The organism is Methylovulum miyakonense HT12 (assembly GCF_000384075.1).
GTDB classification, from domain to species: Bacteria; Pseudomonadota; Gammaproteobacteria; order Methylococcales; family Methylomonadaceae; genus Methylovulum; species Methylovulum miyakonense.
This window is the reverse complement of the sequence record NZ_KB913025.1, coordinates 3,230,130-3,345,472: the sequence shown is the minus strand read 5'-3', so window position 1 is coordinate 3,345,472 and position 115,343 is coordinate 3,230,130. Positions and strand designations below refer to the sequence as shown.

Genomic DNA, 115,343 nt, shown 5'->3' with positions numbered 1-115,343 from the left:
GTATCTAGGCTTTCAAATACCAATTCGTCCAAATTGCAGCCGTATTGCGGCAACATGACGCGTTCGCCCTGTCGGGTGCTGAGCAAAATTTCCAGGCTGGAAACAATATCGGCTTCCTCTTCCAGCATCACAATGCCGCCCGTGCTGAAATTGAAAGCAGGAGGGAACGACCAGCCTCGACCTAAAAACGGACTGCCCATATTAGCCACCGATTAGCACGGTTAACGCGCCAGGTGGCATGATTGCGCCACCTCCTGCGCTTAGGTCGCCAATTCTGGCTGCGGGCATGCCACCGATCAGGACAGTCGCCGAGCCTTTGATAATCGCGTCAAGCCCACAACTATCACCCATCCGCGCCGCCGGTAAACCGGCGATTAAAACCGTGGGCGCACCGGGTGGAATGATCGGTGTGGGTACGCCTAGGGTTGCCGTGCTGACAATCAAATCGGTCACGCGTGCAGCAGGTAGCATTTTGAAACCTCCCCCGTTAGTTAATTTGCACCATGCCACCTTGGATCACCACGGTGGCACTGCCTTTTATGGTGGTACTGGCACCGGAAACTTCGGCGCTACCGCCGCCCGAAGCCTTAAAGGCGGCTTGGGCTTTAAATTCGATGTTAGTCCCTTCAATTTTTACGTCTTTCCCGGCTTTTAAGGTCAAGTCCTTGCTGCTTTCAATTTTGATCCCGCTGTCGTCCATGATGATTTTGTTGCCGTTCTGGTCTTGGAGCGTAATGCCTTTGTCTTCTTCGGAAAGCACCAGTTTGTTGCCGCCTGGAGTTTCTAAAATGACGGCCTTTTTTTCGTCATCAAAGGTAAATTTCATTTTTTCCCGGCTGACATAGCCTTTCCGGTGATTGTTGTCTTGGGCGGGTTCGGGTGAAGGTTTGGCGCTACTGTGGCACATCCCCAAGATGACGGGGTGACGGGGGTCGTCGTTTAGAAAACCGACAACGGCTTCATCCCCGATTTCAGGCCGGAAAAATGTGCCGCGGCCTTTACCGGCATCTAGGGTTGCCACACGCGCCCAGATGCCTTCTTCTGAAGGGCTGATTAACGGCAACCTGACTTTAATGCGGTCTTCGCCTTCGGGATCGTTTTCCAATACGGTCACAACACCGATCTGGAGGCCACCCACCGCAGGCAACAAGCCAGCGGCAGGCAGAGGGCGGAGTTGGTAAGTTTCGGCAAACAGCTGCGGGTTCAAACCAAATTGGACATCCGTTTCCCAGTTGCCGTTGGCGAAGGTCTGGCGCACCCCGGAAACATACACCGTGCCTTCAAAACGTTCGCCAATGCCCGTCAGTTCGATGACATCACCGGGCATGACCCCCGAAAAACCCTGGAATTTGGCGCGGCCACGCACTTTTGCCAAGCGTTCTTTCAGTAACCGCGCATCGGCCCACGCTTGCAACTCCGGTTGGCTGATTTTGCCGGCATGCCTAAGCTCATAGGGATCATTGCCGAGGACTTTGGCCAAATCGTCCGCGCTAAGGTTGCCGTTGTTGGTCGTTGCCGGTTCTTTGGCGTCAGTTTCCGTGACCTTCTGGTCGCTTGCATTCCAGGTGCTGGCCTTAATGCCTTGGCTCTGCCAGCGGGCGTCCATCTCCGCATCCAGTTCCAGCAAGGTGGAGCCAAATTTGACGGCAACAACCGGGGCCGAACCCGTTACCGGAGCAGCCACGATGACTTTACCGTCTTTGACATTGACGACCTGGCCGTTGGCTTCGGCCCGGCAAACCAAAAAATCCCAATCGCTAGCATCATATTGGACGACTTCTTTTAATGCCGGTTGGGTGGTGGCCACGTCTTTTTGCAGACCATGGCGGCCAATGATTTCATCCATGATGTCGCTGTCTTTCTTGTCGCTGTAATAGCGGCTTTTCAGGCTACCCGTCATTTTGACCGCTTCATCCTTGCACTCAATGATAAGCTGGCTGCCGTCCTTACGGATCTTGACCGAGTGTTTGACGATGAGGCCTTTAAACACCGGATCGTTTTGTGAACGGTAGCCAAGCTGGATTTCAATCTTTTTGCCGGGGATAAAATGCCCGGTGTTGCTGGCGGCAAATGTGGCTTTCGAGGCCTCCCCGTCTTGCAATTGGATAGTCGCCGTCGGAATCCGGTTTAATTCATGCGCAACGGAGATGGCCAGCACATGGAATTCACCGGAAATTTCAGCCCCGTCAATTAAGATTGCCGCCGTACAAACATCTGGCGTCGCAGGGGTGGGGATGGTGGATTCGTTGCTGGCCATAATCACGAGGTTTTATCTAAAGGTGGAAAACGCAATGCCGTTCCGGGGCGTAACAAACGGAAATTCCCCAATTTATTGATGTCGGCGACTTGCAGGTAATATCTGGGATCACCATATATCCGTAGGCACAGCAAGGGCAAGGTGTCCCCCGCCTTGACTTTATGGATGTGGGTCAAGTCGGGGGAAGATTTATTTTCTTTAGCCGCGCGTTTTTGTTCCTCGATACTGCTTTTAAACTTAACCTTGGCCATTGCCCTGATCGGGGTGCCATCAGCCTTAAACATTTTGTAGGTGATGCCAAGCTCGGTGACCCTGCCTTTGAAAATCGAATTTTCTCCCCAAACCAACTTAAAGTGACGGGGCTCATGGGCATCGCCCTGGTAGCCGACCAATACTTGTTTGAATTTCTTGAGGTCATCCGCTATGGAGTCCCTGGGGTTGCCGTCTATGATGCCCGTGTTGTCAAACAAAAATTCAAAGCTGATTTCCTCCGGTGCCGTGTATTCATATTTCAATTGCTTGCCGCTAGTGCCATGCCCTTGACCGGATTCGGAAAATTTGAGCTTGTATTCTTGGGTATAGGTTTCGGGGTTGATTAATGCCTCAAAAAAATCATCGGCATCCTGTTTGCCGCCAGATTCCGCTTTTTTGGAATCGGAGAACGCCAAGATCAGCATTTTTTCAAATTTGCCGTTGTCAGCCATCATCGCTCCATTTTATTTTGCAGGATTTGCAGCACCTGTTCGACGCACTCGGCAACGATAGCTTCTTTATCGTCATGGCCAGGTGCGCCACCGGAGCCAGTTTTGCCACTGTCCGGTTGCCTGTTGGGTTGCGGCGTGGTCACCGATACGCGGATATGCAATTCTTTAATTTCAATCGGCATATCCACACCCAAAATCGCCCTGACAGCCCATCACGCGCCTTCCTTGACGCTGAAATAACGGTAGGCCAGTTCTAGCGTTTCAATAACAATGGCACTTTCATTGGCGTTTAAGTCGCTGACCGACCATTTTTTGGGGATGGCATTAACGACATTCCAAGTCCGCAAGGGCTGGCCTTTTTCATTCATTAAGATCACGCTGATATCAGCCGGCTGGAAGATACGGTCCTGAAACGCATCCAGGAACCACTTGATGATTGTTTTATCCTTCAAGTTAGTGAGCATGCCGCGTTTCAACACCATATCGGCATATTTAGTGCGCACCGGCAGTTTATGTTCAAAACGATTTTCGCCACCTTCCTTGAAGCTCTCGTACTCGTATTCAACAGACAACCCCGACACGGTCTGAAAGCGCAGGTCGTTTTTGTCTTTGCTGACGCCGTTAAAGTTGACTTGGTAATAAAACCCAAACGGCGGGTAGTAATCAATCGTTTGCCCGGACATAGCTTTAGCCGCTTAGATTTTCATCAACTTAAGGCCTTCGTGCGCCACTTCGATGCTTTCCACAGCAATTTCGTTGGCATCGGACTTAAAGTCTGGCGCAGTCACTTTCACCGGGAAACAACGGGTCGCCGACCACGCCGCGACCGGCACATGTTTTTCATTAAGCAAACGGATAGTCAAGTCACGCCGGCCATTGACGCGGTCATTGGCAACATCTTCCAGCCAGGTGTTAAAGTCGAAGTCACCCTCAAATTTGCCCCGTTTCAGGGTGATATTGTTGTTTTTGACCATGCCCGGCATGCTAATTTTATTGAAATCCTTGCTGTCGCTATGCCGGTATTCGATTTTTTCCCGCTCCATCACCAAGCCGGTGACTTCGGTGAAGCTGATTTTTGCGCCGCCCCAGTCGACCTGAAAATGAAATCGGGGAATTGGATATTCTTGTGCCATGATGTTTATCCTTTCGTTAGGTTGAAGTGGAGGGTTAGCTTAAGACGCTATCAGGATTCCGCCATTTTGTGGGAGAACCGGAGGATGATGAACTCAGCCGGACGGACGACCGCCATGCCGATTTCAATCACCATCCGGCCTTCTAGGATATCCAGTGGGGTCATGGTTTTGCCTAGACCGACCGCCACATAAAAAGCATGTTCGGGTTTAATGCCCTGTAATGCACCTTGACGCCACTGGACCGAAAGGAAGTTTTCAATCATCGCCTGCACCCGCACCCAAGTATTGGCATCATTGGGTTCAAAGACAAATTGCCCAGTGGCTTTTTTGATAGATTCCTCGGCAAAAATAAAAAATCGTCTGACATTGACATAACGCCATTCGTTATCGTTACCGGCTAGTGTCCGGGCACCCCAAACCAGCGTGCCTTTGCCAATGAAAGGCCGGATGGCGTTGACGGATTTGCCCGCCGTCGGATCGACATTCATTTGGTCTTGCTCGACATTGGAAAATTCGATGGTCGGTTTGATCACTGCGTTGACGCTGACATTGGCCGGGGCTTTCCAAACGCCGCGGCTGTTATCGACAGCGGCGTAAATGCCCGCCATTGTGGAACTGGGCGGCAATATGCACGGGAGTTCTCGGATCGCGGCTTTGGCCAATTCGTAACGGTTGTTTTGGGTTTCCTGTAGCGTATTCAGTTTGACGGCATTAGCACCGTTAAAACTGACATCGATTTGGGCTTCGACAACCGTATAGTCCAGGACAGTCTCCAAATTGGGCGCATACGCAGCCCCATATTTGAGGTTGTTGGCGCCAATCCCGTCGTCGCGGAAATTGCCGACCACATCCAAAAGATTGGCATCCGCGTCGGACAAGGAAAGGTCGTCACCATGCACATCCATGATGACAAAACGGTCTTTCAGTTTTTCGCATTGGGCGAGGGCAAGGTCATGTAAGGCCTTGAAATCGGCAATACCATGTAGGAACTGGGCCTCCGGAAATACGATTAGGGTCGGTTCGTCAGCTTTTACCAATGCGTCTAAGCCGGCTTCCAATTCCTTTTCGACCAGTGCGGTACCAAGCGCCTTATAAGCGCCTACCGAGACGATGTGGCAAGGCCCGCCGCCGTTGGCAAAAAACATTTGCAAGGCGTAATACATAATGTGCTTGGAACGGTCGGCATCAGCCAACGCAGCTGAAGTTACGAGCTGGGTATTGCCGTTGGCATCTTGGCTTTCGGTGATACTGACAACAATTTTTGTTTCGGGCTGGGGGCCACCGAAATATTTTTCGTATTCGACCAAGGACGCAATGCGCTTAGGCTTCAAGTTCAAATCATTGGCATCTTTCTCTTGGGCCTTTGCGGTATAACCAATAAAAGCGGGGATTGCGGTTTCTACGGGAGCTATCGAAGGCGGAAATTTGGGTATTTCTTCGATATAAACGCCAGGGGTCTTATAACTTGTTGCCATACTGTTCACCGTTTAGTTTGCATTGTGGATTACTCAAAGATTTCTGAAACTAGCCCAGTCACTTTGGCTTTGCTTGGGTCGCTGTTGTCGAGCATGGCTTTCACCAAGCTGGCCGACGGTTTTCGTTTTTTGTTAGGGGTGGGGCTGGCATTGCCATAAAAAGTCAATGGCAACACCGGTCCCGCTTTTTTAAGGTCGATTTTTCCATTAGGCTTGCCTTCGGCTTTATCAAAATAAAGCCAATAAGTTGAACGGTTCCGAAAGCGAAGCTGGAAAATGGGGAAGGCCGCCTTTGCCATACCATCATCCCCGACCAAACTAAAGTCCTTGTCGTCATCCCGAACTGGCGCCAAACGGACTAAGGCAAATATATCGCTAGGCCTATCCTCCGCCAACTCGATGCCACGCTCGGGTACGCCAGGCAATCCAACAGGTGGCACGATGGCGGGTATATCACCTTGGTGGATAAACGCTGGCAGGTTCGTCGCTTTGGGATTGATTTGTTGTGCGTTCGGATTGGGTGCGTCACTGGTCAATTGCATCAAGGCACCGCCAACGATAACCAAGGACTCAACCGTGTCGTTTGCGCTGCGCACCAAATATTTGCTGGATAAAAACAGCGTTTTTTTACTTCCTGTTCCGCGTGCGGCACCTGTCCGGTTAGAAAAGACAAAGACGTTGGTTTTGTACCGATAAGTTCTTTTTTCATGTGGATGGTAAAAATCGAAGATTTTTTGGGGCGGCAATGTCAGGGAGGTGTAGTTGAAAAAGCTGGCATCGGCCACTGAAATTGCAAATTCGAATATCACGTCGCTCGGAATAACCCGCCCTTTTGGCACAACCACCACAAAACCCAGGGCAGTATCTTTGTAAATACCGCCTAACGCCGCCAACAAATTAAGCGTCGCCGCGGTAGGGTGTACAGTCAGGGACGTGCGCCTGTCATAATTTTTTAGGCGTTGCTCACGGGTGGGGGTATCTTCAGGGAGATTTAAAGCGGTTTTCTCGCCAGCATCTTTAGGCAATTCGTCAAACAAAACGCTGCCTTCATCCAGCCAGTAATGATGTAAAAGCCGCACTTCAAAAAGCGGTTGGTAGGCGCTTCCGACACGTTCGCTCATCTGCTTGCCACCAAAGGTTGCTGGTAAAAATCGCTGACAATTTCATTAATCAGCGTGCTTTCGCTTTGTATCGTGCTAAATTTGAAGTCGAGCATACGCATCATGTACACCGCAAATGGATATTGCTTGCCCCCTAACGTGCCCCACAGATGGTTCACTTCTTCCATGGATGGGGAGTACAAATCAAAAACCAGCTTAAATTCCACCAACCGGTCTAACGCATTGACTGGGGCTTTGTTGCTGATTGAGACGGGAGCCACCGTATCTTGGGTGAACACATTATGGAACTGAAAAAAGCGGATGGCCCTTGACAACATCAGCAGCCCGTTGCCATAGCTACTGTGGGTGGCAGAAAGAAGGATCTGAAAATTTAGGTAGATGGGCTGGTTTTCGTAAACCGCCGTTAATTTGATGTCGTTACGGGTGTAATTAGGTAGGTTTTTGAGGGCTTTTTCTTCTTTGATGTTCACCAGGGACAAATTGAGCATTTCCCTCAGCTTACTGTCCTGCCCAGTCAAAATTTCCCCGACATTGGCCAATTGGGCTTGGGTTCCCCCATTAGCACCGTAAGCAGCAGCCAGATGGGCATCAAGTTCATTAATGACTATCGTCAAGGCATGGGAAATCATGACGGGATCCTGTGTTCAATGTTAGTGGTTCTGTCGCAAATATCTTAAAGGGCCAAACTGCCGGCCCTAAAAAGTTGCGTAACACTAACATTCAAGGCGCACCAAAAGTATTAACTATTACCTACAAAAAGGTGACTATTCCACCACCCCTGAAAGCGATTGTTTTTTATGATTTTTTTGGTAATTTGTTGGGAAAGGTTTTTATGATTTTTGGGGTTTTATTTTAAAAATGTGCGATTCCACCCAAAATCGCCGCCTTCCCGGCTATGGCATAAGCACAAAGATCACAGAAGGAACCTATCCGGCAGGATGGCAGGACAAGGTGGTGAGGCAGGAATTTCCGGCGCGGGCCTAAAAATGGCATTTGCTTCTTGGGCGCGTTCCCTTGCGGGGCATCGGGCGAGTTGCCGGAATCTGGACTGGAACAAAGTCCAAGCGCTACGGCAAGTAACCCTAAACAGTAAGCGCATAGGTTGCCAGTGCCGGACAAATAGGATGAAGAGGCCACGGCAATAAAGGCCAAAAGCTGCGGGTTGGGCTGGGCGGGCAATCGTCAGCGTCCCATGCCGGGGTTGGAAAAGAAAATATGGGGCACATCCATGTGGCCTAGGTTCGGCAATCCACGCCGGAAAGGCTGCTCCACAAGTTAAGCGTGCCTTTCCTGTGCCGATTTAGAGGGGGGAGCCCGTCAGATGACTTGGTCTTTTTTCATCATCATACGGATGCCGCGTATCGCTTGGCGGGTGCGGTGTTCGTTTTCTATCAGGCCAAACCGGACATGGTCGTCGCCGTATTGGCCAAACCCTATACCCGGCGCGACGGCGACCTTGGCTTCCAGCAACAATTTTTTGGAAAATTCCAACGACCCCATCGCCTGATAGGCTTCAGGGATTTTCGCCCAAACGAACATCGTCGCCTTGGGTTTTTCCACAGGCCAACCCGCAGCCGTCAAACCATCACACAAGACATCGCGGCGTTTGCGGTACATTTCGGAGATTTCCGCGACACAATCTTGCGGGCCTTCCAGCGCGGCAATCGCGGCGATTTGGATCGGCGTGAACGTGCCATAATCCAGGTAAGATTTGATCCGCGCCAAGGCCGACACCAATTCCTTATTGCCACACATAAACCCGACCCGCCAGCCCGGCATGTTATAGCTTTTGGACATGGAGAAAAATTCCACGGCAATATCCTTCGCACCCTCGATTTGCAGGATAGATGGGGGTTTATAGCCATCAAAAGCAATATCGACATAGGCAATATCATGCACCACCCAGATATTGTGCTCTTTCGCCAAGGCGATGATTTTCTCAAAAAAGTCCAGCTCCACGCATTGCGCGGTCGGGTTGCCGGGGAAATTGATGATCAACATTTTCGGCTTGGGCCAGCTATCAATGATGGCTTTGTGCAACTCATCAAAAAAATCCACGCCAGGGATCAACGGGACATGGCGCAAATCCGCACCCGCAATCACCACGCCGTAAGGATGGATGGGGTACGCGGGGTTAGGGACTAGCACGACATCGCCCGGGCCCAAAGTCGCCAAGGCCAAATGCGCCAGACCTTCTTTAGAGCCGATGGTGACGATGGCTTCAGTTTCCGGGTTCAGGTCGACATCGAAGCGGGTCTTATACCAGTTACAAATGGCTTTACGCAGGCGTGGGATACCTTTGGACATGGAATAACGGTGCGTGTCTTCCCGCTGCGCCGCTTCAATCATTTTGTCGACGATGTGCTTAGGGGTCGGTTGGTCAGGGTTTCCCATCCCAAAATCAATAATATCCTCACCCGCCGCTCGCGCCTTGGCTTTCAGCTCGTTGACAATATTAAAAACATAGGGGGGCAAGCGACTTATTCTTTGAAATTGTTCCATTTACAGCTCTTGGGCAACCAGGGTGTGAGTAATGTTAAAAAAGCTATCTAAGGTACTGTTCTGACAAGCTGCTGTCAAATAATAGACAAGTTATTTCAATTAAATTGGCTTTAGGCATTATGGCAAAACACATTTAGGCCAAATGGCTTTTACCGCAGTGCCAATTTTATCGGACGCCGCAGTATTGTCGGCCGACATTTAAGCGTTCAATGTGATCGAAGACGTAAGGAAAGGATTGCCAGTCAAGCACCAACAACCCTGTCAGCCACGGGCGGCCAGCCCTTTGGCTTGCGGATCATGAATATTCAACCTCTTACGGCCGCCCCCGTCTTGGGTTGTGGAAGGCGGCCATTATTTGCTTCCCTGACCCTGTAAGCGTTGCATCGTACGTTCTACCTCATCAACATTACCCAAAATAATCAGGCAAGTATATTGATAAATTTTGGGTAGCACATTTTTTTCCCTAAAAACACAATTCCATTTATTGACGTCGGGAAAACTGAACCGCCCATAACCAACCCCGTTTTGCGGCAATTGGTTTGAGTAAACCCCCATTGCATAATTTCTATCCTGGGTAGCGAGAATGACAGGCAGTGATTGTTCCCCCTTATGGTTACCGGCACTGGTTTCCGTGCCGGTCACAGGATCATAAAAAAGCGCCAAGGAAAACTCTTTAGGCATGTAGCCGGTAGAAGCTTCAAAGGTGCCCGCTGAAAAATGGGTTGGCACATGAAAACTCACTTTATGCTCAATGACGTTCCCAAATTTGGGTATCCCCACAGTAATTTCCTTTTCAAGCAAATGTCCGGATATTTCTGTCGTATTGACCGCCTGGGTAATTTTTTTATGGATGCCACACCCTCCCGGATAGGCTTGCCAGGGCTTTAACCAAAAACCCATGTCCGATAACGTCCAAAGCTGATTGTTTTTCACATAGGCGTCTATTAATTGGCTACTGGTACGCCCCTTAGGATCATGCCCCGCTCCGCCTTCAGTAGGATTAAAACATCCACCATAGCCGTCATATGATGAAGCGCTTTGCAGTAACCGGCCATGATCCCTACGGTCTATATGCTCCTTATTACGAAACACCAAAGAAGACACACCGCCGCCAAATTCGGCGCTGGTACGCAACACAACCTGGGAATCCAACATCGGTACGGTCAATGTCATATCACCTGGTTTAGCATAGCTGGCTGTCCAGCCGCCTATGAAGGTTAATGCGCCTATTAATTGCCAAAATACGGCGTCCCTTTTATAAATCATAAATGTCTCCGCTTCATTATTTAGAAACAATAGCTAGCTGATTGCCAATTTTGGGCAATCAAAACATAGCCTGTAAGGCGCATACGCCGTATTGAAATTCATGTTAGCCTTCAACCATCCGGCGCAACCCCCCTCGCTAATGTGCCGTACAGACCTAATGTCCTTAACTGCTAGCCTGCATTAGTGCGCCCAAATATCATTTCATAGGGCTGCCTGAATCTTAGGCTCCCCAGCCACCGCCCGCACATGCACTTCCCGCTGCGGCAATGGGATTTCGATATGGTGTTCCCGCAAAGTGCGTTCCAAACGCAGATGCAGCTCATGGATGACTTGTAGACGGTGGGACATTTCGCTGACGAACACGCGGATCGAAAAATTCAACGCGCTATCGCCAAAACCGCTTAACAACACGACGGGCTCAGGATCGGGAAGCACAAATGGCGTAGCTTTTACGGTTTCCAGCATGAGCTTATGCACCAACTCAAGATCTGAACCGTAAGCGATGCCCACGGGGATCACCACGCGGGTGATGGCGTCGCTTAAGGTCCAATTGACCAATTGGTTGGTGATGAACGTCTTGTTGGGCACGATCAGCTCTTTTTGGTCCCAATCCATAATGGTCGTCGCCCGCATTTGGATACGGCTGACTTTACCCGTGACATCGCCAATCGTCACCGTGTCGCCGACACGGATAGGCCGCTCGAACAGCAGGATAATGCCCGACACCAGATTGGCGAATATTTCCTGCAAGCCGAAACCCAAACCCACGCTGAGCGCCGCCACCAGCCATTGCACTTGTGTCCAACTGCCACCCAGTTCATTGGCGACACAAAGGAAGCCGATCGAAATCAGCAAGTATTTGGCAAGCTTATTGATCGCGTAACGGCTCCCCGGCTCTATGGTCAAATGGCGGAACAGTAAAATTTCCATAAGGCCGGAAAAATTCAGCACCGAGACAATGGTAAGGAAGACGTACACCCCCGCCAGCAATAAATTGGTCAGGGTCACGGGTTCCATGACCTCTTCCTTGTCCACGGTGACCTGATGCTTCCAAAGCTCGATATGGTCAAGGAAGGAAAATGCCGGAAAAATATCCTTCCAAATCAGCCAAATGCCAATGATCAAGGTCAAGCTAACCGACACATTCAAAAGGTTGATCGTTTGCGCATTGATTTTTGGAATATCCAACAACGGGTCTTCCAGTGGCACAACAGGGTCTTCACCAGCCACCACAACTGGTTTTTCAGGAAGGGCCGCCGCTTTGAATTTTTGCCGGTTATTTTCTATCGCCAGTTGCCGGTTGACCAACGTCAACCAGCGGATGACGATTTCATGCACCACGACAATGACAAACACCAGCCGCAAGGTAATGATGAGTTGCTGTTGTAATTCCAAGGCACTCAAGTAATAACCCGCCACCGCAAAACCGATAATGGTTAATGGCAATGAAATGGCCGCCGGATACCAAACATAGCGCGACTGGTTTAACCAACCTTGCGGATTAGCGGCAATGGCATATTTTAACAGCCCTTGGTTGGGATGGAGGACGGTGCGGAAAAACCAAGCCAATGCCAACATGCTAAGGACCAAGGCCAGCCTACCGACATTATCGCTATATAACGCCACGCCGGACGCGCTGGTGCTAGTGATCAGGAACACACTGGGTACGGCAATGAAACGTATCCAGGCAATTTGTCGCCGGAACAAACTGGCGGTGTCTTGTTGCCATTGGAAATGTTTCCCCGCAATCCCTGCGGGCGCAAACAAACGGTAAAAAAATTGCAGGAAAAAAAGCGGGATGGCGGCGCTTTGCAAACCCGCGCCAATGGCTTTGCTAAACTCGTCAAGGTTCAAGGTATGGCTTAAAAACCAACCCCAGTAGAACAGCAGCAAGGGCAAGGGCAAAACCAGCAACAGCAAATATCCTAAGGCCTTGACCGTATAACAAAAATGGTCGCTATAAAAATTGCCGACTTGTTCGGAAATTTCCGTCAAATGTAATTTGCACCAACGCCTGCTTGACACCAATACCGATAAACTCAATACCGCGGCAAAAGCCAAAAACGGATTGTTAAGCATGGACTTCAAAGTGTCTTTAACGAGGCGGGCCCAATTAAACGGTGACAACAGCCACTGGGTGGCATGGTAAAGCCCCGTGATAAAATCAGCGTTAACCGGCTCCGAGCTAGGCACCCACAGCAGGCGCTCGTCAAGATAAACGGCGAACTTGGTCGCTTGGGCAAGCATTTGCTGGCGGGAAAAATCAAAATCACCCAGCGCCCGCAAATAGGTGTCATCGGCCACCGACAATTTGTTCAGCAACTCCTTTTGGCTGGTCATCAACACCCGCAATTCCGCTTGGATCATCATGCGCTGTTCTTCCGGCATTTGCCGGTCGACTTGAACCCTCATGATTTGCTGTAATTCATGGTCGATATCGGCGAGATTTTTCAGCTTATCTTCAATTTTAAACAGCTCAAGGCTCGTCAGTGCGGTCTCGCTTTGGACGGTTTCCGACTGTTCATCCAGTTGTTTGTCGGTCAGCAAATTGCGGCGCTGCTCCCGCAAAATTTTGCCCAAGGCCGGGCTTAATCCGGCCAGGCTAATTTTTTTTTCGGCGCTTTTAAAATCGCTGTCAATGCCGGCGACTTGCGCATCCAGCTTGGCTTTTTGTTCGTTATAGCTATCAATTTTAGCGGTGGTCGCCTGTAAGTCTTTGCTGAACTGGATGTTTTCGCGGGTCAGGGTCTGGATCACCGGATGTTTGCCGGATAGCGCCTTTTCCGCTTGGCTAAGCGAATCCTGGGCTTCTTTGGCCGCTTGTTGGCGGCGCTCCGCCAACACATTTTCGATGGCGGCAAGCACGGTGGCCGATGCAACTTTTTGCAAGTCCAACAGTTGATACTGGCTTTTCAACACATCGACCCTGACCGAGTTGCTGATGGCCTCAATATCAAGCATCTTCATTTCGGCGGTACGGGCTTCCATCAAGGTTTTTAGATACAGCAGTTCCGCTTCCGACTCCACTTTCAATGCCGTGGCGGCGGGGGTTTCCAGCCTTTTCTGGCTGTTTTCCAAATCTTGCTGGGCAGTGAGGGTTTCCTGACGGATCATTTGCGGGCGGCTGTTTTGCAAGGCCAGTTCGTTTTCCAGTTTTTTCAACTGTTCGTCCTGGTTGCTGGCTTTTTCTTTCTCAATAATCAGCCGCTGCTCCAGCTCTTCGGTCACGATGCCGGAAAAATCTTCCGGTTTTTGTTTGGCTTGTTTCTGTTGCGCTTGCTCTATGTCTTTTTGCAGCTTTTTAATGGTTTCCGGCGCCTGTTTGGCCGCTTGCTTAAAATCCGCCGCCTTGGATTTAAAAATAGCCAGGTTGGCGATATTGTCTTGCGCGGAATGATAAAACTTCAACACCGCGGCCTTGGTTTTTTCATCAAAATCCTGGCGGGCATTGATCGCGTCAATCTTCGTCTGCAGGGCGTCTTTGGTGGTGTCTAAAACCGCCGTCTTTGGCTGGGCGGCATAGGCATCATGGAAACGGACTCCCCCGGCAACCAACATCCAAAGGAAAACAAGCAAAGGCAGCTTTGCATAAAAATCAGTCACACGGTTATTCATCTGTTTTATCGGGTAAGGCAGGAAGTGTTGCAATATAACTTATTGAACCCCAAAGCATACCGGGCCCACGAAGTTAGGTTAGGGAGAATAGCCGCAACGGGTGGCCACATTAGGTTAGCTGGCTTTAGGGTTTAACAAGCCATCGCCACTAGCCGTAGCCTACTTCCACAGCTGCCAAAATTCAAGGCCTGAAGCGGGCTTTTTAAGCATAACAGTGGCACATCTTACTGCTTTCTTAACGGTTATGCTTTCTAAACGATTATAATAGGCAAAAAACTGACCACCCTATTCATCAGCAGGACATTTTAATGAAGGCAAGCTCACATTTATTGATAATTGGCATATTGACAACTTTAGCCGCTTGCTCAACACAGGAAACAAAACAAGACCTTAACGGCGCAAAAAACGTCGGGCCGCAACAGGCCGCACCGGCAACCCCTGACACCCCACAAGCCTCGGGCCAAAATCCGGCGATGACCCTCACTAAAGCCGGAAAAAAACTAAACTTGGTCAGGATCATGGATGGCGCCGCGTGCAAAAATGACTTTGAAGGCGTAAAAGGCAGTTTCCTGCTCTATGCCGACCCTAGCGATATAGAACGCATCAAACGCGAAAAAGGGGCGAAAATATTCGGTGACTTTGAAGCTAAAATCCAAACTTTCTCCGAGGAAGTGCTCCAACAAGCCGTTAACGCCACCACCTTGGCTGAAGACCCTTTTGCGCTAGGTAAAGATGAAGCCCGTGAAAAACTTGCCCGGCAATTAAGCCTCAATTTCCAAAAGGCGGCAGTGGCGGCAATTGCCAATTTTGAAAAAGAAACCACGCTTTCCATCGACATTGCCGCTTTCCCGCCATCCTTGATATTTTACCAACAAGGCTGTGTGGCTGCGCTGGATGAACCGGATGGAGCTGAAACCACCGGAACCAAGCCTTGAAGGCCCGATTCCGCCAACCTTAATGATTGATTGTAACGCTATAACCCTTACTGATTGCCGTGGCAAGGATTGCCGGAACCAGGTCCGCGTAGCGACCCCAAAAGAGACGGATGACAACGCACTTGCCCAACGCCTACTGTTAAAGGACAACCATCGAATATGAATTCCTCGCTCCCCAAAGAAGAACAGTGCCGCCTATTAAACCAAGCTGCGCTGGATTACCATGAATTCCCCAAACCGGGGAAGATTAGCGTCACGCCGATCAAACAGCTGACCTGCCAGCGGGATTTGTCCCTAGCCTATTCACCGGGCGTGGCGGCCACTTGTGAAAAAATCGTTGAAGACCCGCACAATGTCGCCCGTTTCACCGCACGGGGCAATTTGGTCGCGGTCATCACCAATGGCTCGGCGGTGCTGGGCTTGGGCAATATCGGCCCCCTGGCCGCCAAGCCGGTCATGGAAGGAAAGGCGGTCTTGTTCAAAAAGTTTGCCGGCATTGACGTGTTTGATATTGAAATCAACGAAAGCGACCCCGACAAACTCTGCGACATCATTGCTTCACTGGAGCCGACCTTCGGTGGCATCAACCTCGAAGACATCAAAGCCCCCGAATGTTTTTACATTGAACGCCAATTGCGCGGGCGCATGCACATCCCCGTATTCCATGACGACCAGCATGGCACGGCGATCATCGTCAGCGCAGCCATACTGAACGGCCTGAAAGTGGTCGGCAAAGGCCTCAACCATTGCAAACTGGTGGTTTCCGGGGCGGGCGCGGCGGCGTTGGCGTGTTTGGATTTGCTGGTCGATTTGGGCTTCCCCATTGAAAACATTTTTGTCACCGACTTGGCGGGCGTGGTTTATAAAGGCCGCACCGAACTGATGGACGAGGACAAAGCCCGTTTTGCCCAAGACACCCCGGCACGGACTTTGGCTGAGGTCATCCCCGGCGCGGATGTTTTCTTGGGGCTGTCGGCGGGCGGCGTGTTGAAACCGGACATGGTCAAAAGCATGGCGGACAAGCCCTTGATTATGGCCTTGGCCAACCCGACCCCGGAAATCCTGCCCGAAGAAATCCGTGCCGTGCGGGACGATGCGGTCATCGCCACCGGCCGTTCGGATTACCCTAACCAAGTCAATAATGTCTTGTGTTTCCCATACATTTTCCGCGGGGCTTTGGACTGCGGGGCGACCACCATCACCCGTGAAATGGAAATCGCCACCGTCCACGCCATCGCACAACTGGCGCAAGCCGAACCCTCCGATATCGTCGCCGCGGCTTATGGCACCCAAGACTTGTCATTCGGGGCGCACTACTTGATCCCCCTGCCCTTTGACCCGCGTTTGATGGGCCAAATCGCACCGGCGGTCGCTAGGGCCGCCGCCGAATCCGGCGTCGCCACCCTGCCCATAACGGATATGGACGCTTACACCGAACGTTTGCGGCAATTTGCCTATCACAGCGGCTCGTTCATGCAGCCCGTGTTCCACAAAGCCAAAAAAGCCGACGCCTCACGCAAACGCATCGCGTTTGCCGAAGGTGAAGATGAACGGGTGTTGCGGGCCGTACAAATAATCGTGGACGAGCAACTGGCCGTGCCGACGCTGATAGGCCGCCCCGCCATTGTCCTGCAACAAATCGAGAAACTGGGTTTACGCCTGAGATGCGGTGAGGATTTCCAACTGCTCAACCCTGAGCAAGACGGGCGTTATGAAGCGTTTTGGCGCACTTACCTTGAGCTGACCCGCCGTAAAGGCGTCTCAGAACAATATGCGAAACTGGAAATGCGCCGCCGCAACACCTTGATCGGGGCGATGCTAGTCCATCAAGGCGAAGCGGATGGCCTGATTTGCGGCACATTCGGCACTCCCAGGCTGCACCTGCATTACATTGACCAAGTGCTGGGCAAACGCCCGGGCTGTTCGGTCTATGCCGCGATGAATTATTTGGTTTTGGCTGACCGGCAAATTGTCTTGGTCGACACCCACATCAACGAAAACCCGACTGCCGAACAATTGGCGGAAATCACCTTGCTGGCCGCCGACCAAATGCTGCATTTCGGCCTGATCCCCAGGGTCGCGTTGTTGTCGCACTCCAACTTCGGTACCAGCAACAGCGTTTCCGCCCAAAAAATGCGCAAGGCGTTGGCGATCATCCGTGAGCAAGCCCCGGATCTGGAAGTTGACGGGGAGATGCACGGAGACAAAGCCATCGACTATGACATGCTAAAACGCATCGTCCCCGACACCACTTTAAAAAGTAGCGCCAACTTGCTGGTGTTGCCGACCATTGACGCCGCCAACATTTCCTACAATTTGCTAAAAGCCACTGCCGGTAACGGCATCGCCATTGGCCCCGTACTCTTGGGGTGCGCGAAACCAGTGCATATTTTGACCGCTTCCGCAACCGTACGCAGGATAGTCAACATGACGGCTTTGTGTGTGGTGGATAGTGTTTGTGGGGAGTGAAGGGGAAATTGTCAACGCAGGCCAGCGCCTTTGTCCCTACACCCCCTGCCCTAGCTAATTTTTCAACAACAGATTGCACAAAGCCGGTAACGGCGGCGGGGGCGTCGGTTTCCCGGTGGCGGGTTTTTTGGCTTCTGCCGAAAACCACCAATCAAGCCCGGCATCGCAGCCATCACCTGGCGGCAACGGCTCCTGTGCCACACAATGCCGGTTGCCGGCCGGACATTTCAAACGCACATGGAAATGGTCATCATGCTTCCACCAGGGACGGATTTTCCTCAGCCATTGGTGCGACGCCGTCCGGCGTTGGCATAACTCGCGCTTGACGCTGGGGTTGACAAAAATCCTGTCCACTTCCGGCATAGCCGCGGCAAGTTCCAACACTTTGGCATTCTCCTGCGTCCATTGTGCAGGGTTGATGGTATCGGCATAAGCCAATACGGAAGCCGCACTCCAGGTCTCCCGCTCATTGAGGGTCAAGCTGCGCTTGGCGGCCTGTTGCGACAACAAAAACCAAATATCCACATCCAGGCCTGTCTGATGGCTACGGTGCCCCGTTAACGTCGGCCCGCCACGCGGTTGCCCTAAATCGCCTATCAGCAATGTCCCCAAACCATGGGAAGCCGTGGCTTGGCCTAAATTTTCAATAAAGCGCTTTAAATCCGGGTGGCCATAAAACCGGTTTCTGGACAAACGCATCACCTGATAGCCCATGCCGTCTTTGGGCAAGGAAACCGCGCCGCTCAAACAACCGCCATTATAAGTGCCGATACTTTGCGCCGTGCCGGCAATATTTACGGGCTGCGAAACCTGCGACCATGGATTGGCCAGAATCCCCGTTGGCAACAATAATGCGGCGGCGACCGCCAAGAATTTTATTTTTAACACAGCACCATCCGATAAAAATACATGGAAAAAAGTTGATTTTACACTACTGGGGGCTTCCTTAAGAACCTGTCCAATTGGTAGCGGAACATGGCCATTGTCGTGGCGGGCGCTTGCCCGCTTTTTGATACACCCCCAATCAGGCAAGCAGATGGTAAGCGCCACCAATCGCGTTTGGCATTGCTTAAAATGTGGGTGAACCCCCGCTTTAACCTTAAAGCCAATTCACACCAAAATCTGCGCCTGCAACCGCTTGATCTCATCCCTAACCTTTGCGGCCTGTTCAAATTCCAGGTTTTTGGCGTGCCGGTACATCGCCTCTTCCAGTTGCTTGAGTTTTTTGCCCATTTGCTTAGGCGTCATCACATGGTAATCGGCGGTGATGTCGGCCACTTTGCTAAGCGTTTTGCTTGACGTCCCAGAACCCGGGATAGCCACTTGCAAAATGTCCGTGATGGATTTCAAAATCGTCGCGGGCGTGATGTGGTGTTCGAGGTTGAAGCGGTGCTGTTTTTCGCGGCGGCGTTCGGTTTCTTCTATGGCTTTCGCCATCGAGTTGGTGATCTTGTCGCCGTACAAAATCGCCTTGCCATTGGCGTTGCGGGCGGCGCGGCCTATGGTTTGCACCAGCGACACCACCGAACGCAAGAAACCTTCCTTATCGGCATCGAGTATCGCCACCAACGACACTTCGGGAATATCCAAGCCCTCGCGCAACAAGTTGATACCGACCAGCACATCAAACTGCCCCAACCGCAAGTCACGGATAATCTCGACCCGCTCCACCGTCTCTATATCCGAATGCAAATACCGCACTTTAATATCATGCTCGGCCAAGTATTCGGTCAAATCTTCGGACATACGTTTGGTCAAGGTCGTCACCAGCACCCGCTCTTTCAAGGCGACACGCTTGTTGATTTCCGACAGCAAATCATCCACTTGCGTGGTGGCCGGACGCACTTCGACGATAGGGTCAAGCAATCCGGTTGGCCTGACCACTTGCTCGACAAACACGCCGGAATGCTCCCTTTCATAAACGCTGGGCGTGGCGGACACATAAATGCGCTGCGGCGATTTCGCCTCAAATTCGGCAAACATCAAAGGCCGGTTATCCAACGCCGACGGCAGCCGGAATCCGTATTCCACCAGCGTTTCTTTGCGTGACCGGTCGCCTTTGTACATCGCCCCGATTTGCGGCACGGTGACATGGCTTTCGTCAATAACCAACAGGGCGTTATCAGGCAAATAATCAAACATGGTCGGCGGCGGCTCGCCTGGCGCACTGCCTGACAAATACCGCGAGTAATTTTCTATCCCGGAGCAATAGCCGACTTCCAGGATCATTTCAATATCAAACAAGGTGCGTTGTTCCAAGCGTTGCGCTTCCACCAATTTGTTCGCCGCTTCCAACTGCTGCACCCGCTCTTTCAGCTCGATTTTGATGGCTTCCACCGCCGCCAATAATTGTTCACGCGGTGTCACATAATGGCTTTTCGGATACACCGTGTAGCGGACGATGCGGCTTAAAATCTCGCCCGTCAACGGGTCAAACAACGACAGCCGTTCGATTTCGTTATCGAACAGCTCAATGCGCAAGGCTTCGTTATCCGATTCGGCCGGGAAAATGTCGATCACCTCCCCGCGCGCACGGTAAGTCGCCCGCCGTAACTCGACATCGTTGCGCGTGTACTGCATTTCGGCAAGGCGGCGCAGGATCGTGCGTTGGTCGATCAAATCGCCTTTGACCAAATGCAAGACCATTTGGAAATACGATTCCGGCTCGCCCAAACCATAAATCGCCGACACCGTCGCCACCACGATGGTGTCTTTCCGTTCAATCAGGGCCTTGGTCGCCGACAAGCGCATTTGCTCGATGTGCTCGTTCAAGGACGCGTCTTTGTCGATAAACGTGTCCGACGCGGGGACATAAGCTTCCGGCTGGTAATAGTCGTAATAGGAAACAAAATACTCGACGCTGTTTTCAGGGAAAAACTCCTTCATCTCGCCGTACAATTGCGCCGCCAGCGTTTTGTTCGGTGCCATGATCATCGCCGGACGCTGCACTTCATTGATGACATTGGCGATAGTAAACGTCTTGCCGGAACCGGTCACACCCAGCAAAGTTTGGTGCACTTCGCCATCATTCAAGCCTTCGACCAGTTGCTTAATGGCGGTAGGCTGATCGCCAGCGGGTTGGAAGCGGCTGTGGATTTTGAACGGTTTTTCCATAGGATGACTGGTAAGGATTGGGTTGCGGATATTTGGTGTAAACTTGCGGGAAGACTATAGGCATAAGGAGCAGCCCAGCAGGAACCCGGGACTGCCCGAACCGGCAAGTTCAAAACTGGAAGACAGAAACCTAACAAGCTTCTAAAATCAAAGCTTAACTTCATTTATTATGAGTGCAAACCCCATGAACGACAAAGAAGACTTTCAGATTGAGATGCAGCAGTTACAGCAACAGATACAGGGCTACTTACAAGAACATTGGCGATTTTTTTTGGCGGAAGGCATCTTCTTCATCGTTTTAGGGATAGGGGCGATGGCGATACCCCAATTCTTTACGGAGGCCATTGTCATTTTATTAGGCTGGATTATGTTGTTCGGTGGGATAGCCCATGTTGGCCGGGCATTGGTGTTTTCAGACATGCCCGGTTTTTGGTTATGGCTATTTATGGGCCTTTTGCAGGTTATCGCCGGCTATCTATTTATCACCACGCCCCTCGTCGGCGTTTTAACCATCACCTTGCTGATGACCCTGTTTTTTGCCTTTGAAGGCATTGCCAAAATCTCCCTGGCTTTGTTAATGCGGCCCTTGGCCCACTGGGGATTAATGCTTTTTAGCGGTGCCAGCGCCTTGGTTTTCGCGCTGATCATTATCCTCAGCTGGTCTGAAACAGCCCATTGGCTATTAGGGGTGTTTTTAGGGATCAACATGATTTTTATGGGGTTTTCCTTAGTTAAAATGAGCTGGCATCATAAAGCCAGCTCTTAAAGCCCCGTAATGCAGCCCATCGTCCGGTGCCTACAAAAAAATAGCCCAAACCCACCGGTCCAGGCTATTTTGTGTTGGCCCGATCGCGTCCGCCACCTTTTATAGCCTCGGCCGTCATTTGGCATTCATGCCTAAGGTCAGACTGGGATCATACTGAAAAATAAGTTAAGCAATTGCATCCCAAAAAAAGATAACGGCAACGATGAGGCTATTAATAAGGTTGTGAATCCTACTGCTTGGTATATTTCTTTTTTCATGGCCTTAGCTCCGACAATTCAATAGTATTGGCTACCCGATAAACACTTGAAGCAAGTGCTTACTAAAAATACTAGCGAATCTTATGCCATACCCTGAAACAAAAAATAATTCAATAAAATCAAAAAGTTTTAGATTTCTCAGTTATTAAAAAGTAAGCTGTGGGTACGGCCATATCCTTTTACCAAACCAATTTTGCACAGTTAATACCTTTTTTGCAGGGTAACCGGAACAAGCGGGTGGGCAAATGCCGCTTGTTGTGAGCTATCCTGGCCACCATCAGTGTTGCTTAATCACTGACGTTACGCAGTAACGTCTTTTTATTCCCGTTTGCCGCGCCGAGTACCGCAGATTTTGTAGGGATCAGCCCACAGGGGTGCGGCAGGGAAGCCGCGCATCGGCAGAGGGGCAGGAAGCCCCTTCTGCCGATCCCCGACAAAATCGAGGAGCGCAAGGCAAAAGCGGCAACCGGGCCGCTTTTTTTTGGATACTTTCTTTTGACGGCGCAAAAGAAAGTATCCCGCTTGTCGGTGCGGAAACCGACTTTAAATAAACTGTCGCGATAGCGACTCTATACCTCATTTTTCAACAAGACAAAAATGACTGCGTAACATCAGTTAATCAATCACACCCAATTTCCGCAATTCCGTACGTAAAGTTTCAATACGCTTGCGGTTCACGCCAAAGTCGCTATGCCCCACCCTAGAAGCGGAACGGATATGGATCAATTCGGCGTCCGCATCCATGACCACATTGATGTCGTCAACGAAACGGAACACCAAACTGGTCGCTTCGGCATGTAGCGTGGTGTGTGTTTCATGGGTGATCACCATGCGGGGTTGCTTTATGATCACCTTCCTTAAGGCCGCCCAGGCTTGTAGCGGGTTGCCCTTAATCTCAAACGGTAAGATGTAATGCTGTTTGTCATGTATCCCGGCCTGGCTAGAGACACAATTAGGGCTGCTTGCACACAAAGGCAATTTTTTATCAATGGCTGAAGCCAGTGTCGGTGTCGAATTCATCATGGTCATTATCACGCTGAAAAAAATAATCTTAAATTTCATAAAGTATGATGGCTAGGGGAGTATTTCACAAGATTAGCTAACAATTTGACACAAACCATGGCGGAGTCAACTGTTATCCCTGGTTTTGATAAGGCGTTTTGGCGGGATTTTTTAACCCCGCTCACAAATAACGTTGTGCAAACTCATTTTCTGGCAGCGGCTTACTGAAATAATAGCCCTGATACCCTGTGCAGTGCTTGTCGTTTAAAAATTGCAATTGCCCGGCCGTTTCGACGCCTTCGGCTATGACCGACAAACCCAGATGCCTGGCCATTGCCAGGATGGTCTCAACGATAACGGTGTCATTGGGGTCGATGCCAATGTCGCGGACAAAGCTTTGGTCTATTTTCAACTGGCTGATGGGCAACACTTTCAGATAAGACAGCGACGAATACCCCGTGCCAAAATCGTCAATGGCAATCTCAACCCCGAGATTTTTCAACGCCTGCAATTTGGCGACGCTATCTTTGATATTGTCAATAATGATGCCTTCGGTGACTTCCAGCATTAACCGTGACGCCGCAATATGATGCTCTTTCAGGATGCCGATAATGTTGGCCTCGAACTGGGTTTGCTGAAACTCCTTGGGGCAAATGTTGACAGCCAAATGCGGCAGCCCCGGCCATTTTTGCAATTGCTTGCAGGCCTCCCGTAACACCCATTCACCTATCGGTATGATCAAGCCGGTTTCCTCCGCAACGGGAATAAACTCAGAAGGCGGCAACAGGCCTTCACGAGGATGCCGCCAACGCAGCAAAGCCTCCGCCCCTAGCAATTTCGCGTTGTTGTCAAATTGTGGCTGGTAATATAAAAGGAATTCGTCCCTGGCAATTGCGTTACGCAAGTCCTGCTCTAAAATCAAGCGTTGGGCGGCACGCTTTTGCATATCTCGGTTATAAAAACTGATGGTGTCCCTGCCCCTTTGCTTAGCATGGTACATGGCGGTGTCCGCCTGCTTTAAAAGCTCCCCCGATGTAATTTTAACCGATTGGCTTCCGCTAGCTTCCAACAAGGTGATGCCAATGCTGGAGCTGATGTGATGGATGTAGCCTTTTAGATGGTAAGGGGCCTGCAATAGCGCCTGCACCCGCTCGGCAAGGGTTAAGGCGCGGTCAAACAATGATCCCGCATCCCCGGTGTTCAGCAATAACACGAATTCATCACCGCCCAACCGGGCGACGGTGTCATCATCAGTCACGCATTCTGTAAGGCGCTTGGCGACTTGTAGCAACAGTTCGTCACCAATGTCATGCCCTAAGGCATCGTTCAAGGTCTTAAAATGGTCAAGGTCAAGATACAACAGCGCGCTGCTGCTATGGTGATGCGACGTTTTTAGAATGGCCTGATCTAGGCGGTCTAAAAATAAGCGGCGATTGGGCAAATTGGTCAGCGCATCAAAAAAAGCCAGATGGATAATTTGCTCTTCAGAATTTTTCTTTTCAATCGCGATGCTGGCCAGTTGGGCAAGCTCTTGAAGCTCATTGAGCTGCGCTTCGCTAGGACAATGTGGCCTGCGATGGTAAATGGCGAATGTGCCTAGCACTTGTTCCTTTGAAGAAAAAATCGGCTCCGACCAGCAGCTTGCCAATCCGGCTTGTGCGGCCAGATCCGTATAACCCTGCCAATAGGGATGGTGCTGAATGTCCTCGACAATAACACGCTGCCCACGATAGGCTGAAGTCCCGCAACAGCCCACACCGTCACCGATGGCAACACCGTCTATCGCTTGGTTATAAAACTCTGGCAACGTGGGCGCGGCCCCCAAATAAAGCCGTTGCTTGCTTTCATCCAGCAGCAAAACTGAACACAGGCTCCCCGGATACATCCGTTCTGCGATATGCACAATCATATCCAGCACATCCGCCAGCGGCGATGTGCTGACGATGGCTTGCAGCACTTTATTATGGTCATTACGCCGTAGGATAATTTCTTTACGTTCGGTGATTTCTTTTTCCAACTCGCGGGTGCGGAGTTCGACGATCCCTTCGGTTTGCATGGCCCGCCCGGTCAACATCAGCAAACCCAAGCCAATCAGGCTAACCAGCAACAAACAACCTAAAATCAACCACCAAACACTCCAAGAAAGCTCTATCGAATAAAACCGTGGCGTTGCCGTGTAGGCGACATTCCAAAGACGGTCCGCCACCTGCAACCGCATGGTTTTTTCCAGTTTCGGGAAATCCAACGTTGACGCCGGATTACCGCCCCCATCATTAAAAAGTTCGCTATCGCCATCGGTAATCTTCAACGACAGTTGCAAATGCCCAAACTGGCTTTGCACTTCGCTAACCTTATCGCCGACCAGTAAAACGCCCGCAACCACCCCCCGGAGATACTGCCGGCGTTGTTCCACGGTATCTACGGCCTGGTTTGCCTGATAAACCGGCGTATAAATAACGACACCGGGATAATTGCCAGTATCCTGGATAAGATGCACCCTTTCCGTCAGGGTCGTTTGCGCTTTATCCCGTGCCGTTTGGACGGCCTTGTACGCAACCGGATTAGAACTGACATCAAAACCAAAAGCGCGTTCATTACCCCGGTAAGGCTCCACATAAGCGATGGGAAAAGATTCACTACGGGACGGATTATAACTGCCATCAGATCCGTGGATAATGAAAGAGGTGCCTAAAAGGCGTTGATAAAAGAGCCGGTTATCGGCGGTGACCCTAGGGATCCATTCCAAGGCCTGGATATTTTTATGGAGACTGAAAATAGTATGGGTAAACGTTTTGAATTCTGCCGGGCTTATATCCGCCGAACTGTCAAAAAACGCCTTCAAGGTATGGGTAATATCAACGGTACGGTCAAATTCATTTTGCAAGGCATTATTGAGCAGGCTGGCACGTTCATCAAAAAGCGTGCCGATGCGTTTTTGTTCCTGGTTTTTACCCAAATGGAACAACGCCGTCACCAATAGCAACAAAATGACCAGCGGCACGGCAACCGAATTGATCCGGGAGCGCCACCGCTCCCTTGGCGCACCTATCAAGCATAGCAACAAGGGCGCGAAAATCAGTGTGCCTATAGTGTCGCCACTCCACCAAGTCAGCCACCCAAAGCCCATATCTTCTTGAGTGCTCACCCCCCTCAGGTACAAGGTCACCATGCCTATTGATGCGGAAACCATACAACTGACAGGCCCGCCCAAACTTAAGAAGCGCAGGATACTGCCATCGCTAATCAAGACATTATCAGCACCCACATACCGTTTGGCCAGCCATGCCCCCAACCCGGCTTGCAAAGTGGCGGCAGTACCGACAATGGCACCGATAACCAATGAGGAAGAAACTGTTTGCGGGCTGGAACTATCCAAAAATGCATAGGTTTGGATTAAAAAAGCCCCTAACCAAATACCCGGCAGTACCCGCCATCCGTAAACAAAAATACCCGCCAACGCAACACCCGCCGCTGGCCAAATCGGGCTGGCATGGCTAGGAGGAATGGCAATCAAATTGCCTAAATACCCCGCAAAAAAATACCCCATCCCTAAGAAAATATTAAGCCGCATCATCAACGAAAATAGCCATGCATGAACAAAGTTACAGATAATGGCGATATTCTACTCTCTGTTGCTTGTAACTAAAGCGACGTTCGTTAAGTTGGGGGATTTTTGAACTTAAGGCAGGACACTACCAATTAAAATATTCTGCTATGCCCGATTACTGTGCCTGAAGTGAATTTTCTAGGCCTTACGAAAAAACTGCTGTAGTTTTGATAAGTTTTTGATGACCAGGCTAAATACCCCGCCTATGCCATTATTTTTCATGGCTTGGAGATCTTCGGTGCTTTTTCTTAAAATATTTTTCCAATTCTTATTGCTTGCCCCACCCACACGCATTTTTATCAAAATGCTAGGGATGTAATGTGTTGAAATTTGCTGCTTACCCAAAAAACGCAAGATCAAATCATAATCGGCGGCAATTTTAAAACGGGTATCAAACAAACCATAGCGTTCGTAGACGTCCCGTTTAACAAAAAAAGTCGGATGGGGCGGCATCCAGCCATGACGCAATTTATTCAGCGAGAACCCGCCACTTTGCCAATAACGGATAATTCTCGTAGGGTCATTTTTATCGATATAAGTCAGGTCTCCGTAAACAGAATCAACACCATAATCCATAAAAGCTTGGGCGACTTTTTCGATCGCTTGGTTATCTTCATACAAATCATCCGAATGCAAAAAACCAATAATGTCGCCCGTCGCCAGCTTTATGCCTTTATTAAGGCCATCATAAATGCCTTTATCCGGTTCGGAGATAAATGTAGCCAGACGGTCTTGATAAGGTTTCACAACACCTACCGTACCATCAGTGGAACCGCCGTCGATGATAATGTATTCAATATCAGGATACGTTTGTGACAGCACCGAAGCGATGGCATCAGCGATGGTTTCTTGGTTGTTAAAAACCGAAGTGATGATAGAAATTTTCACACAACAATCCTATTTTATATTTCACCTAAATTTTCGAGAATTTCATCAGCAATTAGCTTTGGCTCTATATGGCTTTTGGGGTCTTTTTAACCAAAACAGCCAATAACGAAGACAGCAAGCCTTTACCGCGTTTTCTGACATTATGGACAAACTCAAAAAAGCTCAGGTACAGCGGCAACTTGGCTTGTGAAATGCCGCGATGCGGGCGCAGCCAGGAACGCAACAGCGACCAGAAGCCTTCCATGGTGTTTGAATGGACTTCGCAGAAGCCGTCACCATCTTCATCGCGGGCGTATTCACCCGCCGAATGGTTGACGGTCTTGTGTGGGTAGCCCCACGCTTCCAAGCGGCTGTAGATGTTGTATTCGTCGGTATAGATTGGTGTGCCGGGCATAATGGTTTGTAGGATCAAGGGGTTGATGGTGGCCTGTTGCACGTTGTCTAGCATCCTGATGACGACTTCACCCGTACGTTGGATCATGCCAAAAACGGGTGGTTTCTCCGTCGCCAGCGTACCACGTCCACGCGCGCCCTTCAGACGGCGGCAACGGGGTTTCCGTCCGGCTTCGGCAACTTTTTCCGGTTGTCCTTTGTGGCCCGCCACTATATAGACCTCGTCGCATTCGCCCCCCCGGACAGGGTTACCGGCTCTTTTTTTTAGGCTATGTCACCGTTAGTTGTTGAAAAAATTTTATGTTCGGCGCAAAGCCTTATTTAATGCGGATTGCGGCTTTTACTCAAAGCCGCGTCATTTAAGGCTTCCACAATTAACGGTGACATAGCCTTTTTTTATCAATGCCTGTGCGTAGGTGTTCAGTCATGTACTGCAAATCGTCCTTGTTCAAGTCCAGTTCTTGGGCAATCTGCTGGTTGGACAGGTTCAGCCCCATGAAATACAGGCACAGCACCCAGACCGACAGCGGCTGGTGATACCCCGACAAAACCGTCCCGGTCAGGTCATCGAAACGTTTGTCACAAGTCTTGCATTGGTAACGCTGGCAGGTGTGTTGCGGGCTGTCGTAGCCACGACGAATCGTGTCGCCGCTGTCGCAATGCGGGCAGCTGACACCATCAGCCCAACGCAACTGCCGGATGGTGGCATAACATTGGGCTTCACTGACCAGTTGTTTGATAGTTATGATTGAGGTTTCCATCAGACTATTTTATCAAAAGACCTCAAAACACATATCGAGCCAATATTTTAATCGGCATTATCGGCTTTTTGCATTCATCAAAACTGTTCGAGCAATCCCGCCTTAAACCCACCGCTTTAAAATCCTTGCCAATAACCTCAATTCGCTGACGGATCATGAAGCCGAAGCCTACCCAGAGCATCAGATAAGGCCATAAGATTAACTGAACTTATACCTTTTCACACCTCAAACGGTGCTTGCCACGCGCTCATGCCAACCAGGGGACAGTTTTCACTACCACTTTAAAAGAAATCACCAAAAATTTGATCGGAGTTGTGCCGGATGCGTCAAAACCACGATCGGAACACCCTAAACCTCACCGAAAACAGAAATATAAATCAACTTGAAATTTTTTAGCTGCCTTAGGTTTAAAGGCACACGATTACCCACATCTTATATCAAATGGCATAAACCGCTTTGCCCACTTCAATCCCGACAGCATAATGCCGGACTTTCTCCATGCCTTCCCAAATCGCCTTGGGCCCGGGCTTGCCATCGGATTTGCGGCCTAAAAAACCGCCCAGGCGGGCGACCAGCCGCACCATTTCGCCCAGCGGTGGCGGTTCCGGCGGCGGCTTTTTCCGATGCGCCACCATCCAGGCGGCCTGCCATTCTTCGGGGTCGAACACCACGTCACACGGCAGCCCCGGGCATTCCTGGCCAAGCGTCACCAGATGGAGGATCCGCCAGGCGATGATGAAATAAATCACCAGCAACCGCTCCAGCCGTTCCATGCTGGCCAGTTGCCTGGCCTCGACACGGCAACCACTTTTTAGGATGCGGAAAAAGATTTACCCTAAAGGGCACACGTCAACCGGCCACCGGCAACGGTACCACCCCACCAGTTCCGCCGCCTGCTCGAGGGTGGCGGCCTCGCGGTTGGTCAGCAGCCGCCATTCAATGGCCTTTTCACCCGGCGGCGGGTTGTCCTCGCGTGCCAGGATGGCCGTCACGTCCAATTCGGGTTCGCCTTTGTGCTTGGGCAAGGTGGCCCGCAGGGCATACAGGCTCTGGCAAACCTTGCGGTCGCCGTTGGCTTCGAGCATAAATTCAATTTGCCCCAGTGGCTGTTGCTGGCTGGCTTTGTCCCACAGCTTTTGGGCAGCCTCTTCTTCACCCGTTTTCGCCAAGTTGCGGTTATGCCGAGCCCGCACAAAAAGTCAGCCGAATAGTTGCGCCGCCTCGCCTCATCCATCAGTTCGCGGATATCGGACTCACGGTCGCCGACCTGGACAAAGCGGCTGTCCGGCACACGTCCGGCGGTGTCGGCCACGAGGGTGTAGCCTTCTTTCCAGCGGCTGCTTTCCTTAGGGACAGGGCTTGTGCCTTTGGGTTGCCGCGCCCATTTATGACCCTTAGGTTACAGCCAGGCGTCCATCACCCCCAAGGCCAGGCGTTGCGGCGTGGCCATCAGCGTCAGGTGGGCGTACAGGCCGTGCTGTGCCTCGTAACTGAGGCGGCCCAGCCCGGCGATGCCGGGCTGGCTAGTGAAATCCAGTTCGGTGGTGTCCTGGATGCACAGGACCACCGGATGCCCTTGCGCCCTGTGTTCGCTTTTCCCGGCATGGCAGGCCAACAGTTCCATCGGGTCTACGGCGCCGTTTGACAGCAGGCGGTAAGCCGCCTTCGTTTCCGCCCAGCCTTCGGAGGCGCTTGGAATGCTCGCCCTGGGTGAATTTGATAAGTTTTCCATCAGTGACACCAACCGTTTCGTCCGCCGTTTGTCGCCTAATTCTAGGCCCCCAATTCCTGTTGTACCCAGCTCATATGATTAGTGAAAAGGTTATATCATCGCTGATTTTTTGGAGTTGTGGGTAATGGTGTGGTTTAAAGGGTTGAGAAGGGTATTACCATCTTTTCATAGAAACCTTTGATATGAGAGCATTCCGAATTCACCAAACTGCTTTGTTCTTTTATATCGCTGCGCCCGATTTTCACTGTAAATTGTCGACCTAATGAAAGATGATCCGTTTGATTTCATTTAGTAGAGAATAACCAAAAACCATGATACTCAGTTCATCATTTTCATTGAACCAGAGTTTTCATGTTTAGCTATTTTACACTTCACGCTCACGAATAGGTTTCGCAGGGATCCCGGCATAAATAGTCCAAGGGTCTAACTCTTTAGATGCCATGCTCCCCATAGTTAAAATAGCGCCTTGCCTAACAACTGTACCAGGTGAAAGTATTGCTTTGGCAGCGATCCAAACTTGATCTTCTATAACCACTGGTTTTACAATTAGATTGAATTCAATTTTGCCCCAATCATGGCTACCAGTACAAACGTATACACCTTGTGATAAACAAGTATTAGATCCGATAGTCACCTGATCAAGATTATCAATCCAAACAGCTTCGCCAATCCAGGAATAACATCCAATTACTAATCGCCAAGGAAATTTAATCCTAACCCTAGGTTTTATAATTACATCATTTCCAATTCTAGCACCAAACAGTCTGAGCAATAAACATCGGTGAAAGCTTCCGGGCAACCATGAACTCACGAAAAGCCATTGTGTGATTATCCATAGCCCTTCGACAATAGTACCTCTGCCACGTAAAAAACATTCATCGTTATATTTCATTAATTGCACAGTGGCTCCACAGCTTGCTGAATTGTAGTAAGTCAAACAAGAATAATTATGGGATGTTCAATAAAAATCAATACAGTAAAAATTAAAATAATTATATTTTGTTATTTTTCACCGCAGTGATTGCCGATTTGATCAAAAAATAGTCAAATCACACAATTCTCTTAATAAGTAGAATACTCAACCTATAGTAATTTCCATAATGAGAATTGCTGAGACAAGCCCATTACTCTGCTAGAGTTCAATTCCATGATATTTCTTTATATATGCCTTCATATATTCCCTATCACCTTTTGTTTCCATCTCAATTTCTAGTAATTTCACGTCTACGAGAAGTCTATAAAAAAATGCCTGAAATAAGTGAAAAATAAGTCCTTTATAACCATCAAGAAAGCCAAGACAAAGTATATATCTATAAACAAAATAGCCAAATGACCTAACACCTATCGGCAACCTTGAATACAGTATTTCCTTTAAAATCCTGTTTTTCTTTGCTTGTGGGTCATCAAAATTTTTGATTGAATCGTCTTTATCGTAAAGTGAATATTTTAAATTCAATAACTCCAGCATCTCTCTAGAGGCATAAGAGTTCACCTTATTAATCCAAAATGTAATACCTTTCCTATTGTCATCTACAAATGATCCTTGAAATATAATGGACTTAGCACCAGAATCTAGAACTGTATGCTCATCCATCCAACGATGCTCTACCCGACCTTTGCCTGTTTTCCAAATTCTGAGAAAATATTGAGGATATATCCCGCCAAAACGTATCCATTTTTGATGAAAAAAAATTTTTCTCTTTAAATATACTCCCTGAATTTCAGAATTTAATAATACCAAACGATTTGCAATCTCTGTATTCAAATCAGATTCGATATATTCATCGGCATCCAATTTAATAATCCATTCTGTTTGAATTTCTAAGTTATCTAATCCCCATTGAAATTGCTCAGCTTGATTTATGAACTTTCTTTGCACAACGTAAGCTCCGAGTGACTCCGCAATTTCCACAGTCTTATCTGTAGAAAAAGAGTCAATAACAATAACATTTTTTGCAAGGTCGATAACAGAACGAATACAGCGCTCAATATGCAACTCTTCATTAAATGTCAGAATAATAGCTGTCAGCATTTCAAAGTGTCCCTTCAGCATCAGGCCGTAAAAAGAAAAAATTAGCCTCCGAACAATCACTGTTGGCCTTAATTAAATCCCCATTATTAATAGCATAATATGGTTTATAACCATATTCACCCATTAAGACTAATACATCATTCACAGAAGAATTAAAACGACTTAGATACTCATCAACAAGCTCCATCATAATCACCCTGGGAGGGCTGTTAGATCCTATTAGTTTCATTGCCCCCTCTAAAACCAACATTTCTGCCCCCTCTACATCAACCTTAATGATATCTACTTGTTTAAGTTCTAATTTTGAAAAGTAATTGTCAATTGTAATGGTTGGCACAATTAAACCTTCAGTATCTGAACTACTGCCCAAATATGCATAAGCACCATCTCCTTCAGGAATATTCAGGACAACACAGCCAACTGAATTAGATACGGCTACGTTCTCTACAATAATATTTGTTAATGCGTTCAATTGCGCCGCGAGTTCAATAACTAATGCATTTCTTTTTATGGGCTCAAAGGTAAATACTTTCCCTTCCTTTGAAGAAAGGAGAGCCATATTTAGGGAGTAATATCCTATATTACCGCCAATATCAAAACAGACATCGCCTTTTCTAATGAGCTTTTTTAATGCATTTGTCTCACTGGATTCAAAAGACCGGGTAATCATCATCTTTTTTCCGATATCTTCATTTAGCCAGACAAGGTAAATAACCTCATTCAATTTTAGCTGCTTCAATGTTTGAGTGCTTGGTAAAATATTACGAAACTTTCTATATAACCACCTAATAGGTCTCAATAGTGGACTAATTTTTTTATCGAGAATAATTTTTTGTAGCATGATTTTTCCTTGAGAGCTGGCAATTATAATTACATAATACTAACATCATGAAAATGAAAAATCTGCTTATTTCGTTATGTTTTTATCATAAATGTTGTTGACCTTATTTAAGATATTCTCATCATTGAAATCGATAATTAGGATGGCTATTTGACAAAGTCATCTTGTGAATCGAATCAAGTTATATATCCAAGGTATTTTTTTTTTAATCATGAACACTGAGCACTGAATGAACCTAATTGCCCATTGTAAAACTAAAGGAATTTGCAAAATTTCATCCCAAACAATTTTTTGTTCATGGGCGGCTATTTCAACTAATTGAGATGAAATACCTCCCTGTAAAAATATACATATTGGAAAACTTAATCTCCGAATCACAGAACTTTTCTGCAGAAACTCGCATGTAAAAGCGTAGTCAGCTCCAACTTTAAAATCATCCCTATACTTTTTATTAGAAATCCTTTCCCTGAGATAGAACATTGCTTGATGATGCGTAAACATTCCGTACCAAATAAAATTATGTGACCTAGCTTTTTTTAGATAGAATCTCCCCTTTTTATCTTGTTCAAATGCATCACCATATAGAAAATCAATATTAGATTCTTCTTTTATTACTTGAAAAACCATTTCAAGTACTTTATTGGAAGCTAATGCATCTCCTGAATTCATAAAAACAATATAATTACCAATCGATTTTCCAATTCCCTTATTCATAGCATCGTAAATGCCATTATCTGGTTCAGAACTCCAGGCCAACGGCATATCATTCTCTATACTTCTTAAAAAAATTTGAGTGCCATCTATAGATGCACCATCTACAACGATCCATTCATATGCATGAAACTTCTGGCTTTTTATACTTCTGTACGTTCTTTTAAGCCCGCCCAAATCATTGTAGCAAATTGTAACTATAGAAAAAAAAGTAGCAGTTTTATTTTTCATTTTAAATATCTGATAGCGCTTAACTATTCTTATAATTTTTTATTTAGCCAATTTGCATAGCTCATAAAATAAAGTGAAAGTACCTCACGTATCTCCATGATACTTACCAGGCAAATTGTTTCCTGATTGGCAAGATGCTTCAGCTAGTACTTTTATGACTTCATAAATGATTGTTTATAAGCTACATTATTTGCACTTGAGTTCTTGTTTTCCTGACGGATTAATGGGAATTTTCCCCTAGCTGAAGTATTTTCTTAATCAGGAATTGTTTTATAGATACAAGTCTACTTTTTTTCAATACTTTTTGCTTGGATATAAATGATCAATTGAAATAAGATAAGAAAAAATCCCTGCAGATATACCAAAGCTTACGAATGTGATGGCTACAGACCCTCCGCTAGGAGACCCTCCCATCCACCAAACTAAAATATCAATAATAAACAAAATGTTATAGCGCCCCCAATGAATAAGAGTCAGATAAAGGTAAAGTATTGATCCAACTGCTCCAAATCTAGTAAGTAAATATAGGTACCCGTTCTCAATATCAAATCTCGAATTCACAATCACAGGATCATCATTTAATGAACCTAAAAAACCATCCCAATAGGGGACGCCCATACCAATTCCAAATAAGGTTGTCTTAAAAGAGCTAGACCATAAGTTATATGCAGCTATAATTTGAGAATGTCTCCATGAATCTCCATGTTCGATATAGTCATCGATTCTGTGTAAATACATACTTAAAAAAAACAATGTAACCACAAATAATGGAATTGCAATCAACTTAACGACTTTACCTCTACCTCCCTTAATCGTAAATACTGAAAAAACTATATACATAAATACTAAAAACATTGCAGTTTTTCCACCTGTTATCCCAACAAGAAATATCGACAGAAACGATATAATATATTTTTTCATGTACAAAAACACTGGTAAGAAAAACAACCCAATATTCGAACCGATTATATATAACCTAATCTCAGAGTCCAAATCACTACGAATCATTGCAGGAGAAATTGGTATCCCGGTAAGTAGTTCTATTATTACCAATACAGAAACCATAGTGATCCACACCTCAACAAATCGAACTATCATTTTTATTGTTATAGCATTAATTGAATTAGCATAATAATAACTTGCAAGTCCTAATGGAATTGAAATTAGAGTCCAAATTTGCGATCTAACGATTTGCCATATACTAATCTCCAAACCTAAAAAATATGAATATGTGGTACTAGCTAACACCATAAAGTACAAAACAAAAATGGATGGTCTATTAATAAATATTCTCGCAATAGATGACCTTAGAACAAAAAGTAGGGCTAACGAAAACAATCCCACAAATAACAACGCGCCTCTTGTATTCAAGAAACCACATAGTATCGTAGCCATCAATACAAGAGCTACTGCACCCATAGTCTCTTTTTTTACAACAAGAAAACTCATGATACCTCACACATACACATAAAATAAAAGCCACCCTCTCTTCATCCAGAACCACAGTGGATACAAAGTAATCCCTCGACAAAAAATTTTCTCCGGCAAAGTTTTTCGTTTTGTCCATAAACTATCTGGATATGGCACTTTTGCCTTTGATAAATCCCACCACATTCGAAATTTCATATTTGGGTGGGATTCTCGGGTACATTAGTACGTGATCCGACATCAAAGACCATTCCAACTCTCACAACCTTTCTGTTTGGCAAGTTCAGCCCCCCCTAATTTCCCAAAGATCACTTTTTTTCTTCTTTTCGGGACAAACACAATGTGGTATTTGCAATTCCACTTGGTATAGTTCAGACTTTGACACCCTCGCAGGGTTGATTCCACTTTCTCTTTATCGAATATCAGAGGATGATCGACAGACTTATAGGTCAAACCTTTGGGGAACCGCAAGGCCTGGGGTTTACCAGATTTAATTATCCATAAACTTTATTTATCCCTCAAATAATTCAGCCTATTCCCACTACCAATTCCTGCTATATAAACTTTATCCCAGCTTTCCGAGAACTAATATGCTACAATTATATTTACTCAGCATTTATGCTTAACTACTATAAGAAAACAAACACTGGCCAGTTAACCAATCTCATTTAAACTTATTATTTTCTAATGAAAATTCCATCGACCTGAAGTGTTCTACCGTTATGTGGGTCGGTGAATCCGGGCTGGATAGCCCACAGGTCAAAACCTTCTGCAATTAATCGTTCCATCATCTCTTGCCAAAGATGCTGCCCTTCATATAGTGGAACCAGCGATAGTTCGAGAAGAATTCCTCGCATATGAGGAAGCACATTCTGCGCACCATTTAAAACTTCCCATTCGAAACCTTGAGTATCGATTTTCAGGAACGGATTCTTAAATTTTTCAGTAAAACCGAACGCCATTGAATCTAAAGTTAACAAAGGAACAGATTCCCTTCCAATATAAGTGCTGTGTGGGGCTGCCGATATATGGCTATCGAGCATGGTCAGCAAAGAGCTACTTACAGAATTACCTGAAATATTGATTTCAATCTCATCGTTATGCGCCCCCAATGCACAGCGTGGATATACAACCCATTTAGTATCCCTCGCGCTCGTTTGTTGTAAAACAACATAAGCGTTAGAAAGCGGTTCAAATGAAACAATATTCCCAGCATAACCACCACTACGTATTTCTGATGCGAACTGTCCTTCATTGGCACCGATGTCAAAAACCAGATCGATTTCAAATTTCCTTAATATGGAAGTTATTTGTGCAGCTTGAGATGATTCTGGAGCATACCTATTTATTTCTAAGCCAAACCTCCTGAAAGTATTTTTTATAATCTTTTTCTGAGTATTTATTGAAATCATTTTATTACAACCTCTCAAACGTAACGATTTTTAATTCGTTGAAGAATGGCCCTGTCTAAAGGCTTACCAATAATCTCATCTACTAAAGCTTGCGCCCACAACTTATATCCATATCTTGATTTCAGCATTACGCGCATCGTAAAAATCATAGCTAACAAAAAGCCAATATTATGTCCAAATAGATACTGACCGAATTTAATTCTATTTCTAACAGTATTATAAATATACATCGGCTGGGAATCAGATGATATACCAACGTGATGTAGTATGCGTGCATTTGGTAATACCATGACCCGATAACCACAAGCTTTTATTCTTAGGGCAAACTCCGCTTCCTCGTAGGCTAAGAAATATTTTTCCGGCAGACCTCCAACCAAATCCCAAACATAAAGTTTGCAAACAATTGCCGCGCCAGGTAGATAATCCACATCATAAGGATCAACTCCACGCTGTGTGTCAATACCATATATACTAATTCGGAGTCTGTTAATTGTGCCACCACAAGCCCAAATTTTCGTTGGCTCATCTGCAAACGGCATACAAGGCCCCACAACACCAACATCATTTCTATTTAAAACGGCTAACAACTCTTGTAAAGCATTTTCTAAGACAATTGTGTCATTGTTCAATATCAAAACAAAATCATGATTTTTTTTTCTACCAAAATTAACCCCCATGTTATTTGCTGCGGCAAAACTAGAAACCCCACCTGTCCTAAAGAGTTTAACCCTTGGCAAAAACTCAAAAGGTATTTCCAAATTCTGATAAGGATCATTGTCTACTATCAATATATCTACAAAATCACATTCGAGAATTGATCTAACACAGTTCCATGTATATACTTCTGATCCATAATGAAGGATTACAGTTAAAGTTCGATTAGTCGTTTTCATTTTATATTTTAAAAAGTTCGTGTGAGGCAAATTATATAACGACGTAATTATTGACAAAAAACACGGTTATTTTTGTATAAAACCAAGGTTTTTAATTGGATGATTAAATGATTTTTTCATGAAAGAAAAATATGAACCTCGAACCCATCCATCGTTGATCATTTCAAAAGAACCCTCAAAGCCATATATCCGTGCCCATGCCGGTTTGCAAAAATATAGATAGAGAGTATCTTCGGTCATAATATTTACATGAGTCGGATCTTGAAATGCTTCCTTAGAAGGAAAGCAAGGTTGACTATTAAAAAATATACCATTCGGTTTTAGTACACGAAATATTTCGTTGATTAATTGAATAAATGGAAAATGTGTTACGCCATTTACTATAGAAACTCGCTGTATATGCTCCAATACGTCATAAGCTGTAATGTAGTCAAATGAATCATTCGCAAATGGCAAGTAACCAGAAGAAAAGTCAGAAAATACCACTCCTTTTTCTTTATTTTCCCGCAAGTCTGCACCATAAACTTTATCAGCATTGAACGGGTTTTTAGGTTCAGGTCCAGACCCGATATCAAGAGTCACACTTGGTCTGATAACCGCTAAAGAAAAGAAAAAATGCTCCATTTCTTTGGGGGTTCGATAATATTTCTTTTTTAATCCCGCGACCTGAATCAGCTTGGCTACTTTATTTGCTATTTTTTTATATACAGCGACTTCTTGTGATAGATAATATTTTAGTTGCATCTTTCTACCTTCTATCTAAATTCAGACAAAATAAATAAACTATGAGAATGGTGATGTCTTTTAGAAAAAAATGATAATCATTCTTGGCGGAAATAAAACTGATAAGTTCATTGTCCGCGTAAAAATACTTTAATTCCATGAACACAGGGTACTTTAAAAACTAAATTTTTCAAAGATGACCATCTGCTTATTCCAAGCACATGGCGATCTGTCCACTTATCTGCTGCAACGTCCCTAGTCATATATGGAATATGAGAAAGCGGAAAATCAAGTGACTCGAGTTCTAATTTGGATTCCAAGCGTTTACTTCCCTTGGTATGTGTAGCGTCTTCACCAAAGCCTATATTTTTCACCAAATTACGGATCGGCAATATGGTTAGGCCATTTTGTGCCCAGCATGTAAAAGTCCAGCGATAAGCCCATGAATCAATCTCGCCCGCATAAGAACGATCAAAAATATCAGTCCAATAACGTTGAAATTGCCTACTGCCAACACCAATATCGAGTAGCCAATCTGAATCGCGCAAAGCGAGCCAAAGGGACATATCACGGTCATATAATTTCCAAGCTCGCCGCCAACTTGCCCATCCCCAGCAGTGAGGATAGCGACTCAAAAAATAACTGTATGGTGATTGATGTACCGAACCATGGAAATTATCGCCAGAAATCGCCATGATTCGGGTGTCATTACGATAACGAGCTAGTAATTCATTTGCGTACCGAAAAAAGCTAGGATCTGGTACGCAATCGTCTTCCAGAATAATGCCCTCTTCAACATGTTCAAAAAACCAATCAATAGCTCCGCTAACGGCGCGGCGACAACCCATATTCTCTTCACGAAATAGAGTTTTAACTTCGCACGACCAATCGATCGATATAGCTATTTCCCTTGCAGCTTCAGTTTTTGATCTCTCATCGGGTCTAGTAGCTCTTGGCCCATCAGCTGCAACATACAAGTATTTTGGTTTTATTTTGCGAAGTACGCCCATTACTTTCGCAACAGTATCTGGCCTGTTGAAAATGACCAGTAATATGGGAACATCCACAGTTACAGAGTATCTCATTCAAGCCTCACAAACTAGAAGAGCTATCAAACAATCACATTCATTGCCTTTGTAGAGTGTACCCATTTATTCCATACTCCATATATAACACTAGCTATTATCAATCTATTGTTTCATAAATTGGATTGCTTCAACTCACAGTTTCTTGGATAAAAATAACTGTATTCATAGTTTTTGCAAACACAATGTAGCTATATTTCTTCAAGAAAATCGCAAATTCACTATTCTCAATTTCAGACAATGAGCTTCCCAAAATTTCGACGAGAATAATTCTTGGTTTGTATTTATTCCAATCGTTTGAATGCAAAATGTCCAAATCCAAGCCTTCAACATCGATGCTTAGAAAATCTATTTCCACTCCATTTGGCAAATGCTTATCCAGTACAGAAGAAAGCTTTGAAGTTTGTAGCTCTATCTCTTGTTGGATAAAATACCCGTTATTTCCATCTCGTACCTTCGATAACTCTCTCGAAAATCCGTTTAATGCAGGCTCATTAAACGCATAGTAGGTCAACAATCGATCATTATTGCTAATTGGTATTTCTAAATTGATATCTCTCGGTCTAAATTTCTGAAATAGCTTCATACTCTCTGGCATAGCATCTATGTTGATTCCTTTCCAGCCTTGTTTATAAAAGAAATATGTATTCGAGAATCTAAAGGGGTGGTGTGCACCAACATCGACGTAGAAGCCAATCTGCTGCTTTCCAAAGATACGCATCAATATCATGTCCTCGCCTTCTTGCGAATAGGATTTGATTGAATAGCCATCGAAATAATTATTTCTAATAAATATAATTAATTTCAATAATCGATTAGGAATAAGACTCTTAATTAAACTTTTCATAATGACTATTCTCAACTGCAGCTTTAGAATAATGTGGCTGTGAATTATTTAACGGTCGAAATCTAGCATTTCTCGTAAAAAAAATGCTTGTCGTCCAAGTATAATTGTTTATCGGCCCAAAACCATGAAAGTCTATCTCCAATAAATCCAACTTTTCCCTTAAAAAACTTGAAGTTTCTTTGTACCAATCTGCATTATCAAGAATGACAATCCCGCTATCCGAAAGATGCTCTTGAACTATTTGGGCACATTTTTCTCGGTATATCCCATCAATAATTATCACGTCAAATTTTTCTGGTATTTTATTTATTGCATCCAAATATTCATTTTCATTTTCGCAAAAATAAATTTTCTGATTTATTGCCACGTCCTTTTTTATTTTTTCATACCAATCTTTGTTATGCTCTACAGAAAATACCGACCTAGCTTTTTTTGCCCAATAACAGGAAGAGTTACCGCTACCGTATTCAAAAACAATCTTGTTGCTAAAATCAATGTTGTCTAAATACTCTATGGCTGGATATGTGTACCACGGTATCTTGGCGTTCGTAATGTCAACACATTCCCACTGGCGAATAGTTTTAAACTGACCATACCTTATAGCAAGAATGCGAAAATTTACTAACTGTTTCTTAATGGAGACTGGCAACAATACAGAAATACACTTTGAAATAATTTTCTTAATAACCACTTCTTACCCCTTTCAACATAAATGCCCCGACCTTCATAAAAAACATACCCCTTGTTTTTTTGCTACACATATCAAATGCAAGTCCAGCGACCATATAGCTAAAAACAGTAGCCATTGCAGCGCCCACTAAACCATAAATTGGTATAAGGCCCAAGTTCAGCACAACGTTTATGATCGCCCCCCAAAATGTTCTATAAAATGAATACCGTTGTAAATTTTCACTTGTAAACCAACTACTACTTGCAACCCCCAGAGATACGAAAATACTTGCCCATATATGTATCATAAGAACCTGGCCTGCTTCTTTATAGGCCTCGCCATATAGCAGAATTATCAGCCAATCACTCAAAAAAGTCATTGGCAAGGCAAGAGCCACTCCTATCCATACCAGAAAAGTAAATAACCTTTGCAACCTTGCATGATAAAGTCTTTCACTTGACTTTTTGGCACTAATTATGGCGGGAAAAAGAGATTGGGTGATAATCACCGGAATAAAGTACCACACCTCGCTTAACCTCACTGCTGCGGAATAATGACCTACTTCTTTTTCGCCCAGCATTTCTTTGATCATGATCTGGTCGATACGCATATAAATCATGATGACCAGACCACTCAGAATCAGCGGCCAACTATCCTTAAGCAGCCGCTTGGCCATGACCATATCAAAACGGCGAAAAAAGCTTCCGAGTTTTTGGTATCGATAAGCGATGTAAAGCGACACCGCAACCGTGGCCTGATCGATAAGGCTGACAATCACAAACCAAAACAAACCCGCTCCCGTAAGGACGAAATATATTTTCAACAGCGAGGACACTAGAAGTTGTGTCAGCTTGCAGATTGAAACAAATTTTGAAAGCGCCCTGGATTGAAAGTAAAAATTGACCACCTCGAACGATTGAAAGATGGTTCCGCTGGCGATGATTAAAATATAAAGTTCTGTGGTAGGGTCATTTGGAGTCAGTTGCGTGATAAGCACAATAACTCCAAGCATGGCAACCGCACCGCCCACTTTTAACCAGAATGCCGTACCCATATAGAGGTCACGCTGGCTAGGATCACGCACCAGATCGCGAACAATTATGCTGTCCAGCCCTAACTTGGCAATGCTGCTGAATAAGGTAGTAAAAGCGAGGGCATAACTAAACACACCAAACTGGGTTGGCCCCAGATAACGCGCAACCCAGACACCCACCAGCACTCCGGCAACCATGCGCATTATCTGCTCGGCAAACATCCAGGATGTATTGGCAAAATAGCGGCGGAAGCCTTGATGCGTTTTGGCTGTGTGGGTAATTTGCTTGATGCGTGTCAACACAATGAACTACCCAAAATAGACTTTGCCATCCAAATTTCGGGTACTTGAAGATAAAAAAAATGGTCAGATCCTATTTTTGTACACATTACTTATATTCCGATTCGCTGCGTATAAAAAAGAAAGAGGTCAAACCTCTATATTATTCGGTGCAAATAAGGTCTTCTATCACAGTGATGCCAACCCTGCATTACCTCGATGTTTTCAATATCCGTGCCTTGTTGGATAAGTTTTAACGCTTTCAATTTTGTCGTATGTCCTATACCTTTCTCAATCCTTACAGCCTCGCCTTCTGTTTTTCGTACATAAAAGCTGTCACTAAAAGAAGACCCAAACATGCTAGCTTGATACTTTCACTTTCCAGCACATCTAGAATAGTAATGTTTTCTTTCAGAGCTCACTTAAAAAGCCTTCCAATATACTGAAGTTCGTTTTGTTGCGCGACAAGCGTTTAAGTCGTTTACTTTTCAGTTCTAAGAAGCTGTTGATTAATCAAATACCAGTCGTAGGTGTGTTGTATCCCTTTTGCCAAGTCTGTTTTGGCTTCCCAGCCCTGACTTTGTAATTTGCTTACATCCAATAGTTTTCGAGGCGTCCCATCTGGTTTACTTGCATCAAAATCGATCTGACCATTAAATCCAACGACATCTTGTACTAATTGCGCTAATTCTTTAATGGATATATCTTCCCCAGTACCCACATTTACAATTTCTGCATCCGAATAGTTTTCCAGTAAAAAAACGCTGGCATCTGCCATGTCATCAACATAGAGGAACTCGCGTTTTGGTGTGCCCGTACCCCAGATCGTTACGGTAGAATCCTTGTTAATTTTGGCCTCATGGAATTTTCTAATCAAAGCGGGCAGTACATGGGAATTCTGAAGGTCGAAATTATCACCTGGGCCGTAGAGATTGGTGGGCATCAAGCTGATGGCATCAAATCCGTATTGTTTTCGATAGGCCTGACACATTTTGATACCGGCAATTTTAGCGATGGCATACCATTCGTTGGTTGGCTCTAAGTCACCTGTTAAAAGGTATTCCTCCTTTAGGGGCTGGGCAGCCATTTTAGGGTAGATACAGGAAGATCCCAGAAAAACAAATTTTTGCACACCAGCACGGTAGGCACCATCAATCAGGTTGTTTTGAATACTGAGATTGTCGTAGATAAATTCCGCTGGATAACTGTTATTTGCATGAATTCCGCCTACTTTAGCGGCAGCATCTATGACTACCGAAGGTTTTTCCTGATAAAAAAAACGGTCAACTGCGGCTTTATCCATCAAATTAAGGTCTTGCCGTGTCCGAGTGACAATATTTTGATAGCCTTTGCTGTGCAAATTTCTAATGATTGCTGAACCCACCAAACCATTGTGACCCGCAACAAATATCTTTGTGATTTGGTTGATGATGGCTGGGATTACATTAATTTCCATAGACTATCTCTTGTTAGCTTTAGCTTAGGTATCCAATAATCGGTGACTGCGGGCAGGTAAATCTGTAGGTTTGTTGAACAATATTTGTAGGGTGGGCAAAAATAGCCTTGCCGTTTGCGTTTATGCCCTGAGAGCACAACTTTTTACTGGCAAACGGTGGGCAGAAAGGCTTTGCCCACCCTACATTGTTAAATCACAGATGCCCCACCACCCAATAATTATTGCTTATTCGTTATATTCAAACGTTTTGAAACCTTCCCGATTGCATAACTCATCCCGTTGGGCGGATTTAAGGTCGGCATTAACCATTTCTGCAACTAATTCTTTAAGGGAAATTTTAGGCAACCATCCTAATTTTTCTTTGGCTTTAGTCGGGTCACCTAACAGGGTCTCAACTTCGGTTGGCCTAAAATAACGGAAGTCAACCGCCACAAGGCATTTTCCAGTTTCTGTGCAATAGCCTTTTTCATCAACACCTTCACCTTCCCAACGAAGCTTGATAGCCAATTCTTCCGCTGCAAAATTAATAAAGTCGCGGACTGAATACTGGACACCGGTAGCAATAACGAAATCATCGGGCGTTTCTTGTTGCAACATTAACCATTGCATTTCAACATAGTCTTTGGCGTGCCCCCAATCGCGTAAGGCACTTAAATTTCCTAGATAAAGGCAATCCTGCATACCCAGTTTTATTCTAGCTAAAGCACGGGTGATTTTGCGGGTAACAAATGTTTCCCCACGAATGGGGGATTCGTGGTTGAATAAAATGCCGTTACAAGCATAAATACCATAAGCTTCCCGGTAATTGACCGTAATCCAATACGCATACAATTTGGCAACTGCGTAGGGGCTGCGCGGATAAAAAGGGGTAGTTTCCTTTTGTGGTATTTCCTGCACCAAACCATAAAGCTCTGAGGTGGAAGCTTGATAAAAACGGGTTTTCTTTTCTAGCCCAAGCAGACGGATAGCTTCTAAGATGCGTAACGTGCCTATGCCATCAGCGTTAGCGGTATATTCCGGGGTATCAAAACTGACGGCCACATGGCTCATCGCCGCCAAGTTATAAATTTCATCCGGCTGCACCTGCTGAATGATACGGATGAGGTTAGTGGAATCGGTCAAATCACCGTAATGCAGCACAAAATTTCGATTGGATACATGGGGGTCTTGGTACAAGTGATCAATGCGGTCTGTATTAAATAGCGATGAACGGCGTTTAATACCATGGACAATATAATTTTTGTTGAGTAAAAACTCTGCCAAGTAAGCACCATCTTGTCCAGTAATGCCAGTAATTAGGGCTACTTTATTCATTTTATGGTTAAGTCTCGGAATGAAAATTTAGTTGGATCTTTGATAATTGTATCGGTACACATATTTTCCATATCCATATCCATATCCATATCCATATCCATATCCATATCTTGAGGATTTTCGTGGCAGGTCGTTAAAGATAATGCCTTTCATGTGTATCCCAGCCTGAACAAGGCGTTTGGCACTTTGCTCAAGCTCACGCATCGGATGTTGGCCAGCTTTTACTACCATTAAGGTTGCACTTGACATACGGCCGATAATGCAAGCATCCGTAACTGCCAATATAGGTGGCGAATCGATTATAATATGGTCATATTTTTTGCTAAGCGTTTCCAATAACTGCCCGAAACGCTCGTGCAGCAATAATTCTGATGGGTTAGGAGGAATGGAACCTGTTGGTATAAAGTCGATATTGGCCTCTAGTATATGGTGGACTGCCTTATCTAAAGCAATGGCATTAGAGATTAGGTCTGATAGCCCATCCTCCCTGTTTAACCCTAAGGATCTGTTAATAACGCCATTTCGTAAGTCACCGTCAATTAACATGATTCTTTTCCCGGCATCGGCCAGTACAGTGGCTAGGTTAAGACAAACGAATGACTTGCCTACACCCGGGCTAGGGCCGGTAATCATGATAACGTTGTTCTGCGCTTCCAAAAAAGCAAAATGCAAGGTAGTGCGCAAACTTCTCAAGCTTTCTATCGCCAAGTCTTCTTTGTTGTCCAACGCTAAGATACCCACCTCATTGAGCGGCTTTTTGCCTAGTTTTTTTATTTTCTCACTGAGTTTTGCTTGGCCATCACTATGGGGGATGGTGGCATAAACCGGAATATTGAGTTGTTTTTCGATTTGATCAGGGTCTTCAATTCCACGATGCATTGCTTTACGGATAAAGACCACAACCAGGCCAACAATTAGCCCTAACATTAACGCCACTGCAACAATTAAAGATTTTTTAGGCTTAATCGGATCGGTGGGTAATACCGCTTCGTCAATAACCCTTACATTGCCAACGGTACCAGCTTTGGCGACTCTTAAAGTTTGTGCGTTGTTGAGCAATGTGGTGTACAGCTCGGTGCTAACTTTTACGTCGCGGGATAATCTTAAGATGACCTGTTGGGTTTCAGGCAATGCTTCGATTTTTTTATCGTTTGCATTCATTTGCGTTTGCAGCCTAGCGATTTGTTTATCAATTGCTATGACTGTCGGATGTGATTCGGTAAATTTCCCGCGTAATTCGTCCCTTTTTTGCTGCAACAATGTAATTTGGGTTTTTATTTCAACCACACCGCTTAAAACGTTTTGTGTTTCTATATCCAGGTCAATTGAGCCTTTGTTGGTTCTAAATTCATTTAAGGCTGCTGTGGACGCCTCCAATTGGTCTTTAATGACGGGCAGTTGTTTATCCAGAAATTCAAGGGTGCTTTGGGCTTCTTTAGATTTTTGTTCAACATTCTGCCGCACATAAATATTGGCCACTTCATTAAGCGTCTTCATTGCCATTATTGGATTGGCAGACTCCAAGGTAAAACTCAGGATCCCTGTGCTTTTTCCTTTTTCAGAAACAGTCAAATTCTCTTGCAGGTTATCAATCGCACTGGTTAATGATAGCCTAATCACAGTGAATTGAGTGCCAGGACGGGCTTTTATTAGCGATACAAATAGGGTAAACGTTTCCTGACTTCCATCTAAATTTTTGACTATTGGTTTTCCAACTTCTCCCCCAAGCACTATTTGATCGTCATCCAATAAGCTGAAATGTCCTTGTTCACCAGCTACTAAAGTTAGCTGTTTTCCTATCCAATTCTCAGGCACAGTCAATGTATCTATGGTTATCGACTCACTACCCCAGGCATATTGATCCTGACCGAATAGCGGTGCGGACACTTGTCCGCTTAAGTTCTTTTTTTGAAACCGTCTGGCGATTGCCTCACCAATTATTGGAAAATATTTAGGTTTAGCAGCAATTTCCAAATTAAGATTTTTAACGGCCTCCCCCAACACCTTGCGGGATTTAATAATTTCTATTTCTGCCAATGCAGGCACTTTACTTTCTAATAAAGGAGCTACCGATTCCAGAGCATCGAGGGTGTTTGATTTTTCTTCTATTTGCAACATGCCATCGGCTTTGTAAATAGGGGTGTCTAACAATGCCTTGGCAATCCCCGCAGCAAAAAAAGCCAAGGTAACAAAAATAATGAGATATTTGCCATCAAGGATAGTCGCAATTAAGTCTCCTAAATCAATTTCATCCTCTTCTTGGTTGGCTTGATAGTTACCCGGAGAGGAATTTATATCTGGAAGATGATTTTTCATGCTGTGGTCTGTTTTTGTTCCATTGTTTAGCATATAAATTTATTTAATATCAATTATATGGCAATATTTATGAAATATTGGAAAATCAATATTGAAGCCTTTAAGAACGTTACTATAAATTGGGTTGGAACTATATCTATCGCATTACAATTTCCTAACCTTGCTAATGAATAAATATATTTAACATCGCAAGTGTGGGTGCAATTTCACCAATGATTTGATTCCACCGGATGCCTTCAGCCCTATCAATATAAATTACATCACGTGGCTGCAAAGGGAAGCGATCAGCTAATAAAAGGGCATCCGGCGATTTTGCATTCAAATGATAAATTTCTGGCTTTTTAATCCCACTTCTAAAAACAAAGATACGTGCTGCATCAGAGGTGATTTGACTAATGCCGCCTGCATCACTTATTGCTTCAGTCAAAGTCATGCGTCCTTTGTTCATAAGAATGCTACGCCCCCCCCCGACACCTCCTACTGATAATGAACTGCTTGAGCCACTTGCGATTTCGCCCATAACGAAAATTTTGTTTAAACTATTATCAGGTACGTTTAACACATCGCCGTGTTTGAGCATTACATTTTGGGAAATATTTCCCCCTTCATAGAGGGATAAAAGGTTGATGCTATAAGTGTTTCCATTACGAGTCAGAGTAATATTGCGTAAGTCAGCTTCGGAACTCAGCCCCCCCGCACCATTTATGGCTTCCAATACGGTGAGAGGAATATCTTTCACCAACTGGATTCCTGGTTGTTTGACTTCCCCCACCACATAAACCCGTTGGCTACGGTATGCGGTCACCCGTACATCCAATTGGACTTGTTCAATATATCTAGATAATTTATTGGTCAATTCCGCCCGAATATCTTCCACTGTTCTACCAGCCGCTTTAACTACTCCAACATATGGATAGAAAATATTGCCATCTTCGCCAACCACGTTCCCTGCGCTTTCAGCGGCTCGGAATTCACCAGCCGGGATAGTCAATTCGGGATGTTCCCATACGGTGATATTGAGAATATCTCTAGGGCCTACTAAGTATTGGCTATGGTTTTCTGGTTCAGGAACCCCTTTTACGGCTTTGGAACCTATACGGTAATCGAAATAACGGTTTGCCACGTTATTTGGGCCTAAGCTACGATTATTAAAGTCCTTTTCTAAATCAACAATCGTTTGGGCTGTGATGGCATGAATATTCAGTTTTTTTAAAGTGGTTGCATTTTTTTCCTCAACCGGCATTTCGATACTGGACTGCTTGGAAAATTGGCTCATGTGCATGCCTGGAATAACGGTACAGCCAGTCAAATTGATTAATATCAACAAGATGGTAAATAAAGAGTTTTGCCGCATATTTTGTGCCCGTGTATTCAATGTTCTATTCGCAGTTGATAATTCATATAGCAATTACTGGTAAAGCTTCTTGACCCATTGATTGACACCCTGGTCAATTTGTACCAGAACCGACTCAAATGCCGCCAAATCCAATTGGTACGGGTCGTTAATGTCATAACCACCCCATTCGCCCAATCTAAAAACCTTCCCTTTGGCACTGGGTTCTGTATTTTCAATGTCTATTTTATGGGTCAATTCCATAACCAATATAAGGTCAGCTTTCCGGATCATTTGTGTGTTTAATTGGGTTGCCCGATGCCCTGAAATATCCAAGCCTCTTGCAAGCATAAGCTTAACCGCTTTTTCATCCGCTTTATGCCCAACTAAAGCACCAATCCCGGCAGATAAGACAGAGCAATTGTTCTGGTTAATTTTTAAAAGGGCATCCTTAAAAAGCACTTCTGCCATAGGGCTTCGGCATATATTGCCGACACACACTACTAAAATGTTATTAAACAAAAAAACATTTCCTATTATTTAGTTGATAACCTTGGCTGATTGTTTGAAAACAGGTTTTTAGTTATTCTCATCAATTTTACTGTTTCTTATAACCACTTAATTCCATAAAGCCTTTTCCGGTATGCGTTCCTGTCACCTGGATTGCCCCTTCCCAGTAAATATTGTAGGTTGTTAAGGTGGCATCAAATTCACTGTTGCTTAGGATGCTTCTTGTGGTCACATCAATATGCTTAGCCGGTATTTTTAGCTGCCATTCAATGGGATAACTAACACCTGTTTTGTCACTGAGCCAACTTTTAGCTTTATTAAGTGAAAAATCTTCCATGCCGAGAATTTCAGTCTTGCCATTTTTGGTAATGCTGCCAGTATAGATTATTGGTGTATGCGACTTGTCACGCAATTGATAAAGCATAATGTCACTACCATCATCCAGCTGTATGCTAAACCAATCCCAGGATAGTTGAGTAGTTGAAAAATCCCCCCACTGGTGATCGAACCAAGCTATCCCTTTGGTTACTTCGGTATGCCCATTAATCTTGACGGTTCCAGAAATATCCATTCGAGTCCGCGAATAATAGTAGCTGCTACCAGCCGAACCTAACGAAATCACACCGTCTTTGCCATGAAATACCGGAGCTTGTGTGCTAACCAATTGGAAATCAAAACTGAAGTCAGAAGTTGATACTTGTAATTTATCAACCCCATTACCGCCTGACATGCTCCAATCACCCGATATAAAATCAAAATGGTTAACAGAACCTGTTGATAAATTCCCGGCTGCACTGCGTTGATCAATATAATGTCTTCCTGTCTGGTAATCAGCAAATGAAACATGGTTAACCATCATGTTCATCACTCCATTCACCAGGAATGTAGTGTCGTGAAAACTGTATTTTTTACCCGATTCAGTTATCAAATGGCCATTGTAATACCACCACTCCATCTTAGATTGATGGGGGGCATCATCTTTTGGTAATGATATTAAGTTATTTGATGCCGCCTTTGATTCGAACCAGACTGCCGCCGTTTTGCGGGGCATCACTTCTTGATAGAACCAAATTGCCACAACTATCAAAAGGCTAATAACAACTTTAATGGCCCAATGCCCGCGCATTAATCGGTGCTTTTTATAGTTACGGCGTGACCTATATTTTCTATCCATAACTTATTGCTTATAAATACAAATTATCGAAAATAACTATACGATAAAATCAATTGCTTAGATCTTCGGTTTTTCTTATTTGAATTTCGGGATACTGCATCTGGATTTCAGTTACTTTCACTGCTTTCCATGCATTATTTATATACCAATAGTACCCGGCAAAAAGACCTAAAAAAGTGAAAAAAAGTATCTGCTCAGGGACAACAAGAACTAAACTGGTAAATAAACTTACAATTGAAAAAATAGCAGCGATAGAGACAAGGATTATTAATTTTTGATTGACACCATAGCCTAATGTGGCCAGATAGTGGTGGAGATGTTCGCGGTCTGGTGAGCAAGGGGAGCGTCCATTTTTGATTCGGCGATACATTACACTAATGGAATCAAAAAATGGGACTGCCGTTAACCATAGGACAGTAACTGGCGGCATTATTCTGTTTTCGCCTTGCGATGCACAAATCGCGAGCCAGCATACAGAAAAACCAAGCAATGTGCTTCCGGTGTCGCCTAAAAAAATTGATGCGCTTTTCCGCCCGGCAATACGTAAATTAAACAGTAAGAAGGCAATGATTGATGCCATCAAAATAAGACAGAAATAATAGATTGGCCAATTTTGGGATAACTTCGATACTATAGCAATTGATGTGATTGCCACTAACGTTAAAGTGCCTGCCAACCCATCAATCCCATCAATCATATTAAAAGCATTGATACCGCCAACTACCGCCAAAACTGTGAATACCGTTGAAAATTCGCCTAGTTTAATGCTACCAGCGCCAAATATATCACCGAGCTCTGTTATCTTTATTTCCGCAAACTCGGCCATAATAAGCCCCGCTATAATTTGGGCAATTATTCTAGTTTTAACACTCAGTTCTTTGTAATCATCAATCACCCCTACACAAACCAAAAGTGTTGCCGCCACGATAAACTCTTTTTGATGGAGGAGCTGAATATCATTAACCAACAGCGTAACTAACATAGCAAGATAAATTGCTAATCCCCCGATCAGAGGAGTCAAATCTTTATGCTGTTTTCTTTGGTTTGGCCTGTCTACTAAACTTATTTTTTTAGCATAAGGGATTAAAAGGATGATTAAAAAAAGTGCGGCTATCAGCGATGTAAGAAAAAGGAATAATGGCATGAATATTTGATTACCGAAAAAATACGTTTATGAACCGAATCCTTAGCACCTGGTACAGAGTATTAACTTCTGTTGATTAAAAATAACAACGGCCCTACTTTTCACTTGCTTATCCGAAACTGCAATTTAAGCGTTAAACATATTTGTTTTGTGGTTTTATATCAGAGTTTCATTATTGATAATAGGCAATGGTTCACTACATCTATGTGAATTGCTTCACTAAAGTTTTTATATTTATAATATTCAATTGATTATTAATAACTTAGCTAAGTTAATTTTTAATAATTTCTTTTTTATATCAATAAAAAAAATTTATAAGTGTGGACTAATCCAAAATTTCTTCTGCCCTAATAAACTGGCAATAATCATCGTTAAGTGGCTTGTGGATATTGGCCAATCCACTACGGCAATCAGCGGCCTTTTCCAACAGTGCAAGCCACCAAGGCGGTACCGTATTGGTGCCTTGGTATCTGTTGATATTTCATCAAGCTAAAAACACCATTCCGCTAAAGGCCGTGCTTTTTTATTAACTTTCAGCAACCCAAGGCTTTAATAACAATAGAACATATTGTTATTAAAGCTATTTAGCAAAACTGAATTACCTGCAAAAAAATCTTTGACGCGCCCTCCTCCCGCAAGCTGTCCAGCACCAGACGACAAAACCCAGCCCAAAATATCTGTTAGAATGCCCCCAGGAGGAAAATATAATGCTAAAAAAATTCTTACATAGGCTCTTGACACTGATTTACAAGGTTGAAGTTAAAGGTTTGGACAATTATCACCAAGCGGGCGACCGGGTTTTGATTATCGCCAACCACACGTCATTTTTAGACCCGCTGCTACTGGGTGTGTTTTTACCAGAGGACGTTACCTTTGCAATTAACACCCATATTTCCCAACGTTCGTGGTTAAAACCCTTCCTAGGCTTATCTAAGGTTTTTCCTATGGATCCGACACATCCATTATCACTGAAAAACCTGATCCTACATTTGCAGAACGACAATAAGACGGTGATTTTCCCTGAGGGCAGAATCACCGCGACAGGGTCATTAATGAAGATTTATGATGGCACCGGAATGGTGGCGGACAAATCAGGGGCGGCGATTTTACCGATACGGATAGAAGGTGCGCAGTACACGCATTTTTCTAAATTGCGTAATATTTTCCGTTTACGCCTGTTCCCTAAAATCACCCTGCAAATCTTGCCCCCGACACATATCCACACTCAACGCGGGCTCAGCGGCAAAAACCGCCGAAAATACAGCGGGCATATCCTGGCTGACATCATGACCGAGATGATGTTTAAGACTAGCCATTATCGGCAGAGCATTTTCGCCAGCTTGTTGGAGGCCAGATCCATACACGGAGGCCGGCACAAAGTGGCCGAGGATTTGGAGCGTATCCCACTGAGTTATGACCAATTACTGGCACGCACAATTGCGGTCGGTAACGCATTGTTGGAGTTAACTGAAGCTGGCGAAAACGTGGGCGTTTTTCTACCTAATTCAAGCAAAACCTTGTGCGTGGTGCTAGGTTTGCAACTGCACGGACGGGTTCCGGCAATGTTGAATTATTCGACAGGGTCGGCGGGGATGATGTCCGCATGTGCCGTTGCCAATGTCAAAACCGTGTTGACGTCACACCGGTTTATCGAGTTGGGCAATTTATCTGCTGAAGCCGGGCAACTGGCTTCCCGAATTAAGCTGGTGTATTTGGAGGATGTGGCCCAACAGATTTCTAAGTTCGACAAAATCAAGGCCTTTTTGCAAAGTAAAACGGCAAATTTTTGGTACAAACACGACCAATTTCCTCCTGACAGTCCGGCAGTGGTTTTGTTTACGTCCGGTTCGGAAGGCGTGCCCAAAGGCGTGGTGTTATCACACTCCAATATTCTGGCAAACCATAAACAAATCGCCTCGCGCATCAGTTTCACGCCGCAGGATGTGGTGCTAAATTTTTTACCCATGTTCCACTCCTTCGGTTTTACGGTAGGCACGCTCTTGCCGGTGCTGAACGGGATGAACACATTTTTTTATCCGACCCCCCTGCATTTTAGCGTCATTCCTGAAATCGCTTATGAGATTAACGCGACCATCATGTTTGGGACCAATACGTTTTTCGCCGCTTACGGCAAAAAAGCCCATGCCTATGATTTTTATAATCTGCGCTATGTGGTGGCCGGTGCGGAAAAATTGCAAGAAAGTACCCGTACGCTCTGGGCGGAAAAATTTGGTATCCGTATCTTGGAAGGATACGGGGTGACCGAAACGTCACCGGTGTTGGCGGTCAATACGCCGATGGATTGTAAGGCGGGGACAGTCGGGCGTTTTATGCCGGATATGGAACACCGGCTCGAACCCGTTGAAGGCATAAGCGGTGCCGGTAAGCTGCACGTATACGGGCCCAATATCATGCTGGGGTATTTGCTGGTGGAGCAACCAGGGACGTTGAAACCGACCAATTCGGTTTATGGCCAGGGATGGCATGACACTGGCGACATTGTCGAAATTGACGATGAAGGCTTCCTTATCATCCGGGGACGCAGCAAACGGTTTGCAAAAATCGCAGGGGAAATGGTTTCATTGTCTGTCGTTGAGCAAATTGCCGCGAATGCATGGCCTGAAGCGGCACACGCGGCAATTAGCTTGCCGGACGCAAAAAAAGGCGAGCAAATTATTTTGCTGACTACGCACAAAAATGCGACAGCCAGTGAATTGGCGTCATTGTCTAGCGGCGTGGCGTCAATTTGTTTACCTAAGCAAATTATTTATATCGAAGCAATTCCAGTATTGGCAACAGGGAAAACCAATTATCCTGCCGTGACAGAATTGGCAAAGTCCCGTTGATTCCCCGTAAAAAAGTTATGCCGGTGATGCCGGCATTTTTCACCACGTAAACCATAGCGTCGCCTTACCTTTGCCTATCCATAGGTGACCACCCGGATTATGGTTCGGGAAGTAAAGCGGCGATTGCGCCACCTGTCCGTAGCATTTTAGTATGTTGAAAGGTTACGGACGGGTAACAACCCGTCCGGCGATCTAACCCACCTTCAACTGGAGATTTGAGGTTAGCAAGCACTTGTTTAAGAGCTGTGGCATGGCACTTGGCTTGCCAATGAGGCTATTCATTAGGGCTTCCAGGTATGCAAGCCAATTCCCCCCTAACCTCTTCACAAACCCCGGATAATTTTCTGCGCGGGGTATTGGCTACGCAACCATCATGGGCAGCTTTGCCCTTACAAGCCTCTAAAGCAAATTGGGGGGCAAACCTAGGTAGGCCTTCATCCGAACGGACTGGCGGCGGTGGCACTCTTGCAAATGGCCTTACAGGGCTGTCATCAGATGGCTTGATAGGTTCAGGTTGGGGGGGTTCTAGCGCTCCGGGGGATTCTTCAGCAGCCTGCACAGGAAAATTTGGCTTGACGGGAGCCATAGCAGACCCGGCTGCCAAAGGCGCCGTCAAATCCTTTATTTCTGGCCCTTTCAATGCGTCCTTAACAATGAAGTGGTATGCCCCTAATGCCAATGGCAACACCAAGCTTACTTTGATCAGAAAAGCAAACGACAAAGGCTCTTTGACTTTTTCACCAGGCGTTTTACGGCATTTGATGCACTTTGAATCATTAAGTACCTTGCCTTCGCGGAGGACATTTTTGGTTTTACAGTGCGGGCAATAATAGGTCTCGTATTTTTTCTCCCTGGGAAAAGGTGGGTCAATAGGCGCCAAACCCAACCCGGGCAATTCGGGCTCGACAGGCGACGGCGGGCTGTCGAACACCGACTTATACGGCGATTTATTAAATGCCTGGATCTGGGTTGGTATTTCAGTCAGTTGCCGCTCAAATTCTTCAATAGTCTGCGGCCTATTTTCCGGATAGACGGATAGCGCCTTCATAATTGAATTGGAAAATTGCGGGCTTAATGACGGTTCCATATTTGCCAAATGGATGATGGGGTCATTCTGTAATCGCGCTGTCGCTTCGTGCGGTTTGACACCGCTGACCATGTAGTAAATAGTCGCGGCCACTGAATAAATATCCGTCGATGGGGTAAAGTTGGCGCGTGACAAATACTGTTCAAACGGGGCAAAACCGGGCGTTAAAATCACCGAAAGCGACTGGCTTTTCTGGTTGAATGCATTCCGGGCGGCCCCAAAATCAAGCAACACAGGATGTTTTCTGTCAACCAGATATATATTGTCAGGTTTGATATCCCGGTGTAAAAAACCTTTTTGATGGACTTGAGCCAGACCATCTAAAACCGGCAACATAATCCGTAAAGATTCCTGTTCAGAGAGTTTCTGGTTGTTCTGTTGGAGAAAATGCTGGAGCGAAAGCCCCTTATAGTAATCCATTACCAAATATGCCGTTTTATTGGCCGGGAAGAATTCCCTTACACGCACCACGTTCGCATGGCTGAATTTGGCTAATGTACGCGCTTCCTGTAAAAATTGCTTTAAACCATACTCAAATTCAAGTTGGTCATCATCGGAATGCGCTATGACAAAAGGGCGTTTGCCGTCCCGGGTGACCAATGTGGATGGCATGTATTCTTTGATTGCGACGGCGGTTTGCAGGACTAAATCAAAAGCCAAATAAGTGATGCCGAAGCCGCCTTTGCCCAGTACCCGGCCTATCAAAAATTTTTTATGGAGGATAGTCCTATACGGCAGTTCCAAAGCGCTCTGCTGTGTATTATTGTCAAAGCCGCAATGGGGGCAGATGGAGCCTGCTTTATTAATGGACATACAGCCCATGCATAAATCATCAAGCTCTTGAATAACCATGGTGATTTTCCCTCAATTACTGTTCTGGACAGTCAACACAATGACCGAAATATTGTCATCGCCACCGTAGGCTATGGCCGCCTTGATCAGCCCGGAACAAGCTTCATCGGGAGAATTGTTGACAATGATCAGGCGTATTTCTTCGTCAGTCACCTTGTCGATAAGCCCGTCCGAACACAATAGGTAGGTGTCACCAATCTGGATGGGAAACAGAATTTCAGAAACGTCAACCAATATCTCCGGGTTAGTCCCTAACGCATTGGTCAATATATTCCTATTAGGATGGACTTTGGCCTGTTCTAAGGTGATCATGCCATACTCAAGCATTTGGGCAACCAGGGTATGATCCTGGGTCATCTGCTCTATCTGCTGGTTTCGGATACGGTAAAGCCTGGAATCCCCCACATGCGCATAACACCCCATACCATTGGCAATCATAAGGGCGGTTGCGGTAGTCCCCATGCCCTGGCAATCGGAACTATCAAGCGAATGGCGGTAAATCCTTTGGTTGGCTTCCAAATAGGCATTGACCAACGTTTGCTGCGGATTTAGGAAGTTATTGGCAAGGCAAAGCTCGCCAATAGTTTCCACGGCTTCTTTGCTTGCCACCTCCCCTGCCCTATGCCCCCCCATCCCATCGGCGAGGATTGCCAAGCCTATCCCGGCATTTCCGGTCGGTGAAAAATAGTCTAAGGCATCTTCATTATTTTGCCGTTGGCAGCCAATATCACTGGCCCATGCGACAGTGATGATATAGTCTTCAACAATTGCCATCGGTTTACCTTTAGTTTTAAAGCGTTTTAGTATTGTCGCCAGAAATTTGCTTAAATGCATGAAATAAATAAGCGGTGACTTAAGATCGTCCCTAATTCAAGTTAATTTTTACAACGTCTTACCCTACGGGACTGGCCGCTTACTAATGTAAAATCTAAAATTACCTGGACAAGCGTTGATGCTACTATTTGCCCTACTGAAAGTAAACGTTAAAATCTTATCACCTGAATCATCAAAATATCACTTTAAAGCAACCAAGGTGCTTAAGGTATCCGGTAATTGCTTAATGGCAAAGCCAACCCGCTATTTTTTCTACCCTATATCGTGCTTGGGTGCCATCATCTACCCAAGCCCCCCCAATCAGAGCCTATGGCAATCACTACATTTTTCCCATCCACTATCAGAATTCACTTCAAAGGCTAGCCTAAAATCATGAATAAACACATTTACCCGTTATTGATAGCCCAATTTTTATCGGCGTTTGCCGATAATGCCGTGTTGTTTACCGTTATTGCCATCGTCATGCAATCTACCCATGCCGAAAGTTGGTATATTCCCGCCGTACAAAGCGCATTTACGATTGCCTATGTTTTCCTGGCCCCTTGGGCGGGGGAAATTGCCGACACCCATGCAAAACCTAAGATATTGATGTTGGCAAATTTAGTCAAAGCTAGCGGCGCAGGATTATTGTTGTTTAACATTGAACCGATCCTGGCCTATAGCGTTGTCGGCATCGGCGCGGCCATTTACAATCCGGTCAAGTACGGCATATTGCCCGAACTTGCCGAATACGACTATTTGGTCAAAGCCAACAGCTTGATGGAAGGTTCAACGATTTTGGCAATCCTGCTGGGCATGTTGGCGGGGGCCAAACTCGCCGATTATTCGATACATTGGGCTTTAGCAAGCTGCATGGGATTATTTATGATTTCTGCTTTAGCCACCCTATTTTTACCTAAAGGCGAAATCAAAAAAGCGGTTTCCGGCTCTAAAATTATTGCTTTCAGCCGGGAAATAAGACAATTCTTTACTTTATCAGGCTCGGCCTTCGCCATTTTAGGGGGAGGTTTGTTCTGGTTGGCGGCGGCCACGCTTCGGGTGATCCTGATTGCTTGGGCCCCGCTAGTGCTATTGACCAAAAACACCACGGAAATTGCCCAACTCACTTTTTTTCTGGCCATCGGCATTATTGTTGGCTCGGCCATAGTGCCCCGGCTAATTCCCCTGGAGAAAATCCGGCGCGCGAGGTTCCCTTCATATTTGATGGGCTTGGGTGTCATTGCCTTAAGCCTGACCGAAAGCGTGTGGCCTGCCCGAACGGCATTGCTGGTGATCGGCATGATGGGCGGCATGTTCATCGTTCCGGTAAACGCGGTTTTGCAAGAGCTAGGCAAAGAAAGCATCGGTAGCGGCCGTGCTGTCGCCCTACAAGGCTTTTTCAACAATCTCGCCATGTTGCTGGGGGTGGGCTGCTATACCTTCGCAGCCGCAAATGACACCGGGCCAATCATCGGCATGATGGCACTGGGGCTGCTGGTTTTTATCGGGACTTTTTTAGTGTCCTTAAGTTTGCGTAAGGATACCTTGGAGAGGCTCGCCCCTAGCAATTCGGAATGGGGCTGAAGTTAGCCGGGGCGGATTCGCGTGAGGCTTGGCTTGCAACAAAAAAGCCCGGTCAAGATACGTAGGTTGTCTTCAACTTCCCTGAAATTATCAGCACCATTTCCCAATTGGGTTGCACAAACACCTTGCATGCTTCCCCATAGCGTCTTAGCCAACTGCCTTTTTAGACCTGGGGTTTCGGTATTTGGCAGATGTGACCCGATCAAGTTGATCAGTGCATCAACTTTTGCCTGATAGGATTCTGAGGCGTGGTGGTGCCCATTGGCTTGGCTTTCCGACCATAGGCACCAGCAATGGTAATTTTGCTTGACGAAGCCTAAGTAGGCACAGCCTAATGCCTGAAGATCATGCCCCTGCACTTGCGCCAGATCCCGGAAAAGGTTTTCCAGCGTTTGCTCGTTAATATGGCGGATGACATCGGCCATATTTTCAAACACCATATAGACACTGCCCACAGTATAACCAATACGCTGGGCAATTTTCCGTACCGTCAATGCGGAACCGCCCTGTTCAATGACAATGGCTTTTGCAGCGCACAAAACCATTGCTTTGATTTCTTCGGGAGTATGCTTGTTACGCCTTGCCATATTTATGTTGCCATGAAAAAGGTGCCGTTTATGGACAGGTTTATTTGGAGGGCAATGATGGACGGGCTTGAGGGCTTAAAATCCGGAGGGATGAAACTGGCTTTTTATGGGCTATTTTAAATAGCATTTGAAAATAACAATGGCGAAGCGGACGGGGCTCGAACCCGCGACCACCGGCGTGACAGGCCGGTATTCTAACCAACTGAACTACCGCTCCATTGTTGAGCCGGGCATTATATATTGACAACCATTTATTAACAATTACTTTTTAATTAATTTTTTGCTTTTTTGATAACTTTGAAAACATTGGCACGCTAATTATGCGATACTACGCGACTTTAAATTTTATCCAGACACACTTTACTTAAAAAATGATTAACAAGGAGTCATCATGACCGCATTGGTGGGCATTATCATGGGTTCTACTTCTGACTGGGAAACGATGTGCTTTGCCGAGGAAACCTTAATCAAGCTAGGTATCCCTTATGAAGTGGAAGTTGTCTCAGCCCATCGCACCCCAGACAAACTGTTCCGTTACGCCGAAACAGCCGAGACCAGGGGCTTGGAAGTCATTATTGCCGGAGCGGGCGGCGCCGCACATTTGCCCGGCATGACCGCGGCCAAAACCCAGATTCCAGTCTTAGGCGTCCCTGTGCAATCAAAAGCCTTAAATGGTATGGATTCATTATTGTCGATTGTGCAAATGCCCGCTGGCATCCCGGTCGGCACCTTGGCCATAGGTAAAGCTGGCGCCATTAACGCCGCCTTGTTGGCAGGAGCCATTATCAGCAACAAACACACCCAATATCGGGAAGCATTAACAATTTTCCGTCATGAGCAAACCGAAACCGTGTTGGCCCATGCCGATCCAAGAAACGAGGTTTGAAGTTTTATGAAAGTGGGAATACTGGGCGCAGGACAGCTCGCCCGAATGATCGCCTTAGCAGGTTATCCCTTGGGATTGGAGTTTATATTTTTAGACCCGTCCGCCGACGCTTGCGCCAACCACTTAGGGGAACACCTGCACGGTGATTACAACAATCTGGATTTATTGGCGCAACTGGCAGACCGTGCCGATGTGGTCACTTATGAATTTGAAAACGTGCCTGCGGAAGTGGCCGGATTCTTAGCCACGCATACGCAAGTTCATCCGTCACCCAAAGCTTTGGCGGTTGCCCAAGACCGCTTAACCGAAAAGAACTTTTTTAATGACATAGGCATTGCCACCCCCGCTTATGCGGCGGTCAACAGCTTGGCTGATTTACAAGCCGTGATGGCGGGCATCGGTTATCCGGCAATCTTGAAAAGCCGCACCCAAGGTTACGATGGCAAAGGCCAATCCGTCCTGAAATCCGCCGATGATTTGGCTAGCGCTTGGCATACGCTGGACGGGGTGCCTGCGATTGTTGAGGCGTTTGTGCCTTTCCAACGCGAGGTGTCCGTTATTGCCGCACGTAATGTAAACGGGGATATCGTTTACTATCCGTTATCTGAAAATCTACATCGTGGCGGAATCTTACGGGTTTCCGAATGCACAACAGATGATCCCATGCAAACCCAAGCGCAAACTTATGTCACACGCTTGCTCGAAGCCTTGGATTATGTCGGCGTCTTGGCTTTGGAGCTGTTTGAAGTCGATGGCCGATTAATCGCCAATGAATTCGCCCCACGCGTCCATAATTCAGGGCACTGGACGATTGAAGGCGCCGAAACCAGCCAGTTCGAAAACCATCTACGTGCCATTTTAGGCTTGCCTTTAGGGGCGACAACAGCCGTTGGCAAGGCAGCCATGGTCAATTTTATCGGCGGCCTTCCGGAGACCGGATCCATCTTAGGCATCCCGGGTGTGCATTTGCATCTGTATGGCAAAGAACCGCGCAAAGGCCGTAAAGTTGCCCATGCCACCATCCGAACCCTAACAGATGCCACACTGGGCGAGTTAACCCAAAAAATTGCCACCATCGCCAATCAAGTTGATGACAGTTAATGTAACTAAGCAATCCCTTTGTTAAGAGGGGAAATGGCCTTGGACGCTTGCACCCAATTACCGTAAAATCCCCCCGATTTGCCACCTAAGGAAATGAACTTAATAGCTTTATTTATTTCAATTGAGCGATATAAAGAGACAATTCCAGCGGGCATATGAGTGGAATATTCACATTTTTTGTGATTTTTACACATAAAAGTTCTTGTGCTATGCTAGGGGTTACCAATTTGTTACAGCGCTATTTTCCACACCGCTTTTTTATTACACAACGATCAGGGCAGATGTTGTTTTTAAGCAAGGATACACTACCGTGAGAGAATTATGACAGACACAAGCACTATGCTATCGACAGTGCAGGAAATCGCCACTGCCCTTAAAGATAAACCCGGCGCACTTTTACCGATTCTTCACGGTGTGCAAGACGCGTTAGGTTATATCCCGTCCGATAGCATCCCAGTTATTGCCAAGGCACTGAACCTTTCCCGTGCTGAAGTGCATGGTGTCATCAGTTTTTATCATTATTTCCGCGAAACACCACCAGGCAGGCAAACCATACACCTATGCCGTGCCGAATCTTGCCAAGCGATGGGCGGCAATGCCTTGGCAAACCATGTCAAATCCAAACTGGGCGTTGATTTTCATGAAACCACAGCCGATGGTGAATTTTCTTTAGAACCCGTGTATTGCTTAGGCAACTGCGCCTGCTCACCTGCCATGCAAATCGGCACGGATATTTATGGACGGGTAACTGATGAACTCTTTGACACGCTTATCGCCAACAAGGGGGTTGCGGCATGATTAAGACAATTTACGTTCCCTGTGACGCCAGCGCAGTCTCCTTAGGCGCCGACAATGTCGCAAAAACCATCCAAACCGAAGCCGACAAACGTGGCATTGAAATCCAAATGGTCCGCAACGGCTCGCGTGGCCTATTCTGGTTGGAACCGTTGGTTGAGGTTGTAACCGGACAAGGCCGTATTGCTTATGGCCCTGTCCAAGCATCCGATGTCCCTAGCCTGTTTGATGCCGATTTCATTAACGGTGGCGCCCATGCCTTGTCTTTGGGATTGACCGAAGAATTGGCGTATCTGAAAAAACAGCAGCGTTTGACTTTTGCGCGGATTGGCATAACCGACCCTGTCAGCCTGGAAGATTACCTTGCCCACGATGGCTACCGTGGCTTGAACAACGCGTTGGCAATGCCACCAGCGGAAATAGTCAAAAACGTCACCGATTCTGGTTTGCGTGGGCGCGGTGGCGCGGCGTTCCCTACTGGCATCAAATGGAATACGGTGCTGAACACTCCTTCCGAGCAAAAATACATTATTTGTAATGCCGACGAAGGCGACTCCGGCACATTCTCCGACCGCATGGTCATGGAAGGCGACCCGTTTGTCCTAATCGAGGGCATGACTATCGCCGGTTTGGCGGTGGGCGCAACCCAGGGTTATATCTACCTGCGCGTTGAATACCCCCACTCGCACAAGGCTTTGAATACCGCCATCGGTAAAGCCTACGCTGCCGGCTATCTAGGCGACAATATCTTAAACAGCGGCAAAGCGTTCCATCTGGAAGTGCGTTTAGGCGCAGGCGCATACATCTGTGGGGAAGAAACATCGCTGATGGAAAGCTTGGAAGGCAAACGCGGTTTGGTGCGCTTCAAACCACCGTTGCCAGCGATCAAAGGCCTGTTTGGCCAACCGACGGTTGTCAATAACGTCATTTCCTTGGCTTCCGTGCCCATCATCCTCGACAAAGGCGGCAATTATTACCGCGATTTTGGCATGGGGCGCTCACGCGGCACATTACCACTGCAATTGGCCGGCAACATCAAACATGGCGGCCTAGTTGAATTGGCATTTGGCTTGACTCTGCGCGAATTGCTTTATGGTTTCGGTGGTGGTTCCGCCACAGGCCGACCAATCAAGGCGGTGCAAGTCGGTGGCCCCTTAGGCGCCTATTTGCCGGAATCACAATTCGACACCCCGCTGGATTACGAAGCCTTCGCCGCCAATTGGACGGTATTGGGCCACGGCGGCGTGGTCGTGTTCGATGATACCGCCGATATGGCGGAAATGGCGCGTTACAGCATGGAGTTTTGCGCCTTGGAATCCTGTGGCAAATGCACACCTTGCCGTATCGGCTCCACACGGGGAATGGAGCTCATGGACGACATCATAAATGGTCGCGACCTAGCCAAAAACGTACCTTTGTTACGCTCGCTTTGCGACACCTTACTTAATGGCTCGTTATGTGCGTTGGGTGGCATGACCCCCTACCCTGTGCTTAGTGCATTAAATCATTTTCCCGAAGATTTCGGCATTCATGACCACGCTAATGTAGCCTAATCGACTTAGAGGTAATAACCATGTCCATCAATAAAGAAAAAGATTTCGGTACGCCCGCAAGTCCAGCTACCGCTACAGTAAACTTGGAAATCGACGGTTTTAAGGTCACTGTACCTGCTGGCACATCCATCATGCGTGCCGCATCCAGCATCGGCATAGACATCCCTAAATTGTGCGCAACGGATAGCATAGAACCGTTTGGTTCATGCCGTTTGTGCCTGGTGCAAATTGAAGGCGGGCGGGGTATGCCGGCCTCATGCACAACACCTGTCGCCGAAGGCCAAAAAGTCATCACCCAAAACCCACGTTTGGCGGAAGTCCGCCGCGGGGTCATGGAATTGTACATTTCTGACCATCCCTTAGATTGCTTGACCTGCTCCGCCAATGGCGACTGCGAATTGCAGGACATGGCCGGTGCGGTCGGTCTGCGCGAAGTGCGTTATAACCCCGTGGAAACCCACTTGAATGCGCTCAAGGACACTAGCAACCCCTATTTCACTTTCGACCCCAGCAAATGTATCGTCTGTTCACGTTGTGTCCGCGCCTGTGAAGAGACCCAAGGCACCTTCGCGCTGACCATTGATGGCCGGGGTTTTGATTCCAAAGTCTCACCCGGCCAAAACCAACCGTTCATGGAATCCGAATGCGTGTCTTGCGGTGCTTGCGTCCAAGCCTGCCCGACTGCGACATTGATGGAAAAAGCGGTCATTGATAACGGCCAACCAGAACATGCCATCATCACCACTTGTGCTTATTGCGGTGTCGGCTGCTCTTTCCGCGCCGAAATGAAGGGCGAGCAAGTCATCCGTATGGTCCCCAATAAAGACGGCAAAGCCAACCACGGGCATTCTTGCGTCAAAGGCCGTTTTGCTTTCGGTTATGCCACCCATAAAGACCGCATCACCAAACCGATGGTCCGTGCCAGCATCAAAGACGCATGGCGTGAAGTCAGTTGGGAAGAGGCCATCGCTTACGCCGCTTCCGAACTGAAACGTATCCAGGCCAAATACGGCAAAGATTCCATCGGCGGCATCACCTCATCACGCTGCACCAACGAAGAGACGTATCTGGTACAAAAACTGATCCGTGCGGGCTTTGGCAACAACAACGTCGACACTTGCGCCCGGGTTTGCCACTCCCCTACTGGCTATGGCCTGAAACAAACTTTCGGCGAATCATCAGGCACACAGGATTTTGATTCGGTCATGAAAGCCGATGTCATCATGGTGATTGGCGCCAACCCTACTGACGGCCATCCGGTGTTTGGTTCCGCCATGAAGAAGCGCCTGCGCCAAGGTGCGAAACTGATAGTCATCGACCCTCGCGAAATTGACCTGGTCAGAAATAGCCCGCATGTGCAAGCTTCACATCATTTGAAATTGCGGCCCAGCACCAACGTCGCCTTAATTAACGCCTTGGCGCATGTCGTCGTCACAGAAAACCTGACCAAAGACGACTTTGCCATCAGCCGTTGCGATGTTGCCTCGTATAACAAATGGAAAACCTTCATTTCCGATCCTAGACACGCCCCTGAAGCCACCGCAAGCATCACTGGCGTCCCTGCGGCGGAAGTTAGGGCGGCAGCCAGATTGTATGCCCAAGCCAATAACGGGGCCATCTATTACGGTTTAGGGGTGACCGAACATAGCCAAGGTTCCACCATGGTCATCGGCATCGCCAACTTGGCGATGGCGACCGGCAATTTGGGACGTGAAGGTGTGGGCGTCAATCCCTTACGTGGTCAAAATAACGTGCAAGGCTCTTGTGACATGGGTTCGTTCCCACATGAATACCCAGGTTACCGCCATGTCGCCAACCCTGAAACCAACCAACTGTTTGAAAAAGCCTGGAATGCCGAACTCAGCCTTGAACCGGGCCTGCGTATCCCCAACATGTTCGATTCGGCAATGGATAAGACCTTTTTGGGCTTGTATGTTGAAGGTGAAGATATTGCCCAATCTGATCCGGACATCCAACACGTCCATGCGGCCTTGCGGTCTATGGAATGCGTGATTGTCCAAGACTTGTTCCTAAATGAAACCGCCAAATTTGCGCATGTTTTCTTCCCTGGCGCCTCTTTCCTGGAAAAGACGGGCACCTTCACCAACGCCGAACGCCGTATTTCGCCCGTGCGCCGGGTGATGACACCGTTGGCAGGGTATGAAGATTGGGAAATCACCCAACTGTTGTCCAATGCGATGGGTTATCCGATGAATTACAGCCATCCATCGGAAATTATGGCGGAAATCGCCAGCTTGACGCCTACCTTTGCCGGCGTCAGCTACGCTAAAATCGACGAGTTGGGCAGTATCCAATGGCCTTGTAACGACGATGCCCCAGCAGGCACGCCCATCATGCATGTCGAAGAGTTTATGCGTGACAATGGCAAAGGCCTGTTCATGCTGACCGATTATGTCGCCACCCAAGAACGTATCACGCCGATGTTCCCGTTGATTTTGACTACCGGGCGTATCCTGTCGCAATACAATGTCGGCGCCCAAACCCGCCGTACCGAAAACAACCAATGGCATTCAGAAGACCGTTTGGAAATCCATCCGCACGATGCGCAAGACCGTGGCATTAACGATGGCGATTGGGTGGGCATCAAAAGCCGTGCCGGGGAAACCGTGTTACGTGCCTTAATCAGCGGACGGGTACAACCGGGTGTGGTCTACACCACCTTCCATTTCCCCGAATCCGGGGCGAACGTGATCACTACGGATAACTCGGATTGGGCGACCAATTGCCCCGAATACAAGGTCACCGCCGTGCAAGTTACGAAAGTCACCCATACTTCAAAGTGGCAAGAAAGCTATCAAGACTTCTCTGAAACGCAATTGGACTTACTGGCGCAAGGCATGAGTCATGGCTAATGGGCTGTCCTTAGACTTAGGATGGCCTAGTTACCAACAAAGCACCGTTGAACGCTGGCATAACAACCAGCGTTCAGAAGAGCTTGATTATATTGCAGAAGAAGTCCCCATCGCTTTAGTTTACAACGGCGTGCCGCATGTCGTCATGCTGGCGACGCCGACCAACCTTGAAGAATTTGCCCTCGGGTTCAGCATCACCGAAGGCATTATCGGTGACCCGAAAGAAATCCAATCGACCCGTGTATACAACCGCGCCAACGGCATTGAAATCCAGATAAAAATCCCTGAGCAACGTTTCCAATGCCTTGCCGATAAAGGCCGGAACCTGACGGGGCGCACGGGTTGTGGTTTATGTGGCGCAAGCACCCTAAAACAGGCGATACGCCAACCCCCGCCTGTCCATGGTGACTTGGTTGTCACCTCCGAGGAATTGGTTGCCGCACTGGCCGAAGTCAAGCAGCGGCAAAAACTGAACAAATTAACGGGGTCAGTCCATGGCGCCGCCTGGGCAATACCCGGACAAGGCATCATTGATTTGCGCGAAGATGTCGGGCGGCATAACGCCCTCGACAAGCTGATTGGCTTATTGCTAAAAAGCAACCGTGATTTAAGCGCGGGGTTTGTGATTGTCACCAGCCGCGCCAGTTATGAGATGGTGCAAAAAGCGGCCTTTGTCGGCATCACCTTGCTTGCCGCCATCTCCGCACCCACCGGTTTGGCGATCCGTTTGGCCAACGACACGGGCGTGACACTGATCGGTTTTGCCCGTGACCAACAATATGTCGTTTATGCCCATCCGCAACGATTACTACACCCTTACCATCCTTAGAAAAACATAAACTAGACCATGAAAACAAATAGACTCATCAAAATGGCCAATGACATTAGTGATTTTTTTAACGCCGAGCCTGACAAGGAAGCCGCGGCAGAAGGTGTAAGAAGCCATCTTATGAGGTCATGGGAACCAAGGATGCGCCAAGCGATTATTGCTTATTACCAAGAAAATGGCGAAGGCTTAAGTGACTTGTCTAAAAAAGCCATCGCAAAACTGACCGCCTAAAAATGGCATCCGGCTGGATTGCACTTACCCAACCCCGCGTCCTATTGGCCAGTAAACCCATCGCTAGGATAAAGCACTTAGCCCCCAAAACCCCGATCCTATCCAACTGATGACACGCGCATCACCATTGCTTGGAACCGACCAAATGGGTGGTGCAGCTGCCCGTTCGGGAACAGCCTCCTGCATGGGTTGCCGGAATGCGGCCTACCAAAAAACAGTTTGGCCCAACCATAGCCAGCCAACCCAACCATTTTGAATGCAGCTGTTAATCGAACAAATCAATTCCCTGCTCCCGCAAACCCAATGTGGCCAGTGCGGCTTTAAAGGTTGCCGCCCTTATGCCAAGGCGATCGCTGAAAACAAAGCCGACATTAACCAATGCCCGCCAGGTGGCGGTGATGGCATTGCCGCGTTAGCGGAATTGCTAGGAGTATCGCCGAAGCCGCTCAATCCCGCCTTCGGCACACACAAACCTAAACAAGTGGCGTTTATCATTGAGCAAGATTGCATAGGCTGCGTAAAATGTATTGCCGCCTGCCCGGTCGATGCTATCCTGGGTGCGGCCAAGTTCATGCACACAGTCATTGCGGCCGAATGCACGGGCTGTGAATTGTGTGTCGCGCCCTGTCCGGTAGATTGCATTGTCATGCAAATTGTGGACGGGCCGGACGGCGCAAGCAAACCCGAAAGGGCGGCGTTGGCGAAGCGGCGTTATGAAGCCAGGGAGTCACGCAAGGCACAGGAAGCGGCGGAAAAAATGGAAAAAGCCCAGCTAAAAAAGGCGGCTTTGATAAAGCCTAAACCGACAGTTTAAGCATCCACAAAAATTGCAACACTATCCCTGATTTGCCGCTGGTTGCGGGCAACCTTTCAAGCACATATTAGAAGTTTGTTAACGTTCCCAAAGGGCCTTCCAACACCGTTACAGTTTGATGTTGTGTTTTTCATGGAAATCAACGCGGCAATTGGGCTAATCAAAAACTATAAACAATAACGAGGAACAAATTGTGGCAAAAGCAAGTGATTTAAAACGCGGTATGGTGGTGGACATTAACGGTGTGCCGCATATCGTCAAAAACGTTGATGTAAAAAGCCCATCATCGCGTGGCGCAACAACCTTGTACAAAGTCCGCTTCACCAATATGAAAACGGGGCTTAAGCTTGATGAGTCGCTAAAAGGCGATGACATGTTTAAAGACGCCGAATTGGTCCGCGCCAAAGTCCAATATTCATACAAAGATGGCGACAATTTTGTGTTCATGAACTCGGAAGATTACACCCAATACACTTTGGGTGCCGAAGACCTGGAGGGCCAAGCCGAATATTTATCGGAAAGTTTGGAAGGCATCGTCGCCTTATTGATTGACGATGAACCCATAGGCCTTGAGTTGCCGGCCACAGTAATATTGGAGATTATCGAAACACCGCCTCCGATTAAAGGCTCATCGGCTTCCGCGAGGACGAAAACCGCACGCTTAAGCACTGGCCTGGAAGTGCAAGTGCCGGAATATTTGGAAACGGGCGAACTAATCAAGGTCAACACCGAAACAGGCAAATACTCGTCACGGGCTTGATCTGGCCGGATAATGGAAGCAAACGACCATATTTTGAGGGCTGCACAAGGGGAATTTAAGCTAAGCCGTTTACCGAAGCGCCCTAACGAATTGTTACGCGCGTTTGATGCGGCGGATGAATACCTATTGGATTACATTGCTGGATGTCTGCAACCTACTACGGACGCTAGGGTGCTGCTACTTAATGACGGCTTTGGGGCGTTGGCAGTGGCCTTGAGCGCATGGCAACCGTTTGCCATGTCGGACTCCTATTTGTCGCAACAGGCGACACGTCTAAACCTCTTGGCGAATGGCTTGCCTGAAGCGGGAGTGCATTTGCTCAGCAGCCTAACTCCGTTGGAAGGCGTTTTTGATCTGGTGCTGATTAAGGCGCCCAAAACCTTGGCCTTACTGGAAGACCAATTATTGCGCATACGCCCGCATCTAACGGAGACGAGCAAAGTGATTGTTGCGGGCATGGTCAAAGCCTTGCCCGCCAGTGTCTGGAAATTGCTGGAGCGTTTAGTGGGTGTGACCACAACTTCATTAGCGAAAAAAAAGGCCCGGCTGATCTTTGCCAGCCCTGATCTTGGGCTGGTCATCCCGGCAAACCCTTATCCCTTGTACTACACCTTGGAAAACACGGGTCATCGGATTGCCAATCATGCCAATGTGTTTTCACGGGACAGCCTGGATATTGGCACACGTTTTTTCATCCAGCATTTGCCAACTTATGCGGGGACGGTCGATATTGTTGATTTAGGTTGTGGGAATGGTTTAGTCGGGTTAATGGCCGCCGAACGCAGCCCGGAGGCTAGGGTGCTTTTTATTGACGAATCTTTTATGGCGGTGGCTTCGGCGGAAGAGAATTTCCGCTTGGCTTTTGGCGAAGGTAGGATGGCATCGTTTCTAGTGGGTGATGGCTTGACTGCGGCAGAACCCGCATCGGCGGATGCTATCCTGTGCAACCCTCCCTTCCATCAGCAAAACACCATAGGCGACCACATTGCGGTTAGCATGTTTAAAGAATCGCGCCGGGTGCTTAAGAGAAACGGGGAACTCTGGGTGATTGGCAATCGCCATTTGAACTATCACATCACATTAAAACGCCTATTCAGCAAAGTGTCGCCAATCGCTAACAATGCCAAATTTGTGATTTTAAAAGCCAGCTATTGAAAAGGCTTTTTGAAGGTTCAAAAAAAACCCAAAAGTGAATCGCTTTTGGGTTTTTTTAAAGATATTTACGCCGGGGTTACGTTCTCAGCTTGCGGGCCTTTTTGACCTTGAGTCACCTGCATGGTCACTTTCTGGCCTTCGCGCAAGGTTTTGCGGCCAGTGCCGTTAATTGCGCTGTGGTGAACGAAAACATCTTTACCACCTTCCTGTTCAATAAATCCGAAACCTTTTTCATCATTGAACCACTTAACGGTACCTACAACTTGATCTGACATATGACACTCTTTACTTAAAAAATCGCCAATGCGAATTGGCTCTATAAATCCCAGCTATGTAAAAAAGCTGGCTTAAACTTGAACTGCAACCCATGTTAGCACTAAAAATACACGAAGAGCAAAAACATTTTTCTTAAGGTCTGATTATTTTAGGCTAATGTGTGGTTCATCACTTCTTTGCAGGTAACGGCCAATATAAGCCTAGCACCCGTCCGTAAACACGGCCTTAATTTGAGAATTAATCATATTTCAAATACTTGAAGCGCGGATCATCAGGTGTCCCTGTCAAGGAACCGCCCTCTTCCTTCCCAGGCTGCCACATAATGACTTCTTCAATTTTTTTGGCCAGTTCAAAATCCTTATTGGTGATGCCTTTTGCAGCATGGTTCATTAACTTAACGATAACAAATGCATAAGACACCGTCAGGTCAGGATGATGGAAGGCGGCCTCTGCCAAATGCCCGACGGTATTGACGACCATAAGCGTGCCCTTCCAACCACTGGTTTTGTATTTGCGGCGTATCCAGCCATTTTCGAGATACCAGTGGGGCAGTTCGGCATTTAGCCGTTCATTCACTTCAGCATCAGTATAGGTTTCATCGTGGGTTATTTCTCTCCAAGCCATAACATTCACCTCTTGATCAGTTTCTAAGAGTAAACACAACGTCCAGAAAGGCTAAACCCGTAAAAACTTTGTGTCATTTGGGTTTCTGTAGTGCTATTTTCATTGGCTTACAGTCAAAGATCATCTTTTAAGCCCAATACATCCTGCATGTCATACAGGCCGTTGTTTTTGTCTTGTAACCAGAGGGCGGCCCTAACGGCACCGTTGGCAAAAGTCATGCGGCTACTGGCTTTATGGGTAATTTCGACACGTTCGCCTTCATCGGCAAACATCACGGTATGTTCGCCAACAATATCCCCGGCCCGGATAGTCGAAAATCCGATGGTTTTACGGTCACGCTCACCGGTATTGCCTTCACGTCCGTAGATAGCGCAGTCTTTTAAATCACGGCCTAGACTATGGGCAATGACCTCCCCCATACGTAAAGCCGTACCTGATGGCGCATCGATTTTGTGGCGGTGATGGGCTTCTATGACCTCAATGTCAGTGTATCCCCCCATAACCTTCGCGGTGATTTCCAACAACTTTAGCGACAGGTTGACACCAACGCTAAAATTTGGCGCAAGCACGATAGCTATGTCCGCCGCGGCGTTGGCAATCTGTGCTTTTTGGGCGTCGCTAAACCCTGTGGTGCCAATCACCCATTTTTTCCCGGCATTGCGGCAAAGTTCAAGCACTTCCATAGAGGTGTCGGGACGGGTGAAGTCGATCAGCACATCAAAATCCTCAAGCACTTTCATCGCATCATCAACGACCATAACGCCTGATTTGCCTATACCAGCCAACAGGCAAGCATCCTGGCCTACGCTATGGCTGCCCGGGCGTGAAATGGCGGCGGTGAAACGGGCATTGACATCATTGTCTTCAGCGATTTTTGCCGCTTTGATCAAACACAAACCCATGCGTCCTGACGCGCCGATAATGGCTATACGATTCATGACCCATTAACCCGTTAATTTATCGAAAAAATTTTTAACCCCATCCAAGAACGTATGCTCTTGCGGACTGTGATGCTTGCCCCCACCCGTCAACGATTCACCCAATTGCTCGACTAAGGCCTTTTGCTCTTTGGTCAGATTGACAGGCGTTTCCACTTGCACTTTGCATAACAAGTCGCCGACCGGGCCGCCACGTACAGGCTTGACTCCTTTACCACGCAAGCGGAAAGATTTTCCGGTTTGTGTTTCGGGCGGAATTTTCAGCATGACTTTGCCATCCAGCGTAGGCACTTGTATTTCGTCACCTAGGCAGGCGGTGACAAAGCTGATTGGGACTTCGCAAAATAAATTCGCGCCATCCCGGGTAAAGATTTCGTGGTCTTTCACCCGTATTTCAATGTACAAATCCCCGGACGGGCCACCGCGTTCACCGGCTTCACCTTCGCCGCCCAGACGGATACGGTCACCAGTATCCACACCGGCAGGAATTTTTGCCGACAAGGTTTTGGATTCTTGGACACGGCCCTGACCGTAACATTTTCCGCACGGGTCTTTAATCTGCTTACCCGTACCACGGCACGTCGGACAGGATTGTTGGACGGAAAAGAATCCTTGCTGCATCCTGACTTGGCCATGGCCATGACAAGTGGAGCAAATAACCGGAGACGAGCCTTTTTTCGCCCCGGAGCCGCTACATTCACTGCAAGCCACCAACACGGGGATGCGGATTTTTTGCTCAGTCCCGGCAACCGCTTCTTCCAGGGTGATCTCCAAGTTATACCGTAAATCGGAACCGCGTTGGCTCCCCCCTCCCCGCTGCCTGCCCCCGCCACCGAAGATATCGCCAAACACATCACCGAAAATATCACTAAAACCTTCCCCGCTAAAGCCACCAGGGCGCCCGCCCATTGACGGGTCAATCCCCGCATGGCCAAATTGGTCATAAGCCGCCCGTTTTTTCGGGTCGGAAAGCACTTCATAGGCTTCTTTGACTTGCTTGAACTTTGCTTCCGCCGCTTCGGGAGCGTCAGCATTTCTATCAGGATGGAATTTCATCGCCAAGCTGCGATACTTTTTCTTGATTTCGGCATCGCTGGCATTTCGCTCAATACCCAGTACCTTATAAAAATCTTCTTTATCTGCCATGTGTATATTTGACCCTTGTTTTGTAAATTCGATAATTATTCGTGAAATTGTTATCTAGTACCAGCAATAATCGCTAGCCAGTGAAGTTTTGATAAAACCTCAGTTAAATTATTATGCGGTATTTTTTAAACAAGGGATATTGGGGCATTTATTGAAAATAAAATATCAGGATGAAAAATATTTGTCCCCGCAACAATATTTTTTGCCCTAATTAAGTTAAGTAACCAAAAGCCTTTAACATAATGGAAAGAGGGTGTCCTGAGTTTTGTGTAAACGAATTGCCCAGCCCACAACTTGCCGGGAAAACAAATCGACGGCAATGGCTACGTAGAACCAGCCTTCCTGTGTCCAGGCATAGGTGATATCCGTCGTCCACACCCGGCCCGGCTTCGCTACAGCACATTTCCGATCCAGTTTATATGCGCTTGCACTGTCAAACGATTACCTAAAAAGCAAAAAATTATTTTTGTCTAGCATCACATCTCCGCTTGAAATGCCCCGTAATCTCCCCATATTAACAACAACTAAAACACTCTACACAGGTCATACCTTATGCGCATGGACAAACTAACCAGCAAATTCCAATCTGCCCTTGCCGATGCCCAAAGCCTGGCGTTAGGCAAAGATCACCAATTTATAGAACCCGTCCATATCATGACCGCCTTGTTAGACCAGCAAGGCGGTAGCATCAAGCCTTTGCTGACCCAACTTAACGTCAACACCTCCCCATTACGTCAAGATTTGGGCAAAATGCTCGACCGCATTGCCACCGTCAGCGGTTCTGGCGGTGACGTCACCTTATCTAACGAATCGGTGCGCTTACTGAACCTCACCGACAAACTGGCGCAAAAACGCCAAGACCAGTTCATTTCCAGCGAGTTGTTCCTGCTTGCCGCTTGCGAAGAAAAAGGCGTGCTTAATGAACTGCTAAAAAGAGTTGGCGTGACTAAAGCCGCATTGGAAAATGCCATCACCGCGATGCGTGGCGGCGATACCGTGCAAGATGCCAATGCCGAAGACCAACGCCAGGCTTTGAACAAATACACCATCAACCTGACCGAACGCGCCGAAAAAGGCAAGCTCGACCCCGTGATTGGCCGTGACGACGAAATCCGCCGCACCATCCAGGTCTTGCAACGCCGTACCAAAAATAACCCGGTGCTGATCGGCGAACCTGGCGTGGGCAAGACCGCCATCGTCGAAGGCTTGGCGCAGCGCATCGTCAACGGCGAAGTGCCGGAGGGTATGAAACACAAGCAAGTCCTGGCTTTGGACATGGCGGCGTTGATTGCCGGGGCGAAATTCCGTGGCGAATTTGAAGAACGCCTGAAAGCCGTGTTGAACGACCTTGCCAAACAAGAAGGCCAAGTCATTTTGTTCATCGACGAATTGCACACGATGGTCGGGGCAGGCAAAGCCGAAGGCGCGATGGACGCGGGCAATATGCTCAAACCCGCCTTGGCGCGGGGAGAACTGCATTGCGTGGGCGCGACCACGCTGGACGAATACCGCAAATATGTCGAAAAAGACGCCGCCCTTGAACGCCGTTTCCAAAAAGTTTTGGTCGATGAGCCTTCGGTTGAGGACACCATCGCCATTTTGCGTGGCCTGAAAGAAAAATACGAAGTGCATCACGGCGTGGAAATCACCGACCCCGCCATCGTCGCCGCCGCCACTTTGTCTTACCGCTATATCGCCGACCGCCAATTACCCGACAAAGCCATTGATTTGATCGACGAAGCCGCTAGCCGTATCCGTATGGAAATTGATTCCAAACCGGAAGCGATGGACAGGCTGCACCGCCGTTTGATCCAATTGAAAATCGAACAAGTCGCGCTGAAAAAAGAAAAGGACAGCGCATCGAAAAAACGCCTGGAAAGCTTGGAAGATGAAATCGCCGATTTGGAAAAAGAATATTCCGATTTGGAAGAAATCTGGAAAGCCGAAAAAGCCTCGCTACAAGGCTCGGCATCGGTGAAGGAAAAGCTGGAACAAGCGAAAACCGACTTGGAGTCAGCCCGTCGCGCCAACGATTTGGCAAAGCAAGCGGAATTGCAATACGGCATTATTCCGGCTTTGGAAAAACAATTGAACCACGTTGTGCCTACCGAAGCCCCTAAAATGACCTTATTGCGCAATAAAGTCACCGACGAGGAAATCGCCGAAGTGGTGTCAAAATGGACAGGTATCCCGGTCTCAAAAATGCTCGAAGGCGAACGCGACAAATTGCTGCGTATGGAAGAATCCTTACGCCGACGCGTCGTTGGCCAGCAAGAAGCCCTGATTGCGGTCAGCAACGCGATACGCCGCTCCCGGGCCGGATTGTCCGACCCGAACCGCCCGAACGGCTCGTTCCTGTTCTTGGGCCCTACGGGTGTGGGTAAAACCGAATTGTGCAAGGCTTTGGCGGAATTTCTGTTCGACACCACCGATGCGATGGTGCGCATAGACATGTCAGAATTCATGGAAAAACATTCCGTGGCACGGCTGATCGGCGCCCCTCCGGGCTATGTCGGTTACGAAGAAGGCGGTTATTTGACCGAACTGGTGCGGCGCAAACCGTATTCGGTGATCCTGATGGACGAAATAGAAAAAGCGCATCCCGATGTGTTCAACGTGCTGTTGCAAGTGTTGGATGACGGGCGTTTGACTGACGGCCAGGGCCGCACCGTGGATTTCCGTAACACCGTCATCGTCATGACCTCCAACTTAGGTTCGGACGTGATCCAAGAATTGGCGGGCGAAGCCTTGTATCCGGTCATGAAAGCGGCGGTGATGGAAAAAGTCAGCCAATACTTCCGCCCCGAATTCATCAACCGTATTGACGAAGCCGTGGTGTTCCATCCGCTGGGACGCGAACAAATCCGCGCCATCTCGGGCATCCAAATCGACCTCTTGAGGCAACGCCTGCAAGACCGTGACATTGGTTTTGTCATCAGCGATGCGGCCTTGGATTTATTGGGTGAAGCGGGCTTTGATCCGGTTTATGGCGCAAGGCCAATGAAACGGGCTATCCAACAACATCTGGAAAATCCGCTGGCCCAAGAGATTTTGTCAGGGCATTTCATGGCCGGGGATGTGATTAGCGTGAATGTCAATGATGAAGGGGATTTGGTCTTTTCCAAAGCCTAACTCTGGCACGGCTTCCAGCCAGTAACTTAAGGGCGTGGCAAAACCCCATTCTCCGGTCTAACATTTGTCCCGGTTCCCAAACTCCAGCATGGGAACCGGGATGCCCCTAGTATTTCAGACCTATCCTGCCATTGCTGCTTTAGCAATGTCCCCTGCCCGGCCGTTTAATCAAGAAGAAGTTGCCGAACCCAATAGAATGTATAAAATTAAACAGTTCATATCTTTATCAACTTCTTGGAGCCCCTATGCAATACATTTCCATCTACAAAAACCCGTTAACAATCACCTTGCTGAGCTTATTGGCCAGTGCTTGTGCATCCGAACCGCATGCCCCTACGCAAACGCCTGCCAGGATCATTTCTGATGAGCAGATGCTACGGGAAAGCCAAGGCATGGCACATTTAGGTAACCGTTGGAAAAGCGGTAAAGAACTAACCGAACGTGGCAATAATCTGGTGCGCGAAGGCCAAATAAAAGTTGAAGAAGGCAACCGCATGATTGAAGAAGGCAGTAAGATCATGCGTGAAAGTGAAGAAAGCTATAAAAACATGAAAAACTGATGCCTCCCTTTAGCTATTTCCCAATTTAATTCTGGCAATAAAAAGGAGTAAAAAACTAAGTTTTTACTCCTCATCACAAAACGCAGTGCAATACGGCTAGTGGCTGCGCCGATAACCGTTACATTTTCGCCAACACTTCCGCAACAGTCTGGCCCATCGCCGCCGGGGTCGGGCTGATGACCACACCCAATTCCTTAAGCATAGCCACTTTTTCCGCAGCGCTTTCGCCAGCCGACGAAATGATCGCGCCTGCGTGGCCCATGCGGCGGCCTTCGGGGGCGGTCAGGCCTGCGATGTAGGCTATCACGGGTTTGCTCATGTTTTCTTTAGCCCATAAGCCGGCCTCGACTTCTTGTGGGCCGCCGATTTCGCCGATCATAACGACCACTTTGGTTTCCGGGTCTTGTTCGAATTTTTCCAGAATATCGCGGTGCGAACTGCCGTTGATCGGGTCACCGCCGATACCGACGGAAGTTGAAATCCCTATCCCTAAGCGTTTCAATTGGTCTGCGGCTTCGTAACCTAAAGTGCCGGAACGGCCGACGATACCGACGTTGCCTTGCATATAAATGTGGCCCGGCATAATGCCGAGCATGGAGCGGCCTGGGCTGATGGTGCCGGCGCAGTTGGGGCCGGTCAGCACCATACGTTGTCCGATAGGGAAACGGCGCAGGAAATTTTTGACCGTCATCATGTCTTGGGTCGGGATACCATCGGTGATGGACACACAGTATTTGATGCCGGCATCGGCGGCTTCCATGATGGAATCGGCAGCGAACGCGGGTGGCACAAACACGATGCTGGCTTCCGCGCCTGTTTGTTCCACGGCTTCTTTGACGGTGTTGAACACGGGCAAACCTAAATGCGTTTGTCCGCCTTTGCCTGGGGTCACGCCACCGACGACTTTGGAGCCGTAGTTGATCATATCCTGGGCGTGGAAACTGCCAATTTTGCCAGTGAATCCTTGTACGATGATGCGGGTGGTTTCGTTAATTAAAATAGCCATTCTGATTTTCCTTAAGCCGCTGTGCTGAGTCTGGCGGCAACTTCGTTACGCGCGTGCACGGCTTTTTCCGCCGCTTCCGCCAAGGTTTCTGCGGTAATGATGGGCAGACCGCTTTCCCTGATGATACGTTGGCCTTCCTCGACATTGGTGCCGGACAACCGGACGATCAACGGCACTTGCAGGTCGATTTTCCTGACTGCTTGCACCACGCCTTCGGCGATCCAGTCACAACGGTTGATACCCGCAAAAATATTGACCAGCATGGCTTTGACATTTTTGTCGGCAAGCACCAAACGGAAGGCTTTTTCGGTACGCTCAGCCGACGCGCCGCCACCTACGTCCAAAAAATTGGCAGGTTCGCCGCCAGCCAGCTTGATCATGTCCATGGTCGCCATCGCCAAACCCGCGCCGTTAATCATGCAGCCGATGTCACCATCCAGACCAACATAGCTCAGGCCGCGGTCGGCAGCAGCGGTTTCGCGCGGGTCTTCTTGGGTTTTGTCACGCAATTCGGAGATTTTCAGTTGGCGGAACAGGGCGTTCTCGTCAAAGCCCATTTTGGCATCCAGTGCGACCAATTCATTGCTATGCGTAACCACCAAGGGGTTGATTTCCAACATGTTGGCGTCCAAGTCCCGCAAGGCACGGTAGCAGCCTTTGATGGTTTTGACGGCGTGGCTGATGATTTCGGCATCCAGCCCTAAGGCGAACGCCATCTCGCGCGCCTGGTAATCTTGCAGGCCCACGGCGGGTTCTATGTAGATTTTAGTGATGGCTTCGGGGTTGGTCACCGCCAATTCTTCAATGTCCATTCCGCCTTGGGCGGAACCGACCATGACAATACGCTCGGCGCAACGGTCAACCAAAAAACAAAAATAGATTTCTTTGGCGATATCAGTACCCGCTTCGATATACAAACGGTTGCAAACCTTACCCGCCGGGCCAGTTTGATGGGTCACCAAGCGTTTGCCCAACAAGGCTTCCGCTGCCGCTTCGACTTCGTCGTGGGTTTTGCAGATTTTGATACCGCCCGCTTTACCACGCGCACCGGAATGGATTTGCGCCTTGACCGCCCAAACATGGCCGCCGATTTCCCGTGCCCGTTGCACTGCATCTTCAGGGCTGTAGGCCAAACCGCCTTCGGCGATTTTGACACCATAACCGCTTAAAATCTCTTTTGCTTGATACTCATGAATATCCACAGCATCTCCATTAATTGTGTAGTTAATTGGCCGTAGGGCGATAAAAATTTTTATCGCCCAGTCACTCTTAAAAAATTAATTTTTGGTTTTTGCGGCAATCGCTTCGGCAGCCTTAACGACGTTGTTCGCCATTTTTTCGGAAGCCGCATCAATCAAACGGCCATCCAATGCCGCCGCGCCTTTGCCTTGTGCCGCCGCTTCTTGCAAGGCAACCAGGATACGCTTGGCCTTTTCAATTTCTGCCGCAGGTGGTGTGAAAACGTCGTTCGCCAATTCAACTTGGGAGGGATGGATAGCCCATTTGCCTTCACACCCCAAAGCCGCCGCACGTTTGGCGGCCATTTTGAAGCCCTCGGGGTCTTTAAAATCACCAAACGGGCCGTCAATAGGACGGAGGCCAAAAGCGCGGCAGGCCACGGTCATACGGCTAATCGCCGCATGCCATTGGTCGCCGGGGTAATCCGGGTTTAAACCGCCGATGTTGGTGGTACGCGCACGATTGCTGGCGGCATAGTCCGCGACACCGAAATGTAAGGCTTCCAAGCGTCCGCACGCGCCTTGGCGGGCAATGTCTTCGACGTTTGCCATGCCCAAAGCCGTTTCAATCAGGGCTTCAATGCCAATTTTGTTTTTCAGGCCTTGCTGCATTTCCAATTGGTTCAACATGGCTTCAACCATGTAAACGTCGGCATACACGCCAACCTTAGGGATCAGGATAGTGTCGATTTTGCCGCCCGCCTGTTCGACCAAATCGACGACATCACGTACCATATATTGGGTGTCCAGCCCATTGATACGTACTGAAACCGTCACACCGTGGCCTTTCCAGTCCAGATCATTAATCGCTTCGATGATATTTTTCCTGGCCCGCAATTTGTCATCTGGGGCGACCGCGTCCTCAAGATCCAAAAAAATAAAATCCGCGCCACTCTTCATTGCTTTTTCAAACATGTCAGGGTTGGAACCCGGGACAGCCAATTCACAGCGTTGTACCCGTTGGACTGACGCTGTATATAAAGTGTGACTCATCTGCACATTCCTACTTATTGGGTGTTAACGTACTGACCAGCAGTACTTAAAAAAATAATTCTGGCGTACCCCAGAAACAAATAAATCGCCCATTCTACTTTCAGACACCGTAAAGTCAATTGTTACCTCGATAAATCGCCAATCAAATGTTGCTGATTGGCAGTGGCTATGTCATTATTGCTCGTTTTTTTGCCGGGACTTTATTAACAACCGCAAGCTGTTCTATACTTAAGCCACGCTGGTTTAAGGGAAGCGAAAAGCAACCGCCCTATCCATCCGCATACAAAAATTATGCAAGCCTTTGTTTGCACAATGATTCCATCCCTTTCTTAACTATTACAAAAGAGGAAATTCCATGGCTGGTCGTAACCACCTTTATATCCCAGGCCCCACTAACGTCCCCAATGAAGTGCTGAACGCCATGCACGTCCCTATGGAAGACCACCGTTCACCTATTTTTCCAAAACTGTTAACGCCACTCTTGGAAGATTTGAAAAAGGTCTTTAACACCACGACCGGGCAAGCGTTTATTTTCCCGGCAACAGGCACGGCAGGCTGGGAAGTCGCGTTCACTAACGTGTTAAACCCAGGCGATAAAGTTTTAGTCTACCGTTTTGGGCAATTTGCCCATTTGTGGGCGGAAATGGGCAAACGTTTGGGTTTTGATGTGGAAATCCATCAAGAAGACTGGGGCAAAGGCATTCCTCTGGACAAACTGGAAGCACGTCTAAAAGAAGACACCAACCACGAGATCAAAGCCGTGTTAGCCACCCATAACGAAACCTCAACGGGCGTGACTTCGGATATTGCTGGCGTGCGCAAAGCCCTGGATGCGGCAAACCACCCGGCCTTTTTGTTCGTGGATGGCGTCAGTTCAGTCGGCAGCATTGAGTTCCGCATGGATGACTGGGGCGTGGACGCGATTATCAGCGGCTCACAAAAAGGCTTCATGTTACCTGCTGGCGGGGCGTTCCTAGGCTTTAGCGCCAAAGCTTTGAAAGCGGTTGAAACCTCAACCTACCCACGTTGCTTTTTGGACCTAAAAGACCAAATCACCACCAACGCCACAGGTTATACGCCTTACACCCCTAATTTGCCGATATTGTACGGTTTGCGCAAATCCTTGGACTTAATGTTTGCTGAAGGTTTGGACAACATCTACGCCCGTCATGCCCGTTTAGGCGAAGGCGTGCGCCGCGCCGTTGCCGCATGGGGCTTGACAACTTGTGCCCAAGAAGGCTTCCATTCCAACACCGTCACGGCGGTGGTTGTGCCAGCCGATAAAGATGCGCGCGAAGTCATCAGCACCGCGTTTAACCGTTACAACATCTCCTTAGGCGGCGGTTTATCCGAAGTGATGGGCAAGGTCTTCCGTATCGGCCACATGGGCGACATGAACGACGTATCCATGCTCGGCGCAATCGCCGGGACTGAAATGGCGATGTTGGATTGTGGTTTTGACATTAAAGCCGGTAGCGGTGTTGGCGCAGCGATTGAGTATTATCGCGCTACAGCGAAATAATTTTAAAACCAGACTTTAAGGGCAAACCTTAAGCCTGGCGACCGGAGCGGCATTACCGTTTTAGGGCTTATCAGGCCAGTATGAAGATGATTTTAGGTTGCCTTTATACTGGCTTATTTTTTAAACATTTTTATTGATGGTTTTTTAGGGCGCGCCACCCACCGATTTTCAAATCCGATTTACATATTTGACAGCCCTGAAAAATATTGTATTTTGCCCAAAAATTTTCAGGCTCGTTTGTCATTTATGATGAATCGCTGCCAAACCTGAAGCATTAAATCCCCGTGGAGAACCAACCATGAACAAACCCAAGATCATTGTCACCCGCCGCTGGCCCGCCGAAGTCGAAAACCAGCTGAAAGCCCTTTACGATGTGCAGTTAAATGAATCCGACATCCCGATGACTGCGGACGAATTGAAACTGGCGATGCAAACCGCCGATGCGCTATTGCCGACGGTGACCGACCCGATTACCTCCGACATTATCGGCGTTGAAAACCGGCGTGTTAAGGTCATTGGCAATTTTGGCGTGGGTTACAACAATATTGACATTAACTCGGCCAAAGGACACGGTATGGTCGTCACCAACACGCCGCATGTCTTGACGGATTGCACGGCGGATATTGCCATGTTGCTGCTGTTGATGTCCGCCCGCCGCGCCGCCGAAGGGGAACGCCTGATCCTGAACAAGCAATGGAAAGGCTGGGGGCCCACGCAATTGGTGGGGCAAAAAGTGACAGGCAAAACCTTAGGCCTCATTGGTTTTGGGCGTATTGCGCAAGCGATGGCGCGTAAAGCCCATCATGGCTTTGGTATGAAAATCTTGTTTTATGTGCCATCCGCACCAGATCCCGCAATTGTCGAGGAATTGCAAGCCGTGCGTTGTGGATCGCTCGAGGAGTTGCTGACCGAAGCACATTTCGTTTCCCTCCATTGCCCTGGCGGTGCGGCCACCAAACATTTGCTGAATGGACAGCGCCTGAAACTGATGCGCCCGTCCGCCCATCTTATCAATACCGCGCGTGGCGACGTGGTCGATAGCGACGCGTTGATTAAGGCGCTAAAAGAACGCTGGATTGCCGGGGCAGGCTTAGATGTCTACGAAAACGAGCCCCATCTTAACCCGGGGTTCTTGGAGCTCGACAATGTGACGCTGCTGCCGCATTTGGGCAGTGCCAGCGAAGAAACACGGGTGGCAATGGGCAATAGGGTCTTGGCTAATATCGCCGCGTTTTTTGCCGGGAGCGAACCGGAAGACCGTGTTGTATAAAGGCTTGGTAATCTCGAAGGCTTCAGTCATAATCATCAGCCCCCAAAGCCAGCGTCATGCCCAGGTTTTGGCTTTGGCAAAACACACGAGGAAAAACGATGAATTATAATCAAGAAATGATCGAAGAACTGAACCTATTGGCACTTTACAATTTGGACACCACCTTAGCGGGGCTGAAAGTCCACGCCTCCAGCGCAACACCAGGCACTGTTGCCGCCGCGCACCGTTTATTCACCAAAGGTTTGACGACACAGGAAGATGGCGGCTATCTGACAGCCATTGGCCATGAAGCGGCCGAAATGGCGCAAACTTTGTTCCATTTGATAAATCCGGCTTAGGATTCCTGAATGGATGGGCTAGCAGGTTATCGGCGGAAGGAAGCGTATCGCCTAGTTGTATCCCGATAAACCATTTAGCCCATCTTATCCAAACAAAAAGGCTATGTCACCGTTAATTGTGGAAGCCTTAAATGACGCGGCTTTGAGCGAAAGCCGCAATCCACATTAAATAAGGCTTTGCGCCGAACATAAAATTTTTTCAACAACTAACGGTGACATAGCCAACAAAAAAGGCCTAACGGGGATCGTTAAGCCTTTTTTAATCTGCAACGAGGCAGCCAAATCAAGCTGCAAGCACCACTGCCGCCTTCAGCTTTTTCATGGCATTTTGTTCCAATTGCCGTATACGCTCGGCTGAAACGTTATAACGCTCCGCCAATTCATGCAAGGTGGCTTTTTTATCCGCCAACCAACGGCTAGAAACGATGTCCAAACTCCGCTCATCCAATGTCGCCATTGCATCATGCAATAAATCATGTTCGTGCCCGCCCCAATCGGCATTCTCCAACAACATCGCTGGATCAGCACCGTGTTGTTGTAAATAACTGGCGGGGGCAATATAGCTATCGTCGTCAGCATCGTCATCGCTGATGTCAAACGACATATCACGGTTACCCAGGCGTTTTTCCATTTCGTAAACGCTGCTCAATTGGACATCCAGGTCACTGGCAATCGCTTCGGCCTGGTCATTTGACAACCAGCCCAAATCATCTTTTGATTTACGCAAATTGAAAAACAGTTTGCGTTGCGCCTTGGTGGTGGCGATTTTGACGATAGCCCAGTTTTTGATGACGTATTCGTGTATTTCGGCTTTAATCCAATGCACGGCAAAAGACACCAGACGCACCCCCATATCAGGGTCAAAACGCTTAACGGCCTTCATCAACCCCACGTTACCCTCTTGGACAATATCAGGCATGGATAAGCCGTAACCGCTGTAACCTTTCGCAACATGGACAACAAAGCGCAGGTTGGTCATAACCAATTGGCGCGCCGCTTCCAGGTCGCCATAGTCCCGATATTTCACTGCCAATTCATGCTCTTGCTCTGATGTCAGTTTGGGCATCTGTTTGACCAGATTCACATAGGCATCAAAAGTCCCGACTGACAGGTTGACGGGTAAAGTTAAGGCATTGTTCATAGATAGTCTCCCACTGGGTAAAAACTTGGATAAATTTTAGCACTCGCAACAAGAGAGTGCCAATGATTTTTTAAGTTCCGGTTTTACTCAGGTTTGGTGCGTTGGAGTTGGTAAACCAATACTGCCCATGAACCAATAACGCCTAATGCAGTGGATAGGGCGATCAATTTGATGGTTTCCACAAAACCGAAAAATAACAAATGGAAATGCCCGCCATAAAGTGACGACAAAGTTTCCACTGGCGACCTCAAGATCAACATCATCACGGTGACAATAAACCAAGCGACAATACCGGAGATAAAGCCTATCCACGCGCCTGCGTATAAAAACGGGCGGCGTATAAAAGCATGGGTCGCACCCACCAATTTGGCGATGATCACTTCTTCGCGCCGGCTATGCAACTCTAGCCGGATGGTGTTGGCAGTAATAAACACTACGGCAAGGCCCAGCATCAGGTTCAATAGCCCCGCCGCCCGCTCGCCCACCGCAATAATGGATTGCAAACGCGCCAACCATTGCATGTCCAGCTGGGCCTGATCGACCCCTTCATTTTGCTGGAATTCATGCTGAAGCGCCTCGAGCTCATTTTTGTCAGTTAGGGAATTTTTTGGCAAAACTTGAATGACTATAGGCAGGGGATTGGTTTTTAACGCCGAAACCGCCGAGCCAAAACCACTGTAAGTTTTAAACTCCTCTAAGGCTTGCTCCTTGCTGATCAAGGTGGCTTGTTGGACTTTAGGGTTATTTTTGATGGATTCAAGCAATTTCGAGGCACGAATATCCGACACTTCCTCTTTAAGGAATAGGGAAATTTGCGTGCTCGTCTCCAAATGGTTAGTCAATTGCTGGAAATTGACAAGCACCAGATAAAAACCGCTCGCCAGTGATATGGCAATGGCTAACACGGCAATAGTCATCACGGATGAGAACGGTGAAGCCACCAAACGCCCTAAACTGGAAAACAACGCATGGGCATGCAGGTCACGCCAAGCATTAAGTTTATCAGCAACCCCACCCCCAGCTTCGGAATTTTGGCGGTTCTCAGATTTTGCGGGCTTGGCGTATTTAGGCGTTTTAATATCCCGTGTCTGTTGCCGCCTTTTATTGGGATTTTTATTCATTTAACTAGCCACCAATTGCCCATGGTCCAGCTTTAACACCCGGCGGTTCATTTTTGTTATCAGCGTAATATCGTGTGAGGCAATCAGGACCGTCACCCCCACTTGCTGGTAATTTTCAAACAAACGCATGATTTCTGCCGACAATTCAGGGTCTAGGTTTCCGGTAGGTTCATCGGCGATGATAATCGGCGGCTTGTTCACCACGGCACGGGCAATGCCTACCCGTTGTTGTTCACCGCCCGACAAGGCCAAAGGGAATTTTTTTTCTTTACCCGTCAAACCGACTTTATCCAATACCGCCCTCACCTTACGGGTAATTTCGTGATGCCCGTAACCTGCGATAACTAAGGGCAAAGCCACGTTATCAAACACCGTCCTATCTTGTAACAGCTTATAATCTTGATAGATAAAGCCCATTTTCCGGCGCAAATAAGGAATGTGCTTTTCTTTGGCGTGGCTTAAATTTTCCCCATCCAGAAAAATTTGCCCCTTGCTACAACGTTCCATCACGCCTATCAGTTTTAACAAGGTGCTTTTACCTGCACCTGAGTGTCCGGTCAGGAAAGCCAATTCGCCGCGCCGCAGATGAAAACTGACATCACGCAACACTTCGCCGGTTTCCAGGTAACGCTTACTGACATTTTCAAACTTTAACATAGGCGGTAACCGTCAACGCTTAATCATTAGCAAACAGGGCATCGACGAAATTTTCGGCATTGAAATCCTGCAAATCATCAATACCTTCACCGATGCCAATAAAACGGATAGGGATGCCTGATTGCTTGGCCAGGGCAAAAATCACCCCGCCTTTTGCCGTGCCATCCAGTTTGGTCAACACCAGTCCGGTCAAGGCCACGGTTTCATTAAACAACTTCGCTTGCGACAAGGCATTTTGTCCCGTGCCTGCATCCAGCACCAGTAAAACCTCATGCGGCGCCGTTTCATCCAACTTGCCCATGATGCGTTTGACTTTTTTCAGTTCATCCATCAAGTTGGATTTGGTATGCAAGCGCCCGGCGGTATCGGCGATCAACACATCAATGCCTTTGGCTTGTGCCGATTGCACACCGTCGTAAATGACTGAAGCGGAATCGGCTCCGGTATGCTGGGCAACCACATGGATATGGTTACGCTCGCCCCAGGTTTGCAACTGCTCAACCGCCGCCGCCCGGAACGTGTCGCCCGCCGCCAGCATGACGCTATGGCCTTGTGCCTGTAGGCGTTTAGCCAATTTGCCAATCGTCGTGGTTTTACCCGCCCCATTGACACCGACCACCAAAATGACGAACGGCTTATCTTGCTTAGGGATGCGCAATGGTTCGCTACAGGGTTTCACGATAGCGAGCAATTCTTCTTTCAACGCCGCCGATAAGGCGGCGGCATCATTCAGCTGATGGCGTTCCAACCGCTGCGTTAGCCGCCCGATAATGTCGGTCGTGACAGTTATGCCTATGTCCGCCATTAACAAACGGGTTTCCAGTTCCTCAAGCAGGTCGCCATCAATAGCCTTAGAACCTAGCGACAGGTTCGCGAGAATACCGCCTAAGCCAGAACGGGTACGTGCCAGTTGGCTTTTCAGCCGTAAGAATAAGGATTCTGGTGCCAGTTCTGTATACACGTCTTCGGTGACGCCAGCCGGAGCGGTCGCCGCTATGGCTTGATGTCCTGTGGTTGTTGGCTCCGCCGCCATGAAACCATAGCGGCTATAAAAACTGATCGCCAACAGTGGTAGCATCATTAACGCGGCAACCGCATTATGGGCTAGCACAACCCATACTGGCATACCTAATTTAAAACCCGCAATACCCAGGGCAGTTTCGGCAAAAAGCAATAGGCTTAACCATAAGCCCGCTGTCCTGACGGCTTTGGGCTTGTTGGCTGACAAACTAGCCCATATCACCAAAGTAAAAAGCAAGAAACATAACACCGCGCCCCAACGGTGAAAAACATTGATTGCCATTTGTTGACCATAAGCCAAATCGCCCGTGTAACCGGTAAACAGGCTGTCCAATACATTCAGCGCGTTGAGATAATCTGCGGCAGGTAACCATTGCCCGTTACATTGTGGGAACCCTACGCAAACCAAACTGGCATGGTTGGCACTGACCCACGTCCCCAAACTAATTTGCAAAAACAAAACCAGCATGGCAAACCGGCAAAATCCCACTGAGCTGCAAGAGGTGAGCGAAACAAGCCGGGCACGGCTACGCAAGTACAGTCCGAACAATAACCAAAAGCCGATCATGCTTAGGAGGACACTGCCTGCCACAACCACTGGCATAGCGTGTAGTTTGACCACCCAAAAATCCAGGGCGGCTTGTAAACTGATACAAGCCAATACAGCGAGCGTGGCCGTCACCGCCGCCAAACGGTACGCCTTTTCCCGCCAGCTCAACAAAAACATTAACAAAACGGCCAAGCTTAGCAATCCATACGCATAACGATAGGCCAACCCTTTCCAGACAGCTGCAATGTCCACACCTGTTGGCAATTGCGCGGCGTCACTAATGAACGTTTGCCCGTAACATAGCGGCCAATCAGGGCAAGCCAATAGCCCGCCAGCAAAGCGGTTATACGCGCCCAATACAATAACGATTAGCGCCAGGACAACGCTAAACACGGTTACTTTTCTAAACATTATTCTTCTTATGCCTTTTTTATTATTAGCCAATCTGGGATATTTTCAATAGATGCATGAGATCGCTTTTCACTTGATAAGGATCAAAGCCTGGCGCGTATCGCATCATTAAGTTACCCAACGGGTCGATCAAAAACAACATGCCCTCCGGCACTTCATTTTTCATGGTGCCCGCCAATTTCTCCGCTAAAGAGGCGCTGGGTTTAATCCGGATCAAATCAGAGGCCGCCGCCATTTCAGGTTTGTCCTGGGCGACCAGTTGGGTCATTAATGCGTCATCAAGCTTGTTTTCCTCTCCTAAGAGCCGGGTATACAGTGCGTCATCCTGTTTATTTTGGGTAACCCGCAACCGCCACAATAACGCGTCTTTCAGCCAATACTGCTTTGCCGCATCCGGAGCAATGCCCTTAAGGATCATCACGATACGCCGCGTCCTAGGCAATTCTTTGTTGAGCATCAGACGCAATTGTTTGGTTTTCAGGATGGCCTCCAAACACACTGCGGCGCATTGGCCGTGCGGGATGACGTTGGCGATCAGCCAATGGCCTTTGAGCTCGCCGATATTTTGCACAGAAAATTCGTCAAAACCCAAAAAATCATCCCGCTCAGTGGCGACAACGGGGGTGATCAGTTGGCCTTTATTGACGCTGCCCATAAGTAACCCTGAGTTTTTGCTCAAACCCCAAGCAATCAGGAACGGGATAATTGTCATGCCGAAAAGGCTTAGGATGATCAGGCGATTTTTTTGTTGTTGATTAATCATTATAGTTTTTAATGCTGTACACAATAAACAGCAGCGTTAAAGTTAAAGCCAAGCCAAACCATTGCATCGCATAAGCCGTATGCTGTTCGGGCGGCATCAGGGTGTTGGCGTGCCAATCGCGCGTATAACCATCTGGCAATTGCGTATCCAGTTCAACCTGGAAACCGAATAAAGGATACCCCAATTTCTTAGCCAGAACAGGGCTATCAACTAATTGCACCGTGGAAGGCCAGTTTTCGGTGGGTATTTCGGCATTGGCCAATTTGATGCCAACGCTTGGAAAATGGTTAATCCGTCCGGTAATGTTGGTTTGTGTATTGGCAATGCCTATGTAGGGTAATTCTGTCCGTTTTGCCGGCAACGGCAACCAACCGCGATTAACCAATACGGCCTTTTGCCCACCCTCAAGCACAAAAGGCGTCAGGACACAATAGCCGGCCTTGCCTGCATAAATCTGATTATCGAGCAAAAATTGATGTGCCACATCATAATATCCGGTCAGGCGCACCTTTTTATATCTAAAACCTTGGGCATCATCAGGTGAGGATGCTGACAGGCCAATCACCTCATCGTTATTGGCTTGGCGCTCCTGCAAGCCAATAAATTGCCGTTTTTCTTCTGCGCGGTTAAGCTGCCAGTTTCCCAAAGCCAGTAATATCAACATGACAAGCAAATAAGCCGCGGTGGGGAGTAATTTAAACGGCATAGGCTATTCCTTGGATACGTATTCTTATCAAAAAGCGTTTGGCAATCAGGTTTTAATAACCGAAAATATCAACACTCCACACGCATAAATAAATCACATGATCATTAAAAGTATCGCCATTATCGCATTTGCCTTAATTATTATTAGCCTTGGCATCGCACTCTTTAATTTAGTAAAAAGCAAAGACCGGGAACATTCCGAAAAAATCGTCAAGGCTTTGACTGTCCGCATCTCACTTTCCATTTTGTTATTTATTTTTGTTGTTATTGCATTGGCAACCGGATTGTTAAAACCGGAAGGCATTGGCGCAAAAATACAAATAATCAGGCAGTCCACACCTACATTACCAGCAGTTAAGTAAATAATAACCCAGGAAACCTTTAAACAAAAAAAAAGCGTTGCCTCAGACAACGCTTTTTTTATTTTTCCAGACCGTTTAGATCAGGTATACGAATACAAACAAGCCTAACCAAACCACGTCAACAAAATGCCAATACCAAGCCGCCGCTTCAAAAGCGAAATGATTTTCTGGTTTGAAATGGCCTTTACTGCTACGGAACAACACCACGCTTAAGATAATCGCCCCCACACAAACGTGGAAACCATGGAATCCCGTCAACATAAAGAAAGTTGAACCGTAAATGCCCGAACCCAAGGTCAAACCCATTTCGGTGTAGGCCTCATGATATTCAAACGCCTGGAAAGCCACGAACAAAAAGCCCAACGTTACGGTTGCAATCAGGCCTTTTATAAGTTGTTCACGATGGCCGGCCAACAAACCATGATGCGCCCAAGTGCACGTCACGCCGCTAGTCAATAGGATCAGGGTGTTAAGCAATGGCAAACCGAAAGCGCCCATAGGCTCAAATTCGCCATCTTCGGTTGGCATACCCTTGATCAGTTTTGCCGGGCCGTTGGTAGGCCAATGGGCTTCAAATTCAGGCCATAACAGTTCTTTAGTGGCCGCGCCTATGCCCTCACCACCTAACCAAGGCACCGATAAATTACGGGTATACCAAAGCGAACCAAAGAAAACGGCAAAAAACATGACTTCGGAAAAGATAAACCACATCATGCCCATACGGAAGGATATGCCCACTTGGGTGCTATACATCCCCGATTCGCTCTCGGTCGCCTGTAGCGTAAACCAGCCAGCCAACATAACGATGAAAATGGCGAAACCTATCATCATCATGGGCGAACCAATAGATGAATGGTTTAAATAATTGGCAAAGCCCGCCAGGAACATCATCAGGCCAGCGGTTGCCATAACCGGCCAAGTTGCCTTATGCGGAATGTAATACGTATCATGTGAAGACATGTTGTTCCCCTTTCCTTTCTACTGTGTTTTAGTATTATCAAAAAATGTGTAGGCAAGCGTGATTGTTTTGTACTGCTTAGGCAAGTCAGGATTGACCACAAAACGCACAGGCATTGTTCTGCCCTCCCGCGGCTTGAAAGTTTGTTCCGTAAAACAAAAACACTCGGTTTTCTTAAAATATTCAGCGGCTAGCCCCGGTGAAATACTGGGGATAGCTTGTGCAACCATGATCTTATCGGTCAAGTTTTCAGCATAAAAATTAACTGTATAGTATTCACCCGGATGGACTTTTATTTTTTTCATTTCCGAACGGAACACCATCGGTGCCGATTCGTTTAATGATGTCATAAATTCAACAGTAATTTCCCTATCTTTATCGACTGTATAAACAACCTCTTTTACCGCGCTTCCTTCAACTTTGCCATTCAGCCCGGTGATTTCACACAGGACATCATAAAGGGGGACTAGCGCAAAACCAAAACCGAACATCGCAACCGCCACCAACAATAAGGTGCGCAGTAATTTGATATTTTTTTGTTTGATGTCATTGTTCATTGCGAAACCGCTTTAATCACGGCAAAAACATATATGGCAATCGCGACAACTGCCAATAATAACGCCGTCAATAAATTTTTTGTTTTTGTTTTCATTCTATTACCAGATACATCACCTAGTTGGCAGGTGATGTATCGAAGAAGTATTTAATACCTTGCAAAACAAATTAAATATGCTCGGTCGGTATTACTGTGGGTGGTGTGGTAAACGTATGGTATGGCGCAGGTGACGGTAAAGTCCATTCCAGGCCGTGCTTGTGCGCATCTTCCCAAACTTCATCACTTACCTTTTCACCAGTCCCGCCCCTAACCGTGTCTATCACGATGTACAAAAATAGCAGTTGGCTAGCACCAAAAATGAAGCCACCGATACTGGAAATCATATTCCAATCCGCAAATTGCACCGCATAATCAGGGATCCTGCGGGGCATACCTGCCAAACCCAGAAAATGTTGGGGGAAAAATAAAATATTGACAGACACCGCTGACAACCAAAAATGGAGCTGGCCTATTTTTTCGTTGTACATATGCCCTGTCCATTTAGGCAACCAATAATATCCGGCAGCCATCAGGATAAACACAGAAGCAGGAACCAAGGTGTAATGAAAATGGGCGACGATAAAATAAGTGTCATGGTATTGGAAGTCTGATGGCGCGATAGACATCATCAATCCGGTGAAACCGCCTAAGGTAAACAGCACCACGAAGGCTATGGAAAATAACATTGGGGTTTCAAATGTCATAGAACCTTTCCACATGGTCGCCGTCCAGTTAAAGACTTTAACACCTGTTGGAATGGCGATTAACATGGTTGCATACATAAAATACAACTCACCGGCAATAGGCATACCGACAGTGAACATGTGATGCGCCCAAACGATGAACGAAAGGAAAGCGATGGATGCCGTCGCATAAACCATAGAGCTGTAACCAAATAAAGGCTTACGGGCGAATACCGGAATAATGGTAGAGGCCACGCCAAAAGTTGGCAAAATCATAATGTAAACTTCAGGATGACCGAAAAACCAGAAAATATGCTGGTAAAGCACTGGGTCACCACCGCCAGCGGCATTAAAGAAGCTAGTTTCAAAAAACTTGTCAGTCAGCAGCATGGTCACCGCGCCGGCAAAAACGGGCATAACCGCAATCAACAAGAATGCGGTGATCAACCAAGTCCAGACGAATAATGGCATTTTCATTAAGGTCATGCCAGGTGCGCGCATATTGAAAATGGTGGCAATGATATTGATAGCCCCCATAATCGACGAAATACCCAGAAGATGCACGGAAAAAATGGCAAAAGGCAATGCCTTACCGGTTTGCAGCACTAAAGGAGGATATAGCGTCCAACCACTAGCTGGCGCCCCGCCTTCCATAAACAACGTGCTGGCCAACAATAAGACCCCCGCAACCAGCATCCAAAAACTCATGTTGTTCATACGTGGCAACGCCATATCGGGCGCACCGATCATCATAGGTATCATCCAGTTAGCCAAACCTACAAAACCCGGCATAACCGCACCAAAAACCATGACTAACGCGTGCATGGTGGTCATCGAATTAAAAAACTGTGGCTCGACAAATTGAAGGCCAGGTTCGAATAATTCGGCGCGAATAACCATGGCCATCGCACCACCCACAAAAAACATGGTCAGCGCAAACACTAAATACAGTGTGCCAATATCTTTATGGTTAGTGGTTACTATCCATCTTAACAGGCCTTTTTCCGGGCCATGGGCGTGGTCATCGTCATGATGATCATGTTCAGCTATAACAGCGGACATAGTTTATACCTCAATATTAGTAGAAAAAGTATGGACAGATAAGGTCAAATCGGCAATGTCTTATTCATCGTCTTGTGCAGGCGGCAGAGCGGCTTGCAGTTTTTGGATGGCTGATGGTTGTATAGCATCTTTGACTGAATTACCCAAACTATTACGGGTGAATGTAACAACAGCCGCAAACTCTTTTGCATCCAGCGTATGGCCAAAAGCAGGCATCATCCCTTTTCCGTTCAACATTAAATTCACTTGCGCATTCATGTCTCCCTTAACCACCGCACTTCCCGTCAAAGCCGGAAACATCGGAGCCATACCCTGCCCTTCCGCTTGATGGCAAGATGCACAGTTGCCTTCGTAAACGGTCTTGCCCAAGGCGACCAATGCTTCTGTAGCCATATCGGCGATAGGTTCGATTTTTTCAGGTGCGGTGGCCTTTGCTTCTGGTTTGGAGGCAGGAGCCGCTGATTTGTTCGGTAACAATTCTTGGATTGCTTTAGGTTGTATTTCATCCCCTACCGCATTGCCCAAAGCATTACGTGTATAAGTGATAACCTGGGCCAATTCGTCCGCCTTCAACATTTTGCCGAAAGCGGGCATACCGCCTTTACCATTTAACACCAGCGTAGTTTGGGCATTAATGTCACCTTTGACAACCGCACTTCCAGTTATAGCAGGGAACGCTCCTGGGACACCCTTGCCATCAGGCAAATGGCAAGTGGAACAGTTTTTCGCGTAGACACCTGCACCTTTAGAAATTAACTCATCATGGCCTTGGTCACTTAAATCAGCCCCTTTCTGGGCTTCGTCTTTAATCTTCTTAACCCAGGCATCATATTCGGGTTGGTCCATGGCAACAACCACAATGGGCATAAAACCATGGTCTTTACCGCACAACTCGGTGCATTGGCCCCGGTAAGTGCCGGGTTTGTCGACTGAAGTCCAAGATTCATTAATAAAACCTGGGATGGCGTCTTTCTTCCAACCTAAATCAGGCACCCACCAAGAATGCAGCACATCGGCAGCCGTAAAAACAAAACGGATCTTTTTCTTGGTCGGGATAACTAATGGCTTATCCACATTCAACAGATAGTGGGGCACTGAACGCGGGTCTATACCGGAACCGACTTGACGGGCTTTGTTGCTGGCTTCGTCAAGGCTACTGAAAAAATGAATCCCGTTATCCAGATAATCGTATTCCCATTTCCATTGCCAACCTGTGACCTTGATCGACATCTCGGAATCCTGCACGTCATCCAATTCCATTAATGTCTTGGTGGCCGGTATGGCCATGCCCACTAAGATTAAAGTGGGGATAATGGTCCAGATAATCTCAACCGTGGTGTTTTCATGGAACTGTGCCGCTGTATGTCCTTTAGATTTACGATGATGGTAAATCGAGTAAAACATGGTACCGAACACCCCAACACCAATGAGCACACAAATCCATAAAATCAGCATGTGCAGGTCATAAACGTCATGACTGACTTTTGTGACCCCTTTCATTAAATTGAGCGTATAGTCCGCCTGTGCTGTTCCAAGACCTAAAGCCATTAAAATCAGACCTGCGAATAGTTGCTTTGTATTTTTCACGGAGCAGCCCCTTCGATAGTAGTTATAAACTCTTGTGTGCTTTATTTCGTTCGCAACATCTAAAAGTATGGCAAAGCCGACTTTTTCCATTTACGCCATAATAATCACAAATAAACTGTGTAATTTTAACCCATGATGCTGACAGACACCAGTTGTCCTTGCTAGGAATTGCTCTAAATCAAAAAAGGCCTGAGGATAAGTGTTATCCACAAGCCTTTTATTGTCAGGACATTCTAATCAAAAATAGTTAATCAGGATTGATGTATCCAAGATACCGGGCTTGCTGGTCAAATATCAACACACTGTTACTGTATTTGGATTGTAGGAGAAAATATAACACATCGTGGATATCGTTGATGTGATGTTTTTGCAGTATTGGGGATAGTTGGTTTTTTACATCCTGATGCTTGGCGATGATCTCATCAATATTTAATTGTTTGGATTTTATCTCAGAAAAATGCTCTTTGAGCGGGCGATATAACCAAGTTTGATGGTGGGGCGGAATCTTATCTTTAATTATAAGTTCCAGCATTTTCTTTAAATCGGCAGGTTTGTAAGATTTTTCCGCATAAATTAGCGGGGGCCAAGTGTGGCTGATAGCGCTCAAATCATCCAGCCCGTAATTTTGATCACTAAGAGCCTGAGCAGGCACCGTCAAAAAACTATCTTCCCAAAACACCACTGCGACTGGACGTTGATTATGAAGCGTATAAATGCCCCATAATAGGGCAATAATTTGCAAAGCCGCAATAATTCCAATATCTCCGATTAATTCACGCATACTTTTTTTAGGGCTTGAGACAATCAGCGTGAGAAGCGGCCCTAACACCACATCAATGCTTGCGACAATCTTAATGCCCTGCCATCCACCTGAATTTTCAAAATAAGGCTCTGGAAACCAAAAGTTTCTCAACAAATAAAATATTCCCAAAAAAAAGCCCAGGCTAACGCAAAAATGAATACTTGCAACTTTCAGTCGAAATAAATGTTTCATGAAACCAGTACAACTAAAATACATAAAAAAACCACCCACGCTGACGCAAGGGTGGTTTTTTATTCACACAGATAACAACAATTTAATCCGCTGTTACCTACCCGTTTAAAATTTATTTACACAGGGCTGCTGCGGCACATGTTCCGGTGTTGGCTCCGGCTGTGTTCCAGGAAACCTTTTTTGGATCTGTTGCAACATCAGGCACCAAAATATAGGTGTACGCTTGGTTGCCTGGAGCAAAAACAGCTTTCGATTGAGCAGTAATCACACCGTCTACAGTTGTTACTGAATCGGCGTATTTATCGGCGGTTTGATTTGCCGCCACATCAAGGATGCTGTTCGTTCCGCCGTCGCACTGAGTAATGTCGCTTGTGTCAGAATAGCAAATTTCCACAGCCAGCTTGGCCGCCGAAGTGGATTGCACAACTTCTGAGAATTTTGCCCTTTCAGTGTAAGACTGATAAGCCGGAATCGCAATTGCCGCCAAAATACCGATAATCGCAACAACGATCATTAACTCGATTAAGGTAAAACCTTGTTGTACCTTTTGCATTTGATTTTTCATAATGTATCGCCTTTATTGGGTTAGAAATGAAATGAGAAAACTCGAAGCTGAATAAAGCATTATATATGCCACAGTATCTTTAGGCTTTTCATTTAACCGTTATTTTGCTGGCCCTTAGCTGAGTTTTGATAACTCAATCCTACAATCATTAGGTTATCCAGCCACCTTGTCCCGATTAACTATATAACCCGCCACTAACCCGCCACATGGCCGATAAAAAATGTTATTAAAAAACTGTTTTTAGCTGCCGATGTGGGTCATATTGTGACAAAAAATGTCAGGCCGTCGCTTACCAAACTATTAAACGACTTCCATCAGCAAAAATGGCCCGCCGTAAGTCAAGCCAAAATAGACAAAAGCCAACACAATACATTTGGCATAATGAAATTCAAACACGCGTTTGAAGACATAACTGATAATTGCCAAATACCAGAGGATCAAGACCGCCCCCAAATAAATCGGATACTCCTCGTATGCCGTGCCTTGCGCAAACGCATCAAAAATTTCGACACCGATACCCAGGGTCATAATAAAGTTTTCGCACATGAAAACGGCGGTCTGCAATTGATAAAACACCGCCGCTTTTTTAGTGGCCAGTATTTGTGTAGACAGCAACATTAAAGCGACAATTGTCCGCATCGCCACTTCAAGCGTGGCGTCGGCAGGGTCACTGATATTGGCCTCAACAATGATCCCTGAGACGACATAAAACAAAACATTTTTCCAAAAAAATGCCCTGGAGGGGTTCAAGTCTTTGGGATTGTTGGTAAACCAGCAAAGCTGCAAATATTCAATTAATAGTGGCATGGCTACAGCGGATCAAAAGAATTTAATATATTTGACACTTGTGGGCAATTGCCCATAAGTGTTTTGACGTTTTTAGGGTGGCGCAAAACGGAAAGGGCTGATAACCCCATTCCTTCTTATGTCCTGCCCGACTAACTAACGTGATTTTTTTACGGCGCGGGCATCAGCCACCAACCATTGGTTGAACTTGAGCAACTCACCCCCAATCAGCCTGCCGGTCTGGAAATACAAGGAGCTGCGCGCCATAAAATAACGGTAACGCGCCTCACGCTGGGCCTTCCGTGCTTCGGACAGTTGTTTTTCAGCATTCAACAAATCGACAATTGTGACCACGCCCAGCTCATAGCCTTTTTTCATCGCGTCCCTGGATTGTTCGCTGGCCTGCAATTGCCGGTCTGTGGCTTGGCTACGTTTGGGCGAAGTCACTATGTCCAAATACGCCGCCCGTGTCATTTGCTCCAGTTCACGCAATTTTTTCTCCAACTCCGCTTCGGCCAGTTTTTTGCGTGCCTCGGCTTCCCTGACTTTGGCGCTAGTGATGCCGCCTTCATAGATAGGGATAACCGCCTGGACGGCGGCAGTGCCAATATCATAAGGCGATGTGGTCAAGTTATTATATACGGTGTCACTGTAAGTGCCGCTGAGCTGTAATTCAATCCGTGGCAAATGGCCGGCCCGATAAGCATTAATGCTTTGTCGGGCGGATTCGAGCGCATGCCTAAGCCCTTGCAATTCCGGGTTGATTTGCCCGGCCTGATTGACCCAAAAGTCAATATTGCCTTCCGGCGGCAATTGCACGCTATCCAAACGCGCTGGCTGGATACTGCTCACCGCATCACCAGTCAACTCGCGCAGTTTTTCCAGCGCAATCCGGGCATCGTTATCGCTATCAATCAGATTGGTGCGCAACGTTTCTGTACGTGCTTGCAATTCATACAAATCAGTGACCATCGCCAGTTGGCGCTGGTGCATGGCATCAACACGAGCCAGTTGTTTTTCGGTTGAGGCCAATTCAGCCGCAATAATTTCGCTCTTATCCTTGGCCTTTAAAGCGGTGACATAGCGTTCTATCAAATCGGCAATCAATTTTTGGTGGGCGGCAAGCAGGTTTTCTTCGTATTGCGACGTACGGGATTGCTGGCTTTTCATTAGCAAGTACGCCTGCAAATCAAATAACGGCTGCTGCAAGTTCACACTAGCCCGAGTACCCGGATAATTACTTGTCTGTTCTGGGCGACGTAACCCGCCAGCTTGCTGGTGATACTGGTTTAATGAGTAGTTACCCACCACGCTCACTTCTGGCAGTAACTTGCCAAATGCCTGGTCTTCCTGGGCCTTGACCACATCCAGTGAATATTCGCTGCTGTTCAACTCAGGCGAGGCCAGCACGGCACGCTGATAGAGGGAAAGCAAATCATCGGCCGCCACCGGCAAACTCAACGTTGCCAGCAACGGTAAAATCATCTGATAACGCATCTGCTTAATCCTCAATTAACGAGCGGGCGAATATATTGCTTAAAGGCTGCATCAGATATTCAAGAAAAGTGCGGTCCCCGGTATTGATCAACACCTCGGCCGGCATGCCTGGCAATAAAATCAAACCACGCCCGGTCAATTCTTTAAGCCCCTCCTGGTCAACTTCCACCCTGGCAAGATAATAGCTGACCTCTTTTTTTTCATCGCTTAAACGGTCTGCGGAAAGCGCGATCAATCGGCCTGAAACCTTGGGCGTTTTTGCGCTCTTAAATGCGCTAAAACGGATTTCCGTAGTCTGGCCAATATGCACACGGTCTATATCTATCGGTGACACTTGCGCTTCAATCAGCAACTTTTCCTGCTGGGGCACGATGTCGAGCAGATGCCCGCCCGGCGGAACAACCGCCCCCAGCGTATGTACCGTCAAACCCAGCACCATACCCGCATCAGGGGCTTTGATGACGGTCCGGGTGACCGTATCATCCAACCATTGGATTTTTTCGCGCAACTCCGACAACTCAGTTTGCACTTTACTGAGTTCCTCAATGACTTGCCGCTGGAACTCTTTTTCTATTTGCAGTATTTTTAACGACGTTTCGCTAATTTGCGTTTGCGCGGTGGCGATATTGGCCGTGAAATCGCCTTCATCACCTTTGGCCTCTGTCAGCCGCCTTTCGAGTTCGGTGACTTTTTGCTTCTCCATATAGCCTTCCTTGAGCATGGCACGGAAATCAACCAAATCCTTACTTAGCGAATCGACCAGGCTGTTCCGGCTATTTTTTTGCGCTTTAATGCCTTCAATCTTGGCGGACAATTGCCGGCGCTGTTCTTGTAGGATATTGATCTCACCATTACGGGAGTGTTTACGTACAGTAAACGATTGGTCTTGAACGCGGATGGCTTCCTGGGCACGGGGATCTTGAATTTCATTTTTCAATAACTCAGGATAACTTACCGTGGCCATGCCATCGCGTTCAGCAGTCAAACGCGCCTCCCGCGCCAGCGCCGAAAATAACTGGCCACGCAACGTTTCCAGTTGCGCCCGTGACGAAGTGTCTTCAAGTTCAATCAAAACCTGGCCTTTAGTGACGGTGTCCCCATCCCGGACATGCAGGGCCTTGATAATCCCGCCCTCCAAATGCTGCACGGTTTTACGGTAACCTTCCACAGTGACGCTGCCGGGCGCCAAAGCTGCGCTGCCCAGCGGGGCTAAAGCAGACCAGGCCCCAAAAAAACCAAAAATTAAAATGACAATAACATAACCTATACGGCGTATCGGGGCATCATCGGCATAACGGTTAATGTCCATATCTTTTTTTCTATCAATAGCTTGTTTATCAGAAGAAATCATGCTGAGGTTCCCGGAGTGGCAGGTTGCAGTTGCCGTTGGTTAAGTTTCGCCAGCACTTCATCGCGCGGGCCATCTAGCACTATGGCGCCTTCGTTTAACACCATGATGCGGTCAACCAACCCTAAAATCCCTACACGGTGGGTAATCACAATAATCGTACTGCCCCGCTGTTTCAATGTTAATAAAGCCCTGGCCAACGCTTGCTCACCCTGGTCATCAAGATTGGAGTTTGGCTCATCCAACACCACCAACACCGGGTCGCCATATAATGCCCGCGCCAACCCCACACGCTGCCTTTGCCCGGCGGACAATACGCCGCCACTACCGCCTATTTCGGTATCGTAACCTTGTGGCAGATGCAAGATCATCTCGTGGACACCCGCCGCTTGTGCGGCCGCAACGACCTTATTGCTATCCAGCTCACCAAAACGGGCAATATTATCGGCAATCGTACCGTCGAACAATTCTATGTCTTGCGGCAGATAACCAATGTATTGGCCAACCAAAGTCCGGTCGCAATGGCCGACATCAGCGCCATCAAGACGTATCGCACCATTGGCCACTGGCCAGATGCCTAGCAACGCCCTTGCTAATGTGGATTTGCCGGATGCGCTGGAACCAATTAAGGCAACAAAGGCGCCAGGCTGGATCACAAAATTAACGCCTTTGATAACCGCATATTTTGCACCTGGCGGCGCGACCACAGCCTGCTCGGCACGCAACTCACCTTTGGGGGCGGGTAGCGACATACGCTCGGGCTCAACGGGGAACTGGGCGAGCAGGGTATTTAACCGTTCATAAGCGGTACGCGCACTCAAAAACTGTTTCCAGCTTCCTATCATCAGATCAATTGGCGCCAATGCCCGGCCTAACAAAATTGAGCCACCAATCATAACGCCAGGGCTGATCTGTTTTTCTATCGCCAGCCACGCCCCCAACCCTAAGATCAACGATTGGATTGTCAACCGGTAAGTTTTGGACATGGCCGCAATCAACCCCGCTTTCTCGCTGGCAACCGCCTGCAACATGATCAGCCGCTGTTGCTTGTCTTGCCAACGCGACATCAAATCCGGCAACATCCCTAACGCGTGGACAACTTCGGCATTACGCAAATTACGTGCGGTGATATTGGCGCTTTCCACTGACACACGGTTGGCTTGCTCCAAATCATCATGTGTCGCCCGCTCATTCCATATTGCCAACAGAATCAACAACACAGCAGAAATAATGGCGACCACCCCAAAAGTCGGATGGAACAAAAACAATAAACCGACATAAACGGGCAACCACGGGGCATCAAAAAACGCAAACAGGCCATTGCCCGTCAAAAATTGGCGCAATACCAGCAAATCACTTAAGGGCTGGGTGCTACTTTTACCGCCGCTAACCAATGCCTGCCTGAACAACACCTTATATAGGCGCTCATTTAACAGTACATCAAAGCGTGTGCTGACCCGGATCAGGATTTGTGAACGTATCCATTCCAACGCCCCTAACATAGCAAATAAAACGACCGCCAGTAGCGTTAGCATAAGCAAGGTCGAAGTGCTGTTACTGCCTAACACCCGGTCATACACCTGCATCATGTAGATGGCCGGCAACAGCATCAGCAAATTGATAAACAAACTAAAAATAGCGGCAGATTGAAAAGATTGGCGGCAATGCTTAATGGCCTGGGCGAGTTCTGAAGCGGGCAAACGCATGATAACGACTTCCTGTTGATAAAAAAACCATCTCTAATGGTTGATGGATTCCCAAAATTATAGCCTAAAGTTCATTCTGGACTGGCAATGCATTTTTATTCCTGCATCATATCAACCAAAGCCAAGCCGGAAGCGGCTAATTTTAGGGTAAAAAAAACCCGCCATCACAGCGGGTTTTTTAACAGACGGGGACGTAAGCGATTACTTGCCCATCCAGATTAATTCAACACGACGGTTCAATGATCTGCCTTCTTCTGTCGCATTGTCAGCAATCGGTTGGCTTTCACCAAAACCCCTCGCTGTCAAACGGTTAGTCACACCTTTCATTTTCAGATAATTGACAACTGATTGTGAACGTCTTTGTGACAGCCTCATGTTGTAGGCATCGCTCGCTTCGCTGCTAGTGTGTCCGCGCACTTCAATGTCATCTTTTTCAGGATATCCCATCAGGCTTGCAGCAACACTGTCAAGGATGCTCATCGCATTAACCGTCAGTTCCGCCGAATCAAGCTTGAAGTTCACACCTTTAAGCTCCAGACTAATTGGGCAGCCCTCAAAATCCACTTTGCTACCTGCAATTGTTGCAGGGCATTTATCCAGGCAATCGTTAACGCCGTCAGAATCGGAATCCAAAGTTGAGCAATCAGGGGCTTTTACAACTGGCGCTGGTGCGGGCATCTCAAATGCCACAGGCGCAGTTGGCTTAGGTCCGAAAGGGACAACGAAACCGACATTGACTACCATGTCGTGGAATTCATCGGTATTCCGGCCATAGGTGGTGTCGAAATTGTTGTTGTAGCGGTAGCGGACATCACCACGCAACAAGAAATTATCGTTTATTTCATAAGCCAAACCAGCGCCAGCCTCGCCGATAAAAGAACCGTTACGGCTTACCCCACCCGCTGAAGTGGCCATGCCACCTGCACCAATGACAGTGTAAGGGGCCAGTTTATTACGCGAAAAATAATATTGTAAATCGACTGTGCCGCCTCCATTTTTCCATTCACCTACAGGGTTGGCATCATATTCTTGATAAAACCCCCTAATTTCAACATTAAAATGCTTATCCAGCATTTTACCTACGCCCATACCCGCACCCCAGCCATCTTCTGCACCACGATCACCGCCCGTGTGGATATAAGAGCCGAAAGGCGCGACATACCATCTGTTATCTACAAGTTCATCAGCTTGGGCAATTGACATCATGCTTACACTGGTTAGAGTGGCCAGAGCCAGTAAATGTGACTTTTTCATACAATTTTCCTAGAGAGTTGAGGGATAAATAGGCGAATCAAAAATATCAATACGTACTTTATTCCTGATCCATACACAAGGCTTTAACACAGCTGCCGGGCATAACATCCTTTGCGGTCTGATAAACGATAGGTATCGTTTTTTAGCAACTTACAAAAATTATGTTGTTACTTTGATAATTAAAGTGGCTTTATTGATACAAAGTATAGCTCATTTAAATGATAAATCAAAACCAGGGCAAATATTTTTGTCCACCACAGCGGATGTATTGTTGACAGTCCGGTTAAAATTTTGTAGGAAATTAATTTTAAACCCCTATTGAAACAAAAGTTTATTTTTTAATTATCCGTTTTTCCATCCAATATCCCTGGGCCGGCCATTTTATCCAAAACACCCAAACCGCATTAACCCGAATGAAATCCGGTTAATTCCCTTATTATCTCGTACATCAAGACAGCCCAAACAATTCAAGCTAAAATAACCGCATAAGACGCTAGCGGTTAATGGTTTAAACTAAAAAACAACATTCGAAGGACAGTTCAATGACTGAAATAACTGAAGTACCCAGTCCTTTTTGCGGTATCGGCACCGATGACCTGAGCATCCAGGTGGACGGCGTATCGCTGAAAGTGACGGCCAACGGCTGCGCGGTCAACACGCCGCTGTTTGAACACGCCATCACGGACACCCGCCCCCGCGTGGACGGCAAGGAAGCGAGCCTAGAAGCCGCTGTGGCCAAAGCGGCGGATTTATTAAAAGGCACCAAGCTGCCTGTGATCGGCGGTTGCGCGACGGATGTCAACGGGATGCGCGGACTGTTGGCCTTGGCAGACCGGTGTGGCGCGGTGGTCGATAATATGAATTTTGTCGGCGCACGGAATAACTTCTTAGCTTTGCAAGATTCCGGTTGGATGAACACCACACTGGCGGAAGTAAAAAACCGTTGCGACTTATTATTAGTGGTCGGTACGGATCTGGAAGCCTTCGCGCCGCGCTTTTTCGAACGGTATTTGTGGACGGAGGCGATGTTTTTGGAAGACACCAGCCAACGCCAAGTGATTTATCTCGGCAAAGCCCCATCTGGAGTAGCGTCCACTTCACCTAACGGCACCAAAGCCCACGTTTTGGAATGCGCTACTGTGGATTTGCCGGAAGTGATGGCGGTATTACGGGCGTTGGTCAAAAAACAGCCGATCCGTGCTGAAAGTGTCGCCGGCATTGCTGTCGCCGATTTACAAGCCATTGCCGACCAGCTCAAAGCCGCCAAATACGGCGTGGTGACTTGGGCGGCAGGCGCATTGGCTTATAGCCAAGCCGAACTGACCGTGCAAATGCTGTCGGAAATGGTTAAAGACCTGAACGACCAAAACGTCCGCTGCTCCGGCTTGCCGCTGGCAGGCAAAGAAGGTGACCAAACCGCCAATCAAGTCTGCGGCTGGACGACAGGCTATCCGGCACGGACGCGTTTTAGCCGTGGTTATCCCGAATACGATCCCTTTTTGAATGACACGCGCGAATTGTTGGCAAGTGGCGAAGCGGACACACTGGTTTGGGTGCAAGCGTTTAATCCCGTTTCTGTTCCGCCCGTAACGGATTTACCAACCATTGTCGTCGGACGTTCTGGCATGACTTTCACCAAAGAACCGGATGTATTTATCCCTGTCGGCACGCCTGGTATTGACCACGCCGGACACGCTTACCGTATGGATAACGTCGTCGCCATCCGTCTGAAAAAATTGCGGGATTCGGGACTACCCAGCACCGCAGATGTGCTGAATGCAATAGAACGACAATGTAGGTTGGGCTGACGCAAGGAAGCCCAACAATTCAGTCCACCGAACTTGGGTTACACCCACGCTAACCCAACCTACAGAAAAAGCATTAAGGAAACATCATGTTAATCAAATTGAGCGGCGGCACCGTCTACGACCCCGCCGCAGGCATCGCCGGACAACAACAGGACATTTACATCGGAAACGGGCGCATCATCAACCCGCCCGCCGATGCCAAGCCCGATAAAGAATACGACCTAAAAGGCAAAGTGGTGATGTCTGGCGCTATCGACATGCACACCCACATTGGCGGCGGTAAAGGCAATATCGCACGTACCTTGTTACCGGAAGACCACCGGCAAGACCCGGTCGCCAGCACCCATATCTGCCGCTCCGGCTGCGGCCACGCGATGCCCAGCACGTTTGTGACAGGCTACCGCTACGCCGAGATGGGTTATACCGCAGGTTTTGAACCCGCGCTCTTGCCGATCAATGCCCGCCAAGCGCACATGGAAATGGGTGACATCCCGATTTTGGATAAAGGCGGTTACGTCATGCTCGGCAGCGATGATTATCTGCTGCGCATGCTGACGGCTAAAAAAGACCAAAAAGCCATTAACGACTATGTCGCGTGGACGATACAATCCGCCAAAGCCATCGGCATTAAAGTCGTCAATCCCGGCGGCATCAATGCCTTCAAATTCAACCAACGCAAGCTCGATCTGGACGAGCAAAATAGCCATTACGGTGTATCGCCGCGCGAGATTCTGCAAGTGTTGGCAACCGCCGTTAAAGAAATCGGCGTCAGCCATCCGCTGCACGTCCACGGCTGTAACCTCGGCGTACCCGGCAATATGCAAACCACGCTGGACACCATCCAGGGCATTGGTGGCCTGCCCATGCACTTGACGCATATCCAGTTCCACAGTTACGGCACGGAAGGCGATTTCAAGTTCTCGTCCGGCGCGGCGCAGATTGCCGAAGCGGTCAATAAAAACAAGAATATCACGATAGATGTCGGGCAAATCCTGTTCGGGCAAACCGTCACCGCGTCCGGTGACAGCATGCGTCAGCACGCCAACCACAAACATGCCAGCCCGAACAAATGGGTGACGATGGACATCGAATGCGATGCCGGTTGCGGCGTCGTGCCGTTCAAATACAAGGACCAGAACTTCGTTAACGCCTTGCAATGGGCGATAGGCCTGGAAACCTTCCTGCTGGTCGATGACCCGTGGCGCATTTTCCTGACTACCGATCACCCGAACGGCGCGCCGTTCACGTGCTATCCGCATCTGATCCGCTTGCTGATGGATAAATCTTTCCGCAACGACATGCTGGCGACTATCCACCCCGAAGCGCAAAAAATGACTACGCTGGCCTCGATAGACCGCGAATACAGCTTGCAGGAAATCGCCATCATGACCCGCGCCGGCGCAGCCAAACTGATAGGCTTGAAAGACCGCGGCGGGTTAAGCGCCGGTAACTGGGCGGATATCACCGTCTACACCGACAACCCCAACCGTGAACAAATGTTCGAGAAGCCCGATTATGTCTTTAAGGACGGCGAGCTGGTTGTCGTGGACGGCAAAGTCGTTGCTACCAAATGGGGCACCACGCACACCGTTAAACCAGACTTTGACCCATCAGTCGAAAAAGGTTTGAAAGAGTATTTTGACCGTTACCTGACCATGAAACTGGGTAATTTCAAGATTAGCGATGAAGAAATTACTGAAGATGGGCGGGGGAGTATTACGGTGCATCCCTTGAAAGGATAAACCTCCAATGAGACTTCGCAGCATGACAATGAAAGCAATCGGTGCCATTGGAGAGCATCTTGTAAGGCTGAGTTGCTTAAAAAAGATATAGAGGCTTATCGTGCAAATAGCGACACACAATCAGATTGGGATATTGTTGTAGTTTTGCCCAACGACACTGTTAAAAGAATTCAGGTAAAAACTACATTTTTACAAAACATAAAGTAAGAATAATAGTGTTGACCTTAAAGATAGATATGATTTTTTGCTTATTGTGGTCATAGATGAAGACGAAAAATTTTATATCTTATCGAAAGATGAAGCAGAAACTATAAAAGGACAAAAGAAAAAATTAAGCATTTCTTGCAAATCGAACGATTCCTATAAAAAAGTTATAGACGACATTTCTCCACATCTTTCAAAATGGGAAAAGATAGCATGACAACCACTATTCTTGCAGAAACCGCTGCTAGCCTTGCCGAACTCAAAAACAACCCATTGGCAACAGTAGCCTCTGGGGATGGTTTTCCGGTGGCAATACTTGACCATAATGAACCTGCGTTTTATTGCATTCCGGCTAAAGCTTATGAATTATTGCTGGATAAAATCGAAGATGCTGAATTGGCTGCTATTGTTGAATCGAGAAAACTTCAACCGGAAATAGAAGTGGCTTGGGATGAGCTTTAAGCTTCGTTTCAAAGAGCAGGCTTGGCAAGAATGGCATGACCTTGCGCCCAGTATCCGCGAGCAGTTTGCTAAAAAGTTGCATACTCTAAAAGAAAATCCGCGCATAGAAAGTGCGAGGCTTAGTGGCCTTAAAAACTGCTACAAAATCAAGCTGCGTAAAGCGGGTTTCAGATTAGTTTATGAAGTGCGTGACCAAGAGCTGGTCATTTTAGTAGTGGCAATCGGTAAACGGGAGCGCAACGCGGTTTATAAAACAGCGGCGAAGCGGCTATAACCCAACCTGCATCATGTAACTAAGTAACCACATTTGCAAAATGTACAGCGTTGCCATTCAACTATAACAGGCAAAAACCATGCGTTTAGATGAAATAATCCAACAACACGCGAAAACATTATCTCCGGCACACCAAGCGGAAGTATTTGACTTTGTTTTGTTTTTAGAACAAAGACAAGCTCAACATGCAATGATAAATAACCAACAGCAACGCAAAGACCGATTAAAAAATGCGTTGGAAAAGGCTGTCGCGCTGGACATTTTCGCCAATATAGACGGCGTGGCTTGGCAAAATGAGCAACGCCAAGACCGCAATATCGGTTATGACGAATGATGCTGATTGACAGCAACCTAATTATTTACGCGGTACAAGCCGAGTACAAAAATTTGCGTGAATGGATTATTGATAATGAACCTAGCTATTCAATCATTAGCCGCGTCGAAGTGTTGGGTTTTGCGCGTTTACAGCCCATTCAAAAACAAGCCCTTACCGATTTGTTGAATAATTTGGAGGTTATTTACCTCAATCCGAGTTGTTATGAAATTGCCATCGCTTTAAAACAACAGCGCAAAATGTCGTTAGGTGATGCACTGATTGCGGCAACGTGCATTGAAAATAATAAAACCCTAGCCACACGCAATACCGATGATTTCAAATGGATTGAAAACTTTAGTGTTATCAATCCATTATTGTAAAGTTTATGCAACTAATTTAAAAAATATAAAACACTCAACAATGAGCAAAACCCTATGATTATTAACGGTGTAACCATCGACGCAACCTTCGCGGAAGCTTTTCCGATGAAGGCGACCCGCGCCATTATCACGGCGCAGAATGAAAAATGGGCGATGATCGCCGCCCAAGCCATGACAGGCTTTGCCACGTCGGTGATCGCCTGTGGCTGTGAAGCGGGCATTGAACGCACCTTAACGCCCGAAGAAACACCAGACGGTCGCCCTGGCGTGGCGGTGATGATTTTCGCGATGGGCGGGAAAGGCTTGGCGAAGCAATTGGAAACCCGCGCGGGGCAATGTGTACTCACCTCTCCTACTTCGGCTTTATTTGCCGGCATAGAAAGTGACACCAAAATCCCGCTGGGCAAAAACCTACGCTATTTCGGCGACGGCTTCCAAATCGCCAAAGTGATAGCCGGGAAACGCTACTGGCGCGTTCCTGTCATGGACGGCGAATTTTTGACCGAAGCCACCACCGGACAAGTCAGCGCAGTTGGCGGCGGCAATTTCTTGGTGTTGGCAGAATCGCAGCCACAAGCCCTTGCCGCTTGTGAAGCCGCCATCGAAGAAATGAAAAAAATCCCCAACGTCATTATGCCCTTTCCGGGCGGAGTGGTGCGTTCCGGTTCTAAAGTCGGCTCCAAATACAAATCCTTGGGCGCATCCACGAACGATGCTTTTTGCCCGACCTTAAAAGGCATGACCAAAACCGACTTGTCGCCTGAAATCGAATCGGTGATGGAAATCGTCATCGACGGCTTGACCAAAGAAGACATCGACAAAGCCATGCGCGTCGGCATCCAAGCGGTGTGCAATTTGGGCGCGGCGAACGGCATCAAACGCATCAGCGCGGGCAACTACGGCGGCAAACTGGGGCCGTTCCACTTTCATTTACAGGAGATCATGGCATGAGCGCATTGACATTCACATTAAAAATCCGCCCTGACCAGCGCGTGGACATGTCGCCGCTGGTTTGCCAACTCTTGCAAGATAAAGACCCGTCCGACATCGCCGCCATTGAACTGCAAAGCGGCAAACGCAAACTGCGTGTGGATGAATTGTTCAACGTGTCCGGTTCAGACACGCAAAACATCATCATCAAGAACAGCTTCGGAAAATTGGATTTTATCGGCAAGGAACTCGACGGCGGCAGCATTACGGTCGAAGGCGATGCGGGCGCTTATCTGGCGATGGGCATGAAATCCGGCGAAATCAAAATCTCCGGCAATGCGGGTTTGTACGCCGGTTGCGAAATGAAAAAAGGCTATCTGGAAATCGCGGGCGACACTGGCGACTTTTTAGGCGGCGCATTGCCCGGCAACAAAATGGGCATGAAAGGCGGCCTGATTTTGGTCAAAGGCAACGCGGGCGAGCGCGTCGGCGACCATTTGCGGCGCGGCACGATTTTAATCGAAGGCAACGCGGGCGATTACTGCGGCTCGCGCATGACCGCCGGCACCATCGCCGTCATGGGCCAGACCGGACGCTACCTGGGCTATGCGATGCGCCGTGGCACCTTGTTGCTGTGGAACCCGCCAGTTTTATCCCCCAGTTTTAACGACTGCGGCACACATACTTTGGCGTTTTTGCCGATGTTGTTTAAGGCGTTTGCTACGCTCAATTCAAAATTTGCCGACAGCGCGGCGGCATTTAACCGGGTGCAGCGTTATGCAGGGGATATGGCTGAGATGGGGCGTGGGGAAGTTTTGGTTAAAATCTAACCAATCCCCCACCTTAAAAATGCTTGAAAATAAAACAGAAGGCCGCCCAAACGGCTTATGAAAGGGTACAAAAATTCGGCTTATGACCCGTTAATTTTTATATCCGGCCAGCTTTCTGTTACAACTTCATTCCGGCAGGATTGCCGGAATCCACAAGCCAAGGACGGCATCCCATTATAGGCATGCCGTCACTCTCCGGCATAACAACCACAAGCCATTGAATTAAATATAAATAGATCTTAGTAACTTGGCTATAAGACCCCTCATTCGAGCGTGGCATAGCCACCGATTTATAAGATACGTGAAAACGATACAGCTGCAAATGGAGGCAGGGTGGCAAATAAAAAAGTGGCCATGGATTCTTTCTGCGCTTGGGATGGGGAAACATTAGTGCTTAATATCCTCGGCAAACCTAGCGCAAAACAGGATGTAATCGGCAAGGCCAAAGGCAACCAACTTAAAATTAGCGTCACGGCGGCGCCAGTGGGTGGCAAGGCGACCGACCATATGGTCAAGTTTCTGGCTAAAGAGTTCGGGGTCGCCGAAAACGCTATTGAAGTCGTGTTCGGCAGGTTCAATGTAAATAAGCAATTGCGCATTAAGTCACCTAAATGTTTGCCGTCCGTCATCAAGAAGCACTTATCTTAAGTTTGCTAGGGTATCGGGTATACGCGTCGCTTTCCATTTTCGAAGCACTACAGATAATCAACAACCCTAAAAAGATACGCGATACGCCCCCGGCTTGGCTGGTTCCCAGTTATTGCCGTGGATCCCGGCGGTTATCCATCAGCTTTAATCATTGCGGCACGCATACCTTGGCGCTTTGGCCGATGTTGTTTGGCGTTGGCATTGCTAAATTCAACGCTTGCAGAAAGTTCTGCGGTATTGACCGGGTGTGGCGTTATGCGGAGGATATGGCCGAGATGGGATGAGGGGAAGGATGGGTTAGAACGTCGTGGACGGCTTAGCATTTCAGGTTTTGCGCAATAATTTAAGACACCACTATTATCTCTATTAGACATCTTTCCTAAATACAGGCATATCTCAAGTTGACCAATGCAGCCACCAAATTCCAGGTCAGGGAGTAGTTTTTGTGTTTTCCCCGATAAACGTCCTTGACGATCCTGAAAATCTTGCATCGGCGGTTGACATGCTCAATGAAAACCCGCTGTTTTGAAAGGATTTTATTGTGGGCTTTGTCTTCGGCAGAAAGAGGCTTGCCTTTTTGCTTTTTGATAGGCAAAGTCGAATTCCGGTGATGGCCGTGCATCCCTTGGTATCCCGAATCCGCCAACAGGTTGGCTTTAGGGTGCAGCAACAGGCGGCAGCCTTTGAAGACGGCAAAGTCGTGTTGCCGCCCTTTGCCCACCACTACGGACAGGATGGCCAGCGTCAACGCGCAGATGACCAACTGGGCCTTAACCGTGTGGCGTTTTTTTTCCTGAGTAGAAGGCTTTCTGGCCTTTGACGGGGCGTTCGATGGGCTGTTCCGACACGTCAACGGCCAAGGTGGCGGCAGGGTCTTCCAACAGCGCCTTGCGCTTGGGGAGCCTTTCAATTTTGACCAACTGCCTGGCAGTGCGCGAATACACTTTATGGCAATACGACTCGCTGATGCCAAAGACCGCCCCTAAGTTTATCAAGGTCGGATAGTGGCGGAGGTAATAAAGTGTCAGTAGCAGGCGGTCTTCCGCTGCCAGTTTACTGTCCTTCCGGCCTCGCCGTGTCAGCGGGCTGAGGTTTTTTTGTTCGCTGATGTAAGCGCACAGCTTGCCGTTGAGATGCTGGAAATTTTCCTTTGACAGCCCGACCAGCCGTTTGAATTCTTCGGGGTTGTCGGTGGGCAGCTGGGCATAGGTTTTCATGGCTTTTGGGCGGCATCAGGAAGGTTGCCCATTTTAACCTTATTGGGGTTTATTTAATCTGTATTATTTAGGAAAGATGTCTATTAGGAACAGGAGCACCCCATCATCGCAACCAGATTATTCTATGAATGAAAATGATCCAGTGCAGCCATGCGTAGCGGTATGCACTGAGAAAAAAAGCGCGTCAATTGATGCCAATCAGGGACGCATCGCAGGCCTGGATGGTCTTAGAGCCCTCTCTGTCATGGCTGTATTCCTACACCACACCGGTTTAGTTCCAATTCATGGAGGCTTTATCGGGGTTGATGTGTTCTTCGTTTTAAGCGGATACCTTATCACTATGCTGCTAATCCGTGAATACGATAAAAAAGGGAAAATTGAGTTTGCGCTATTTTATTTGCGGCGGACACGCCGCCTATATCCTGCCTTACTGTTTTTCCTGTTTTCTATTGCAATATATGCATGGATTTTCAAGCCGCCATTCGATACGTCCTTAGAGATAATCCCCGCATTACTGTATGTTATGAACTGGGTATGTGCATTCGGAAGTTACGATGCCGTAATGACTGGACATACTTGGTCATTGGCCATTGAACAACAGTTTTATCTTCTATGGCCGATTGTCCTTACCCTACTTTTTAGGCTTTGTCCTCAGCATAGGATCACTGTCCTAATAAATTTGACCATCATAGTCATTTTGTGGAGAGTTTATCTGACCAATATACATACCTCACCCTCAAGGACTTATTGTGGTTTCGACACCCATTCCGATGGCCTTTTAATGGGCGCATTACTTGCCCATATACGAAGGTCATGGATGGAAAAACTTGGAAAAGCCTGGACAATCGCTGTGGCTTATTTAATTTTCGTCCTGTCAACAAACTCAGGTAACGATTTCGCCGTAACATCTGTCGGATTTGCCATGACTGCCGTTGCATCTGCAACCCTAATTGCAAAAATTCTGGTTGCCCAACAGAGCCAGTTAACACATCTGCTTGATTGGCCCCCACTCGCTGGTTTAGGCGTTATATCCTACGGTTTTTATCTTTGGCATTATGCCGTTATTCATGTCCTGCTTTATAGCGGCTACGAACAATTGGGTGCGTTTTTCGGTGGGTTCGCTTACCCGGACACAGCCATGCTAGCCAGCGCCTTCGCCGTTACGTTAGCCATAACCCTAGCCTCATGGTTTTTAATTGAATCGCCAATCCTTAAATACCGAAAAAACCGTAACTTGTAAAACCGTTGGGATAGGGTGACAAACCCAACAACGCATAACTATCCAATTCCGGCAAGGATTTTCTCGAAACATAAAAAATCCCCCTTTCGGAACCTGACTTGGCCTGCGTTACGGTACCCAAGCTTTTCGTAGAACCTAAGCGCCCTTGGGTTCTTCGAGAAAGCATCCAACCTCATAATCCGATGTCCTGACTGCACGGCACTTGCTTCGGCATATTCCATGAGCAATCGGGCAAGGCCTTTGCCTTCCCATTCGGGGCAAACCATGAGCCGGTGGACAACCGCCACTGGCCAGCCCCTGAACGTCCATGGGACTTCGCTGTATTCAGGGTCTTGATACCCGTTCAACACAAATGCCCCGGCCACCGTTCCATGATGGCAAGCGACAAAGGCCGCACCGCTTCGGACATCAGCTTCAACAATGGCCAAGCCAGGGTAAACTTCATCCCACTGGTCGATATTTTGACGGCGCATATGCCCGATACAGGCGCGGGTTAGCACCAGCAAACCGTGGATATCTTTGGATGCGGCCTTGCCAATCTTAATGCCATCAACATCCACGGTAAATCGCTTCCCTTCCTTGCTATGGGGCATTATATGGCCCGCTGACCTTAGTTTCCCCTGCCAAAACAGGGCTTTTTGGAAACGGGCACTTAACACCCAATATGTAATAACGGGCTTTACATCAATAAAAAGTAATCGCCACTGGCGTTATAAACCACCGAAGTTACGCCGCTAAGGCCAATTTGGAAATCCTGTGCGGCATTGAAACTCCCGTCCGTATTCAGGTCGATCTGCAAAACACCGCCCGTGAAGGCAAGCCCGTTGGTGGCATTAATGGACGGGCCGACGGAAGTGTTGGTGATTAACGAAGACAGGCTGCCGCCGCCCAGTTGTAGCAGGTTCTCAATGGCGCCGCTGAAATCCAACCGGTCACCGACGCCACCGATGACCGTGTCGGAACCACCGGCTTCCAAATCACCGCTGGCTAGAGCAGAAGCCGTGTAGACTATTTGGTCGGTCCCTACCTCGCCGTTAAAGGTGTCCGCACCAGCCCCGCCATTCAGAGAATCGTTGCCATTGCCGCCATTCAGCGTGTCGTCGCCTAGGCCTCCGTATAAGCTGTCATTGCCCGCATCGCCGTTTAAAATGTCATTGCCAGTGCCGCCGTTCAAGGTATTGTTGCCAATATTGCCGGTCAGCGTGTCGTTGAAATTGCCACCGGCCAGATTTTCGAAGTTGGCCAAGGTGTCGCTGCCAGCCCCGCCGGTGGCGCTACCTGTAGCGAGGTTGGCGATGACTGCCGCGCTGGCCGAGGTGTACGACGCGGTGTCGTTGCCGTCACCACCATCCAGGATGTCGGCGCCGCTGCCACCTGTGATGCTGTTGTTGTCATCGTCACCCGTGATGGTGTCGCTGAAACTGCTGCCGAGCAGGTTCTCAATGTTGGTTAAGGTGTCGCTACCGGCTCCGCCAGTGACAGTAGCAGTCACTAAATTGGCTATGATACCCGCACTGGCCGAGGCATAAGACGCCGTGTCGTTGCCATCCCCGCCATCCAAAGAGTCATTGCCAAGTCCGCCTAGTAAGGTGTCATTGCCGCCGCCACCTTCGAGCAGGTTGCCGCCAGAGTTGCCAGTCAGGATGTCATTGAAATGGCTTCCGATAAGGTTCTCGAAATTAACCAAGGTGTCGGTACCGGCCCCGACAGTGTTTTGCGCGGCAGCCAAGCCCAGGTTCACAACCACGCCTGCCGAGGCTCCGCCATAGGCTGCCGTGTCTATGCCATCGCCCCCATCCAGGGTATCGTTGCCAAGCCCGCCGCTGAGGGTGTTGTCACCAGCATTACCCGTGAGGCTGTCGTTGAAATCACTGCCGATAAGGTTCTCGATGCTGGTGAGGGTGTCGTTACCGGCACCACCCGTGGCATTGCCGGTCGCCAGATTAACGGTGACCGCCGATGATGCCGATGCATAGGTGGCGGTGTCATTCCCGCTTCCCCCGTTCAGGGTGTCGTCGCCATCTTCGCCGCTGAGGAGGTTATCCCCATTGTTGCCAGTGAGCGTGTCATTGAAGTTGCTGCCAATGAGGTTTTCGAAATTCAACAACTTATCGCTCCCAGCCCCTCCGGTGTTCTGTACGCCCAACAAACCCAGGTTAACCGCCACCCCTGCCGAGGCGTTGAGGTAAGACACGGTGTCAATGCCGTCACCACCATCAAGGATATTGTTAGCGGCAGTGCCAATAAAGCTGTCGTTGAAATTGCCGCCGATCAGGTTTTCGATGCTGG

General features: G+C 47.5%; 103 protein-coding genes, 1 tRNA gene and 3 pseudogenes (2 of these 107 cut by a window edge). 31 read left to right on the top strand and 76 right to left on the bottom strand.

Going from position 1 to position 115,343, the window contains the following annotated elements:
• The 13 genes from METMI_RS0116460 to METMI_RS0116395 form a co-directional block, all read right to left on the bottom strand.
• Positions 1-200: the beginning of a GPW/gp25 family protein gene (locus METMI_RS0116460; protein WP_029151762.1), read on the bottom strand. 244 nt of this gene lie to the left of the window's left edge; the window shows 200 of its 444 coding nt (coding positions 1-200); it begins with the start codon at positions 198-200; its stop codon lies off the left edge, out of view.
• Between the two features lies 1 nt (position 201).
• On the bottom strand, positions 202-471 hold the full coding sequence (locus METMI_RS0116455) for a PAAR domain-containing protein (protein WP_019867396.1): 270 nt from the start codon (positions 469-471) through the stop codon (positions 202-204).
• A gap of 16 nt (positions 472-487) precedes the next feature.
• A complete protein-coding gene (vgrG, locus tag METMI_RS0116450; RefSeq protein WP_019867395.1) occupies positions 488-2,257 on the bottom strand; it encodes a type VI secretion system tip protein VgrG in 1,770 nt (589 codons plus the stop codon).
• A gap of 2 nt (positions 2,258-2,259) precedes the next feature.
• Complete coding sequence (locus tag METMI_RS0116445) at positions 2,260-2,964, bottom strand: CIS tube protein (protein WP_232215242.1); 705 nt, start codon at positions 2,962-2,964, stop codon at positions 2,260-2,262.
• On the bottom strand, positions 2,961-3,143 hold the full coding sequence (locus tag METMI_RS0116440) for a DUF5908 family protein (RefSeq protein WP_019867393.1): 183 nt from the start codon (positions 3,141-3,143) through the stop codon (positions 2,961-2,963). Before METMI_RS0116440 ends, METMI_RS0116445 begins: the two co-directional genes overlap by 4 nt.
• A gap of 30 nt (positions 3,144-3,173) precedes the next feature.
• Positions 3,174-3,644 (bottom strand): phage tail protein, encoded by a 471-nt coding sequence (locus METMI_RS0116435; protein WP_019867392.1) that lies wholly within the window; start codon positions 3,642-3,644, stop codon positions 3,174-3,176.
• A gap of 12 nt (positions 3,645-3,656) precedes the next feature.
• Positions 3,657-4,094: a phage tail protein gene (locus tag METMI_RS0116430; protein ID WP_019867391.1), complete on the bottom strand. Its 438-nt coding sequence runs from the start codon at positions 4,092-4,094 to the stop codon at positions 3,657-3,659.
• Positions 4,095-4,144: 50 nt separating this feature from the next.
• A complete protein-coding gene (locus METMI_RS0116425; protein WP_019867390.1) occupies positions 4,145-5,569 on the bottom strand; it encodes a phage tail sheath family protein in 1,425 nt (474 codons plus the stop codon).
• Between the two features lie 29 nt (positions 5,570-5,598).
• Positions 5,599-6,690: a hypothetical protein gene (locus tag METMI_RS0116420; protein WP_019867389.1), complete on the bottom strand. Its 1,092-nt coding sequence runs from the start codon at positions 6,688-6,690 to the stop codon at positions 5,599-5,601.
• Positions 6,687-7,319, bottom strand: coding sequence for a DUF4255 domain-containing protein (locus METMI_RS0116415; protein WP_019867388.1), 633 nt, complete (start codon positions 7,317-7,319; stop codon positions 6,687-6,689). The genes METMI_RS0116420 and METMI_RS0116415 overlap by 4 nt, the downstream gene beginning before the upstream one ends.
• Positions 7,320-8,007: 688 nt before the next feature.
• The gene (alaC, locus tag METMI_RS0116405; RefSeq protein ID WP_019867386.1) at positions 8,008-9,192 is read right to left on the bottom strand and encodes an alanine transaminase; all 1,185 of its coding nucleotides are present in this window, start codon (positions 9,190-9,192) and stop codon (positions 8,008-8,010) included.
• A 351-nt stretch (positions 9,193-9,543) separates the two neighbouring features.
• Positions 9,544-10,458 (bottom strand): hypothetical protein, encoded by a 915-nt coding sequence (locus METMI_RS24395; RefSeq protein ID WP_019867385.1) that lies wholly within the window; start codon positions 10,456-10,458, stop codon positions 9,544-9,546.
• Between the two features lie 201 nt (positions 10,459-10,659).
• Positions 10,660-14,073 (bottom strand): mechanosensitive ion channel domain-containing protein, encoded by a 3,414-nt coding sequence (locus METMI_RS0116395; protein WP_019867384.1) that lies wholly within the window; start codon positions 14,071-14,073, stop codon positions 10,660-10,662.
• Between the two features lie 308 nt (positions 14,074-14,381).
• Between METMI_RS0116395 and METMI_RS0116390 the strand changes: the two genes are divergently transcribed.
• Both METMI_RS0116390 and METMI_RS0116385 read left to right on the top strand, forming a co-directional pair.
• Positions 14,382-15,008, top strand: coding sequence for a hypothetical protein (locus METMI_RS0116390; protein WP_019867383.1), 627 nt, complete (start codon positions 14,382-14,384; stop codon positions 15,006-15,008).
• Positions 15,009-15,167: 159 nt separating this feature from the next.
• Positions 15,168-17,477 carry an NADP-dependent malic enzyme gene (locus METMI_RS0116385; RefSeq protein WP_019867382.1) on the top strand — a complete coding sequence of 770 codons (2,310 nt, stop codon included), beginning with the start codon at positions 15,168-15,170 and terminating at the stop codon, positions 17,475-17,477.
• Between the two features lie 54 nt (positions 17,478-17,531).
• On the opposite strand, the gene mepA is transcribed toward METMI_RS0116385, so the two are convergent.
• The gene (gene mepA, locus METMI_RS0116380) at positions 17,532-18,356 is read right to left on the bottom strand and encodes a penicillin-insensitive murein endopeptidase (RefSeq protein WP_232215313.1); all 825 of its coding nucleotides are present in this window, start codon (positions 18,354-18,356) and stop codon (positions 17,532-17,534) included.
• A 231-nt stretch (positions 18,357-18,587) separates the two neighbouring features.
• The gene (uvrB, locus tag METMI_RS0116375; RefSeq protein ID WP_019867380.1) at positions 18,588-20,591 is read right to left on the bottom strand and encodes an excinuclease ABC subunit UvrB; all 2,004 of its coding nucleotides are present in this window, start codon (positions 20,589-20,591) and stop codon (positions 18,588-18,590) included.
• Between the two features lie 184 nt (positions 20,592-20,775).
• On the opposite strand from uvrB, the gene METMI_RS0116370 reads away from it, so the two are divergent.
• Positions 20,776-21,357, top strand: a complete 582-nt coding sequence (locus tag METMI_RS0116370) for an HdeD family acid-resistance protein (RefSeq protein ID WP_019867379.1) — start codon at positions 20,776-20,778, stop codon at positions 21,355-21,357.
• An 872-nt stretch (positions 21,358-22,229) separates the two neighbouring features.
• On the opposite strand, the gene METMI_RS0116360 is transcribed toward METMI_RS0116370, so the two are convergent.
• The 28 genes and pseudogenes from METMI_RS0116360 to wecA form a co-directional block, all read right to left on the bottom strand.
• Positions 22,230-22,676, bottom strand: a complete 447-nt coding sequence (locus tag METMI_RS0116360; RefSeq protein WP_019867377.1) for a DUF1499 domain-containing protein — start codon at positions 22,674-22,676, stop codon at positions 22,230-22,232.
• Between the two features lie 121 nt (positions 22,677-22,797).
• Positions 22,798-26,190: an EAL domain-containing protein gene (locus METMI_RS25645; protein ID WP_019867376.1), complete on the bottom strand. Its 3,393-nt coding sequence runs from the start codon at positions 26,188-26,190 to the stop codon at positions 22,798-22,800.
• A 171-nt stretch (positions 26,191-26,361) separates the two neighbouring features.
• A complete protein-coding gene (locus METMI_RS0116350) occupies positions 26,362-27,111 on the bottom strand; it encodes a glycosyltransferase family 2 protein (protein ID WP_019867375.1) in 750 nt (249 codons plus the stop codon).
• Between the two features lie 64 nt (positions 27,112-27,175).
• A pseudogene (locus METMI_RS0116345) lies at positions 27,176-27,757 on the bottom strand (IS1595 family transposase); the annotation flags it as partial.
• Positions 27,758-27,878: 121 nt separating this feature from the next.
• On the bottom strand, positions 27,879-28,265 hold the full coding sequence (locus METMI_RS0116340; protein ID WP_019867373.1) for a transposase: 387 nt from the start codon (positions 28,263-28,265) through the stop codon (positions 27,879-27,881).
• 437 nt (positions 28,266-28,702) lie between these two features.
• Complete coding sequence (locus METMI_RS28325) at positions 28,703-29,038, bottom strand: IS4 family transposase (protein WP_019867371.1); 336 nt, start codon at positions 29,036-29,038, stop codon at positions 28,703-28,705.
• Between the two features lie 57 nt (positions 29,039-29,095).
• Positions 29,096-29,458, bottom strand: a complete 363-nt coding sequence (locus tag METMI_RS28320) for a hypothetical protein (RefSeq protein ID WP_029151440.1) — start codon at positions 29,456-29,458, stop codon at positions 29,096-29,098.
• A gap of 206 nt (positions 29,459-29,664) precedes the next feature.
• Positions 29,665-30,051, bottom strand: coding sequence for an IS4/Tn5 family transposase DNA-binding protein (locus tag METMI_RS28315; RefSeq protein WP_408630396.1), 387 nt, complete (start codon positions 30,049-30,051; stop codon positions 29,665-29,667).
• A 310-nt stretch (positions 30,052-30,361) separates the two neighbouring features.
• On the bottom strand, positions 30,362-30,889 hold the full coding sequence (locus METMI_RS0116315; protein WP_019867370.1) for a WcaF family extracellular polysaccharide biosynthesis acetyltransferase: 528 nt from the start codon (positions 30,887-30,889) through the stop codon (positions 30,362-30,364).
• Between the two features lie 240 nt (positions 30,890-31,129).
• Positions 31,130-32,029, bottom strand: coding sequence for a glycosyltransferase family 2 protein (locus METMI_RS0116310; RefSeq protein WP_198007934.1), 900 nt, complete (start codon positions 32,027-32,029; stop codon positions 31,130-31,132).
• A gap of 1 nt (position 32,030) precedes the next feature.
• A complete protein-coding gene (locus METMI_RS0116305) occupies positions 32,031-32,870 on the bottom strand; it encodes an FkbM family methyltransferase (RefSeq protein WP_019867368.1) in 840 nt (279 codons plus the stop codon).
• 159 nt (positions 32,871-33,029) lie between these two features.
• Positions 33,030-33,812, bottom strand: a complete 783-nt coding sequence (locus METMI_RS0116300) for a glycosyltransferase family 2 protein (RefSeq protein WP_019867367.1) — start codon at positions 33,810-33,812, stop codon at positions 33,030-33,032.
• Positions 33,813-34,106: 294 nt separating this feature from the next.
• Complete coding sequence (locus tag METMI_RS0116295; protein ID WP_019867366.1) at positions 34,107-35,261, bottom strand: hypothetical protein; 1,155 nt, start codon at positions 35,259-35,261, stop codon at positions 34,107-34,109.
• 40 nt (positions 35,262-35,301) lie between these two features.
• A pseudogene (gene tnpA / locus METMI_RS26390) lies at positions 35,302-35,633 on the bottom strand (IS200/IS605 family transposase); the annotation flags it as partial.
• A gap of 284 nt (positions 35,634-35,917) precedes the next feature.
• On the bottom strand, positions 35,918-36,652 hold the full coding sequence (locus METMI_RS0116290) for an FkbM family methyltransferase (protein WP_019867365.1): 735 nt from the start codon (positions 36,650-36,652) through the stop codon (positions 35,918-35,920).
• 14 nt (positions 36,653-36,666) lie between these two features.
• Positions 36,667-37,545, bottom strand: coding sequence for a glycosyltransferase (locus tag METMI_RS24380; protein ID WP_040572800.1), 879 nt, complete (start codon positions 37,543-37,545; stop codon positions 36,667-36,669).
• Between the two features lie 66 nt (positions 37,546-37,611).
• A complete protein-coding gene (locus tag METMI_RS25625) occupies positions 37,612-38,289 on the bottom strand; it encodes a methyltransferase domain-containing protein (RefSeq protein WP_019867363.1) in 678 nt (225 codons plus the stop codon).
• Positions 38,290-38,396: 107 nt separating this feature from the next.
• The gene (locus METMI_RS0116275) at positions 38,397-39,353 is read right to left on the bottom strand and encodes a hypothetical protein (RefSeq protein ID WP_019867362.1); all 957 of its coding nucleotides are present in this window, start codon (positions 39,351-39,353) and stop codon (positions 38,397-38,399) included.
• Between the two features lie 130 nt (positions 39,354-39,483).
• Positions 39,484-40,200, bottom strand: a complete 717-nt coding sequence (locus METMI_RS0116270) for an FkbM family methyltransferase (protein ID WP_198007933.1) — start codon at positions 40,198-40,200, stop codon at positions 39,484-39,486.
• A complete protein-coding gene (locus METMI_RS0116265; RefSeq protein ID WP_019867360.1) occupies positions 40,184-40,891 on the bottom strand; it encodes an O-methyltransferase in 708 nt (235 codons plus the stop codon). Before METMI_RS0116265 ends, METMI_RS0116270 begins: the two co-directional genes overlap by 17 nt.
• Positions 40,881-42,206 (bottom strand): flippase, encoded by a 1,326-nt coding sequence (locus tag METMI_RS0116260; RefSeq protein WP_029151757.1) that lies wholly within the window; start codon positions 42,204-42,206, stop codon positions 40,881-40,883. Before METMI_RS0116260 ends, METMI_RS0116265 begins: the two co-directional genes overlap by 11 nt.
• A gap of 457 nt (positions 42,207-42,663) precedes the next feature.
• Positions 42,664-43,638, bottom strand: coding sequence for a GDP-L-fucose synthase (gene fcl / locus METMI_RS0116250; protein WP_019867357.1), 975 nt, complete (start codon positions 43,636-43,638; stop codon positions 42,664-42,666).
• Positions 43,639-43,863: 225 nt separating this feature from the next.
• Entirely contained in the window at positions 43,864-44,952 is a 1,089-nt protein-coding gene (gmd, locus tag METMI_RS0116245) for a GDP-mannose 4,6-dehydratase (protein ID WP_019867356.1), read from the bottom strand.
• A 27-nt stretch (positions 44,953-44,979) separates the two neighbouring features.
• Entirely contained in the window at positions 44,980-47,301 is a 2,322-nt protein-coding gene (locus tag METMI_RS24370; RefSeq protein WP_198007932.1) for a polysaccharide biosynthesis tyrosine autokinase, read from the bottom strand.
• Between the two features lie 130 nt (positions 47,302-47,431).
• Positions 47,432-48,622 (bottom strand): polysaccharide export protein, encoded by a 1,191-nt coding sequence (locus METMI_RS0116230; RefSeq protein ID WP_019867353.1) that lies wholly within the window; start codon positions 48,620-48,622, stop codon positions 47,432-47,434.
• Positions 48,623-48,676: 54 nt separating this feature from the next.
• On the bottom strand, positions 48,677-49,123 hold the full coding sequence (locus METMI_RS0116225; protein ID WP_040572799.1) for a low molecular weight protein-tyrosine-phosphatase: 447 nt from the start codon (positions 49,121-49,123) through the stop codon (positions 48,677-48,679).
• Positions 49,124-49,199: 76 nt separating this feature from the next.
• Positions 49,200-50,285, bottom strand: a complete 1,086-nt coding sequence (locus tag METMI_RS0116220) for a lipocalin family protein (RefSeq protein ID WP_083930368.1) — start codon at positions 50,283-50,285, stop codon at positions 49,200-49,202.
• Between the two features lie 49 nt (positions 50,286-50,334).
• Complete coding sequence (gene wecA, locus METMI_RS24365) at positions 50,335-51,429, bottom strand: UDP-N-acetylglucosamine--undecaprenyl-phosphate N-acetylglucosaminephosphotransferase (RefSeq protein ID WP_019867350.1); 1,095 nt, start codon at positions 51,427-51,429, stop codon at positions 50,335-50,337.
• A gap of 707 nt (positions 51,430-52,136) precedes the next feature.
• Between wecA and METMI_RS0116205 the strand changes: the two genes are divergently transcribed.
• Positions 52,137-54,275 (top strand): AMP-binding protein, encoded by a 2,139-nt coding sequence (locus METMI_RS0116205; protein WP_019867348.1) that lies wholly within the window; start codon positions 52,137-52,139, stop codon positions 54,273-54,275.
• Between the two features lie 274 nt (positions 54,276-54,549).
• Here the strand turns inward: METMI_RS0116205 and METMI_RS25620 are convergent, their stop codons facing one another.
• A complete protein-coding gene (locus METMI_RS25620; RefSeq protein ID WP_232215241.1) occupies positions 54,550-56,175 on the bottom strand; it encodes a serine/threonine protein kinase in 1,626 nt (541 codons plus the stop codon).
• Between the two features lie 51 nt (positions 56,176-56,226).
• Positions 56,227-56,988, bottom strand: a complete 762-nt coding sequence (locus METMI_RS0116195) for a Stp1/IreP family PP2C-type Ser/Thr phosphatase (RefSeq protein ID WP_198007931.1) — start codon at positions 56,986-56,988, stop codon at positions 56,227-56,229.
• A gap of 432 nt (positions 56,989-57,420) precedes the next feature.
• On the opposite strand from METMI_RS0116195, the gene lplT reads away from it, so the two are divergent.
• Positions 57,421-58,611 carry a lysophospholipid transporter LplT gene (gene lplT / locus METMI_RS0116190; protein WP_019867345.1) on the top strand — a complete coding sequence of 397 codons (1,191 nt, stop codon included), beginning with the start codon at positions 57,421-57,423 and terminating at the stop codon, positions 58,609-58,611.
• A gap of 2 nt (positions 58,612-58,613) precedes the next feature.
• Here the strand turns inward: lplT and METMI_RS25615 are convergent, their stop codons facing one another.
• Positions 58,614-59,198 (bottom strand): TetR/AcrR family transcriptional regulator, encoded by a 585-nt coding sequence (locus METMI_RS25615; RefSeq protein ID WP_019867344.1) that lies wholly within the window; start codon positions 59,196-59,198, stop codon positions 58,614-58,616.
• Between the two features lie 140 nt (positions 59,199-59,338).
• Positions 59,339-59,415 (bottom strand) — tRNA-Asp (locus METMI_RS0116180).
• A gap of 174 nt (positions 59,416-59,589) precedes the next feature.
• On the opposite strand from METMI_RS0116180, the gene purE reads away from it, so the two are divergent.
• The 10 genes from purE to METMI_RS0116130 all read left to right on the top strand — a co-directional run bounded on the left by purE (position 59,590) and on the right by METMI_RS0116130 (position 70,195).
• The gene (purE, locus tag METMI_RS0116175; RefSeq protein ID WP_019867342.1) at positions 59,590-60,084 is read left to right on the top strand and encodes a 5-(carboxyamino)imidazole ribonucleotide mutase; all 495 of its coding nucleotides are present in this window, start codon (positions 59,590-59,592) and stop codon (positions 60,082-60,084) included.
• Positions 60,085-60,090: 6 nt separating this feature from the next.
• Entirely contained in the window at positions 60,091-61,185 is a 1,095-nt protein-coding gene (locus METMI_RS0116170) for a 5-(carboxyamino)imidazole ribonucleotide synthase (protein ID WP_029151754.1), read from the top strand.
• Positions 61,186-61,506: 321 nt separating this feature from the next.
• On the top strand, positions 61,507-61,983 hold the full coding sequence (locus tag METMI_RS0116165) for a formate dehydrogenase subunit gamma (protein WP_019867340.1): 477 nt from the start codon (positions 61,507-61,509) through the stop codon (positions 61,981-61,983).
• Positions 61,980-63,533, top strand: coding sequence for a formate dehydrogenase beta subunit (locus tag METMI_RS0116160; RefSeq protein ID WP_019867339.1), 1,554 nt, complete (start codon positions 61,980-61,982; stop codon positions 63,531-63,533). The genes METMI_RS0116165 and METMI_RS0116160 overlap by 4 nt, the downstream gene beginning before the upstream one ends.
• 20 nt (positions 63,534-63,553) lie before the next feature.
• Entirely contained in the window at positions 63,554-66,406 is a 2,853-nt protein-coding gene (gene fdhF, locus METMI_RS0116155; RefSeq protein WP_019867338.1) for a formate dehydrogenase subunit alpha, read from the top strand.
• Positions 66,399-67,235 (top strand): formate dehydrogenase accessory sulfurtransferase FdhD, encoded by an 837-nt coding sequence (gene fdhD / locus METMI_RS0116150; RefSeq protein WP_019867337.1) that lies wholly within the window; start codon positions 66,399-66,401, stop codon positions 67,233-67,235. Before fdhF ends, fdhD begins: the two co-directional genes overlap by 8 nt.
• 18 nt (positions 67,236-67,253) lie before the next feature.
• A complete protein-coding gene (locus METMI_RS0116145) occupies positions 67,254-67,466 on the top strand; it encodes a formate dehydrogenase subunit delta (RefSeq protein ID WP_029151753.1) in 213 nt (70 codons plus the stop codon).
• A 256-nt stretch (positions 67,467-67,722) separates the two neighbouring features.
• Entirely contained in the window at positions 67,723-68,280 is a 558-nt protein-coding gene (locus METMI_RS0116140) for an RnfABCDGE type electron transport complex subunit B (protein ID WP_019867335.1), read from the top strand.
• 193 nt (positions 68,281-68,473) lie between these two features.
• Positions 68,474-69,040 (top strand): elongation factor P-like protein EfpL, encoded by a 567-nt coding sequence (efpL, locus tag METMI_RS0116135; RefSeq protein ID WP_019867334.1) that lies wholly within the window; start codon positions 68,474-68,476, stop codon positions 69,038-69,040.
• A 12-nt stretch (positions 69,041-69,052) separates the two neighbouring features.
• Positions 69,053-70,195, top strand: a complete 1,143-nt coding sequence (locus METMI_RS0116130; RefSeq protein ID WP_019867333.1) for a methyltransferase — start codon at positions 69,053-69,055, stop codon at positions 70,193-70,195.
• Between the two features lie 65 nt (positions 70,196-70,260).
• On the opposite strand, the gene METMI_RS0116125 is transcribed toward METMI_RS0116130, so the two are convergent.
• From METMI_RS0116125 to METMI_RS26385, 5 genes and pseudogenes are all read right to left on the bottom strand, one after another.
• Positions 70,261-70,470, bottom strand: a complete 210-nt coding sequence (locus METMI_RS0116125; RefSeq protein ID WP_019867332.1) for a cold-shock protein — start codon at positions 70,468-70,470, stop codon at positions 70,261-70,263.
• Between the two features lie 238 nt (positions 70,471-70,708).
• Entirely contained in the window at positions 70,709-71,095 is a 387-nt protein-coding gene (locus tag METMI_RS0116120; RefSeq protein ID WP_019867331.1) for a 4a-hydroxytetrahydrobiopterin dehydratase, read from the bottom strand.
• 113 nt (positions 71,096-71,208) lie between these two features.
• Positions 71,209-72,033, bottom strand: a complete 825-nt coding sequence (dapB, locus tag METMI_RS0116115; protein ID WP_029151752.1) for a 4-hydroxy-tetrahydrodipicolinate reductase — start codon at positions 72,031-72,033, stop codon at positions 71,209-71,211.
• Between the two features lie 6 nt (positions 72,034-72,039).
• Positions 72,040-73,179 (bottom strand): molecular chaperone DnaJ, encoded by a 1,140-nt coding sequence (gene dnaJ / locus METMI_RS0116110; protein ID WP_019867329.1) that lies wholly within the window; start codon positions 73,177-73,179, stop codon positions 72,040-72,042.
• Between the two features lie 234 nt (positions 73,180-73,413).
• Positions 73,414-73,566: pseudogene (locus tag METMI_RS26385) on the bottom strand (DDE-type integrase/transposase/recombinase); the annotation flags it as partial.
• Between the two features lie 165 nt (positions 73,567-73,731).
• On the opposite strand from METMI_RS26385, the gene clpB reads away from it, so the two are divergent.
• Positions 73,732-76,311, top strand: a complete 2,580-nt coding sequence (gene clpB, locus METMI_RS0116100; protein ID WP_019867327.1) for an ATP-dependent chaperone ClpB — start codon at positions 73,732-73,734, stop codon at positions 76,309-76,311.
• A gap of 245 nt (positions 76,312-76,556) precedes the next feature.
• Complete coding sequence (locus tag METMI_RS0116095) at positions 76,557-76,871, top strand: hypothetical protein (RefSeq protein ID WP_019867326.1); 315 nt, start codon at positions 76,557-76,559, stop codon at positions 76,869-76,871.
• 118 nt (positions 76,872-76,989) lie between these two features.
• Here the strand turns inward: METMI_RS0116095 and sucD are convergent, their stop codons facing one another.
• The 3 genes from sucD to METMI_RS0116080 form a co-directional block, all read right to left on the bottom strand.
• Positions 76,990-77,877 (bottom strand): succinate--CoA ligase subunit alpha, encoded by an 888-nt coding sequence (sucD, locus tag METMI_RS0116090; RefSeq protein WP_019867325.1) that lies wholly within the window; start codon positions 77,875-77,877, stop codon positions 76,990-76,992.
• 11 nt (positions 77,878-77,888) lie between these two features.
• Positions 77,889-79,079 carry a malate--CoA ligase subunit beta gene (locus METMI_RS0116085; RefSeq protein WP_019867324.1) on the bottom strand — a complete coding sequence of 397 codons (1,191 nt, stop codon included), beginning with the start codon at positions 79,077-79,079 and terminating at the stop codon, positions 77,889-77,891.
• A gap of 75 nt (positions 79,080-79,154) precedes the next feature.
• Entirely contained in the window at positions 79,155-80,108 is a 954-nt protein-coding gene (locus tag METMI_RS0116080) for an HpcH/HpaI aldolase/citrate lyase family protein (protein WP_019867323.1), read from the bottom strand.
• A gap of 355 nt (positions 80,109-80,463) precedes the next feature.
• Between METMI_RS0116080 and METMI_RS0116075 the strand changes: the two genes are divergently transcribed.
• From METMI_RS0116075 to METMI_RS0116065, 3 genes are all read left to right on the top strand, one after another.
• Positions 80,464-81,630 (top strand): aminotransferase class V-fold PLP-dependent enzyme, encoded by a 1,167-nt coding sequence (locus METMI_RS0116075; protein WP_019867322.1) that lies wholly within the window; start codon positions 80,464-80,466, stop codon positions 81,628-81,630.
• Between the two features lie 298 nt (positions 81,631-81,928).
• Positions 81,929-82,900, top strand: coding sequence for a 2-hydroxyacid dehydrogenase (locus tag METMI_RS0116070; RefSeq protein WP_019867321.1), 972 nt, complete (start codon positions 81,929-81,931; stop codon positions 82,898-82,900).
• Between the two features lie 98 nt (positions 82,901-82,998).
• Positions 82,999-83,238 (top strand): TIGR02647 family protein, encoded by a 240-nt coding sequence (locus tag METMI_RS0116065; protein WP_019867320.1) that lies wholly within the window; start codon positions 82,999-83,001, stop codon positions 83,236-83,238.
• 283 nt (positions 83,239-83,521) lie between these two features.
• Here the strand turns inward: METMI_RS0116065 and rpoH are convergent, their stop codons facing one another.
• The 6 genes from rpoH to METMI_RS0116030 all read right to left on the bottom strand — a co-directional run bounded on the left by rpoH (position 83,522) and on the right by METMI_RS0116030 (position 89,607).
• Positions 83,522-84,379 (bottom strand): RNA polymerase sigma factor RpoH, encoded by an 858-nt coding sequence (gene rpoH, locus METMI_RS0116055; protein ID WP_019867318.1) that lies wholly within the window; start codon positions 84,377-84,379, stop codon positions 83,522-83,524.
• Positions 84,380-84,462: 83 nt separating this feature from the next.
• Positions 84,463-85,500 carry a permease-like cell division protein FtsX gene (ftsX, locus tag METMI_RS0116050; protein WP_019867317.1) on the bottom strand — a complete coding sequence of 346 codons (1,038 nt, stop codon included), beginning with the start codon at positions 85,498-85,500 and terminating at the stop codon, positions 84,463-84,465.
• Entirely contained in the window at positions 85,501-86,157 is a 657-nt protein-coding gene (ftsE, locus tag METMI_RS0116045; protein ID WP_019867316.1) for a cell division ATP-binding protein FtsE, read from the bottom strand. It lies immediately after the preceding gene.
• 19 nt (positions 86,158-86,176) lie between these two features.
• Complete coding sequence (gene ftsY, locus METMI_RS0116040; protein WP_019867315.1) at positions 86,177-88,138, bottom strand: signal recognition particle-docking protein FtsY; 1,962 nt, start codon at positions 88,136-88,138, stop codon at positions 86,177-86,179.
• A 25-nt stretch (positions 88,139-88,163) separates the two neighbouring features.
• Complete coding sequence (locus METMI_RS0116035; protein WP_019867314.1) at positions 88,164-88,901, bottom strand: hypothetical protein; 738 nt, start codon at positions 88,899-88,901, stop codon at positions 88,164-88,166.
• Positions 88,894-89,607 carry an SURF1 family protein gene (locus METMI_RS0116030; protein ID WP_019867313.1) on the bottom strand — a complete coding sequence of 238 codons (714 nt, stop codon included), beginning with the start codon at positions 89,605-89,607 and terminating at the stop codon, positions 88,894-88,896. Before METMI_RS0116030 ends, METMI_RS0116035 begins: the two co-directional genes overlap by 8 nt.
• Before the next feature lie 97 nt (positions 89,608-89,704).
• On the opposite strand from METMI_RS0116030, the gene METMI_RS0116025 reads away from it, so the two are divergent.
• Complete coding sequence (locus METMI_RS0116025) at positions 89,705-89,968, top strand: twin transmembrane helix small protein (protein ID WP_019867312.1); 264 nt, start codon at positions 89,705-89,707, stop codon at positions 89,966-89,968.
• A 75-nt stretch (positions 89,969-90,043) separates the two neighbouring features.
• Here the strand turns inward: METMI_RS0116025 and METMI_RS0116020 are convergent, their stop codons facing one another.
• The 11 genes from METMI_RS0116020 to METMI_RS0115965 all read right to left on the bottom strand — a co-directional run bounded on the left by METMI_RS0116020 (position 90,044) and on the right by METMI_RS0115965 (position 103,003).
• Positions 90,044-90,928: a cytochrome c oxidase subunit 3 gene (locus METMI_RS0116020; RefSeq protein WP_019867311.1), complete on the bottom strand. Its 885-nt coding sequence runs from the start codon at positions 90,926-90,928 to the stop codon at positions 90,044-90,046.
• Between the two features lie 18 nt (positions 90,929-90,946).
• Entirely contained in the window at positions 90,947-91,483 is a 537-nt protein-coding gene (locus METMI_RS0116015; RefSeq protein ID WP_019867310.1) for a cytochrome c oxidase assembly protein, read from the bottom strand.
• Positions 91,484-91,649: 166 nt separating this feature from the next.
• Positions 91,650-93,266 (bottom strand): cytochrome c oxidase subunit I, encoded by a 1,617-nt coding sequence (ctaD, locus tag METMI_RS0116005; RefSeq protein ID WP_019867308.1) that lies wholly within the window; start codon positions 93,264-93,266, stop codon positions 91,650-91,652.
• Between the two features lie 60 nt (positions 93,267-93,326).
• Positions 93,327-94,766: a cytochrome c oxidase subunit II gene (gene coxB, locus METMI_RS24350; protein ID WP_019867307.1), complete on the bottom strand. Its 1,440-nt coding sequence runs from the start codon at positions 94,764-94,766 to the stop codon at positions 93,327-93,329.
• Positions 94,767-95,100: 334 nt separating this feature from the next.
• A complete protein-coding gene (locus METMI_RS25610) occupies positions 95,101-95,847 on the bottom strand; it encodes a hypothetical protein (RefSeq protein ID WP_019867306.1) in 747 nt (248 codons plus the stop codon).
• A 112-nt stretch (positions 95,848-95,959) separates the two neighbouring features.
• The gene (locus METMI_RS0115990) at positions 95,960-96,412 is read right to left on the bottom strand and encodes a pilin (protein ID WP_019867305.1); all 453 of its coding nucleotides are present in this window, start codon (positions 96,410-96,412) and stop codon (positions 95,960-95,962) included.
• 300 nt (positions 96,413-96,712) lie between these two features.
• Entirely contained in the window at positions 96,713-97,219 is a 507-nt protein-coding gene (locus METMI_RS0115985) for a hypothetical protein (protein WP_019867304.1), read from the bottom strand.
• Positions 97,220-97,354: 135 nt separating this feature from the next.
• Positions 97,355-98,695, bottom strand: a complete 1,341-nt coding sequence (locus tag METMI_RS0115980; protein WP_019867303.1) for a TolC family outer membrane protein — start codon at positions 98,693-98,695, stop codon at positions 97,355-97,357.
• Between the two features lie 4 nt (positions 98,696-98,699).
• On the bottom strand, positions 98,700-100,046 hold the full coding sequence (locus tag METMI_RS0115975) for an HlyD family type I secretion periplasmic adaptor subunit (protein ID WP_019867302.1): 1,347 nt from the start codon (positions 100,044-100,046) through the stop codon (positions 98,700-98,702).
• Positions 100,043-101,749 (bottom strand): type I secretion system permease/ATPase, encoded by a 1,707-nt coding sequence (locus METMI_RS0115970; RefSeq protein ID WP_019867301.1) that lies wholly within the window; start codon positions 101,747-101,749, stop codon positions 100,043-100,045. Before METMI_RS0115970 ends, METMI_RS0115975 begins: the two co-directional genes overlap by 4 nt.
• 201 nt (positions 101,750-101,950) lie before the next feature.
• Positions 101,951-103,003, bottom strand: coding sequence for an OmpA family protein (locus METMI_RS0115965; RefSeq protein WP_019867300.1), 1,053 nt, complete (start codon positions 103,001-103,003; stop codon positions 101,951-101,953).
• Positions 103,004-103,545: 542 nt separating this feature from the next.
• On the opposite strand from METMI_RS0115965, the gene METMI_RS0115960 reads away from it, so the two are divergent.
• From METMI_RS0115960 to METMI_RS0115920, 9 genes are all read left to right on the top strand, one after another.
• Entirely contained in the window at positions 103,546-104,811 is a 1,266-nt protein-coding gene (locus METMI_RS0115960) for a formylmethanofuran dehydrogenase subunit B (protein WP_019867299.1), read from the top strand.
• Positions 104,812-104,897: 86 nt separating this feature from the next.
• Positions 104,898-106,553: a formylmethanofuran dehydrogenase subunit A gene (locus METMI_RS0115955; RefSeq protein ID WP_019867298.1), complete on the top strand. Its 1,656-nt coding sequence runs from the start codon at positions 104,898-104,900 to the stop codon at positions 106,551-106,553.
• A 417-nt stretch (positions 106,554-106,970) separates the two neighbouring features.
• Entirely contained in the window at positions 106,971-107,219 is a 249-nt protein-coding gene (locus METMI_RS0115950; protein WP_019867297.1) for a type II toxin-antitoxin system Phd/YefM family antitoxin, read from the top strand.
• Entirely contained in the window at positions 107,209-107,493 is a 285-nt protein-coding gene (locus tag METMI_RS0115945; protein ID WP_019867296.1) for a type II toxin-antitoxin system RelE family toxin, read from the top strand. The genes METMI_RS0115950 and METMI_RS0115945 overlap by 11 nt, the downstream gene beginning before the upstream one ends.
• A gap of 79 nt (positions 107,494-107,572) precedes the next feature.
• Complete coding sequence (locus tag METMI_RS0115940; RefSeq protein WP_019867295.1) at positions 107,573-107,827, top strand: hypothetical protein; 255 nt, start codon at positions 107,573-107,575, stop codon at positions 107,825-107,827.
• The gene (locus METMI_RS0115935; RefSeq protein ID WP_019867294.1) at positions 107,824-108,189 is read left to right on the top strand and encodes a type II toxin-antitoxin system VapC family toxin; all 366 of its coding nucleotides are present in this window, start codon (positions 107,824-107,826) and stop codon (positions 108,187-108,189) included. The genes METMI_RS0115940 and METMI_RS0115935 overlap by 4 nt, the downstream gene beginning before the upstream one ends.
• A gap of 54 nt (positions 108,190-108,243) precedes the next feature.
• Positions 108,244-109,140 carry a formylmethanofuran--tetrahydromethanopterin N-formyltransferase gene (gene fhcD / locus METMI_RS0115930; RefSeq protein WP_019867293.1) on the top strand — a complete coding sequence of 299 codons (897 nt, stop codon included), beginning with the start codon at positions 108,244-108,246 and terminating at the stop codon, positions 109,138-109,140.
• Positions 109,137-109,949 (top strand): formylmethanofuran dehydrogenase subunit C, encoded by an 813-nt coding sequence (locus METMI_RS0115925; protein ID WP_019867292.1) that lies wholly within the window; start codon positions 109,137-109,139, stop codon positions 109,947-109,949. The genes fhcD and METMI_RS0115925 overlap by 4 nt, the downstream gene beginning before the upstream one ends.
• Before the next feature lie 333 nt (positions 109,950-110,282).
• Positions 110,283-110,597 carry a DUF167 domain-containing protein gene (locus tag METMI_RS0115920; protein ID WP_019867291.1) on the top strand — a complete coding sequence of 105 codons (315 nt, stop codon included), beginning with the start codon at positions 110,283-110,285 and terminating at the stop codon, positions 110,595-110,597.
• Between the two features lie 379 nt (positions 110,598-110,976).
• Here the strand turns inward: METMI_RS0115920 and METMI_RS27935 are convergent, their stop codons facing one another.
• Entirely contained in the window at positions 110,977-111,360 is a 384-nt protein-coding gene (locus METMI_RS27935) for an IS5/IS1182 family transposase (protein ID WP_019864421.1), read from the bottom strand.
• A 7-nt stretch (positions 111,361-111,367) separates the two neighbouring features.
• On the bottom strand, positions 111,368-111,814 hold the full coding sequence (locus tag METMI_RS27930; protein WP_019864420.1) for a transposase family protein: 447 nt from the start codon (positions 111,812-111,814) through the stop codon (positions 111,368-111,370).
• A gap of 124 nt (positions 111,815-111,938) precedes the next feature.
• Here METMI_RS27930 and METMI_RS24335 point away from each other — a divergent pair, with 124 nt between their 5' ends.
• Complete coding sequence (locus tag METMI_RS24335) at positions 111,939-113,054, top strand: acyltransferase family protein (protein ID WP_019867290.1); 1,116 nt, start codon at positions 111,939-111,941, stop codon at positions 113,052-113,054.
• 38 nt (positions 113,055-113,092) lie between these two features.
• Here the strand turns inward: METMI_RS24335 and METMI_RS0115905 are convergent, their stop codons facing one another.
• Together METMI_RS0115905 and METMI_RS27075 are read right to left on the bottom strand one after the other, a co-directional pair.
• Positions 113,093-113,647 (bottom strand): GNAT family N-acetyltransferase, encoded by a 555-nt coding sequence (locus tag METMI_RS0115905; RefSeq protein WP_019867289.1) that lies wholly within the window; start codon positions 113,645-113,647, stop codon positions 113,093-113,095.
• 86 nt (positions 113,648-113,733) lie between these two features.
• Positions 113,734-115,343, bottom strand: the 3' end of a protein-coding gene (locus METMI_RS27075; protein WP_019867288.1) for a beta strand repeat-containing protein. Its footprint extends 2,473 nt past the window's final position; 1,610 of the gene's 4,083 nt are visible here — the last part of the coding sequence; its start codon lies off the right edge, out of view — the gene reads right to left on this strand; the stop codon is at positions 113,734-113,736.

Coding starts and splice junctions, on each gene's coding strand:
- METMI_RS0115965 (WP_019867300.1), bottom strand. CDS start 103,003: ATGAAAAAGTCACATTTACTGGCTCTGGCCACTCTAACCAGTGTAAGC.
- METMI_RS24335 (WP_019867290.1), top strand. CDS start 111,939: ATGAATGAAAATGATCCAGTGCAGCCATGCGTAGCGGTATGCACTGAG.
- METMI_RS24370 (WP_198007932.1), bottom strand. CDS start 47,301: ATGCTAAACAATGGAACAAAAACAGACCACAGCATGAAAAATCATCTT.
- METMI_RS0116270 (WP_198007933.1), bottom strand. CDS start 40,200: ATGAAAAGTTTAATTAAGAGTCTTATTCCTAATCGATTATTGAAATTA.
- METMI_RS0115950 (WP_019867297.1), top strand. CDS start 106,971: ATGACAACCACTATTCTTGCAGAAACCGCTGCTAGCCTTGCCGAACTC.
- METMI_RS25645 (WP_019867376.1), bottom strand. CDS start 26,190: ATGATGCGGCTTAATATTTTCTTAGGGATGGGGTATTTTTTTGCGGGG.
- coxB (WP_019867307.1), bottom strand. CDS start 94,766: ATGAAAGGGGTCACAAAAGTCAGTCATGACGTTTATGACCTGCACATG.
- METMI_RS25625 (WP_019867363.1), bottom strand. CDS start 38,289: ATGCAACTAAAATATTATCTATCACAAGAAGTCGCTGTATATAAAAAA.
- METMI_RS25610 (WP_019867306.1), bottom strand. CDS start 95,847: ATGAAACATTTATTTCGACTGAAAGTTGCAAGTATTCATTTTTGCGTT.
- purE (WP_019867342.1), top strand. CDS start 59,590: ATGACCGCATTGGTGGGCATTATCATGGGTTCTACTTCTGACTGGGAA.
- METMI_RS0116075 (WP_019867322.1), top strand. CDS start 80,464: ATGGCTGGTCGTAACCACCTTTATATCCCAGGCCCCACTAACGTCCCC.
- METMI_RS28325 (WP_019867371.1), bottom strand. CDS start 29,038: ATGGAACGGCTGGAGCGGTTGCTGGTGATTTATTTCATCATCGCCTGG.
- fcl (WP_019867357.1), bottom strand. CDS start 43,638: ATGGAAATTAATGTAATCCCAGCCATCATCAACCAAATCACAAAGATA.
- METMI_RS0116385 (WP_019867382.1), top strand. CDS start 15,168: ATGAATTCCTCGCTCCCCAAAGAAGAACAGTGCCGCCTATTAAACCAA.
- METMI_RS0116300 (WP_019867367.1), bottom strand. CDS start 33,812: ATGAAAAATAAAACTGCTACTTTTTTTTCTATAGTTACAATTTGCTAC.
- alaC (WP_019867386.1), bottom strand. CDS start 9,192: ATGGAACAATTTCAAAGAATAAGTCGCTTGCCCCCCTATGTTTTTAAT.
- METMI_RS0116415 (WP_019867388.1), bottom strand. CDS start 7,319: ATGATTTCCCATGCCTTGACGATAGTCATTAATGAACTTGATGCCCAT.
- METMI_RS0116290 (WP_019867365.1), bottom strand. CDS start 36,652: ATGATTTCAATAAATACTCAGAAAAAGATTATAAAAAATACTTTCAGG.
- METMI_RS0115925 (WP_019867292.1), top strand. CDS start 109,137: ATGAGCGCATTGACATTCACATTAAAAATCCGCCCTGACCAGCGCGTG.
- METMI_RS0116295 (WP_019867366.1), bottom strand. CDS start 35,261: ATGAGTTTTCTTGTTGTAAAAAAAGAGACTATGGGTGCAGTAGCTCTT.
- METMI_RS0115935 (WP_019867294.1), top strand. CDS start 107,824: ATGATGCTGATTGACAGCAACCTAATTATTTACGCGGTACAAGCCGAG.
- METMI_RS0116395 (WP_019867384.1), bottom strand. CDS start 14,073: ATGAATAACCGTGTGACTGATTTTTATGCAAAGCTGCCTTTGCTTGTT.
- METMI_RS0115980 (WP_019867303.1), bottom strand. CDS start 98,695: ATGCGTTATCAGATGATTTTACCGTTGCTGGCAACGTTGAGTTTGCCG.
- dnaJ (WP_019867329.1), bottom strand. CDS start 73,179: ATGGCAGATAAAGAAGATTTTTATAAGGTACTGGGTATTGAGCGAAAT.
- clpB (WP_019867327.1), top strand. CDS start 73,732: ATGCGCATGGACAAACTAACCAGCAAATTCCAATCTGCCCTTGCCGAT.
- METMI_RS0116170 (WP_029151754.1), top strand. CDS start 60,091: ATGAAAGTGGGAATACTGGGCGCAGGACAGCTCGCCCGAATGATCGCC.
- METMI_RS0116310 (WP_198007934.1), bottom strand. CDS start 32,029: ATGCTGACAGCTATTATTCTGACATTTAATGAAGAGTTGCATATTGAG.
- METMI_RS0116015 (WP_019867310.1), bottom strand. CDS start 91,483: ATGAACAATGACATCAAACAAAAAAATATCAAATTACTGCGCACCTTA.
- METMI_RS0115905 (WP_019867289.1), bottom strand. CDS start 113,647: ATGCCCCATAGCAAGGAAGGGAAGCGATTTACCGTGGATGTTGATGGC.
- METMI_RS0115960 (WP_019867299.1), top strand. CDS start 103,546: ATGACTGAAATAACTGAAGTACCCAGTCCTTTTTGCGGTATCGGCACC.
- dapB (WP_029151752.1), bottom strand. CDS start 72,033: ATGAATCGTATAGCCATTATCGGCGCGTCAGGACGCATGGGTTTGTGT.
- METMI_RS0116035 (WP_019867314.1), bottom strand. CDS start 88,901: ATGATTAATCAACAACAAAAAAATCGCCTGATCATCCTAAGCCTTTTC.
- METMI_RS0116230 (WP_019867353.1), bottom strand. CDS start 48,622: ATGCGGCAAAACTCTTTATTTACCATCTTGTTGATATTAATCAATTTG.
- sucD (WP_019867325.1), bottom strand. CDS start 77,877: ATGGCTATTTTAATTAACGAAACCACCCGCATCATCGTACAAGGATTC.
- METMI_RS0116125 (WP_019867332.1), bottom strand. CDS start 70,470: ATGTCAGATCAAGTTGTAGGTACCGTTAAGTGGTTCAATGATGAAAAA.
- METMI_RS0115955 (WP_019867298.1), top strand. CDS start 104,898: ATGTTAATCAAATTGAGCGGCGGCACCGTCTACGACCCCGCCGCAGGC.
- lplT (WP_019867345.1), top strand. CDS start 57,421: ATGAATAAACACATTTACCCGTTATTGATAGCCCAATTTTTATCGGCG.
- METMI_RS0116340 (WP_019867373.1), bottom strand. CDS start 28,265: ATGGAAACCTCAATCATAACTATCAAACAACTGGTCAGTGAAGCCCAA.
- fdhF (WP_019867338.1), top strand. CDS start 63,554: ATGTCCATCAATAAAGAAAAAGATTTCGGTACGCCCGCAAGTCCAGCT.
- METMI_RS0116120 (WP_019867331.1), bottom strand. CDS start 71,095: ATGGCTTGGAGAGAAATAACCCACGATGAAACCTATACTGATGCTGAA.
- ftsE (WP_019867316.1), bottom strand. CDS start 86,157: ATGTTAAAGTTTGAAAATGTCAGTAAGCGTTACCTGGAAACCGGCGAA.
- METMI_RS24380 (WP_040572800.1), bottom strand. CDS start 37,545: ATGAAAACGACTAATCGAACTTTAACTGTAATCCTTCATTATGGATCA.
- METMI_RS0116435 (WP_019867392.1), bottom strand. CDS start 3,644: ATGTCCGGGCAAACGATTGATTACTACCCGCCGTTTGGGTTTTATTAC.
- ctaD (WP_019867308.1), bottom strand. CDS start 93,266: ATGTCCGCTGTTATAGCTGAACATGATCATCATGACGATGACCACGCC.
- METMI_RS0116440 (WP_019867393.1), bottom strand. CDS start 3,143: ATGCCGATTGAAATTAAAGAATTGCATATCCGCGTATCGGTGACCACG.
- METMI_RS0116095 (WP_019867326.1), top strand. CDS start 76,557: ATGCAATACATTTCCATCTACAAAAACCCGTTAACAATCACCTTGCTG.
- wecA (WP_019867350.1), bottom strand. CDS start 51,429: ATGCCATTATTCCTTTTTCTTACATCGCTGATAGCCGCACTTTTTTTA.
- gmd (WP_019867356.1), bottom strand. CDS start 44,952: ATGAATAAAGTAGCCCTAATTACTGGCATTACTGGACAAGATGGTGCT.
- METMI_RS0116370 (WP_019867379.1), top strand. CDS start 20,776: ATGAACGACAAAGAAGACTTTCAGATTGAGATGCAGCAGTTACAGCAA.
- METMI_RS25620 (WP_232215241.1), bottom strand. CDS start 56,175: ATGTCCATTAATAAAGCAGGCTCCATCTGCCCCCATTGCGGCTTTGAC.
- METMI_RS0116420 (WP_019867389.1), bottom strand. CDS start 6,690: ATGAGCGAACGTGTCGGAAGCGCCTACCAACCGCTTTTTGAAGTGCGG.
- METMI_RS0116145 (WP_029151753.1), top strand. CDS start 67,254: ATGAAAACAAATAGACTCATCAAAATGGCCAATGACATTAGTGATTTT.
- METMI_RS0116165 (WP_019867340.1), top strand. CDS start 61,507: ATGACAGACACAAGCACTATGCTATCGACAGTGCAGGAAATCGCCACT.
- METMI_RS0116070 (WP_019867321.1), top strand. CDS start 81,929: ATGAACAAACCCAAGATCATTGTCACCCGCCGCTGGCCCGCCGAAGTC.
- METMI_RS0116205 (WP_019867348.1), top strand. CDS start 52,137: ATGCTAAAAAAATTCTTACATAGGCTCTTGACACTGATTTACAAGGTT.
- METMI_RS0116455 (WP_019867396.1), bottom strand. CDS start 471: ATGCTACCTGCTGCACGCGTGACCGATTTGATTGTCAGCACGGCAACC.
- METMI_RS27930 (WP_019864420.1), bottom strand. CDS start 111,814: ATGAAAACCTATGCCCAGCTGCCCACCGACAACCCCGAAGAATTCAAA.
- METMI_RS0116220 (WP_083930368.1), bottom strand. CDS start 50,285: ATGGATAGAAAATATAGGTCACGCCGTAACTATAAAAAGCACCGATTA.
- METMI_RS0116020 (WP_019867311.1), bottom strand. CDS start 90,928: ATGTCTTCACATGATACGTATTACATTCCGCATAAGGCAACTTGGCCG.
- METMI_RS0116390 (WP_019867383.1), top strand. CDS start 14,382: ATGAAGGCAAGCTCACATTTATTGATAATTGGCATATTGACAACTTTA.
- fdhD (WP_019867337.1), top strand. CDS start 66,399: ATGGCTAATGGGCTGTCCTTAGACTTAGGATGGCCTAGTTACCAACAA.
- METMI_RS0116430 (WP_019867391.1), bottom strand. CDS start 4,094: ATGGCACAAGAATATCCAATTCCCCGATTTCATTTTCAGGTCGACTGG.
- METMI_RS0116425 (WP_019867390.1), bottom strand. CDS start 5,569: ATGGCAACAAGTTATAAGACCCCTGGCGTTTATATCGAAGAAATACCC.
- METMI_RS0116080 (WP_019867323.1), bottom strand. CDS start 80,108: ATGAGTCACACTTTATATACAGCGTCAGTCCAACGGGTACAACGCTGT.
- METMI_RS0116195 (WP_198007931.1), bottom strand. CDS start 56,988: ATGGCAATTGTTGAAGACTATATCATCACTGTCGCATGGGCCAGTGAT.
- METMI_RS0116305 (WP_019867368.1), bottom strand. CDS start 32,870: ATGCTACAAAAAATTATTCTCGATAAAAAAATTAGTCCACTATTGAGA.
- METMI_RS0116445 (WP_232215242.1), bottom strand. CDS start 2,964: ATGATGGCTGACAACGGCAAATTTGAAAAAATGCTGATCTTGGCGTTC.
- ftsY (WP_019867315.1), bottom strand. CDS start 88,138: ATGTTTAGAAAAGTAACCGTGTTTAGCGTTGTCCTGGCGCTAATCGTT.
- METMI_RS0116160 (WP_019867339.1), top strand. CDS start 61,980: ATGATTAAGACAATTTACGTTCCCTGTGACGCCAGCGCAGTCTCCTTA.
- METMI_RS0116315 (WP_019867370.1), bottom strand. CDS start 30,889: ATGAAATATAACGATGAATGTTTTTTACGTGGCAGAGGTACTATTGTC.
- rpoH (WP_019867318.1), bottom strand. CDS start 84,379: ATGAACAATGCCTTAACTTTACCCGTCAACCTGTCAGTCGGGACTTTT.
- METMI_RS0116025 (WP_019867312.1), top strand. CDS start 89,705: ATGATCATTAAAAGTATCGCCATTATCGCATTTGCCTTAATTATTATT.
- METMI_RS0116065 (WP_019867320.1), top strand. CDS start 82,999: ATGAATTATAATCAAGAAATGATCGAAGAACTGAACCTATTGGCACTT.
- METMI_RS0116275 (WP_019867362.1), bottom strand. CDS start 39,353: ATGAGATACTCTGTAACTGTGGATGTTCCCATATTACTGGTCATTTTC.
- fhcD (WP_019867293.1), top strand. CDS start 108,244: ATGATTATTAACGGTGTAACCATCGACGCAACCTTCGCGGAAGCTTTT.
- METMI_RS0115985 (WP_019867304.1), bottom strand. CDS start 97,219: ATGCCACTATTAATTGAATATTTGCAGCTTTGCTGGTTTACCAACAAT.
- uvrB (WP_019867380.1), bottom strand. CDS start 20,591: ATGGAAAAACCGTTCAAAATCCACAGCCGCTTCCAACCCGCTGGCGAT.
- ftsX (WP_019867317.1), bottom strand. CDS start 85,500: ATGAATAAAAATCCCAATAAAAGGCGGCAACAGACACGGGATATTAAA.
- METMI_RS0115990 (WP_019867305.1), bottom strand. CDS start 96,412: ATGAAAAATCAAATGCAAAAGGTACAACAAGGTTTTACCTTAATCGAG.
- METMI_RS25615 (WP_019867344.1), bottom strand. CDS start 59,198: ATGGCAAGGCGTAACAAGCATACTCCCGAAGAAATCAAAGCAATGGTT.
- METMI_RS0116360 (WP_019867377.1), bottom strand. CDS start 22,676: ATGAAATTTAAGATTATTTTTTTCAGCGTGATAATGACCATGATGAAT.
- METMI_RS0115975 (WP_019867302.1), bottom strand. CDS start 100,046: ATGATTTCTTCTGATAAACAAGCTATTGATAGAAAAAAAGATATGGAC.
- METMI_RS0115940 (WP_019867295.1), top strand. CDS start 107,573: ATGCGTTTAGATGAAATAATCCAACAACACGCGAAAACATTATCTCCG.
- METMI_RS0116130 (WP_019867333.1), top strand. CDS start 69,053: ATGGAAGCAAACGACCATATTTTGAGGGCTGCACAAGGGGAATTTAAG.
- METMI_RS0116030 (WP_019867313.1), bottom strand. CDS start 89,607: ATGCCGTTTAAATTACTCCCCACCGCGGCTTATTTGCTTGTCATGTTG.
- METMI_RS24395 (WP_019867385.1), bottom strand. CDS start 10,458: ATGATTTATAAAAGGGACGCCGTATTTTGGCAATTAATAGGCGCATTA.
- METMI_RS0115970 (WP_019867301.1), bottom strand. CDS start 101,749: ATGCGTTTGCCCGCTTCAGAACTCGCCCAGGCCATTAAGCATTGCCGC.
- vgrG (WP_019867395.1), bottom strand. CDS start 2,257: ATGGCCAGCAACGAATCCACCATCCCCACCCCTGCGACGCCAGATGTT.
- METMI_RS0115945 (WP_019867296.1), top strand. CDS start 107,209: ATGAGCTTTAAGCTTCGTTTCAAAGAGCAGGCTTGGCAAGAATGGCAT.
- METMI_RS0116140 (WP_019867335.1), top strand. CDS start 67,723: ATGCAGCTGTTAATCGAACAAATCAATTCCCTGCTCCCGCAAACCCAA.